The following is a 115,343-nucleotide window of genomic DNA, read 5'->3' on the forward strand; positions in this document are numbered from 1 at the left end:
ATAGGACTTTTGCCGTTCAAATGGGCGTTTAGAGTTAAGTTGGGAATAATTGAATGCCCAATTATCCAGACCAAGAAATAGTATTGCAAGTATATCTACTTATCCATTCCTGAGTTTTTATTAAAAAAATTAAAAATCTTATTATAAGTGGGTTAAAAATCTTGTTATACTAAAGTGGGATCAACTAACTGTATATTTCTCAATAAGCTCACTATTAACCTTATAGCCAATTTCTAGATTTAGTGAACTCCATACTGTATAAATGACTCTTTGTTGTTTTAATCTCAAGATTAATAAGGAGATACCAAGTAGCGAAAGGTATTATTACCGTATCATCGGGCCAAGGCCGTAAAAGTAGCCTGACTGGCAACCCCTCCTGGCCAAAAGTGAACAGCCTATAAAAATAACCAGCTCTATCGGCGGCTCCTGTCGGCACAAATTCACGTCAGAATCTGTTATAAGGATAGTCGTCCCTAACCGGTTGGCAGTTTACGTATGCAACCTGATTCCAGCATTACTACAATTTCGAGTACCCAACACCTTACCGACCGTCGGCCCGACTCTGTTAACCTATGGGAAACGGCTCAGGCGGTAGGTTTTCCGGCTGCTCTCTGGCGATTGCCCAATCAACAGGATAAGCACCTGATTGTGTCTTTTGAGGAAGTATTGCCTCGCATAGCGGCCGACCTTGATGAATTACCGGCTGGTTTTCTCATCAGCCCCTTCGACAACCTCAATACAGAGACGCAAAGTCCCGATCAGACCCTTTTCCTGCGAGCCGACCTTCAGGCTGTTTTTTCTGCTGAAAACCAGGCCGACGTTAAAGTAGTCTCTGGCGAAATGACCGATAGGTTCTGGCAAGCTTGGCATTCTCTCCCTAAGCCCCAGCCTGAACAGCCTTCCAATGCAGAAACGCTCACCGTTCTATCCGACGCTGGTGCGGAGGCCTTATACGTACGTAACGTAGCAGAGGCTGTTGAGGCCATGCAGCGGGGTGAATTTAGGAAAGTAGTGCTGTCGCGTACAAAGCAGGTGCAATTTGCCGACGCCCCCAATGCGGTGACGTTGTTTGATAAACTTTGCCAAGCTTATCCAACAGCGTTTGTATCTGCTGTTTCTATTCCGGAGAAAGGTCAGATCTGGATAAGCGCGACGCCAGAACGCTTGGTAAGCATCGACGCTGATGGTATTTTCCGGACGGCTTCACTGGCCGGCACTCAGTCAGCGTTTGAACCTGATGGCACGCCCAAACGCCCCCCGGAAGCGATGTGGTCGCAGAAAGAAATTGAAGAACAGGCACTGGTGAACCGCTACATTATCGAGTGTTTCAAGAAAATACGGCTGCGCGAATACGTAGAAGAAGGCCCAAAAACGATTATAGCGGGAAATCTTATGCACCTCAGCACCTTCTTCACAGTCGACACCCAGGCAGTGCGCTACCCGCAGCTTGGAACGGTTATGCTGCGCTTACTTCACCCAACATCGGCTGTATGCGGGACCCCCCGCGACGTAGCGTTCAACTTCATTAACCGGCATGAAGCCCACGATCGCGAACTCTACAGCGGTTTTCTGGGACCCGTAAACATCGACACAACGAATGAAGGAGCGGCCAGTAATCTTTTCGTACACATCCGCTGTATGAAACTTGAAGGCAGGCTGGCTACCCTCTACGCTGGTGCGGGATTGACCGAAGATTCGGTTCCTGAACGCGAATGGCAGGAAACCGAAATGAAATGTCAGACATTACTTTCAGTACTCAGTAAATAATAAAGCAGGTATCAGTAAGCCCCATGAACGAAGCCTATTGATACCTGTTTTATTATTTACTGAGTACTGTTTATTCCCCTTCAGCAGGGTCATTTGGCGCACGGGAACCTCCTTTGGCCGTACGATTACCCGCTTCACTGGCGGCCGATGATTGCGTGTCTGCATCGGGCGCGGTACCCTCCGTATCATCATCGGCGGTCGTTACCATCGGTTCTTCATCCGGATCTTCTGCTCGTTCGTTGAGTGCCATAGTATTACGTAGTTAGGAAAACAGGGTTGCTTTTTTGATACGGCCCGAACAACAAACTGGTAGGCTGACGGGAAACAACAGGCGACTTACTCCATGCTATCATCATCCAGATCGTCATCGATGGAATCATCGTCTAACTCCTCCAGATCATCTTCGCTGAACTCGTCTTCAATGTCGTCCAGATCATCGGCTCCATAGCCACTGGCGGCTCCAGAACCTAGTTCATCGAAATCGGCTCCGCCGTCAAAATCATCGTCCTCGTCGTCGAACGTTTCGGGATCGGGGTTTAACATCAGCACGTCCTCGTCCTGATCAAACGTTGGCTGGTAAATCATGGTCAATAAAGTATAAAAGTTAATTCAGTTCTCATAACGCAGCTCTTTCCCGGAAGGTTTATTCAATTAATGCACTAATTGGTGAAACGCCCCGAAACCACGTAGTCAATTTGCAGTTGTTTACATGACGACCTACAAATTACTGTTGGCAAACATAGCAATCCGCATCCATAAACCTACTACTTCATTCATGAAAAATTACCAGCTTCGGCGCTTATCAAACCAACCTATTCTGCAAACAAGCGATGTTAAGCCATCAATTGACGGTTTCGATGTGCTGGGCGCGTTCAATCCGGCAGCCTGTTTTTTTGGCGATGAAGTCCTTATTCTCCTGCGCGTTGCCGAAGCCCCAAAAGCCCGAAATGGCTACCTCCCGATACCCCTCATTGAGGAACAGGACGGCGTTCCGACATTGACGGTCAAGCACTTTCCGGAACCAGATGAGCCCTACGACCCGCGTGTCGTTACTCTTGAGGGCAAAGTTTATCTGACCTCGTTAAGCCATCTGCGGCTGGCCCGTAGTAAGGACGGTATCCATTTTACGATTGACGAAAAACCATTTCTTTTTCCGGCCCGGATGGATGAATCATATGGCATTGAAGATGCCCGGATTACCTTTCTGGAAGGAAAATACTGGATCACCTATACCGCCGTGTCGGAACATGGGCCGGGTGTCGGACTTGCCGTGACAACCGATTTCGTTCATGTTGAACGTATTGGTATGATTCTGCCACCGCCGAACAAAGATGTAGCCGTATTTCCCCAAAAAATCAATGGCCACTATATGCTTCTGCACCGACCCATGGTAGCAGAGATCGGCAAACCGTCGGTCTGGCTGGCCGAATCAGCCGATGGTGTTCATTGGGGGAACCATCGGTATCTGTTCGGCGGACGGGGCCAATCCAGCCCCGCCCTGCTCAATACCCGTTTTTCCTGGGAAGGGGGCAAAATTGGCGCTGGGCCAGAGCCGATGCTAACGGATGAAGGCTGGCTGGTTTGTTACCACGGTGCCGACTCGACTCATTCCTATTCATTAGCGCTGGCCTTACTGGATAAAGATGATCCAACGAAGGTACTCGCCCGCTCCGACGTACCGCTCCTAACACCCGAGTTGCCCTGGGAGCGCGAAGGCTTCTTTCCGAACGTAGTGTTTTCGAACGGCTGGATAAAATGGCCTGATAATAGCGAGCACGCAGGTAAAATCTGGGTCTATTATGGCGCTGCCGATTCGGGTGTGGGCCTGGCCGAGTTAATAGCAGAATAACACTAGCGCGGGTCGTTCCCGTGTATCGGTTCCCGTCGGGCTCACAAATCCAGAATATATGTTTTACGGGCAATGTCCATTGTCAGTAAGGGATCGTAGGCGGCATTCACCCGGTTGGCATTCTCCGCCACCGTAAGCGGAATACCGGCTTGTTTACGGCGCTGGTTTACAGTCCTATACTCGGCAATGGGCCAGACGAAACACCGCGACTGATTCGATGTTCTGATCTTCCGGCAGGCAACCTGCGTACCATATACCTGCGGTTTCTGGGCGTACATCAACGAACGGTCGAGCATAAGCGCGTATTGCTGAAAGGGTAACTCCCCCGCTTCGGCCGCTTTTTTGACCGCGGGCATATAGGGGTCCACTGTATGCGCGTGTTGAATGATGTAAAAGACAGCTTCATTGGTGGGCGTACCAACCAGCGTTTTACCCGGATACCCATATTCTTTAAGAATCGCATTGGCGCGGGCCAGATTACTGGTATCGGTTTTGATCTGTTCAGCCCATAATACACCAGCCAGTTTTTTGCGATCGGTTTTGTAAACCAGGCTTAGGCTATCGGTTAGCGGTTGATTGTTCCCCATTTGGGTAAGCCACTGTCTATTACGCTGATCCAGCACATACATGCTGTCCAGTTCGCGTTTAAGTGGCTTATTAATCTGCCCGAAAGCCGAAACAGAGAGACAACCAAAAAAGAATAGTAAAAATCTCATAATAAACTGGCTAATTAGTTGAAGCACAAGCAAAGGTGCTGTCTTTTATTTATTTTCGTTTGTCTCTAACTTTTCTCTTGCATGTATCGCTTCCATCAACTTCTGATCTGTTGTTTTCTCACTACTTCCCTCTTAGCCCAGAGCCAGAAACGCCCGCTCACGGCTGCCGATTATGATCGTTGGCAGAGTGTCCGGTCCGAAAAAATTTCTGACGATGGCCGTTGGATTGCCTATCAGATCGACCCTCAGGACGGCGATGGCCGACTGGAGGTAACGGCTACCGGTACTAACAGCAACCGCACACGCTATGTTTTTCCGCGTGGTTACCTGGCACAGTTTACCCCTGACAGCAAATTTTTAGTGATGCGCCTGAAAGTACCCGTAGCGGACGTTCGCAAAGCTAAACTCAAAAAAAAGAAACCGGATGAAATGCCCAAGGATAGTATGCTCGCGCTGAACCTAACGACGGGTAAGTCCACAAAATTACCCAATGCGAAATCGTTTACGTTCGGTAAAGAGTCAGGTTCGTGGCTTGCCATCTTGCAGGAGCATAAAGAGGCCAGCGAGAAGGCCACTCCCAAGACGGCTTCTTCCCTGAAAGATACGCTTAATCCATCAGCACCGGTTTCGACAACGTCAGTTGCCACGCGAAAAGGCCCATCCAAAAAACCCAAAGGTGATGACCTGACGATACTGAACATGACCGATGGCACCCGTAAGACCGTTCGCTACGTATCGAACGTAGTGATGTCAGACAATGGCCAGGCGATATTTTATAATAAAGAATCAGCCAATGATTCGCTGAAAACAAGTGACAAGGTTGTGCCGGGCGTATTTTTATTCAACACAACCAATGGGCAAACCATGCTCGTTGATACTAGTTCGAAACGCAAGATTTACAAAGGATTAGCCATCGACAAAAAAGGGCAGCAACTCACCTGGATGGCCTCGGCCGATAGCGCAGGAAGCGACGTGAAAGTGTTTACGCTGTACTACAAAAATCTGGCTCCAGCGGTTGCGGTGAAGGGGAAACGTAGTAAGCCCGCGACTCCCGAAGCACCATTCAAAGTTATTGCCGATACGCTGACGGCCACCTTACCCAAACGCTGGTCGGTGAATGAATATCGCGAACCAAAGTTCTCTGACGATGGCAAACGGCTCTATTTCTCCACCTCGCCCATTGCGCCAAAACCGACGAAAGATACATTGACGCCCGAAGATGAGAAAGTGCGAATGGACATCTGGACCTGGAAAGACAGTCGACTGCAACCGATGCAGCAACGTCGGCTAAAAGAGGAAAAAGAACGTGGCTTTCTGGCGGTCTATGACCTCACGTCAGGAAAAGTTACGCCCCTGGCCAACCGCGAAGTCCCAACGGTTGACTTCGATCCAAAAACCAATCCCCGGTACTTACTCGGGCTGAGCGACCTCCCCTACCAGGTTCAGGCCTCATGGGACCCCGGCCATACGGACCTTTACCTGATTGATACGCAGACCGGCGAGAAGAAACGAATTGCCAATGACATCATGGCCTCACAGCCTAAACTTTCGCCCGAAGGAAAATACGCCTACTGGTTCGATGAGCGCGATTCGCTCTGGCGGGCCTGGTCGGTGATGGATGGGAAACGTATTGATTTGACACGCGGCCTGCCCAGCAAATTCTTTGATGAAGAGCATGACACCCCCAATCTGCCCGGTTCGTATGGCTCGGCAGGCTGGACAACCGGCGACCGCTACGTATGGCTCTACGATCGCTACGACATCTGGCAGATTGACCCTACCGGCAAAGAAAAACCAACCAACCTAACGTCGGGCTGGGGCCGCAAGAACAAAATCCGGCTACGTCGGGCGGAAGTAGACAATGACGATGAGGCTACACCGGGTCGGCGATTTAGCGGTCCCGAAAAAGCAATCGACCCCAAAAACGAAATATTCCTGACGGGCATTTGGGAGAGCGACAAAGCCACCGGCATCCTGAAGAGTAAAAATGGCCTGGCCGTTGCCGAACCCACCGTGCTGACACGTAGTAATCACCGGTATTTCGGCGTGAACAAAGCTAAAAATGCACCCGTTGTTACATTTTATCGCGGCAACTATCAGGAGCCAATCAACCTGTTCCAGACCGACACGACGTTGGCAAACCCGGTGCAATTGACGAAGGTAAATCCCCAACAGGACAGCATCCGCTGGGGCAGCGTCGAATTGGTGAAGTGGGTGGGTACCAATGGGATTAAACTCGAAGGGTTGCTTTACAAACCCGAAGGCTTCGACCCCAGCAAGAAATACCCCATGCTCACGTATTTCTACGAGCGTAACGCAGAAACCCTGAACGACTACAAAGCGCCCTCGCCAAGCCGGTCAACGATTAATATTCCGTATTGTGTCTCGAACGGGTATCTGGTGTTCGTGCCGGATATCGTCTACACAACAGGCCAGCCTGGACCCAATGCGTATGACTGCATTGTGCCTGGCGTGCTAAGTTTACTGGATAAAGGCTTTGTCGATCGCGACCGGCTTGGCATTCAGGGGCAAAGCTGGGGCGGCTACCAAACGGCTTACATCATCACCCGTACGAACCTGTTCCGGGCGGCCGAAGCAGGGGCGCCCGTGGCCAACATGACGTCGGCCTATGGCGGTATTCGCTGGGAAACGGGTATTAGCCGGGCCTTCCAGTACGAAAAAACGCAAAGTCGCATTGGGGGTACGCTCTGGGATAAACCCATGAATTACATCGAGAACTCGCCACTTTTCTTCGCCAACCGCATCGAAACACCGCTGATGATGACGCACAATGACGCCGATGGTGCCGTGCCCTGGTATCAGGGGATCGAGCTATTTTCGGCGCTACGTCGGTTGAATAAACCCGTCTGGATGTTAGTCTACAACGGCGAGGGTCACAACCTGACCCAGCGTCATAATGCGAAAGACCTGAGCATCCGGCTCTATCAGTACTTCGATTATTACCTCAAAGACGCGCCCATGCCCGTCTGGATGAAAGAGGGACGTAGTGCCGTTGAGAAAGACCGGGGCGAAATGAAGTACCAGACGGCTACGGATTCAAAGGAATAATCTGGTAAACGAAATATAACTGAAACAGCGTCTCAAATGGTATCAGGCATATTGCTTGGTACTCTTTGAGACGCTTTTCTTATAAGAACTATCTATATAGCTTTTGCGTGTAACCCCCAACCCCCTGAAGGGGGCTTAGCCCGGCAATTCTCAACCTAAGCCCCCTTCAGGGGGTTGGGGGTTATATAGATTACCTAATTGTAATTAAGTTTCACTTAACCGTAAACTCAACAGTCTTGCCTTCGGTGATTTCCTGCGTTTTTGCCAGTTGATGCGTTCCTGCATCCTGAATAGTAAACCGGCGAAGGTGAAGTTTGCCGCTCAAAACGGCTACCGATACGTTCGTCGTTGAATTCGCGCGGGAAACCGAGCAGGTTCCCCAGGCCGAGCCGTTCGACCAGAAGTACGTTCCGGGTTTCGACGTAATGGTCATGGTTTCGGTTACCCCCGAGTAGCGGAAACCACTCCAGGCCAGCACCGCATTCCAGCTAGTCATTGACCGGGCGTAGTGGTACCCACATTCGGGTTCGTTAAATGGATTCCGTTTGCGGCCGTCAAACCGGTTCCGGATGCTGGTCAGGCATTTGAGCGCATTTTCGGTTTGTCCTTCGTAGAGCATCCCAACGGCCGCACAGTATTCGAAGCCGGTCATGGATTCGGCAAAGTACGGAAATGGGACCTTAAGGCGTCCTTTCGGCCAGCTCGCCATCAGTAAGCCCGATTCGTCGCCCAATACGTAGGAACGCATGTTATTGAAATGATCGGCGAAACTGTCCAGGTAATTGTATTTCATGATGCTTTGCAACGTCGTCTGGATGTGGCCACGATCGGCCAGATAGCCCAAGCCCAGCGAATGCGCCATCATCTGCCCAACCAATTGATCAACCAGACATCCTTTGCCCAATTGATAATCCGGTACGTTCACCGTTGAATCTTGTTCCCAATTCAGAAAGGCAAACGTTTTGGGGTCGGTGATTTTCTGTTCGTAATACGTGCCGTTGAACAAATGCTGATCGACCCAGGCGCTTCCTTTTTTGAACAGATCGTCACACTTTCGGGCCAGTTCTTTATCGTGCATGGCAACGGCCATTTCACCAGCCGCTCTCAGGGCACCGAGGTACCAAAAGCTCATTTGCGGGTTCGGCCCGAAATAATCCACGTCCATTGTATTATGCTGACGACCTTCCATCACGCCATCCTGATTACCGTCCCATCCGCCTTTAATCCAGGTATAATTCAGGACTTTTTTCACCTGCCCCCAGTTCTTTTTCAGGAATTCGGGATTCCCCGACAATTGCCAGTCACGATAGAATTTCAGAATCGTCCCCATTTGGCCATCGGCAGCGGCACCCTTCCACTCCTGCGCTTTCGGGAGGGGCAGCATCACCCGAAAACTCATTTTACCGATGTCGTTGGTTGCATAGTTGAACTCGATGTCGCGCATGGACTGGGATAGCTCGGCGAACAGAAAAGCGGTGGCCTGCTCATAATTCCAGACGTGTGTACAGGACCCAAAGCAGGAACCGAATTCATCGAAAACACCCTCCCACCCCATCAGGTGCCCGCTGGGAATCCGAAAAACCGTTTGGGAACGTAGCGCGGCCAGATTGAACAAAGCCGCTTCCTTAATAACGTCAGGGTAATCACTACGTAAAAAGGCATTCACAAACTGAAGCGTTTTCTGTTCAAGTAGCGGTAAACGCGGCAACGTTTTGGCGATAACATCCCAGGCATCGGCATACTGCGTTGAGTAATAATTGCCAATCGTTTCCTGATCCTGTTTGGTGGAGAACGACGTCCAGGCGCCCCGATTCGGGAAGTTCCAGCTAATAAAAAACGTGAAGGTTTGTGTCTGGCCAGGCGCAATGACTTTCTGCACGGCCAGTGAGGCCAGCGGGTCATCATCAACGAGTTTACTCTTTTCCGTCAGGGTTCCGTCGGCGCTAAAATCGTCCCAGAAATCGAGCATGGCGTTTTCCCAATCGTTGGATCGCGAGCTGGTCCGGTAACTCACGCCGGTTGCACTGTTCGTCGTTAAGGCTATGGTGCCCCAGGCCGCATCCTGCCGGTTTACGCTATCGGAATACATGTAAATTCCCTGCACGCCGTTCCCGCTTTTGTACACATTCACATTCTTCCGGGCGCCTTTGGGAACAATATCACCCTTCCAGTCTTTGTCGTATTTGCTGCCATCTTTACCAATGTAGTTGCGCATTGAACCGCACACCGAAACCGTTTGTGGCTCGTTGCTGGTATTGGTCACCTCGTAAGCCAACACGGCGATGGGAATGCCACTGCCATCCGCATCGCCGGGAATGAACGGATTGAATCCTTTTATTTTGACGGTTACGGGTATTTTTGCATCCGATAGATTGACCTGTCCAAACGGATAAGCCGCATCGAAAGCCGCTTCCCTAAAACGCGGAAATCCGTGCTGGTTAACGGGTCGGCCTTCGTAGTGCAGGTATTCGGCCGGGTCCAGTGGTCCAATCAGGGCTTTTGTCATCGCCACACCATCTTTCGGTCGCACATTAATCGCAAAAAACGGCGCATTATTCCCAACGGTAACCGTGCTAAATCCTTTGGCGGGTTTATTCATGATCTCCCAATCGCGCAGTTCGCCCCGGCCACCCAGCGAAACGGTTCCCGTACCGATACCGCCCAGTGGCAGCGCAATCTGGTGCAGGTGATCTTTGTCGTAATGCTTCAGAACGGGCCATTGAGCGGGTTTCCATTGGGCCAGACACGGATGTGTTGCAAAGATCAGGCAGCTAACGAGCCAATAAATTGATTGAGGAAAGAAATCGTTTTTCATAAGGCTCCGGTATGTTTATGTATAGGCTTTTCGCTAGGGGCCGTGCCACGGTTTTGAACCGTGGCACGGCCCCTAGCCGGCCCTTAGCAAAGGCTTGATGAATTAACTCCGTGAACAAGTTGCGCACGAGCTTTAAAAAGGTTACGAAAGGCCAGTTATAATACCTGAACCCTAAATACTTGGCATTATTTAGTAGCCTCGCTACATTCCCGCCCAACGAACCATTGCCCGAAAGGCTAGGTTATTCACATTCAGGATAAGCCAATTTCTTATCTGCGAATTTGTACCGCCGTGAATCAAACCCTTTTATTGATTACTCCGCCTTTTACGCAACTGAACACCCCGTATCCGGCGACGGCTTACCTGAAAGGGTTTCTGCACACCAAAAACATTCCGGCCTACCAGGCTGATTTAGGGATTGAGGTCATTCTGGCCTTATTTTCCAGCAAAGGCCTGACATCCATGTTTGCGGCTCTGGAAGCCGCTGAGGCTGAACTGTCCGACAATAGCTACCGCATTTGCCAGCTACAGGACGATTACATCAGCACGATTGATCCGGTGATTCGGTTCCTGCAAAACAAAAATCCAACCCTCGCGCACAGCATCTGCGACCGAACGTATCTGCCCGAAGCCTCGCGCTTTGCGCAGTTAGAAGAACTGGACTGGGCTTTTGGAACAATGGGACTCCATGATAAAGCGCGGCATCTCGCTACGTTATATCTCGAAGATTTGAGCGATCTGATCCAGGAAGCCGTTGATCCTCATTTCGGCTTTAGCCGCTACGCCGAACGGTTGGGCCGATCGGCCACGCATTTCGATGAGTTGCACGAAGCCTTGCAAGCGCCTGACACAAAGATATCGGCTATTCTGGTTGGGATTCTGGAACAGAAAATTCAGCAATGGCAGCCAAACGTCGTGTGCCTGACAGTTCCTTTTCCCGGCAATTTGTATGGCGCACTCACCTGTGGCAAATACCTGAAGCAACATCATCCTGACATAAAAATCGTGATGGGTGGAGGCTACGCAAACACCGAACTCCGTTCCCTGACCGAACCCCGCGTCTTTGATTATGTGGATTTTATTTGTCTCGATGACGGGGAAGCGCCACTCCTCTCCTTGCTGGAACATCTATCAGGCCAGCGCGAACGGAGTCAACTAAAGCGGGTGTTTGCCCGAACGAATGGCGTGGTGACGTATCATAACGGTGCCCGCGAGAAAGACGTACCACAACGCGAAACCGGTACGCCCAATTACCGCGACCTTCCTTTGCATGATTACCTGTCGGTCATTGAAGTCGTCAACCCGATGCATCGACTGTGGAGTGATGGTCGCTGGAATAAACTGACGCTGGCCCACGGTTGTTATTGGGGTAAATGTTCATTCTGCGATATTACGCTGGATTACATTAAACGCTACGAGCCCGTTACGGCCTCGCTCCTCGCCGACCGGATCGAAGAGATTATCGAGCAGACGGGTCAGCATGGATTTCACTTCGTTGACGAAGCCGCACCGCCCGCCCTCATGCGCGAGCTGGCGCTGGAAATTATCCGGCGGAAGTTAACCGTGACCTGGTGGACGAACATTCGATTTGAAGCCAGTTTTACGCCAGACCTCTGCACGTTGCTGAAGGCATCAGGCTGTATTGCCGTGTCGGGTGGCCTGGAAGTGGCGTCCGACCGCTTGCTGGATCGCATGAAAAAGGGCGTGACGGTAGCGCAGGTGGCCCGCGTCGCCGATGCGTTTACCCAGGCTGGCATCATGGTTCATGCCTATCTGATGTATGGTTTTCCAACGCAAACGATCCAGGAAACGGTCGATTCACTGGAGATGGTCCGTCAATTGTTCATGAACGGCGTAGTTCAGTCGGGCTTCTGGCACCGGTTTGCCATGACCGCCCACAGCCCTGTTGGCGTTGACCCGGCCGCTTTCGACGTCATGCAGATCGGCCCTGCCGTCGCGACGGACCGTTCTGTCATTTTTGCCGATAATGACCTGGAACACACGGACCCGACCGGTGCCGACCACGATCTATTTTCGGAGGGCTTACGCAAGTCGCTGTTTAACTACATGCACGACGTAGGGTTCGACCTGCCGCTCCAAAAATGGTTTACGTTTACCATACCTGCTACGTCCATTCCTCCGCGTTACATTGAGAAAGCAATCAGCCAGAACCCTGACAAAGACCCACGCCCAAATGCTTTTGTTATCTGGCCGGGTAAGCTACCAAGCATGGAAGTATTCGAGTTGCAGAAAGGTCGAAAGGTGGTCGAGATGGCTGAATTGGAATTCTACAGCAAACAAGGTCAATGGCTACTCGAAACGCCCGTTACCTTAAGTAAGTGGTTGCTGGACGTACTACCCAAACTCATAATCGGTCCACATGAGCCTTATTCATTCGCCCAACTAAAAACCGATTTCGAAGCCGATCAGCCCGGAAGTTTTGACACCTTTATTCAATCGCCAACCTGGGCAAAGCTCCGGGAACATGGCTTGCTCATTGTTTGATTTTCGGTTGGCAGCCTATTGTTTGGCGTAGTCATTGTTTAGCGCAGTCATTGTTTGGCGTAGTCTCCGACTACGTCACGGCGTTATCCGGTCTCCGACCGGAATACTATTGTCAAAATAATACGATGACAGCTTACCAGACCGGTCGGAGACCGGGTAACACCATGACGTAGTCGGAGACTACGCCAAACAATGACTACGCCAAACTACCGCCTAACAAAAAGCGCGAAACGGAAGCCGTTTCGCGCTTTTTGTTATACCATTACAAGCCTATTTCTGCTGCTCGTACTTATCCTTGTAGGTCTTGTACAACCGCTTGTGCCGATCGTCCAGGTTGACTTTGCGGCCTTGAATAAATACCTGTTCGATTATGTTCGTACGCATGTCTAGCGCATCCCCCGCCGACACGAATAAGGTCGCCTGTTTACCTTTTTCCAACGTACCAACGAGCTTGTCGATACCCAGAATTTTGGCTGTGTTCGAGGTAACCATTTTCAGCGCTTCTTCACGATCCGTGACGCCGAAGCCAGCGGCAGTGCCTGCCAGAAACGGCAGGTTACGGGTCCGCCACCATTCGTCTGCATAACTCAGGCCAACCAGTACGCCCGCCTTTTGCAGGATACCCGGCATCCGGTAAGGCAGGTCCACGTCTTCGTCTTCGCGGTTGGGCAGCCGGTGCAGGCCGCTCAGAATAACCGGCACGTTATTATCCTTCAGGAACGTAGCTACTCGGTTAGCTTCTTCGCCCCCAACGATCACCACTTTGGGCACACCCATCGACTTCGCGAACGTAACGGCCTCAATGATGTCTTTGCCATAATCAGCCCGGACGTACAAGTTCTGTTTACCCGAAAACAGGCCGCGCATAGACTCCAGTTTGAGGTTACTGGGCGTCGGATTTGGCAAGGCGGCATACGCTTTGGCGTCGGCAAACGTGCTTTTCAAGGCATCAATCGCCTGGGTGCGTTTGTCGTTTTTCTTGATTTCGGTTGTAAAATCCTCGAAGTTGAAATTACGGGCGAAATAGGTTGGCCAGTTGAGCCAGATGCCATCATCTTTTACCAGCGCAGCATCTTCCCAGTTCCAGCCGTCGGCCAGCATCACACTTGAACTCCCCGAAACCGTGCCACCCTGGGGCATCGCCTGGGTAATCAACACACCGTTATTACGTATCGTCGGAATGATTTCAGAATCGGTGTTGTAGGCAATCAGCGACCGAATGTTGGGATTCAGAATGCCAATTTCCTGCTTATCCACCGTCGCCCGGACAGCGCCCGTTTCCTGCAAACCCACCGTCGATGCGGGGGAAATAATTCCTGGATAAACGTGCTTGCCCGATACGTCGATCACCTCGACGTCGGTAAGGTTGAGTTTGACGAGCGTACCGTCAACGACATTGGTGATGACTCCGTTACTGAAGAGCACGATGCCATTTGGGATCACCTGTCCGTTGCCAACGTGAACCGTACCGCTCATCAGCGCGATGGTTTTAGTCTGCGGCCTTGCCGGAGCCGGATTTTGACCGTAACTCGTGAGTACCGTCAGGGCTAATATTGGAATTAGTAGTTTTTTCATGTTTTTTCAGTTTACGGTATTCGGTTTGTGGTATACGGTAGGTTGATGCGCGAACCTGCTGACGCGTCAGCCCACTGTATACCGCAAACCGTAAACCCTATTTCCCTTCCTCCTCGCCTTCTGCCAGAACACCTTCAACGTCTTCGCAATGCCACATCCGAGCCCGCTTGAACGTCGGTTTCGTGGTCGAAGCGCCACCGGATTTTGCGGCCAGCATTTTCTGGATCAGGCGTCCCCGTTCAGCCTGCATGGCATCCCGTTTCGGATCTTCGTCCCTGAGGCTAAAGTAGATAGCGCCGTCAATCATCGTGATTTCAGGGCGGGCGTAGATGGCCAGCGGGCTTGCATTCCACAGCACCAGATCGGCATCTTTACCCACTTTAACACTCCCCATGTGACTATCCAGGTGCAGCAGTTTAGCGGGATTCAGCGTCACCATTTTCCAGGCATCTTCTTCGGTCATGCCCCCGTATTCGACCGTTTTAGCCGCTTCCTGATTCAATCGGCGGGCCATTTCGGCATCGTCGGAGTTAATCGAAACCGTTACGCCCTGGCGGTGCATGAGAGCCGCGTTGTAGGGAATCGCATCGTGTACTTCCATTTTGTACGCCCACCAGTCGGCGAACGACGAACCACCCGCGCCATGCTTCGCCATCTTGTCGGCCAGTTTGTAGCCTTCCAGAATGTGCGTAAACGTATTGACCTTAAAGTGCAGGGAATCAGCCACTTTAAGCAGCATGTTAATTTCAGACTGCACATAGGAGTGACACGTAATGAAGCGTTTGTTAGCCAGAATTTCGGCTAGCGCGTCGAGTTCAATATCCCGGCGGGGGGCAATGGCAGCCGCTTTCTCTTTAGCACTTAATTTGTTATAAGCCGCCCAGCCAGCCGCGTATTCTTTGGCCCGCGTGAAGTGGTCCATATACACTTGCTCAACCCCCATACGGGATTGCGGAAAACGCGTCAGCACACCCGGATTCGGGTAATTTGCTTGTTTTACGTTCTCACCCAGGGCGAACTTGATAAACCCGTCAGCGCCTTTGATCAGCATGCCTTCAGCCGGTTCACCCCATTTCAATTTCACAATCGCCGACTGACCACCAATGGCATTGGCCGAGCCGTGAAGCAACTGCGATGCCGTGACACCACCCGCCAACTGACGGTAAATGTTGATGTCGTCCGGGTTGATAACGTCCGCCATCCGCACCTCGGCTGAACTCGACTGCCCGCCTTCATTGATCGACATCAAAGCGATGTGGGAATGTTCGTCGATGATGCCGCTGGTGAGGTGTTTACCCGTTCCGTCGATAACTTTGACATCAGCCGGAACGGGGAGGCCTTTACCAACTTTAGAAATCTTACCGCCCGTAACGAACACGTCAGCACCTGTCAGAATGCCGTCTTTTTCGTTCGTCCAGACCGTCGCGTTACGTATCATAACGGTTTCCGCTTTCGGCTTCTGGGCATTGCCCATCCCCACAAACGGATACATTACCGTTGCCAGTGCGGTCGTACTTGCCGGAGCGGCCGTTGTTGAGGTTGCCGATGTAGACGCAGGTGCCGTACCCGAACGCTCTGCCGACCACGTAATAAGCTTGCCATCTGGTGTTTCGCCATCCCCTTTGATTGTCGTTCCGGTGCGATAACCCGTCAGGCGCGTAGTACCCGGCTTTTTCTTGTCCAGTTGAACCTGAATCGAAATCAGATCGCCGGATAAGGCCACTTTGGGCGTTATCTTGACTGTATCGATCAGAATCTGGTAGTCAGGCTTCTCGATCGACTTGCCCGTGATGTTCAGTTTCAGGTTGGATTGCGTACCAACCGTCATGTTCCAGGTTCCTCGGAAATCGGCGGCATCTTTGTTGGTCACGATGTACTGCTTGCCCCGCATCCAGTTCTCATAGATCACATTGTCGGCGCTGAACAGATTGCCGGACGTAATGATAAAGTTCGCCAGGCGCCCTTTTCGCAACGTACCAAGCTGATCGTCAACCCGAATCAACTTGGCGGGTACGGTCGTCAACGCGGCCAGCGCTTTCTCTTCCGACAGCCCATTGTCAATTGCCTTGCGGAGATTGGCCCAGAAATCAGCCTTGTTTTTAAGCCCTGCCGTTGTCAACGCAAACGGAACGGCTGCCTTTGCCAGAAATCCGGCATTCATGGGCGCCATCTCCCAGTGCTTGAGTTCAGCAATCGATACGTTGTCAGCGTCCCAGGCATCTTCGACATCGTAGGCCTGCGGGAAATTTAACGGTACGATCAGCGAGGCACCCGTGGCTTTCACTTCGTCAATGCGCTGATATTCATCACCCGAACTCCGGATAATGTACTGAACACCAAACTCATCACCGATTTTGTCGGCCCGAATGATACCCAGTTTATCATTAGCCTCAAAAATGGCGGGCAGAGCCTGATTCCGGTTAAAAGCCTCCAGCGACATGTTCGCCTGCTCCTTACTACCGCCCTTTTTATACCAGTCGGCATCATACATCGCCTGACGGATGAGGGCGACTACGCCCATCATCGAGTTTGGGTACTGTTGCCCCGACGAACCTTTGCTGAATGAATAGTGCGCCGTAACGTTTGGCTTCAGCACCACTATATTTTCGCGGTCATCGGCGAGGGTTACCAACGCGCCCGTACCCCGTGCAATACCATCATGCTGATGCGTCAGCACCGCGCCAAAACCCAGCTTACGCAGTTCATCGGCTTTGGTTGGATTCGCTTTGAAAATCATACTGGCATCATTCTCAGGCTGAATCGCCTGATTCCAGTAGTAGGCGCCTTTCTTGTTCGATTCCAGTTGTGGCACACCACCCCGGCCACCACCTGGACCGCCCGTGCGGGTCAGTTCGGGCATGCCATAGTCGGAATCAATATCGATCAGGGCGGGGTAGATTCGCTTCCCTTTCAGATCGGCAACGACAGCCCCGGCGGGCAGACTGACATTGGTGCCAACGGCCTCGATTCGACCATCCCGAATAAGCAGCGTTGCGTTTTGTAGTGTCGTTTGAGGATCAACGACAATGGTAGCATTGTTGAAGGCGTATATCCCCGGTCGCTCATCGTAGACGCCATTGCGCGGGAAGGTGGTCTGAGCGGCAGCCGAATACAACAAACCGGCCGTGAACAGGCCAGTCAGGAAATGTTTTATCATGAAATTGACAAGTTGATGATTGGGTTAACCCTCAAAATTACGGAACTAAACACGCTTTCGGACATTTTACCCAAAGAAGATTTTGCAAAATGTATTAATCACAAACGGAGTTTCCCTGGACAATCATTTTGTTGATCCGGTTCACGTTTTCATGCAATTAGTTTATAGTATAATCCCTTGTGATGAAAACTGATTTACCACGTATCTTTTGCCTATGAAAACCAGTTTCTGTATCGTTTTTCTTCTCCTGTTTTTGTCCTGCAGCGATCCAACTCCTGTTCTGCCTTTAGAAATCCAGGGATTCGATGGTAAAGCAGCGTTGGTAACACCGTCCGGCGTGGTGAAATTCAAGTTGAATCAGGCGGCCAAATGGCGAACTACAGGCGGAGAGGTAAGTCAGGACCAGAACAATATGCTCACTTATGCAGCACCGGCCACGTCAGGCATGCAACAGGTGATTATTAAACACCCGGATAATCCGTCCGACAGTCTGGTGCTTTCTATTGCCGTTACACCCAGTGCGGCCCTTTTCCAATTGCTACGTAGCGGCAACAACGTCCTGATTTTCCGCCATGCCGCAGCCGATGTAGGTAGTGATCAAACCGCTTCGGCAGTGCCCGACTGGTGGAAATCCTGCGACTCGAAGCTGGCCCGTCAGTTAAATAATCAGGGAGTGCAGGATGCCGCTAACATTGGCAAAACAATCAAACGGCTCGACATTCCTATAGGTCGAATGCTCTCCAGTGAATTTTGCCGGGCTTTTACCACGGCTTCACAAATGGCGACCGGACTGGCCATTCAGCAGACGAACGAGTTGACACTAACGGTTTATGATGAAGCAAATCGCTGCGATAACACGCTCAAGTTGGCCGCCAGTCAGCCCCGCGATACAAAAAACACAATTTTCGTTACGCATACGGGTATACGGGTTCAACAACCTGATTGTGATCTGCTGAATAAGCTGCAATGGGGCGATGCGGCACTATTTACCATAAATGAAAACAAAACCACTATGTATGCAGGAACAATTCCGGTGAAAGACTGGACAGATTTAGCTCAGTAAACCCCCATCAATTATGAATATGTTTTTGTGACGTAAAACATGGCGTTGAGCGAGTAAAGGATCTCCGGAAATCAGCCTGCAACATTCAGCTATTTTTTTGCGTTTGGATGAGCAACGTGTTAGCTTGTTACGGTTGACGACACTTCTCTGTTTCCTACTTTTGTTGACTTCCTTAGTACTACCCCATGAAATGCCGGATCAGTTTATTTGTGGGGCTACTACTACTTGTATCCGTACTGACCACTTACTGCGCTGCCCAGGCGCAGTTACCGGATTCGTCAGGCGAGAAATACGATTCACCGACCACGCCTAAAGTTGTTCACTATCAGGATATTGCCGATTTGGTCAAACGCTGGTGTCCACGCCTGCCAATTACTCCACACGACTCCGCGGCCCTGCGCGAAGGCAAGCATTTTCTGCTGGTGATTCCACAGGTTGGCTATACGTTACAAACGCGAGGATTAGTAGCGGTGCTGGTGAACGCAGCCTTTCGCAATCCAAGAGCTAACATGTCGTCGGTAACCAGCCAGCTTTCCTATACGCAGAATGGGCAGGTCATTTTCACCAACAGCTCATCAATCTGGCTGCCCGATAATCGCCTTCTATGGACCAACGACTGGCGGCTTATGCATTACCCACAGGCTACCTATGGGTTGGGTATGTATACCTCCACCGACCGGATAATCAACATGGATTACGCCTACCTCCGGCTATATCAGGGTTTACTACGTCAGCTGGCGCCTAATTTCTATGTGGGTATTGGGTATCATCTGGATCTCCACTGGAACGTACAAAGTTACGCGCGCGACCGGGAGCTGACCCGTATTTCGCGGTATCCATACGGCGTCGAAGGGCGATCTGTTTCCTCTGGTCCGACATTGCACGTAGTATATGATAATCGACGGAACGCCATAAATCCATCCGGAGGCTTGTATGCCAATGCGGTGCTGCGGGCGAATGAAGTCTTTTTGGGCAGCGACAATACGTATCAGTCGCTCCTGGTGGAGACGCGCAAATACGTTCACTTGCCTATATCGTCGGATAACATACTGGCGCTCTGGTCGTATAATTCCCTGACTTTAAGTGGCAATCCGCCCTTTCTGGACCTACCCAGTACGGGCTGGGATAGCAGCGGAAACATGGGACGTGGCTTTATTCAGGGGCGTTTTCGGGGTAAGAACCTGCTGTATGTCGAAAGTGAATACCGTTTCCACATCACGACCGACCGCTTGTTGGGCGGGGTCATCTTTGCCAACGCCCAAACCGTAACGGAGCAGCCCAGCGGGAATTTCGAAAAAATCGTCCCAGCTGTTGGCGCGGGTTTACGGCTCAAAATGAACAAAGTATCCCGCACAAACCTCTCCATTGATTACGGCTTCGGTATGGACGGCTCCCATGGCTTGTTTTTCAATTTAGGCGAAGTATTTTGAGGATCGATTGTGTGTCCATTCCGTGACAAACATACGAGCGGCCATCAGTGTGAAACCACTATCTTTTCGTTTAATCAAGGGCAGTAACCTAAAAAATGGGCTTAACAATCAAATCCGCTTTACCCGATACGTCCATTTCGCCTTTTGTGCACAGCTTCTGGATGGTGGAGAACAAGACGGAAAAAGACATTCCGTCAATTGTACTGCCAAATGGAATGGTTGATCTGTCTCTCATGAAAATAAAGGCAGCGAATTGGGACATGGTACTCAGGGGTATTGACACGATGCCCAGCCAGGTAACCATCACAGCAGGCACGACACTGTTTTCGATTGGTTTCAAGTTATTGGCGGTGGAATACTTGTTTGGAAACTCCGTGAAAGATGTGCTGAATGAAGCGCAGCATATGCCAAATGATTTCTGGCAATTTGAAGCCGCTGACATGAACAGCCTGGAGAGCTTTTGCCGCAAGGCCACAAAAAAAATAAAAACGATTTCAACGGAAACTATCGACAGCCGAAAGAAGAAATTATTCGACCTTATTTATGCGTCTCATGGCACAATGACCGTGAAAGAACTTTCCGAAAACGTGTATTGGAGTAGTCGTCAAATCAATCGGTACTTCAATCAACAGTTTGGCATTTCACTCAAAGGCTATTGCAACATTCTTCGTTTCGGCGCTTCATTCAAAAACCTCAGCGAAGGCAACCTTTTCCCAGAACACAGTTTCACCGATCAGACTCATTTCATCAAAGAAATCAAGAAGTATTCGGGCGTTACACCCAAAGAGTTAAGCAGAAACAAAGAGGAACGTTTCATCAACATGGCTGCCATCAAAAAGCTTCCTTCGCCAAACGGCTGATTTTTACTATTTCATCTCTTACTCCCTCCTCAATTTTGCATCAACCGTAAACGATGCAAAATCATGTTACTAAGAAATAAAAAGATAGCCATCATTGGTGCCGGCCCCGTTGGGCTGACACTGGCACGATTACTACAACAAAAAGGAGTCGATGTAACCGTTTACGAACGGGACAAAAACGCACAAACCAGAATTTCGGGTGGCACATTAGACCTGCATAAAGGTTCAGGGCAGGATGCACTGAAAAAAGCAGGATTGCTGGAGCGTTATTATGCGCTGGCCATCCCCATGGGACGAACCGTGGCTGACGAACAAGGCAACGTATTGTTTTCTAAAAAAACGGCACCCGAAGAGCAATATGATAACCCTGAGATAAACCGAACCGATTTAAGGCAACTACTGCTTGACAGTTTAACAAGCGATACCGTCGTTTGGGACAGAAAATTCACAGAGCTTGAAGTGCAAAACGGCCAATGGCTTTTGCATTTTGAACATAATGCAAAGGCAACCGCGGATGTTGTTATCGGCGCAAACGGAGGCATGTCGAAGGTAAGAGAACAGGTTACGGATGCCGCAATCGAATACACCGGAACGCTCATTTTACAGGGCGACGTAGTGCAACCGGAAACGACATGCATGGAGTTCTACCAACTATGCAACGATACGATATTGATGGCCGCACACCAGGGTATCTCGCTAGTAGCCAACCCACGTAATGGCAGACTACTGAGCTACAACGTAATGTTTCAGACCCCCGAAGGATGGAATGATGCAAACAGATTAAACTTTCAGGATAAAGACAGTATAGCTTCGTTTCTTTTAAACAGACTTTCTGATTGGGGTGAATGGTATAAACAATTATTCCGCTCAACATCTTCTTTTAGGCTATGGCCAACGAGAAAAATACCGGTAGACAAGCCCTGGAAAAATAATCGTCCCTTGCCTGTAACGCTCGTTGGCGATGCCGCCCACATCATGCCGCCTTTTGCAGGTCAGGGCGTCAATATCGGACTGATGGATACATTGATTTTATCCGATAACTTGACTAACGGAAATTTTGCAACCCTGGAAGCGGCTATCAAGGACTATGAACAACAAATGCTGGTCTATGCAACCGAAGCGCAACTGGAGACAAGCCGGAATGAAATAGCCATGCATCGTCCCGACTTTTCTTTCGAACCGTTTTATCAGTAAGTCACCAATGATCTTGCGTAAGATGCTACGTCGGCAGTGGCTGGTTAGGATATAGGGTTTCCCGGCTTTAGTGTATCCACGGGTTTCAGCCCGTATTTCATTTCCTTTACGCACGGGCTGAAGCCTGTGGATACACCAATGCGAACCTCTTTTCCGTCTCTGATATTCCTGCTTTGTCTTGCACTTTCTTCCTATGCACAACCAACGCCACAAACCAGCCGCCCCTGGACGTACTGGTGGTGGATGGGCAGCGCCGTTAATGAAGCAGATATCACAAAGCAACTAGAGCAGTTTTCGGGAGCGGGGCTCGGGGGCGTTCATATAATCCCGATCTATGGCGTGCATGGCTACGAAAAACAGTTTATTCCGTTTCTGGGGGAGCGCTGGCTGGCCGTATTTGCCCACACCGTCCGCGAAGCTGACCGGCTTGGTATGGGTGTTGACCTGACAACCGGCACGGGCTGGCCGTTTGGCGGACCGAACGTAACGGCGGCTACAGCGGCAAAGAAATGGGGCATTGCGGATGGTAAGCTGACAACCGGGTTAACAAAACAGCAGGTAAAACGGGCGGCTCCCGGTGGGGCTGGATTGGTGGTTGATTATTTCGACAAAACGGCTGTCCAACAGTACCTTACCCGCTTCGACTCGACACTGGTCCATCTGCCGCAAAAACCAAGAGCCGTTTACAATGATTCGTATGAAGTATACGGCGCAAACTGGACAACCAAGTTTGCCGACGAATTTCGGAACCGGCGCGGCTACGACCTGAACAGCCAACTACCCGCGTTTCTGGATTCGACGGGTATCGATGCGGGGGTATGGGTGAAGCAGGATTTTCATCAGACACTTTCCGACCTGTTGCACGATGGCTTTACCGCTACCTGGACCAGCTGGGCCCGTGGCAACGGCTATAAAACCCGCAACCAGGCCCACGGATCGCCGGGTAATTTGCTGGACCTGTATGCCCTTAGCGACATTCCCGAAACCGAATCCTTTGGTAGCAGCCGCTTCCCGATTCCAGGACTTCGCGTAGATGAATACTATGACGTTGAGCGCTTCGGGACACCCCACCCGCTGGCCATGAAGTTTGCCTCGTCGGCCGCGAACCTGACCGGCAAGCCGCTGGTGAGTTCGGAGACAACGACCTGGCTGGCCAATCATTTTCACGTATCACTGTCGCAGATCAAGCCCCAGATCGACGAGTTGTTTACGGCCGGTATCAATCACACTTTTTACCACGGCACGAACTATTCTCCCGCGTCCGAAGTCTATCCCGGCTGGCTATTTTATGCTTCAACGCATTATGGACCAACATCGCATTTCTGGCCGCATTTCCCGCTGCTAAACCAGTACATCGAACGTTGCCAGCGTCGGTTGCAACGGAGCCAGTCCGACAACGACGTACTGGTTTATTTCCCCATTCACGACCTTTGGGCGACACCAGCGAAGTCGGCGGGTGGTATTCATCAACTGGAAGTGCACCATGTGGAGCGTTGGCTCCTGCTTCAGCCATTTGGCAAGCTGGGCGAGCAACTGCTGCACGGTGGTTATTCCTTCGATTATGTATCGGACAATCTGCTCCGCAATCTGACGGTTGATCGGCAGGGCCAGCTAAAAAGTGGTGCCGCTACGTATCGGGTTCTGCTGATTCCGCGCACTACGTACATGCCTGAGACGACACTGGCGCACCTGGAGAAACTGGCCAAACAGGGCGTCCGGATTGTATTTGCCGATCAGATGCCGCAACAGGCAGCGGGTTTTTATCAGCATCAGCGTCGTTCATTGCAAGTGCAGCAGCGAGGAAAAGTACTACGTCAGCTTCGTTCGGTGTCCGTGAGTAATCACGTCTTCCAAACGCTCGATCGTCTTGGCGTTCGTCCTGAAAAGCTGGCTCCGGCGGGTTTGTCCTTCATCCGCAAAAAAAATGGTGATACCACGCAGTACTTTATCACGAACCTCGGCGATCGGTTCCGCGAGGGCTGGATTCCGCTGTCAGCAACGGGCGCAACGACTGGCTACGATCCCCTGACGAATCAGATAGTGTCGGTACCAGTGAGAAAAAACCAGGCTGGACAGCACGAAGTGTTTCTGCGGATTGCACCGGGACAATCGTGTTTTGTGAACGTAATAAAAACGGCCAATCCACCTGTAACGCCAGTAACCCAAACGAGGCAAGCCGATGCATTGACTGTGGCAGTAGTCGGCCCCTGGCAACTCCAGTTTCGGGCGGGTAAACCGAAAGTACCAACCGTCTATTCGTTGCCACAACTCGTTTCGTGGACGACATTGAGCGATTCGACTTCCTATTTTTCGGGACAAGCGCACTACGTTACAACCGTCAACATACCGACTACCGCCGATACCAGTCAGGCTTATACGCTTGATCTGGGCGATGTGCGCGAAGTGGCCGAAGTACAATTGAACGGACAGCCGCTTGGAACGGCCTGGTGTATACCTTTCCAGGTACAGATTCCCACCAACCGGCTCCGGCATGGGGCGAATCAACTGGAGATCGACGTAACGAATCTGTCAGCCAATTACATGCGGCTGTATGACCGGCAAAACCCCGGCTGGAAGAAATTCTACGACATCAACATTGTCGACATTCGCTATCAACCGTTCGATGCGTCGACGTGGGAACCCATGCCATCGGGCTTGCTTGGCCCAATCCAGTTGACAACTATGCCCTGATGGCATGTTGGGTTGATACGCTTTTTCGTTATATTTGTTTCAAATCAAACGAAACGTCTCGGCGTCGCGTATGACTTGCGACGGTTTGCTGGCCGGGAAGTTAAGGTCAGCGGTTTTTCACATTCACTATCGGACCGCCGAAGCGGCTGCTACCTTACTTTGACATTTCAGGAATTTAATCTCCACGACGACCTGCTGGCCGGGGTGGACGCCATGAATTACTTAAAGGCTACTCCCATTCAGGAGATGGCCATTCCCAAAATCCTCGAAGGGCGCGACCTCATTGCCAGTGCCCAGACCGGTACCGGCAAAACGGCTGCCTACCTTATTCCCCTGCTCGACCGAATTTCTCACGCCGACCACGACCACACCAGCACGCTTATTCTGGTGCCGACGCGTGAGCTGGCCAAGCAGATTGACGAACAGGTAGAAGGCTTTGGGTATTTCGTGCAGGCGAATAGCATCGCCATTTACGGCGGAGGCAAAGGCGACGATTGGGACAAACAACGGAAGGCGCTCGAAACGGGCGCCGACATTATTATCGCCACGCCGGGACGACTCATTGCCCACATGCAACTTGGCTACGTCAAGTTTGATAGAATCGACTACCTGGTGCTCGATGAGGCCGATAAGATGCTCGACATGGGCTTTTCGGACGACATTATGAACATCGTCGAGAAAATCCCGAGTAAGCGACAAACGTTGCTTTTCTCGGCAACGATGCCCAACAAAATCCGGGAGTTTTCGAAGAAGATCTTAATCGATCCCGAAGAAATCAGGCTGGCCGTATCGAAACCGGCAGCCGGTATTGACCAGCAGTTTTATATGGCCTACGATAGCCAGAAACTGCCATTACTGGCGCATCTGATTAAAACCAGCACGAAGCCCGTGCAGAGTATGGTGCTGTTTACATCGCGAAAGTCAGAAGTAAACAGCATTGTGCGGGCATTGAGCAAACTCGGTTACGACGCGCGCGGCATCAGTTCCGATCTGGAGCAGGACGACCGGGAAGTGGTGCTACGGGATTTTAAAAACAAAGCCTTCCCGATTCTGGTCGCTACTGACGTACTGTCCCGGGGCATCGACATCGACAACCTGACGCACGTTGTTAACTACGACATTCCGCGCGACGCCGAAGATTATGTTCACCGCATTGGCCGAACGGCGCGGGCTGCCACAACGGGCACGGCCATTACGTTCGTGAGTGATCAGGACCAAAACCGGATCGTCAATATCGAACGACTGATTGAGCGCGAAGTTGAAAAACGGTCCATAACGGAAGAGTTGGGCATGGGAAAATCGCCCGAGTTCGACCCGAAACGATTTAGTGGACTACGGGGCAAAGGTTCCCGTGGAAACGCTGGCGCTGGCCGAGGTGGCCGCGATGGAAATCGGGGCGACCGTCGGGCGGGCGGTGGAAGTGCTCCGTCTGGTGAACGTCGCGAAGGCCACAGCGACCGTCGACGTGACCGGAGCGATGACCCAAATCGCCGACCTCGCCCGGAAGAAGGAACGCGTGTTGAGGCACCCGTAAGTGGCGCCGTTGACGTAGCCGCACCAACTCAATTAACTCAATTGGCAACCCCAAACGGGCAGCCATCGGACAAGCCTAAACGTCGGAAAAAACGCCGGAAACCACGCGGTGAAGGGGGCGCTTCGGTATCCCGGCCAAGTCAGCCGACAGATTCTGCCCCAACGGCTGACTAGTTTTTGGTGAATTTGTATAGATAACAGCCCGGAATTATTCCGGGCTTTCTTTTTTGTTATCTTTTGCCCCTAAACAGAACCCGCTTCTTATGACGGCTCTCATGTCCCGCCGAATAACGATACAAACACTTTCCGTAGCGATGGGTGGCTTGTTGGCGCAGTCATCCGGTTTGTTTGCCGAGCCACCTGCTCCGAAGAAATTGGGCGTTGCCCTGGTCGGACTTGGAAACTACGCGACCAAGCAACTGGCTCCGGCACTCCTCGAAACCCAGAACTGCTACCTGGCGGGTATCGTGACGGGCTCGCCCGAGAAGGCCAAAATCTGGGCCGCTACGTATTCTATTCCGGCGAAGAACATCTATAATTACCAGACCTTCGACCAGATTCGGAACAACCCCGATATTGATATAATCTACGTAGTGCTTCCTAATTTTCTTCATGCCGAATACACGATTCGGGCGGCTCAGGCGGGAAAACACGTCATTTGTGAAAAGCCACTGGCAATGAACGCCGATGAAGCCCGCCAGATGATTACGGCCTGCGAGAAAGCGGGCGTTCAGTTGTCGGTTGGGTATCGACTGTATTTTGAACCGCACCATCTGGAAATGCGTCGGCTGGCTGCCGACAAAACGTTTGGGCATGTCAAAGTGATTGAGTCGGGGTTAGGTTTTACCGTGCCGGGGCCAAACTCCTGGCGGCTGGACAAGAAAATCGGGGGTGGTGGGGCCATCATGGATTTAGGCATATATGCCATTCAGGGTGCCCGTCGAACGCTCAATCTGGACCCCATCAGCGTGACGGCGCAGGCCTTTACGTTCGACAAGGTGCACTTCAAAGACATTCATGAAACGGTTTTCTGGCAGTTCGAATTTCCGGGCGGAACGGTAGCCCATTGCAGCACTACGTATTCTTCCTACGTCGACCGGCTTTATGCTACCTGCGAACGCGGTTGGTTTAAGCTTGAGTCAGCCTATAATGCTACTGGAGCACAGGGCATTACGAGTAAAGGTATCATGGACGTACCGGCGCACCAGTATCAACAAATTGCGCAGATTGACGCTTTTGGGCAGGCAATTCGGACGAAAACAAAGCCCGAAGCATCGGGTGAAGAAGGCTGGAAAGATATGAAACTGATTGGGGCGATTCTACAATCCGCCGAAACGGGACGAAAAATTCAGCTCGACTGGGGCAGTTAGAAGCCAGGCAATTTACTTTGCCAATGTACTCTCAGCCCCTTTCTTAACGTAGTATGAGTTTCGGCAATCCGGTCGGTGTGCTCGATCCACTCGTTGATCTCAGCTTGTGGTACCTCTGACGCTACCTGACTAAAGTTCGTACGTTGTTTTACTTTTTATGATTACCTGCTGAATTTTTTGTGCTGTTTTCCTCTTCCAGTAAGCTACGCAGCATGGGTAATAGCTCCTTCCATTCCACGGGTCTGGCGGGTTTAACGATATAGGCATTGGCCGAATAGGTATATACTTCTTTTATATCGTCTGGGTCAGTAGATCGGCTCGTCACCACAACAGGTATACGTTGATATAAAGGGTGGGATTTCAGTGCCTGTAAAACGGCTAATCCTGTTTTTAAACCAGGCAAATACAGGTCTAATAAAATCATTTGAGGTAATTCGGCTTCCGTTTGTATACCAGTGTTCAGCTTGGGCAGAATTTCATTTGCGTCCGAGAGCCAGATAAGGGTAGCTTCCGGAAACTGCTCAAGCAGTACCCATCTCAGGATAAACCACTCATCCGCACTATCTTCAATGACCAGGATGACTGGCTTGCTGGCCTGTGACTCCATACATTCCCGTATATCTATGTCCAGATTTCTTGGCGCCAGGAAATAGGATTCATACACACGAGCTTTGTATTGAGCCAGCCATTGGTCAAACTGCTTTTGATGCGGTCCTTTGTTCTTTTTTAGGCGCATAGCTAACCAAATGTATCTCCATTTATTAAAAGTTCTGATTATATGTACGTTGAAGAACGACCAAAACAATCACATTTAACAAATAGCTGCCCTATCGTGAGGATATGGCCCCAGCTAAATCAATGATAACGAGCGAGTTTGCTCCTCCCTCCCTAGTATTAAACGACCAGACTACATTGTCTCTGACAAGCCAGTACACGTAGTCAAGCTGAGTTCTGTAAGAGTGCCAGCAGTCTACACGACAAAAATGCTTATTTAATTCGTAGTTACCAAGACATATAGACACCCACGCCCCTCACAAAACAGCCACCACTCAAGCGAGTAGTGGCTGTACGTTATGGATCTAATAACTCATCATGGTTAACGGGCAAAACGGCCCATGAAGCCAGATAGACGGCAGATCGTCAAATCCGTGAGCGTACGGGCCAGGCGACTAGACCAGAGAGCGTATCAAGGCTCTTTTGCCCACCCGCCTTCACCTGTTGACGTACTAGACCTCCCTGACATCGACGCTCCGGAATTTACCATTCCGGCTACGTTCCCAAACCCAGTCTGCCCTGGTTGTCATGACCAAACCGACTGACAAACGAAGCGATAAATAATCGCTGAACGCTATCTTTGTAAATAGCCCTTTGCTAGCAACCATGCGCCTTATTGACTAGCTTTGGCAATGCCCTTAAAGCAGGAATCAAGCCTAACCGGTGTAGATTGGTTTTGAACCACGCTCTCCGTTCGGATTCAACCAAATGATTCTTTGTTGATTTTGATGTGAACCAGTCGGTGTCCATTAACAATTTTCTATTCAGTAAAAACCATGAAAAGACTATTCTATTTAGCGCTGGCGCTGTTGGTGACAGGAGCCTGTCAGCGCGTTTCTATCCCGACGACAAAACGTGTCGTTCTGACCGGCATCGACGTATCAAAAAAACCTGGAGACGACTTTTTTACCTACGCCAACGGCATTTGGAACGATACCGCCCGCATACCGGCCAGTCAAACCGGTGTTGGGTCGTATTCCTTTATGAATTACCCCCAGCGCATCCGGCTGCAAGCCATTCTTGACAGTATTTCGGCAAGCCAGCATCCAGCCGGGAGTATCGAACAAAAGGTAGGCGATTTCTATGCGTCAGGCATGGACACAGCTACCATTAACAAACGCGGGTATGAACCCATCAAGCCCCTGCTCGCCCGCATCGATGCCGTGATGGATGCCCCTTCATTGCTAAAATTAGTGGCTGACGAACAAAAAACAGGAAATCGGTCCATCATTGGTTTTTACGTAGGTCCTGACAATAAGCAGAGTACGATCAATATTGCGCAGTTTGGTCAGACCGGCATTGGCTTACCGGAACGGGATTATTATGTCAAGACCGATTCGGCAACTCGCTCCATTCAAAACGCATACCGAAGTTATCTCACCCGCTTGTTTGAATTGATTGGCACAGAGCCCACGGATGCCCGGAAAAACGCAACCGTTGTCTACGCCATTGAAAACCAATTCGCCCTGGCCCATCGAACCAATATTGAGCGCAGGGATGTTAAGGCGAATTACAACAAACTGTCGGTCGCAGACCTGTCACAAAAGCAGCCTACTCTAAGCTGGACTACGTTGTTGAACAACTTAGGCGTAAAGGCGGATTCGGTCAACGTAGGCCAACCGGCTTATTATGATCAGTTGAATACGATGTTAACATCCGTTCCCATCGATGACTGGAAAGTCTATTTAAAAGCGCATGCGCTGACCAATTATGCGAATCTCTTAAGCCAGCCGTTTGTGGATGCATCGTTTGCCTATGCAAAAATTCTGACTGGACAAGCCGTTAAGAAAACAAGGGCCGAAGAAATGACCCAGGCGGTTGATGGCTCGCTGGGCGATGCCCTGGCCCAGTTGTATGTGAAAAAGTATTTTCCCGAAGCGGCCCGGAAACGGATAGCCGCCCTGGTCGACAACCTCAAAACAGCCTTTGAAGCCCGCATCAACAAGCTGGACTGGATGAGCGACTCCACCAAGGCAAAGGCCAAAGAAAAACTCTATGCCTTCAATCAGAAAATCGGGTATCCGGATAAATGGCGGGATTACTCGACAGTGGCCGTAAAAAGAGGTGGTTACTTTGAAAACCAGTTGGCGGCTACTAAAAATGAGTACAGCTACAACCTGGCTAAAGTGGGCCAGCGGGTCGACCGAACGGAGTGGCATACCACTCCGCCTACCGTAACGGCTTACAATAATCCTCCGCTGAATGAAATTGTTTTCCCGGCTGGCATCTTACAATCCCCTTATTTCGATGTGAATGCCGATGATGCGCTGAACTATGGCGGCATTGGTATGGTGATTGGGCACGAAATAACCCACTCGTTTGACGATCAGGGCGCCCAATTTGATAAAGACGGCAACGTAACAAACTGGTGGACCAAAGCGGACTACGCCAAATTCAAAGCCAGAACCCAACAGGTCATTAATCAATACAATTCGTTTACCGTACTGGATTCCGTGCATGTAAAAGGGGCCTTAACCGTGGGTGAGAACACCGCCGACATAGCCGGAGTTGCCATTGCGTATGACGCCTTCAAATTGACTGAGCAGGGAAAAAGCACGACAAAACTGGATGGATTTACCCCTGATCAACGGTTCTTTATCTCGATAGCCAGGATCTGGCGCGTAAAAACCAGGGATGCGTTTATGGGCATGTATGTCAACACCAATCCACACTCCCCGGCCAAGTGGCGCGTGAACGGCCCGCTGATGAACTTCACGCCTTTTTACAACGCCTTTAGTGTGCAACCGGGCGACAAAATGTATAAACCTGAAAAAGAACGGATAACCGTTTGGTAAAATCCAACCAGGGGCTTCAATAAACCAGTGAGTTACTCACTGGTTTATTGAAGCCCCTGGTTGATTATCGTTTAGTTAAACGTCGGTTTGCCAATGACATACGACTTGGTATCGACCCATTCGATTCAATCGAATGGTCATTACTATTGACAATTGTATACCTGACGCCCTCGATAGGCCGTTCAGAACGAAAAACCGATGTTGGTCAACACGTAGGCATACGACTTGGTATCGACCAGTGCGGCCCCAATTAGCTGGTACTGCTTGCGTTGAGTCACGTACCCATCCGCGTCCAGCAGGTAGGCGTAGTAGTCGCCATCGAGTGAACCCTGCCGGGTGGCAAGCGTGACCAGGTGCTTGCTCGGTTTGCCAAAAATCCGCAGGTAGGCATCGTGTTCATTCACGCCTATAACGTTCAACGGGTAGTTATCACTCAGCATTGGACCACTTCCTGGTTGACTGTAGCTAAATGTTGTTTCAATACTGCTCGACACACCCGTCGATTCCGTCGCCCTACTCATATCGCCGTCAGCGTTATAGTCATATAAAAACCCGCCAACACAGCTATTTTTATTCTGGCAAGACGATAACTGGCCCTTCGCATTGTAGGTAAATTTCCACTCCCTTACGTAATGAGACGGCGTATTGTTATTGATAACCGTAATCTCTTCAGCGGACTCGGTGCAGCGGCCGCTGCCATTGAGGGTAAACGTTTCATCACGAAGTACGATTTTTCCCTGGTGGGAAAACGCTCTGATTTTCCCAGGGCTGTAGGTGTAATCCGTCTGGATACTCAATCCACCCCGTATGGGGGTCGTTACCTGTAACAGTCGGCCATTGTCGGCGTATGTCAGCGTCGCATCACCATAGTGGGCGAGTTTATGAACTTGAGGGATACCTGCTTCAATGACATCATTCACGGCGCCCGACCGGGCGCTGCCCACTGGCTCTGGGGTGAGAAGGCTGTCTTTCTCGCAGGAAGTCAGACTTAAGGACAGGGCCAGGACAAGGCCAGGGGTAATTTTTTGAAACAACGTGTTCATGGGTACTGTGTGGTTTTTACTTGAAATAGAGTTGATCCCGGAGGTACCGGGGCATTACGTTTGTAATTGTGTGGCAAAGGTGGCCTTCGTCCGGGCTGCCAGGCAAAAATTTTACCTTGAGTAGCTACCATTAGTTCGTTGAACCGTAGTTAACGGAAGATGAGTTGTTTTGGGATTACTGTCCGTCTTCCGCCGAAATGGCCAGAGCGATTATTGTTTGAGCAACTTTATGGTCTGACTCTGTGTCGGGCTGCTCACCTGTAACAGGTAGGTGCCCGGCGCGTGATTTTCCAGACTCATCGATTCCTGATGCGACGAAGCCTCCACCTGGATGTGTCGATCCGTAATTGTTCGGCCCTGCAGATCCACCAGCCACAGCCGAACTAGCTGCCCACTGGCCCCCTCGATAGCGACACTGAAATCCTGCTCGATCGGATTCGGATACACAAGAGCCTGCCAACTCACTTCTCCTTCCGTTAGCCCCCGGCGGCCACGGCTGCTGGGCACATCTCTATCGTTGGGCGAGGTAATAAGGGTTATATCAACTCCCACGGCCACAAACTGGTCGGGACCATGCGTCAGCCCGTAGAGGTGAGACGAGACGGTGGAAGAGCGGGGTGTCCAGCCATAAGCTGTTGGTGCCGTATAGAGTTTACCATCGAGTGAAACCGCCACAAACTGGCCGTTAGCAAATACCACATGATTAAAACGGGCAGTTGGATCAGCCGTGTAATGCGCCCAGTTAATACCATCCATTGACCAGCACACCAACCCGTCGTAGCCGACTGCCACCCACACGCCCTTCCCATAGGCAACACTCTTTAATTGCTGGGTGGTGTTTGTACTCCGGACCGTCCATAGCATCCCATTCGAGGAGGTGGCAATGGCGCCATACTGTCCCACTGCCACATACAGCCCATTGGCGTAGGTAATACTATTGTATTGGGAAGTTTGGCCGGTTGGACTCTGAATCCATGTTTTTCCGTCGGTAGATCGGACGCAATAGCCCTTATCGCCAACGGCGACAAACCATCCACCGCCGTAGGTAATTCCCCGCAGGGTTTGCCCAAAGTTGACACTGCTATAACTCCAGACTTTCCCGTCGGCCGAGGTTTGTATGATCGCATCCTCCCCTACGGCGACAAACACACCCGCCCCAAAGGCGACGTCGTAAAAACATTTCCCACCGCCGGGCAAGTGTATGGTTTCGCCAATTCCATAATGCTGACCATCCACGGAGGTAAGTGCTACGTTGGAGCGGAGCGAGCGTTTCTCTTCGGATGGATACTCGCCCACGGCTACATAACGCCCATTACCATAGGCCACCCCGTATAAATTAAGCGCTTTCTCCACGATTGGCCAATTCCAGTTTAGTCCTGTCGATGAATAGCCCATACGGCCTTCGGGTCCCACAGCAACAAACTGACCATTACCGTAATGAGCTGAAAGAATAGACATTTCAGAGCCCGACGAACTGGCGGTCCAGTTCTTACCATCACTCGATGTGAGCATATCCTCATCAGGACCACCGATGGTGAGTACATACCGGCTGGTTACCGGGTTATAAAAAATGCCGATATAGTAAATATATTGACCAGCAGGATAATAGACATGTTCTTGTTTACTCCAGCTTATTCCATCCGTTGAGGTCAGGATTATATCGAATAACCCGATAGCCACCAGTTTCCCGGTTGGGTTAGCCGCTATTTTCATCAGCGACTTGGTTGTTCCTGACTGTTGCTCGGTCCAGATAATGCCATTGGGTGTGGTTCTGATCAGCCCATCATCGCCAACCACTACAAACCGTCCACTCGCATAAACAAGATCATTAAAATCGGTGGTGGTGCCGGTTGTCAGGGTTGTCCAGTGTATACCATCCGCTGAGTTGATCGCCCTGCCTTGGTCGCCAACCGCCATAAACAGGCCGCCACCATAAACAACCCTATCCAGGTGTGTGCTGAGACCCGAAACCTGTTTCACCCAAGTCAGGCCATCGACCGACGTAATTACCTTCCCCGACGATCCCACTGCGACGAACAGGTTTTTTGCATAGATAACGGAAGCTAACCAACCATTCGATTGGGAGCTCTCGACCTGCGTTTTCCAGGCAACACCGTCGGTAGATACCCGAATAAGACCCGCGTCGCCAACGGCTACGTATTTACCCGCTCCATAGGCGACAGCGCGTATATCAAAGTTCGGTCGGAACTGACTGTGCTGCGTCCACTTGGTTTGAGCGTTGGCTCTCAGCAAATCGGAAAGCAATATACTGATAACCAGGAAATTACGAAACCATCTGAGGCTGGCAGCTGGTGGCCTGTGTAAAACAGAGGATGGTAGAAAGCATGGATTCATAATAATGGTTGTAAAAACTGATCGTGTGTGAATCATGGGTAAGTGAATGGTGAAAGAAGGCCAATCGGACAGCCTTGTACGAGTGCAGCCGATTGGTGCTACAAAAGTGGGGATTGGCCGCCCTGGGGGTCAAAAATTATAGTATGAGTTGTGCGTTTTAGCTAGTTCACTCGTAGACTGGGGAAGTTGACCTGTTTGGCCACTCGGCGAGCCTGAGCGTGTAAGCAAAGGGGGCAAAGAAACCGGCGCGTTGCCACCAACCACGTAGTGGCCGAGTTGAAAGATAGACCGGTCAGGGGTAAACGGGCCGGCCAAAATTTAGCTGGCCCAGGCAGATTCTAGTATAGCTTGGGGCGTAGGCTGTAGATTTTGATGCGTCTGGCCGGACGACGCTCCCCTATCTATTGAGTGGATAGTCAGAGTAGAGGTATCCCTACTACGAAATGGGTGGCTGTTTCGATTACCTCTACGGGCCGCTTGCTCAGATACCCATACAACGATTTTAAGCTGGCTAGCCCCTGTTTGTTCGACGTTTCCACGAAGTCTTTCTTCTGCAGCGTGTTCATCACAAATAGGGTATCATCGGCCGTGTATATCCGGATATACAGGGGACTCTCGTCCTCAAGAATGTTGTGCTTAATGGTATTTTCCAAAAGGTTCTGGATCGTAACGGGCACAATTTGAGCGGTTAGATATACCGGATCTATGTTGACACTAATTTGTAACGCCTGGCCAAATCGGGCTGTCTGCAGATCGATGTAGTTTTGGGCAAAGCTCACTTCATCCTGCAGGCTGACGAGTTCCTTATTTTTATTTTGTAAAATATACCGGTAAATCACCGATAGTTTTCGCAGAAACACCGAGGCCTCTTTTGGCTGCGTGATAATCAGGCTGTTGAGCGACGTCAAACTATTGAACAGAAAATGAGGATTGAGGTGGTTGATGAGATTTTGGTATTGAATCTGGGCTTTGTCGCGCTCCAGCCGCGTCGTCTGAATCTGAAAATGATGCAGCCGGGCAGTTTGCCGGATACGATGCCGGTAAAACCAGTACGTTAGACTCAGCAACAAGGCTAGCAGGATAAACCTGAACCAGCTCGTATTATAGAGGGCGGTGTCGATATGGATGGGTAAGCGGGTTTCGCCCGTTTCTGTTTCACCAGCTACCGCTTTGACCCGGAATATATAGTCACCGCCCCTTATCTTGGTGTAATTGACCTGCGTTTGCCCGTTCGCTTCGTTCCAGCCATCATCATACCCTTCCAGTTTGTATAAATATCGGTATTTAGTGGTGGCCGACAGGACACTAAACTCAATCGCAAATGTGTTTTCGTCAACTTTCAGGTGGACGGGAAGCGTGTTGCTATAGAGCGTCCGGATCGTATCGGGCAAGAGAATGCGGTTGAGCAATACCGTCTGGTGTACGGGCGAGCGGCCCAGGTTCTCGGGCTTAAACTCCACTACGTGTCCTTTCTGAGTCGACAGTATATGCCCATTGCGCATGGGAAACAGGTATGAATCGTACCGAATGGTGTGTTCATTAATGGGTAAAGTAAAGTTGAGTACCAGTTTTTTAGCCTGGGTAATCACGGAAAAGACATTGACGTCAGCTACCCAGATATTGCCGAAACGGTCGGGTAGCGCGGCTGTTGACTGGCTGAGTGTCATCGCGTCATTTTCAGCCCGAATCAAATCCTGACGCCGGAGCGGGTCGTACTGGACCAGACCATGCATGGTGGTTGCCATCAAAAAGCTTCCATCCCGATCTTCGGCCAGCGAATGAATCGTGTTTTCATAGTCGGTCTGCCGGGTGTCGGTCACCCGAAAACATTGCTGCTCGGGAACAAAGCGGGCAAAGCCTTCAGGATAGATGTCGAGCCATAGCTCCCCCCGTCGATCGAGCAGGGATTGACGAACCAGAAACCGTGGGTCCTGATTTGTCGACTGAATGGGGTAGACCTGCCAGCGCTGAGTGGGTATATCATAGGCAAACGTGAGTTTACCATCGCCAAATACCCAGTACCGATCCCCCTGAAGCCGAAAAGAGCGCAGGTAAACCGACCTGGCCTGGGGAGGTAACGGAATTTCCCGAAATTGATACGTTTGGGTATTGAAGCGGTAAATTGCATGGTCCGAGCCAACAAAAAGCTCGTTTCCGCGCCGACTCAGCCCCGTAACCGGCATCCCCCAGGGGTACTTAGCTGTGCGATTGGGCAAGCGATATACATCGAGCCGGTTTGTAGACGGGACGTAGTGCAACAACCCTCTTATCGACGAACCCAGCCACCACGATCCGTCTGCTTCTTCGGCGAAGCTGATAATTCCGCGCTCATCGGACAACGCCGGAAATAGGGCTGACAGGTCGTAGACGTCATATAGTGTTCGTTCTGTGTTCGTATAGGCAATTCCGTTGGCAGTACCCAGCCAGACCGATCCGTCGGGATGCTGCCAGCCGTTCCAGTTGAAATCTGAACCCAGAGAGGTCGGCTCGGCTTTCGCCTGACTCAGGTTCGTCACCTGGTCCGTCTGCGCATCCATATAAAACGACCGGGCATCCCACGTACTCACCCACAGCTTGTGCCGCCTGTCAACAAAAATACTGGCCACATAAAAGTCTTCGCGATCCCTTGGGTTCGTCGGCTTAATGCGCTTACTAACCCGCTGGTGTTGCAGATCGTAGAATACAATGCATTGATCCGTGTGATCGGCAATCAGCAGGCAGTTGCCATCAATGGCTAAGGCGGAGACGTCATTCGGCGTAAAAATGGATAGCTTTTTGGGATTTTTCCGATAGGTCGTAAACTGCCGCCGGACCGTGTCGAAGTAGCGAATGCCGTGAATCTCCGCCATCCAGAAACCAGCCTGGAACGGGTCTTCGACCAGGCCGTTAGGTAAGGTACGGATGTCTCCCGTGCTGTCGGTAGGGTAACAAGGGAAATACTGCACCGCACCGGTTTTTGTTTCATAGCAGAACAAGCCCCGATTCCGACTCGTAAACCACACGTCTCCTGCCCGGTCACAGCGAATATTTTTACAGATGCCCAGCGGCTGGTTCTGAACGGTCGTGATATGCCGAAACTCGCCGGTAGCCTTGTTGAAACAGCTAATACCATTCTCAAAAGTGGCCCAGATATGGCCTTGCTTATCTTCGCAAAGGGCATAAATCTGATTATTCAGCAGGGAGCGCGGGTTGTTACGTTGGTGACGAAACCGGACAACGTGAGTACCATCATAGCGATTGAGGCCGTTGGTAGTACCCACCCACAGGAAGCCATCGCGGTCTTGCTGGAAACAGATGACCGTCTGCAACAAAAGCCCATCCTGCTCCCGAATGTGACCAAATTCAAAATGAACGGGGCGCTGTTGAGCGGCCACTGGTCCGGCCAGGAACGCCAGCAGCCCGGCCAGCCAACAACAGACATGGATTATTGTTCCAACCATTTCTTGAAAGAAGGGGCCTTGTCGCGGCTGATGTCGATAGAAACCTGATGATTGGGTGTTTTCAGAACGAGGAGAAGTTTCAGATTCGCCAGCCCCTTCACGCTCTGTACCGCGTTGATATTGACCAGGCAGTGACGACTGGCGCGGTAAAACTGACTGGGGTTGAGCAACGATTCAATTTCATCGAGTGTCGCGTAATCCAGAATGTAGCGTTCCCCGGCATTGGTGATCATAAAGTTTAGTTCATCCCGCAGAATGTACGCAATGTCCGTTACCCGAACCGGCACCCAGCTATTGCGGGCGTTGCCTAAAAAATGTTCTTTATAGGTAGGCTTGCCGATGGCGGGTATACGTAGGGCATCCAGTAGTTTCTGGACATCGAGGGCAGTCTTGTTGTGGCTTTTGGTTAAGGAACGGGCTTTGGCAATGGCCAGCCGAAGTTCGCCCCAGTCGACGGGTTTGAGCAGGTAGTCAATGCCGTTTACTTTAAAAGCCTGAATGGCGTACTCATTATAAGCCGTGGTAAAAATGACAGGGCACGTCAAAGTAAACTTATCGAAGATAGTAAAACTGATTCCATCGGAAAGCTGAATGTCGGCAAAAATCACGTCGGGCTCCGCATTCTCGGCAAACCACCGCAGAGCCGTTTTTACGCTACCAACGGTGCCGACAATGGTAATGTTTGGATCGACTTCAGCAATACTGGCCGTTAGTTCGAGGGCCACCAGTTTTTCGTCTTCAATAATGAGGGCATTCATGGCAGAAAGGTTCTATCGGGGAAATCTAGCCTAAATCTTTCATTTTCAGCTATCCCTTACAAGTTTTCAAGGGTGAGACGTAGTGAATTCAGGTTTAATGACGCAAAACTACGCTCGAAGCGTGTAGCCCGGGTCCGGTGCGCATCAGGCCCGGTTACGCACTACTGAACAGCCAATACCAACGAGTCGTGAAAGAAAAATTGGCAACATTTGCATTTATTCAGTCATTTGTTTCGTAACTACTAAATGATCTATTGAGGATCTTACCATGACGAATCAACAACTTCAGCTCGTTCAACAAACCTGGAAACTCCTGCGCGAGGTAGACCCAACCGTGCTGGGAGACGTCTTCTATGGGCAACTGTTCAGAACTTACCCGGCGCTGCGACCGATGTTTACGGGCTCGATGGACAGGCAGTATAAAAAGTTCATTGATATGTTGAGTATCATTGTGGCTCGTCTTGACCGACCCACGATCGTAGCGCAGGATATCAGCCAGTTAGGCCGTACGCATACAGGCTATGGTGTAAAGCCTGAACACTACGTGGCCGTTAAAGAAGCCTTGCTGTGGACGCTAGAACGAGGGTTGGGAAATGACTGGAACGGTGCCGTACAGCAGGCCTGGGTAGCGTGTTACGACGAGCTGACCCAATTCATGTTGGAAAATGGTTAGCCCGCCCGTTCTCGGACGGCGTGCCCCTAAACCTTGTTTTGACAGTCGTTTTGTACCAGTTCAAAAGTACATTAAAATACGGTGGGACCACTTTTTGGGAAATTAGTTATAAGGCGACTTTGTTTAGTACATGGACAATAAAGCGGCATTTTCCCCCTTTCAATAAATGGGCACTAGAGCGAATGCTTGATACGCCAGGACCGCTGTTGATTTTTATGATTGAAACTGCCCTTCCTACTGGATATCCATCTGATAAACAACTCTGGCAACGGTTTAGAGAAGGGGATCACGTGGCCTTTGAGTGGATCATTGCGCATCATTACACTGGTTTATTTCGTTTTGGCACTCGATTTACCAAAGATATTGGCTTGATTGAGGACTGCCTCCATGATATGTTTGTGTACCTGTGGGAGAAGAGGGCGTCGTTAAGCCCCACCGATTCCATTCGAAAATACCTGTTCAAATCCTTCCGGCATAAAATGTTGCTGGAGTTACAGCGGGTCTACCGTCGGGGGTGGGTAGATGAGGAGGAAGCTGCCGGGATGGCCCCGGAACAAAATTTCCAGGACGTACTATTCGGCCTGGAAAAAGAGCAAATGACCGCCCACAAAATAAAAGAGGCCATCAATAACCTGCCTGTTCGCCAGCAGGAAGCGCTGTACCTGCGCTACTTCGAAGGGTTAGATGTTGATCATATCGCCCAGATCATGAACATCAACCGTCAATCGGTCTCCAATCACTTACATAAAGCACTGACGCACATTCGGGAAAACTGGGAAGATTTCACTATTCCTATGTTGATTTTATGCTTTTCGGGCTGGCTTCCCTAATTCCTGCAAAAAGATTTAAAAAAAGTTAAAAAACGGAGGGTATATTTTTTCACCTGGCTAATTGTCTGTATAAAGAGCAGATAATTAGTGCTATTTGATGAAAACATTTAACCATTCGGAGCTACGGGATTTCCTTGAGGATGAGTCATTTCGGCTATGGCTGCTGGGCAAGTCCACTCCCGAGATAGCACACGAATGGGAGCAGTTCCCGCTAGTATACCCCGACAGAGCCGCTACGTTTAAAAAGGCCCAGGAAACGCTGCTGGCCATTCAGGGTGATACGTTTGCGTTACCCTCCTCAACGGTCCGGCAGAATATTCAGCAAATAATGCAGGCCACCGAACAGGTACCAGTCAGGCAGCTTGTGCCCTGGTACCAGGCAATGCGGTGGCAATGGGCTGCAGCCGCCATGCTGCTGCTGGGGATAAGCTGGTTTGGCTGGCAACACAATCAGCCGGGTGTCGATACGTCCACGCGAATTTACCAGCGATTGGTCGCCAGGGCCCAAATGCCTTTACAGGAAATCACGAATACGTCTTCCCGAAATCAGCTGGTCATGCTCTCCGACGGAAGCTCGGTGTTGCTTCAGCCCAACAGCCGCATCAGTTATCCGAAGCAGTTCAATCAACAGAGCACACGGGAAGTTTATCTGGTTGGTGAAGCTTTTTTTGAGGTCGCTAAAAATCCGGAGAAGCCATTTTTCGTGTATGCCGACAATCTGATCACCAAAGTACTGGGGACCAGCTTTACGGTTCGGGCCACCGGAAAAAATCAGGTAAACGTGATGGTGAAAACCGGAAAAGTGTCTGTTTTTACGCGCTCCGATAAAGAACGGGTTGAGAAGCAGGAATCGAAACAACTTATTGGTTTAGTGCTGACGCCGAATCAGCGGGTGCAATTCAATCAGGACGAGAACCGACTGCTGCGATCGCTGGTCGAGTCACCAACGTTACTCGATATGCCCATTCAACAGGCCATGTTCGCGTTCAGTGATACGCCCGTTAGCAAGGTTTTTGCGTCACTGGAAAGAGCATATGGGGTCGAGATTGTTTTCGACGCTGACGTCATGAAAAACTGCTATCTGACGGCCTCGCTGGATGATGAACCTCTCTTCGAAAAGCTGAATATGATTTGCCAGACCCTGGACGCCCAGCACGAACAGATGGACGGTAAAATTTTAATTAGTAGTAAAGGGTGCCCATAAAATTACTCAACTCAATTGCTTAGCCTATGACCGAAAAAACACGTAATGAAAACCCAATAAAAAAGAGTCAGTAATGCGTCAACATCACTGACTCCAGAGTTATTCCCCACTTGCTCTCTTCGAAAAAAGCACCCCCTGGCAGGGTAAGGGAATTTTATTGCCGACATAAACCGACAACTAACCCAAAAGTATGAGAATTCGAATAAAAAAGCAGCACAGGCTGCTCAAAATTATGCGAGTCAGTTTTTACCTGTTTTTTGTGGTAACGACGTTTGCTTCAATGGCACGGGCGCATGATACGTATGGTCAGGAATTACTTAATCGGCGTGTGAGCCTACAGCTCGCTAACCTGACGGTTGAACAGGCTATTACCCGCCTTGGTAAAGAAGCTGATGTGAAGTTCATGTATAATCCCCGCATCTTCACTCAGCAACGGATCGGGGCGCTGACCTTCAGGAACGAGAAGCTTTCCGACGTACTCGATGCGATTCTGGCACCCGTTTCTATTTCGTATGAAGTAGGGGGCAAAGCCATTATTCTGAAACGGGTGCCCAACGCATCGGAGGTGCCAGCTGGAAGCGGCCCAAACGTCGAAAAACCCGTTCCGCCCATTACCGTCACGGGCCGGGTTCTCGATGAGAAAGGCGCTGGTTTGCCCGGCGCTACGGTGTTGCTGAAAGGAACCAGCAACCTCGGTACCGCAACGGACGCCGAAGGACGGTTTTCGCTGAACGTACCCGACGGAAATGGAACGCTGGTTATTTCGTCGATCAGCTACACCACGCAGGAGGTGGCTATCAACAACCGCGCAACGCTGCCTGATATTCAACTGGCTTCGGATGTGAAATCACTCAATGAAGTGGTTGTCGTCGGTTATGGTACACAGCGGAGAAAAGACCTGACGGGGGCCGTGGCCGTTGTTAACGTAGCGGAACTTCAGCAACAGCCAACCTCGCAGATAACCAACCAGTTGCAGGGCCGGGCGTCGGGGGTTACGGTTCTCGGGTCGGGGCAGCCGGGGGAAGCTCCTCAGGTCCGTATCCGGGGCTTGAATACGTTTGGCAATAATCAGCCACTCTACGTTGTCGACGGCGTACCAACGCAAAACATCAACGACATCAACCCGAATGACGTAGCGTCGATGCAGGTACTGAAAGATGCCGGTTCGGCGTCGATCTACGGGTCTCGGGCGGCCAACGGCGTGATAATTATCACGACACGGCGCGGAAATGGGAAAGTAAAGGTGCAATACGACGCGTATTACGGAACCCAGATCCCGAAAGGGGGTAATGTGTGGGACCTGCTCAATCCACAGGAAACGGCACAGCTGAAATTCAATGCGACACGGAATTCCAATCCGGGTGTTGCCATCAACGACCCGCTGTATGGAAGTGGCACGACGCCGGTGCTGCCGGACTACATTGCCCCACAGGGAGCACACGAAGGCGATCCGTCCGTTGACCCGTCCCGGTACAATGTCAATCCGAACTACACCAACCAGGATCAGTACAATGCATTTTATCGCATTACCCGGGCTAACAAAAGCGGAACGGACTGGTTCCACGAGATTTTCAAACCGGCGCCGATCATGAGCCATAACCTGGCCGTTAGCGGAGGGGGCCCACAGGGCAACTACCTGTTTTCGTTCAACTATTTCAACCAGCAGGGTACACTGATCAACACATATCTGAAACGGTACACGATTCGATCGAACAGCCAGTACAACATCCGGGAGAACATCCGGGTGGGCGAAAATCTGGCGTTTTCGGTATCAGATAACCCGCGGGTAAATGCGTTGCAGGAAGGAAGTGCCATCGGGATAGCTTTCCGGGAGCAGCCAATCATACCGGTCTATGACATCATGGGCAACTATGCCGGTGGCTTTGGACAGGGACTGGGAAATGCCAACAACCCGGTGGCCATTCAGCAACGGACCGTCAACAACCGGGGGCTGAGCAACCGGCTGTTTGGAAATATGTACGCCGAGATTGACTTCCTGAAAGATTTCACGGCCCGCACCAGCTTTGGGGGCGAACTGTTCATGGGTAATTTCCATTCGTTTTCATTCCCTACCTATGAAAACCAGGAAAACACGCCAACGAACGCCTATACCGAAAATACTTTCAACGGGTCGAACTGGACGTGGACCAATACAGTGCAGTATCAGCACAACTTCAACAACACACACGATCTTAAAGTACTGGTAGGCACGGAAGCGTATCAGAATCAGGGCCGGAACGTGGGCGGAACGACCCAGAGTTACCTGTCGTTCGATCCAAACACGACCAACCTGTCGACCGGTTTTGGCACGCCGACCAACTACAGCAACAACTACCGCGATGCGTTGTTTTCGCTGATCGGCCGGGTCGACTACAGCCTGAAAGACAAATACCTGCTTGGCGCCACCATCCGCCGGGATGGCTCGTCGCGGTTCCTCAACTATCAGTATGGCTGGTTCCCGGCGGTGAGTGCGGGCTGGCGGATTTCGCAGGAGTCTTTCATGAGTGGGCTAACCTGGCTGAATGATCTGAAAATTCGCGGGGGCTACGGGGTCATGGGAAACCAGTTGAATGTCGATGCGGCAAACTCGTTTACTACGTATGGCCCCGATCGGACATCGTCTTTCTACGCCATTACGGGGTCTAACCAGTCGAATTCAGCGGGTGTTCAGCGGACCCGCATCGGCAACCCGGATGCGCGCTGGGAAAAGAACATCAACGCCAATATCGGGTTCGACGCCAGCCTGTGGAAAGGGAAACTGGACCTGACGGTCGATTACTACAACAAACAGGTGCGCGATCTGCTGTATACGCTCGAACTGGCCGGAACGGCGGGTCTGGGTACCGCCCCGGCTGTCAACGTGGCCCGGATGCGAAACCAGGGACTCGACATTGCCGCGTCCAGCTCGATCAACGTAAACCGCGATCTGAAACTGACCGGTACGCTGACCTTCACCACCTACAATAACAAAATTGTGTCGCTGGCGGAGGGAATCGATTATTTCGATCAGGAAGGTCGCCGGTTCAACGGTAGCTACATTGTTCGCAATGCGGTAGGCCATTCGATCGGCCAATTCTACGGCTACAAGACGGCTGGTTTCTGGAATTCGCAGGAAGAAATCAATGCGGCCAATGCCCAGGTGCAGCAAAAAACCGGCAATGCCAGTGCTGTTTACCAGAATGACGTAGCGGTAGGTCGTTTCCGGTATGCCGATATCAACGGGGATGGTCAGATCACAGAAGCCGACCGGACGTATCTGGGTAATCCGAACCCGAAGTTCAGCTACGGCCTGAATCTGGGCGCTTCGTATAAGAAATTCGACTTCAGCATTTTCTTCTACGGAACGCAGGGCAACGATATCTGGAACAACGTCAGATGGTGGACTGACTTCAACGCGAATTTCCAGGGAGCAAAAAGCCAGACGGCTTTGTATGACTCCTGGACGCCGGAAAATCATAACGCCAAAGCCCCGATTCAGGAAACCGTCGGCTCGTTCAGTTCGGCCAGCGTTCCGAACTCCTATTTCGTGGAGAATGGTTCGTATCTGCGGGCCAAAAACGCCCAGCTTGGCTATACCCTCTCGCCAGCTACCCTTAAAAAACTGGGTATCGAGCGGCTGCGGGTGTATATACAGTCGGCTAACCTGTTCACCATCACGAAGTACTCGGGTCTGGACCCTGAAATTGGCACAACGGCGAACACCAACAACAGCTCGGGCGGCAGTTTGAATCAGTCCTTCTCTAACACGACCTCATTTGGTATCGATGAAGGGGTTTATCCAAACCAGCGCCAGTTCCTGTTCGGCCTGAATGTGACGTTTTAATACGTATTAACTCGACAAATCATGAAAATACCACAGTATATCGCAATCCTAGCCGTTACGACCGTTGGATTGACGTTCAATGCCTGTAAAGAAAGTCTGGACATACCGGCTCAGGGTGCGCTGAGCGGAGAAACACTGACCACCCTTAGCGGGCTGGATGCGTTACTTACCGGCGCGTATGCGGCTCTGGATGGTCAGTACAATAACGGATCGGCCCTAAACCTGGCGAGTGGCAATGCCTGGGAGGCCTCCCCCAGCAACTGGGTATACGGCAGCATTGCCGGTGGCGAAGCCCACAAAGGCAGTGATGGTAGCGACCAGCCCGCTATCGATGCCATTGCCAAGTTCACGGCGGATGCCAGCAACGGGTATTTCAACAGCAAATGGCGGACGGTTTACGAGGGCGTGAACCGAGCAAATACGGTCCTGCGGGTACTGTCGCAGTCGACGGGCATACCCGCTGCGAACCAGACCAGCATTGCCGCACAGGCTCGTTTTCTGCGGGCCCATTATTACTTCGAACTGAAGCGGATGTGGAACAAAGTGCCCTGGATTGACGAAACCATGGAGACATCGGAAACAAGTTCGCAAGCCAATACGGAGGATATCTGGCCCAAAATTGAGGCCGATTTCAAGTATGCCGCCGACAACCTGCCGACTACACAGTCGGATATAGGCCGGGTAAATAAATGGGCCGCCACTACGTATCTCGCCAAGACGTATCTTTACGAGCATAAATACGCGGAGGCAAAAGCGCTATTCGATCAGGTAATCAGTTCGGGTGTTACCAGTAATGGCCTGAAGTATGCGCTGGTAACCAGATTCCACGACAACTTCGACGCGGCTACGGAGAATAATTCAGAATCCGTTTTTCAGATTCAGATGGTGGCTAACGACGGAACAGGCACTATTGCGAATGCGAATCAGGGCGACATGCTGAACTTCCCGTATGGGAACAGTCCCTTCCGGTGCTGTGGTTTCTTCCAGCCTTCGCAGGATCTGGCTAATTCCTACCGGACCGATGCCACCGGGTTACCGTACCTGAATGAGTACGACAATCACCCCGTGAAAAGTGATCAGGGCATTTCATCTGATCAGCCCTTTACGCCGGATACGGACCCGCTGGACCCTCGAATTGACTGGACTATTGGCCGCCGGGGTATTCCCTATCTGGATTGGGGTAACCACCCCGGTGCCGCCTGGATTCGGAGCCCGGGGCAGACGTATGCGGGACCTTATTCACCGAAGAAGAACATTTATATGCAGGCTACCCAGAATCAGTACTCTGATCAGCATTCCTGGGCACCGGGCACGGCGATCAATTACAACGTCATCCGGTATGCCGACGTATTGTTGATGGCTGCCGAAGTAGAAGCACAACTGGGTAATCTGGAGCAGGCGCAAACGTATGTAAACCAGGTACGGGCACGAGCGGCTAATCCGGTGAATTTCGTATATAGGTATGCCAATGACGCTGCGCCCCTGTCAGGCTACTCAACGACGCCCGCAGCCAATTACAAGATTGCCGTTTATCCGGCGGGCAAATTCGCCAGTTTAGGCAAAACGGGGGCATTGAACGCGATTTACTTCGAGCGCAAACTTGAATTAGCGACAGAAGGGCACCGCTTCTTCGACCTGGTACGCTGGGGCATCGCAGAACCAACCCTGAATAACTATTTTGCGTACGAAGGGACCATAACGACGGATATTCGGGGAGGTCGTTTTGTTGCCGGAAAAAACGATTATTACCCGATCCCACAGCGTCAAATCGACCTAAGTACGTCGAGCGGCAAGTCGTCGCTGACGCAGAATCCGGGGTATAATTAATCTGTCTTATCAATCAACTTTTGCCAATAAAACTTCCCGAAAGTTTAAACTTTCGGGAAGTTTTGATTTAGGAAATACTCAACTCATGCGAAGCCTATTATTTCTCTTTCACTACGGTTGGCTTTTGGCTTTGTTGAGTCTGGCCAGTTGCCAGTCCAGCACGGATTCGTCGACGACCGACAATGACCCGACGACTGCTGAAGGCGAGAAATTAGCGCAGCAACATTGTAGTACGTGCCATTCCCTTGTCACACCCGACGCACTGGATAAAGAAACCTGGAGCAAGCACGTCCTGCCCGCAATGGCGCCCAGGCTGGGGCTGGAAGTCTGGCAGAAAACACACTATTATCAACCGCCCAATGCTGCCATATCCCAGGCAGACTGGACAAAATTGGTGGCTTATTACGAAAAACTCGCACCCGAAAAACCAAAAAAAGCGACTCCACCAGCTCCATTAGTCAACGATTGGTCAATCTTCAACCTGATAAAACCGGCTGAAATCAAGCGCGAAATTGCGACTACGACGATGGTCGCTATTGATTCTACGAATGGTCAGATTTATACCAGCCAGGAAACCGATCCGGCTCTCTATCAATGGAGTGCTGCGTTGAAACCAACCCTGATTCGAACGTTGCCCTCGCCCGCTGTTCAGGTAGATTTTATCCGTAACGGCACCGGTTCTCAACGAGCGATGCTAACCTGTATTGGAACGATGCTGGCTGTTGATAAGCCGTCTGGTGAACTACTGGAAATGGGGTTAGAAAAATCCACTACGTCAGCACCCGTTACGTTAGCCAGTCAACTCCCCCGCCCTATTCAATCGACTGCCGGTGATTTTAACAAAGACGGCCTGACAGACTGGATCGTTTGCGGATTTGGGCATAATTCGGGTGGATTATACGGGTTGAAGCAACGAGCCGATCACCATTTTGAGAAAGTTATTATTAAAGATGTACCCGGCGCTACACAGGTAATTCCGGGCGATTTCAACCACGACGGCTGGCTGGATTTTATGGCCCTGTTCGCTCACGCCGATGAGGGTATCTGGTTATTTACAAACGATCAGCAGGGAGGTTTCACGGATAGAAATCTGCTCCGTTTTCCGCCTGTTTATGGCTCAACCAGCTTTCAGTTGGTGGATTTCAACGAAGACGGACGGCTGGATATACTGTACACGTGTGGCGACAACAGCGATTATTCGCGGGTTCTGAAGCGGTTTCACGGTGTTTATCTCTTCACCAATCAGGGCAATAATCGCTATAAGCAGACCTACTTTTATCCGATTAACGGCTGTACCAAAGCCGTTGCCGATGACTTTGATCAGGATGGCGACCTGGACATCGCTACCATCGCCTTTTTCGGTGATTTGAAAAAGAACCCCGCCGAAACGTTCATTTATTTTGAGCAGAAAAAGACATTGGATTTTATTCCCCACACAGTTCCCGTCAATGCCTATGGGCGCTGGATCTGCATGGACGTAAAAGATTGGGACCACGATGGCGATCTGGATATTGCGCTTGGAAATTACGCGCAGGGGTTTCTGAATGAAGTCGGTTTCACCCCAAACTGGAATGGTTATCTGCCATTCATTGTGTTACAAAATAATACATACTCATCGAAACAGAAAGGAGCCCTGTCAGCCAGTCTCAGGTCACGCCAATAGGTAATAGTCTGATTGCCTGGCTGTTCGATTCTATCGGCGTAACACAAAAAAGCCCCAATGGTTGGAGACCATCGGGGCTTGAGACGCTTAATGATTTATAAACGCGGTATATCTCCTTTTATTGTGTACCGTGAAACAGAAGCTACTCTATTTATCACTTTATTTTTCTTCCGGAAGCGAGATCCGTTACCGAATAGGGCGTTTAGAATTCCCTATTAATCTGGACGTATCATTCTTGTGTCGAATCGCCACCTATCTCTCCTGATTGCACCGCTTTCAAAGAACGTATTTGCGGAACGTAGCAAATACCTGGTTCATACCCACGCGACTACCGGGTGAATCCACAGCGGCCTGGTTTTCGCTTAAGCACAGAATGAATGGATGATTTCCCCTTTACCCATACAAGTAAAATATATGAAATTAGGCAATCAGGCTGCTCATTAGCCAAAAAGCCTTTATTTCTATGCCAAAGACGTTAAACAAATACGTTGATCGCCTGTTTATAATATAAACAAAACATAGAATCAACGGTATGAAAATCGCCATAGAAAAAGGACAGGATAAGACATTACTGGAAGATGGCCAGCAAACGGTAACCATCACAGATATTGAGGAAGGATCGAGCGAATACAAGGGCATTCCGTTTTTTGCGGTTCGGTTCGAAAATGAGGAGGGTTATATCTCGCACCGCTTTTACCAGTCCCCGGCGGGCATGCCAGCGATCATCAGTTTATTTGATATGGCAGGCATCGAAGCCAAGGCAGGAAAAGAGCTGGATACCAAACAACTCATTGGTAAAGAAATCACCATCGAGGTGGGCGAACGCTCTTACAACGATCCTGAAACAGGCAATGAACGAACGTTGAAACAGGCCATCAACTTCCTGGCCAGCTAAGTAAAAGTCTATTAAGTAAACAAATAAGTCCTGGCGATGGCCAGGACTTATTTGTTGTAGCCAACGTTACTCCTTTCAGCGATACGTTGATCGGTTTCTGGCTGGTGCGCAGCCAGTTAGATTTCGAGGTAAATTCATTGTTCCGACCCTGGAAATACCCTTTTAAAAGGGTATTTCCAGGGCATTTCTCTTCCGAATCGCTTCGTCGGTTCTGGGAATAAAATTTTCCCTTACGTTGACTTCGGCATTGGCTTGAACTTCCTCAATAAACGGACGCAGGTTTTGATTGTACTCCAGAAACGCCAAGTCAAAATCCCCATTGTGTTTTTCCAACGCATCGGCTACGGCAGTCGCTCCACACATTGCCAACGATGCCCCCATTCCCGCAGCGGGCGAAGCGCAATAGCCTGCATCGCCCACCAGCGCCACTCGACCTTTTGTCCACGACGGCATTTTTATCTGGCAGAATTTATCGAAATAAAAGCGTTTCGAATGCCGCACTTCGTCCAGTAATTCTTCGGTTCGCCAGCTTAACCCGGCAAACTGTTCCAAAAGGATTTTCCGCTGTTGCTCCTCATCACGATAATCGTAAGGAATTTCTTTCTCTGAATTGAAACAAAAAATGATGTCGGTTTTATTGTTGTAGGCATTCAGCATAATACTCTTGTCTGGCACACCATACATTTGCATTGTTTTCTGTTTGACCAACAATTTGTTTACGATGACAATCGAGAAATAGGCTTCCAGAAAATGGCTATACTCGACTTCGTGGCCAAACCAGATTTTCCGTACAGCCGAATGGATTCCGTCGCAGCCAAACACCAGGTCAAATGGCCGCTGCAAACCGGTTTTAAACGTAGCGTTTATAGCGTCTTTTGTTTCGCTTAAGGCCGTGATGCTGTTGTTGAAAACAAACTCAACATCGTCTTTCAGTTCATCGAATAAAATACGCACAAATTTATCCCGTTCAATTTCGATGTCATCATTGGGAAATTCTTCACCCTCGTTTTGTAGTACGATCGAGCCTTCTGTACCATCATCGGCATTTTTAAATTCTATCCTTTCTACAGTCAGCCGGTTTGCGTTTAACTGCTCAAAAATGCCCATACGCTTAGCGGCATCTGAGGCCGGCCCTTTTATATCGACAGCTGCCCCGGCCGTTCGGGGTTCGTTTGCGATGTCAACAACCGTTACCTGGTAGCCTAACCTGTTCGTCCAATAGGCCGTAGAAAGTCCGGCCATACTTGCACCCGAGATGAGCACTTTTTTCTCTTTTGCTGATTCCATTTTTATACGCGTTTATCTGACGGTGCAAAGGAACATCGCCTGGAAAGAGTGGAAAACAGCAATACGACGTAAGTATTGGACTAATCGAGGTTTTTGTTTCGGAACGCTAGCGCAGTCATTCCGGTAACTTTAGTAAACAGTCGGGAAAAATAAGGGTAATCATCATACCCCAATTCAGTAGCAATTTCTTTTACTGATTTTTTGGAATAATAAAGCAGGCGTTTCGCTTCTAAAATAATACGTTCCTGTATGTGATATGAAACGGAATAACCGGTTGTGTTTTTAACACATTCGTTTAGATAAGGGGTCGATATATGGAGGGTTTGAGCGTATTGCGTCGGTTTTTTGATCGTCCTGTAATTACGCTCCAGTTTTTCCCGGAAGGCTTTGGTGACAACCTCAAACCGGGACAGTTTGTCAGCTGATTTCGACTGCGCTAAATATTGGGAGATCACGAGTGCGATCAAGGCGTTACAGCTGTCTTTTAGCAGGGAATGGCAGAGTTTGTCGTTTTTTCGTCCGCCAAATTTGATGCAAAGCGATACCGTTTCGGCAAAAAGAGAAAACGTTTCTTTGTCCAGCGCTAGTGGCTTTGCAGGTCTGATCTCTTCTAGCAATTTCAGGTATTCAGGATTCAGCTTTTCATTGTCGATGGCCCAACTGCTAACAGTAACATCGTTTGTGGTTACCGTACTATGCACCTGATCCGGATGAATGTAAATGACAGACGGTGCCTCGATCGCGTACTTCTGAAAATCGACCTCAAGGTGAACGGTTCCGCTTTCGAGCAGGAAGAACGAATGGCGGTCGTGCCGATGGGCTGATGTTGCCTCCTCTCCCCCGTTTAAGGTTGCCTGATCCGAAGCGAGTAAGTCGTTCATAGCTAATCGTTCGATGGAAATAGCTGCGCCGAACTCGTTCGTCATATAGTTTACGGGGATGGATGTAGTTTTTTTACGCATTGTTTTCACTATCAGATGGCCATACCATTGAGGGCACTTCGCTAACCTTTTGGGTCTGTACACTGCATGGCCCATTTATCAAACGTAGCCATAGTTTTGTCATTAAATACAGACACAATCACTTGATTGATAGTAAATATAGTCAGAGCAGGGCAGCAATCCAGTTAACAGCTAGTATGGTAAATTCACTTCGTTCTAAGGACTTTCTAATAATTGATTAAGCCCATTCTAAGGCGGCCCGGCGTCTTTTGGTTGATGGCAACCCTGACTTCAGGACTCAGGCAGCCTGATCACTCGTCTCATACGGTCGCTCATTTTGTTCACGCCAGTAGCCCTGAACGATTGGTTTCTCAAGCCTGGCAGCTTGGTCAGATGATCCGAAAACGGATTAATATCCGGGAATTTCTGTTATATGAGCAGACAGTCCATCAACGATACTCAATTTATGAAAACTATTCAAAATCAACTCGATATAAACAGCCGGACGCTTGGCGTTACGTTTTCTCCAGACCATCAGGCCAAGGTGGTTCTATGGGCTCCGCTTGCCAAACAGGTAGCCCTGACGGTGAATGATCACGCTACCAACTTTCCCCTGACAAGCGATCATTCGGGGTACTGGCACCTGGAAACCGATCAGCTGAAACCTGGCGATACGTATACGTTTGTGCTTGACGATGAGAAGGTATACGCCGATCCGGCCTCGCTGTTCCAGCCACAGGGTGTGTATGGCCCTTCTCAGGCGGTAGATACAAACAAATTCTACTGGGAAGATTCCTGCTGGGTTAACCCACCCCTCGATGACTACACGGTATATGAACTCGACGTACGTAAGTTCAGCCCCAAAGGGACGTACGACGCTGTTGTCAGACAGGTGGGCCAGTTGAAAAAACGGGGCATCAACGCACTATTGATAAAGTCCGATTCATCGATTGCCGCTTCGCCGAACGAGTTGTTCCTGTATGCCACACCCGCCAGCTACGGCGGACCTTATCAGTTGCATCACCTGGTTAATGCCTGTCACTATGAAGGCATTGCCGTTATTCTGGATATAAACTATACCGAGATCAGCAAGCAGAATGCCTATCTTAAGTTCCACCAGTCCAACCGACAAAAGGCGAGTCAACGTGAGTCAACCTTTGCTACTGATAGCCATCGGGGAGCTGGGCGTCGATACGTCATTGACAGTGCGCTGATGTGGTTCCGTGATTTTCACATTGACGCCCTCCGGCTGAATGCGGTGTATACTTTACCCGATTCTGAACAAATTTTAAAGGAGATCCGGGCCTATACGGATCAATTAACAGACCAAACCGGTACTCACTATTACCTGCTGGTCGAGCACGAACTGGCGAACAAACCGTTTATCGGCAATACGGCTACGCAAAATACGCCACAGGACAGCGAGCCCCTACCCGTTTCAACAAACGAAAATCCTGGCAGTTATTACCCTGATAATCAATTGACTAAGATCCCTATTAACACCTACCGGGAGGACTGTATGTACGACGAATATTTCTCATCCGTACTACGTGAATTATTTGGCCGACAGGCTCAACCTGGCAATTCGGGGGAGATTCTAAGGAGTTTCTAAGATTTACTTAAGCCCCTTTTAAGGCGTTGATGCGTATATTGTGAGAATACACTGGGCGCTCAGTAGCGCATCAACGCCATGCAGACGTTTAAATCCTCGTTTAAACGATTACTTATTGTTTCCTATCGATTGCCATTTTCCATTCAACAGACGGATGAAGGACCCGAACTCCACCAGAATTCGGGTGGCCTTGTTTCCGCCGTGTTGTCGATGGCCGAACAGATGGGGCCGTCGCAGGAAAATTCAGCCACCAAAATTCACTGGATCGGGCATGGCGATACGTCGTTGCAGCAGATTAACGCAGCGGCCCTGGAAAACGATACGTTCGTCGCGCACCCGGTCTTTATGGATGAAGCCGTTCACAAGGGCTTTTACGAAGGATTTAGCAACGACCTGATCTGGCCTCTGTTTCACTACTTCCCCTCCTATGCGTCTTTTAAAGAACACGATTTTGAGAGCTACAAACAGGCCAACACCCGCTTTCTGGAAGAACTGACCGCTTTGATCGAACCCGGTGATTTGGTCTGGATTCATGATTTTCAACTGATGCTACTGCCCGATTTGCTGCGGCAGGCCATGCCGGACATCACCATTGGCTACTTCTTTCATATTCCGTTCCCGACTTACGAAATCATAAAACTGTTGCCCCGAACCTGGCGGCAGGCGCTCATCGAAGGGATATTGGGCGCGGATGTCGTTGGTTTTCATACGACAGATTATGTCCAGCATTTCCTGCAGAGTGTGGCGGAGGTGCTGAGCCTGCCCATTATCAATCAACGTATCGTTTTACCCAACCGCTCCACCTTTGTCAAGGACTTCCCGATCAGCATTGATTTTAATAAATTTAATATAAGCGGACAGGATACCGAGGTCATTACGACTCAGCAACATTACAAGAATTTGCTCCGGCACAACAAAATTATTTTCTCAGTGGATCGGCTCGATTACACGAAAGGGATTACCTCCCGATTGCTGGGGTACGAACGCTTTCTGCTTCAGCATCCAGACTGGCACGACAAGGTGACTTTTGTTATGACTGTGGTGCCATCGCGCGATAAGATCGGGCAGTATCAGGAACTTAAACGGGAGATCGAAGAGACGGTCGGACGTATCAATGGGCTGTTTGGCACCATCGGCTGGCGACCAATCGTGTACTCCTATCGGTCGCTGACATTTACGGAGCTGATGGCGTTATACACCGCCTGCGACGTTGCCCTGATCACGCCGGTGCGTGATGGCATGAACCTGGTTTGCAAGGAGTTCGTAGCCAGTCGTCATGACCACAAAGGCGTGTTGATTCTGAGCGAATTAGCGGGAGCTGCTCAGGAATTACCCGACGCCATCATTATTAACCCAACCGACACCCAGGAAGTGGCCGATGCTATCCTACAGGCATTACTTATGCCGCTGGCCGAGCAGGAAAAACGATTGGTGCAGATGCGGATGCATTTGCAAAACCACAACGTTTTCCGGTGGAGTCACGATTTTCTTACTGCCCTCAACGATATGATCAATAACCCAACCGACCTGGAAACCGACCTGCCTATTCTGCCATTTATTGCTACGTTTACCGACGCTCGGAAGCGATTACTTCTGGTTGATTTTGATGGAACCCTGGCGCCTATTGTCAATGATCCAGCCGACGCCCGCCCTTCCGGAGACCTGCAAACCATATTGATAAATCTGGCCGACAGCAGTGACGTAGTGGTCATCAGCGGTCGGAATCGATCGTTTCTGGAGAAGACCTTTGCGGGCATTCCCGTTCACCTGGTGGCCGAACATGGGGCTTTTCTGAAAAAACCGGACCATCCCTGGGAGCGGCTCGATTTATCGACCGACGACTGGGTCGATCCGGTGCGTTCAACCATGAATTACTTTGTGGATCGCTTTCCCGGATCGTTTCTCGAAGAGAAAGAAACGGCTATCGCCTGGCATTACCGCATGGTTGAGAGTGATGATATTGAAGGACAGGCTATTGATCTGTCAACGCAGCTACGTCGGGTGGCATCGTCCATTCCACTAACGGTTATTCAGGGCAACAAAGTCGTGGAAGTGAAACCCGCTCAACATAGCAAAGGGACGGTTGCGCTCACACTTGTTGATCAAAAGCCCTACGATTTTATTGTCAGCATTGGCGACGACACCACCGATGAGGATATGTTTCGGCAGTTACCAAACTGGGCGTATACGATGAAAGTAGGCCCCGGCATGTCGTTTGCGCGGTATCGACTGGCCCGGCAACAGGACGTCGAAATACTGCTCAGGCGCATGAGTGAAGCCCTGGTTGCCGTCTGATCCAGAACCACCGACCATAAAGAAGCCAGTGTTCTTAATCACTGGCTTTGGCGTTACCTGATACGTATCGTTTTTGAGTCCATGGCTTTCATTCGGAACCGTGGCACGGTTCTCCAGGTAGCTTAGTTGAACCGTGGCACGGTTCCGGGCGAAAGCCCTGGAGGTTCATTGATTTATCGCTTCCTGACGATTTCGTACTCATTTCCTGAGCCCTGGGTGTATTTATCTATACTTTCCTTCTTCCGTAAATGCCGGAGCAGGTTCTCGTAATAAGGCGGAATTTTGTCGGTAGTTGAGGGTTTCACGCCAAACCAGGCACTGGTAAAATAACTTAAAACGCCTACGAGTACAATCAGAATTGCTATGATAACGTAAGTCAACATGCTATTTTGGGTTTATAAGGATCGAACGGAATTACTTTTTTTATAACCGCTGGTCCTGCCCTACTCCTGAGAATGTGAGCCTATGGACCAACGTCACGAACGAAATGCATGTTCACCGCTCACGATCGGCAAAGTAGGCAGGGGTGATAAGAGAGCGCTTAACGAGACCTTAGAATTTACTTGGAACACGAACGTAGTAAACTCGTTTACTCTACAAATCAGCCTGTTCGCTAAAACGGCGCTTTCCCAAAAACGGCTCCTACAGAAACAAAAACCCTTACTTTTCAGAACATTATGAAACTCTTGGTTGTCGAAGATGAGCCCAAAACACTACAGGCAATTCAGCAGGGGCTCGAAGAAAGTCAGTTTGAGGTCGATATTGCCTACGATGGGATGATTGCCAAGCGTCTGGCATTGAAGAATAACTATGCGGCCATTATTACCGACCTGATTTTGCCGGGCCTGAATGGGTATGAACTCTGTCGGCAGTTGCGGGCGGAAGGAATAACTACTCCCATTCTTATGTTGACCGCGCTGGGAGAAACCGAAGACAAGGTTTCGGGCTTCGATGCCGGGGCCGACCAATACCTGACCAAACCGTTTCAGTTTACCGAATTACTGGCTCGGGTCCGATCGCTGACCAAACGCGGGATGCAGGTGTCCATGACGGCCCAGACCTTACGATATGGCGGTGTCGAAATGAACCTGGACACCAAGTCGGTAACGCGCGACGGCCAGCCAATTGAGCTGACAGCCCGCGAGTTTGCGCTGCTGGAATTCCTGATGCGCAACCAGGGCCGGGTGCTGTCCAAACCGTCGATTGCCGAGCACGTCTGGGATCTAAACTTCGATACCGGCACCAACGTAGTGGAAGTTTATATCAACTACCTCCGCAAAAAGATTGACCGGGATTTCCCTAAAAAGCTGATTCACACCCACTTCGGTATGGGGTATATGTTTAAGGAAGAGTGATTGGCGTTGGGCAAGGGGTAAGGGCAGAGGGTAGTTCATGCGCAACTTTACCCCTTGCCCAACGCCCTAAAAGCCTCCGCCCCCTATGTCCTTACCCCTTTGCCCAACGCCCCTCCCCTATGACGATTCGCAAACGCCTGACTTTACGCTTTACAAGCTTGGTATCCAGCATTCTGCTGCTGGCGTTTGTGAGTATTTATGCCTTTTGCTGGTACTTCATTGCGTCTGACTTTTACCGGCGACTCGACCGAAAAGCCAATACAGCGGGGGATATGCTCATCCGCCATCGACTGGATGCGCAGTTGATTCGGCAACTGGGTCGAATCCGGAAAGATCAGCTACCCAACCAGAAAATCATGGTGTTCGACAGCCGGGATTCGATCATTTTTATCACCAATGAAACCCTGCCAGTAACGATACCAAAATCTGTACTGGCTGACATTCGGCAGAAAAAACAAAAGGATTTTCAACAGGGTCGGTATTACCTGTCGGGTGCCCGGTTCATGACGGCATCGGGTCAATATGTGGTGGTGGCCAGTGCCGAAAATACCTATGGCGATGAGTTTTTACGACGGCTCTTATGGGCACTGACGGGGCTATTTTTCCTGATCGCCGGTATTACGGCTTTTTCGGGCTGGTTTTTTGCGGGCGATGCCTTGCAGCCCATGCAGCAGATCGACCAGATCGTCAGTGCGATTTTCCCCCGCAATCGGGATGAGCGGCTGGCTGTCAATAAAGAAGATGACGAAATCAGCCGATTGTCACTTACAATCAACCGATTGCTGGATCGGGTGGCCGAGTCATTTCGGCTACAGCGAATGTTTGTGGGTAACGTATCACATGAGTTAAAAAACCCACTTACCCAGATCAGTTCGCAACTGGAAGTCAGCCTGTTAAATCAGCGGGAGCCGGAGGCTTACCAGCAAACAATACGTTCAGTGCTGGATGATGTCCGTGATCTGGCAGCCCTGACGCACGAATTACTACAACTCTCGCAGGTCAATCAGGAGGATGCCATTGGCTTACTGACCGATACCGTGCGGATGGACGAAATCGTATGGGATATCCGCGACGAGGTCATCGCCATCAATCCTCGGTATCAGGTCAACATAGAGCTCGGTGCCTTGCCCGATGATCCAAACCAGCTAGCCGTTCAGGGTAATAAAACCTTACTGGCGACGGCCTTAAAAAACCTAACGGAAAATGCCTGCAAATTTTCCGATGATGGGCAGGCGCTGGTACTGATAAATTTCAGTAAGGACGTAGTGACTATCCGGATTCAGAACACCGGCCAGTCCATCCCGACAGCCGACCTGCCCTATATTTTTGAACCCTTCTACCGCAGCCGCCAAACCGCCGATGTGCGCGGCTATGGCGTGGGCCTATCGCTCGTGGAGCGCATTATTCGTCTGCATCAGGGGCAGATCAGTGTTACGTCTGCGGCTGGCAAATCGACGGTATTCAGTATCGACCTGCCCCGATAACCATCTTCTCTAAGCAGATTTTAAGGAGTTTATCAGCGGATCTTAAGTCGTGAAGGGCAACTTTGGCTAGCTAAACAACTACCCTGGTACGTAACCGAACGATACGATGACTGCTAACGATCAAATTCATCCCTACACCCCAATCTTTCCGCCAGGGCCAGCCAGCCCAACCTTAACCCGAACTAATTCGAAGCAGCTGTACGACGAAAAACCCCGCAAACCTGACTGGTTACTTTTACTGATCAGCGCGTTAGTCCTGCTGGCGTTGCTCATCGCGTGGGCCGTCGATATACCCAATCTGTTGCCCTGACCGCGCTACGTTAAATCCGTTATTCGACCAGCAGTTTTATTTTCCTGCTTTTCGTTCGGCTTTGCAGCCAGCGTTCAATCCGTCTTTTTTCGCCCGCCGTGTGTCGACGCGAGAAGCGGGCATACACCAGCATGACCGTGTCGGGTTTGTTACTGGTCGCATTCATGACCAGCGACCGGGCGGCCGTGAACGTTTGTACATCGGGCATGAGTATTTTGAGCTCATTCCGCAGATCCGGTACCGGCAATCGCGACGTTTGCGTCAGGTCAATATAGTGACGTAAGGAGTCGATGGTATGATCTTTTCGGGAAATCGTCGCCTGGCTGTATTGAATAACCTGGTCGGCCAGGGTTGTTTTAAGAGCGTTTACGTCAATTTCAGTATCTTTAAAACTGCCCTGTTTCACGACCAGGTTCGCATCGGTCAGACCATAGGCTGGCATTTGGGTCCGCAGAAAATTGATCGAATCCTTGGGTAGCGGCTCGCCCACCAGCGAAAGTTCCAGCGTACTCTGCTGACGATTGAAGCGCGCTACGTAGTTAATGACCTGCCGGTACTGAAAATTACACTCATTGGTTACAAACCGCTTTGCATTCTGTTCAAAAATGGTTTTCCGAACAATCTGATAGCCAAGGTAACTACTCGGCACTACGACAATAAGGACCGCCACCCAGATCGTGTTTCGCACCCGGCGTTCAACCTCTGGTGTAGGGTATTCTTTCTGATGATAATTAAGAAATCGAACAATCAGAAAGGTGGCCAGGCTAATGCAAACGCTGTTGATGAGAAACAGGTAAAATGCCCCGGCAAAATAATACAGGTTGCCCGATGCCAGTCCATAACCCGCTGTACAGATGGGTGGCATTAGCGCCGTAGCAATGGCAACGCCCGGAACAACATTGGTCATTTTATCCCGACGCGAACCGGCCACAATACCGGCCAGACCACCAAAAAAAGCGATAAACGCATCCCAGACGGTGGGCGATGTTCGGGCCAGGAGTTCAGACTGGGCAATGTGGAGCGGACTAATAAAAAAGTAAACTGTAGAGGTCAGCAGACTAATAAAAACGGCAATGCTTAAATTCTTCAGCGCCTGCTGAATCATTGCCAGATCATTTATGCCAATACCGAATCCAATCCCCATTATAGGGCCCATCAGCGGGGAAATCAGCATGGCACCAATTATAACCGCCGTTGAGTTGACGTTCAGACCAATGGACGCAATGAAGATGGCGAAGATGAGTGTCCAGAGATTGATACCCTTGAACTCAATGCCCCGACGTATCGACTCGATCACATCTGCTTCATCCTGTTTATCTTCTTCCAGACTGAACCGCTCGCGCAGGAACTCACCGAAGCGGGTCAATGAGTCTGATTTCTTGGTTTGGGGTGATCTTTGGCCGTCGACAATCATACGTTACAGGTTCAGCTACTGGTTATCTACATAAAACAAACGGCGGTTTTAATCGAAAGTTAATGTAAACTTGCCCAATTCCGCCAATTAATCATGGATCTATTCTCCCTCATTACGCTACTTATCGTTGCTTCAGCGGTGTTTGCTTATCTGAATACCAAGCTGCTTAAACTTCCCGATGCCATTGGCATTATGGTCTGCTCCCTCAGCTTTTCCGTCCTGCTGATTGGCCTGAACTCGATCTACCCGGATCAGTTAGCCGCTGTTCGTCAGACGGTTGCAAAAATTGATTTTAAAAAAGCTCTTTTCGATGTCATGCTAAGCTTCCTGCTTTTCGCAGGCGCTTTCCATACCGACTCGGCTAAACTACGCGTCGAACGCCGATCCGTTATGCTGTTTGCTTTTATTGGTGTGTTACTAAGCACCGCCCTGGTTGGAACAGGACTTTACTTGCTGACCCGGCATCTTGACCTGACGTTATCATTCCCGCTTTGCCTGCTGTTTGGCGCCTTGATTTCACCCACCGACCCAATCGCCGTATTGGGAATTCTGAGCAAATTCAAACTGCCGGATAATGTCAAACTTAATATTGTTGGCGAATCGCTTTTTAACGACGGAGTGGGCGTTGTTATATTTGCCTCGATTTACCGGATTGTCATAAACGGTGCCGACAGCATCAGTGCCGGTGAAATAGCTTTACTATTTCTCGAAGAAGCCGGAGGAGGTGTCGTTTTTGGGATCGTTCTGGGGTATGGCATGTTCTGGCTGCTGCGTTCGATCAATCATTACCAGACCGAAGTAATCATAACGGTAGCGGGTGTTATGGGTGGCTACTTACTGGCGCAGAAACTTCATATTTCCGGGCCGTTGGCGATGGTGGTAGCCGGACTTCTGGTGGGAGGTCATAATAGCCGTCAGGATGCCATGAGCCAGCTTACGGAAGAGTATGTCGACAAATTCTGGGAGTTAGTCGACGGGATTCTGAATGCCTTGCTTTTTGTCCTGATTGGCCTTGAGCTTCTCCTGGTTGACTTTCAAGTTACCCAATGGTCAATATACCTGCTTGTCGTACTACTGGTCTTGCTGTCCAGGTATTTAGCCATTCTAATTCCCTTTACACTGGCTCGTCGCTGGCTCGACCTCGACAAAAATGCACCGGTAATGCTGACCTGGGGCGGGCTACGGGGAGGCCTTTCCATTGCCATGGCTTTGTCCATTGACGGTTCGTTACCGCAGAAAGATTTCATCGTCACCATAACGTATGCGGTCGTGTTGTTCTCCGTAATTGGACAGGGATTAACCATAGAACGGCTTATTCGGCGGTTATACCCACCCGACAAAACGAAGTGAGCGCCAGAATAAACCTGGCCACCTATTTAGTTTCTATTTCTGTTCCTTTGAGTTCACTGACAATCGGTTGTGCCATCGTTTCACGGACAAATCCTTCTTTTAAATGCTCATAAAACGATACGGGGTCAACCAGCGAAGCCGCTCCCTGCGCCATCAGACCACCCAGCAATAATTGAAAAATAGCCGAATGCCGATCGGTCATTTCCAGCACCAGAATGGCCGCTGTAAAGGGCGACCGGACGACACCTGTCAGAAAACTGACCATACTCACCAGAATAACCAGATTCGTGTCGCCAGGCGCTACATGTATCAGTCGGGCAAGGCCATCTCCCAGAATAGCCCCGGCACTTAACGACGTAGCAAAAATACCACCGGCGGCTCCACCGCTGTAACTGAGCGCCATACCGGCAAACCGCACCGGAAAGAGATACCAGGGCGTTAAATGGTCATTTTGAAACAATAGTCGGTTAATGATGGGTTTTCCGGTGCCAACGGCCTCCGTGCCGACCCAGAAAGCGAGTCCGGCCAGCATGAGTCCGCAGGCAGCCACCCAGACCGCTTTTTCCGGCAACGTGCTAAACCGCTGCCGATAGGCATTCAGCCACAATAACGATTTGGCCAGCAACGCGCCCGCCAGACCACAAACCATGGCAACTAATACGACAATACCCAGAAACCAGCCCGTCGACGCGGTAACTTTTGGAAAACCCAGGTACAAATAAGGACCCTGAATGGCCTGAGCGGTCATACCGGCAATGATAACGGCCGTAAAAACCGCCGTTCGAAACCGGGTGATGTGCGTCTGGGTAAGCTCTTCTACCACAAAGACAATGCCCCCCAGCGGTGTATTGAAGGCGGCTGCCAAACCAGCCGCCCCACCCGTAACCAGCGCAATCTGCCGGGATAACTGCGGCCACCCCGCCGGTTGCAGGCGATTTATAGCCCGAAAAATAGCCGCTGAGATCTGGATGGTTGGCCCCTCCCGACCAATAACCCCGCCACCCAATAACAACACGACGCTACTTAGCACTTTGACGATGGCTACCCGAATGCTCAGCAGATATGAGATACGTGCATGCGTGGTCGGATTTGACAGTTCGATACCGGCCATTACTTGCGGGATACCACTCCCACGAGCCGCCGGAGCCAGCTTGGCCACCAGCCACCAGGCAACCAGAAAAGCTATGGGTGTCGTGATAAACGTCAGGTAAGAATGCCTGTGCATCCAGGAAAAACTGAGTTGTTCGGCCCACACAAACAGTTCTTCGTAGCCTACAGCGACCAGACCAGTCAGCAGGGAGGCTACCCAGAAGGGTAAACTCTGGAGGATTACCCGGCGGACACGCTCGGTATAAAGCCGTTTAATAACGTATTGATCAAGCCAGGCCAGGACCTGCGCATATCGGGAAAAGCGGTTGGACATGCAGTCGACTAGTAACAGATTCAAATAGATATAGATAACGTAGCGATTTAGCAGATGATTAGGCGAAAGGCAAAGTCTAAGCAAATTCTAAGGACTCTTTAATGCCTCTATAAACAGGCGATTTCACTTTTGCCTTCATCATAACTGAGCTATCAAACCAATACGTGCATGGAAACAACGGAACGTACCTCCACCACTTTGGCCTGGATACTGGCGACCCTAATTGGCCTGGGTGTTGCGGGCGGGCTTTACTGGAACAACAATCGAACGTTGACCACCCGTTTCGATCAGGCAGAGCAACGGGCCGATTCATTGCTATCCGTCAAACTCCAGCTCGAAGGTGATATTCGCGACCTGAATAGTCAGCTTGAAACGGCTGCTGCGGATAAGGCTTATCTGGACAAACGTTTAGAAAGCGTACATGATCAATTGAATGAACGAAACCGGGCTGTCAACACGCTACGTCAGCATAATGCCGGTCAGATACGTACCATCCAAGAGTTAAACCAGCATCTGAACCGGTTATCGATTGCCCGCGATAGTCTGGAGAATCAGATAGTGGCAATGCGCGATAAAATAAAGTGGCAAAGCCAGTCGAGCGAACAATTGAGGCAGCAGCAACACGACCTTCAACAGCGATTGAGCACGCTGGATGCCCAGGTATTGACCCTGGTGCCGCGTTCAGCTATCACCGGCGACGCGTTTCTGGTGGAAGTGAGCAAGCCGAACAAAAAAGTGACGGCCAAAGCGAAGAAGGCCAATACCCTAACGATTTCACTAAATGTACCACCCGTATTGAAACTGGAAGGCATACAGGAAGTGTACCTGAGCCTGACCGACGAGAAGCAGCAGCCGATGATGCCTGCCCTTCACAGCACTACCGTTACGTTGTCCGACGTAAACAAAGTCATTCCGGTGCATGCCACGCAGGCCGTGAATTTTGCCCGCCCTTCACAGCGCATTTTCTTTACGCTTAGTCCGAAGACCAGTATTAAACCGGGCATTTATCGGGCGGCTGTCTTCACGAAAGATGCGTATCTGGGTTCGGTTGAATTTCACCTTCGGGACAGTTTCTGGTTTTTTTAGGTAGTATTAAGTACTACGTATCGCCCCTAAATCCCCTGAAGGGGACTTTTTCGAGCGTAAGCAAAGTCCCCTTCAGGGGATTTAGGGGCAGACGGATCTGTAGAAAGCCTAACAAGAGTAGCCCTTCAGAGAGTAATACGCAAAAGCTAGTATAACAAAAAACAAACGAATCATATCAACTTTATGGAAACCTTAAATTTCAGGACGAACATCAAAACAAGTGACGATGTCGCGGCTGTTACGTTACCCCTGAATACCATCGAACAGATAGATGGCTGGAACATTAATACCGACGTTACTGACCACCTACTGACCGTCCAAACCACCGATAACCGCATCGCTGATCTGGTGCAAAAAGCGGTCGGGAAAGCAGGGTACTGGGCCGAAATTGTAGACGGCTAGGCCGTAGCTATCACGCGTAATGAGCGTAGTTTTACCCGTCTACCCTTACTGATTCACCAGCTGTGTTTTAACGGATGCCCGGTCGGCGAGGTCTTCACTGGCCGTTTTCAGGATAACGTCACCCGGCTTTAGATCACCAAATACCTGCATCTGACCCGCCGAATCGTCACCTTTCTGGACGGTCACCCGAACGGCTTTGCCCGCTACCACTTTTTGAACAAATGTCTGATCCAGCGTACTGATGACGGCGGATTTTGGCACATATAAGCTCCCCTCACGGGAGGAACTTACGGGTAAACGAACCGAAGCAAACATACCGGGCTTCAACTTACCACCTTTATTCTGAAAATCGATTTCGACCAGTTCCGAGCGGGTTTCGGGTCGCACGCTATTGGCGATGCGGTTGATCCGTCCCGTAAATGTTTGATTCTGAAAGCTACGGACCGAAAACTGGACCGGATTGCCCCGATGAATATCGCCCAGATACGCTTCCGGAACCGCTATGCGCAACCGGAGCCGGTCGAGTTGTTTGATCTTCAGCATGGGTACACCGTTCTGTCCGCCCGGCCCCACAAACGCGCCCGGCGACAATCGACGGTCGGTAATAACCCCTGTGAAGGGAGCCGTTATTTTGAGATAACTCACCAGTTGCTGTACCGAACTGTAATGCGCGTTAGCCGCCACGACACCCAGACTATCCGATATGGCTTTGGTCCGGGCCGTTTCCAAATCGACGGGCGAAATGGCTCCCTGCGTACGGCTGGTCCGCAGCACGCGCAGGAAAATGCCTTTGCTGGCACCATATACAGCTTCGGCGGCTTTCACTTTCGAGTACGCTTCGGTCAGATTGGCCGTCAGTTCGGGGGCTTCCAGCTCGGCCAGGACCTGTCCCTTCTTTACCTGATCCCCAATATCGACGTGCAGCGCTTTGACGTAGCTACTAACGCGTGGGTATAGATCCGTTTCGTAGTAGCTTTCCAGTTCACCCGGCAGATTCAACTCTGATGCGGGCCGGGAAGCCGCCACCCGAATGGCTTCGTACCGGATTTCTTCCTCAACGGGTGCTTCGGCCATCCGGCTTTTTTCGGCGGATGAGTTGCCGCACTGGCTCAACAGGAATCCCATACCAGTGATAAACGCTACGTATAAACCAAGGCGGAGAACAGAATAGAGATGCATGATGTGGGAGTCGTCTGGTTAGTAGGTAAGTGTGGTTTCGGGTGATTCAGCGAGCGCTGCAGGCCGACCATCGTAGACGGTGCTGGTCGGATCATCCGGATCAAGGGAAGGCGAATCGAACGCTGTTTTACGTTGTATGGCCGCAAAAACGACGGGCAGAATCAGTAGTGCCGCAATCGTTGAAAAGAACAGACCGCCAATCACGGCCCGGCCCAGCGGGGCGGTTTGTTCGCCGGATTCACCCAGCCCACTCGCCATCGGAATCATCCCGGCAATCATGGCTAGCGCTGTCATTAAAATAGGTCTCAGCCGGGCCGCACCCGCTACCCGTGCAGCCGCCCGGGCATCGCGATAACGTAGTCGTAAGGATTCGGCATTGGTCACCAGCAACAGCGCATTGGCCACCGACACCCCTACCGACATGATAATGCCCATGTACGATTGAAGATTCAGCGTCTGCCCCGTTATTAAAAGCAGCGTGAGGGAACCCGCCAGCACGGCCGGTATGCTGACCAGTGCCACACTGGCCACTTTGAAGGACTGATAGTTAGCGGCTAGCAGCAGGAAAATCACCACAATGGCCAGCCCCAGTCCGAACTGAAGGCTACTGAGCGTTTCCTGAAGCAGTTGAGCCAATCCCCGTAATTCAACCACCGAGCCTTTGGGTGGTTGTCCGGCAGCCGTTATGGCCGCCTGTACATCCCGCGTGGCCGTACCTAAATCCTGGTTGTTGATGTTGGCCGACACGGTGATGATCCGTCGGGGGCCGATGCGATCATATTGACCCGGCACGGTGGTGGGTGTGATCGTCGCTACGTCACCCAGCGTTGGCCGGAGCTGCCCTTTTACCAGTGGAATGGCCTGAATATCAGCCACCGACTTCATCTGATCCTGCTCTAGCTGAATTTGTACCTGGTAAGCAAACCCTTTCGATTGATCGAGCCATAAATTCTTCGCCGTAAATCGGCTGGATGACGTAGCGGCCACCAGCGATTTGGAAATCTCATCGGTACTCAGCCCCAGTTGAGCAGCCCGTTCACGGTCTACTTTTATTGACACGGTCGGATAGCTCAGTGGTTGGTTGATGCGCAGGTCGCGCAGGTACGGAATCTCGTGCAGCCGGGTCAGGAGTCGATTGGCGTAATGCTGGCCTTCTTTAAGGTCTTTACCTCCCACCAAGACTTCGATGGGCGTTTGTGCCCCCTGGCTCATGATCTTGTCGGTCAAATCGATGGGTTCGAACGACAGACGAACGTTGGGCAATTTATGGTGAACCCGCTGGCGAATCTGTTCTTTCAGCGCGTCCATCGACTCGACCGGATACTCGTCCGAGAGATTGATTTGCAGGACGGCTTCGTGCGGCCCGGAGTTGAAAACGTACAGCGCGCTGGTGCCATAGCTGGAAGGCGTCATCCCCACAAAAGCCGACGAAATGGCAACGTTCCTGGCCCCAACAATATCCTTAATCTGCTGGATAACCCGCTTGGTCAGCTCTTCCGTCCGTTCGATGCGCAAGCCCTGCGGTCCCACGATACGTACCTGAAACTGGTGCGCGTGATTTTGGCGGGGCATCATATCCTGGCCAATCTGCGTGAACCCGATGCCGATCATAAGTGCACAAACGAGCACATAAACGCTAATGACCAGCGTTCGGTGGGCCAGCAGCCTATCCAGCAACCGCAGGTAGCCCAGCTTGAAACGCTCGAAACCGGTTACTTTTTCGGGGTGTTTTTCTTCATACGTCTCCTGTCGGTTTTCGGGCTGATGATTCAGATCGGGCAGGATGCTCAGCTCGTGTGGGCCGGCGTGTTCGTGGCTTTTCAGCCACCAGTTGGCCACTACCGGCACAAAAACCTGCGACAGAACGTAGGAGACAATGATCGAAAAGCCAACCGATAACGAGAGCGGCAGGAACATGCCCCGCGGTACGCCCGTCATCAGAAAAGCCGGGGCAAAAACCGCCAGAATACACAACGTAATAAGGAGCAATGGAAACGACATTTCCTGACAGGCATCCAGAATGGCCCTGGCTTTGGGCTTTCCCATCTCCAGGTGCTGGTGAATGTTCTCAATCACGACCGTTGCCTGATCGACCAGAATGCCGATGGCCAGTGCCAGCCCCGACAGGGTCATGATATTGATGGTTTGCCCGGTCAGGTTGAGCAGTAAAATAGCACTCAGGATTGACACCGGAATGGTCAGAATGACAATCAACGAACTGCGCCAGTCGCCCAGAAACAACAGCACCATCAACCCCGTCAGAATAGCACCCAGGCCACCTTCAACGGCCAGACTATGCACCGCCTGCGTGACGTAGACCGACTGGTCGAACTCGTAAGTAAGCTGCACATCATCGGGCAGCAGGGCTTTCATTTCGGGAAGTTTGGCTTTCAGCGCGCTCACGACGCTCATCGTGGAGGCATCGGCGCTTTTGGTGACCGGAATGTAAACGGATCGTTTCCCGTTAACCAGCGCATAACCTACCGGTATGTCGGTGGCATCTTCCACCGTCGCTACGTCGCGCAAAAACACGGTTGGCCCTACCCCTTTCCGCAAGGGAATGTTCATGAACTCCCCTACTTTGTCGAGAACCGTATTGCTAGGCGTCATGACGGTATAATCGCCTATCTGAACGCTGCCTGCGGGTGAAATCTGGTTATTTTTCACCACCGACTGCACAATTTCGTCGGGAGTCAACTCGTAGCTGCGCATCCGTTCGGGATCGACTTTCACGACCACAGTACGTTCGTTACCTCCGAATGGTGGGGGAGCCGATGCGCCCGGAATCTGGGAAAACAGGGGCCGGATGCGGGTAGAGGCTAAATCCTGCATCTCGCCCAGCGATGCCCGACGGCTGCTGAACACCAACTGCCCCACGGGCAAGCTCGACGCATCGAAGCGCACAACGGTTGGCGGTACGGTACCCGGCGGCAGGTAATTCATGACCCGACTCACCTGATTGGCCACTTCACCCGATACCTGCGCCATGTTCACGTCTTCGTAAAACGTACATTTGACCAAACACAAACCCTGAATATTTTTCACTTCCACCGCTTTGATGCCCGATACGTAGAGCAACTGGTTCTGGTACCGAGTCGCAATAAAGCCTTCCATCTGGGCGGGGGTCATGCCCCCATAGGGCTGGGCAATGTAAATCGTGGGGAGGTTGAGCCGGGGGAAAATATCGACCGGAATCTGAAGCAGCGCCAGCACCGCAAACAAAATAACGCCCGCCAATGCGACGATCACGGTAATGGGCTTGGTTAAGGCAGCTTTGATCATGATCGTTAGCGGGGAAGTTGTTGAAGGAAGAAATCTAAATCACCGGCGGTTGCAGCACGTAGCAGCAGCGCCCGCCAGACACTGTTCGTCACCAGTGCCTGATCGACCTCAGCCCGATTCAGCAGGGCACTCGTTTGAGTCAGCGCCTGAATATTGTCCAGACCCGATTCGTAGCGGGCCTGCGACTGAATATAGGCCTGTTTCGCGGCATCCAGTTGGAGGGGAGCCTGTTCGGCGCGGGCCTGCGCCAGTTGCAGTTGGAGAATGGCGTTTTGACTAGCCGCCTGAATGCCCAGCGCCTGCTGGTCGTAGGCTTGCTGACTGGCATTAATACGTTCTTTTTGGGCCGACAGTGCATATTTTGTCCGCCATAAGTCGGTAGGCCGCCAGATGGCCGTTACGCCGAGAATGTAGTTATAGGACCGTAAGGGTAAGCCAGCACCCAGTGAGGGGTCAATGCGGAACGTACCGTCGGGCTGAGCCTGTTCGCTGATACCCGAGCCACGCCCCTGAAGCGATCCCAGCACTGAAATGGAGGGTAGCGCAGCCGCCTTTAACAAGGTTTCACTAGCCCGGCCCAGTTCAATAGCCTTTTGGAAGACCCGTAATTGTGGGTGAAGGGCCGGATTGCTGCCGGGCGCTAATGGCAGTTGGGGGAGCTGGTTATAAAACGCCATGGAGTCCAGTTGCGCGGTCGGATTTGGCTGACCAATTAATTCGGTTAACCGAAGCACCTGTTGCTGGGCCACCTGCTGACTCTCCAGCACTTGCAGCCGGGCACGGGCCACTTCGGCATTGGCCACGGCACTATCGATACCGGGTCGGAGGCCGCCTTCCGTACTGGCCCGAATGATGCGCTGGAGTTCCTGGGCCCGCTGGAGATTGGCGGTTTGTATGGCCACCGCTTTTTGGGCATTCAGGGCTAACAGATACGCGTCACAAACCCGTACCTGGTGGGTGAACAGTTCACCTTCGTAGTCGGCGTTCGCCTGCTCAACGGCTAAGCGGGCCTGACTCCGCCGGGCCTGTCGGCGGCCAAACGTAATGGCTTCCCAGTCCACGGCCATCGACACCCCGCTGGTCCAGGTAGCCTGGTTATTGAATCCATCGGTCCGCACACCCGAAATCGGCAGCATGAGTCCGCCATTGGACACGTAGGCTCCGCGAACCTGATTGGACGTAGCGTTCAACGTCTGCGCCTGCACACCCGCCTGGGGCAAAAGGGCCAGGTTCAACACTTGCGCATCGGCTTCGGCAGCCCGAATGTTGGCTTGTTTTCCGCGCAGGCCGGGGTAATTGGTTTGGGCCATTTCCAGCGCTTTGGGAAGCGTAAGCGGGTTCGTTGGGCCAGACTGGGTGTCGACCGGTTGCGCCAGACTTGGTTCAATCCAGAAACTGGCCAGGATTGTCAGTAACCAAACATATTGTTTATCTCCGCTGAGCATGAGCCTGTTTCGATGAATAAGGCCAAAGCTACCGGCGGGAGATTAGAGCAAAATTAGAGCCAGATTAGATGTTATTAGAGGGGGATTAAGCCAACGGCAAGGGCAGGATAACTTCCGTAATGGTGCCTCCTCCCGGGCGGGGCCGTAGGTGTAGCTGTCCCTGGTGCAGGGAAATAATGCGATGGGCCAGGGTTAACCCAATCCCGAAACCATCGATGGCCTGTACGTTAGACCCGCGGACCAACGGCAGCAACACGCGCTCTTCCTCACCCGGTGCCAGACCGATGCCCCGGTCTTCAATGCGGATGCGGGCCCGCTCTTCAGTGTCCATTTCCAGACACAGCGTGACGGGCTGCCCATCGGAGTATTTGGCCGCATTGTCCAACAGATTCAGCAGGGCTGTTTTCAGCAGATACGCATTACCCCAAACCGTAACGGGCATTGGCTGTTCGAGGATACCATCGCTGAGCTGAACGGACAAGGCTTGCCCGACGCGCTGCTTGCCCAGTGTATCAGCCGCATCGAGCACAATGTCGACCAGTTCGAGAGGCTGGCGGTCAAGCTGGGCGTCAACGCCGTCAATGCGGGCCAGTTGTAACAGGCCATTGGACAAGGCCGTGAGTTTATCCAGTTCGGTAACTGCCTGCGCCATGCCACGTTTGAGACTATCAGCGTCACCATCATACAAAATGGACGTTTCCAGCCAGCCTTTAATTGTCGTTAGGGGTGTACGCAGTTCGTGCGAAGCCTGGGCAATGAAGGACCGTTGATTCTCCACCAGCCGCTCCTGCCGGGAGAGCAAATTATTGAAAGCCTGTGCCAGTACGCCCACTTCGTCCTGCGGATTGTCGGCCCGGAGCCGGAAGGGCAACGTACTGGCTGCGGGGGTATTGATCTGGTCGATCAGGTTGTTGAGTGGTTTGAGCGCCTGCCGGGAAAAGGCGTACCCCAGCAAAATAACCAGGCCGATGGCGACCACATTACCACCGATAAACAGATCGCGCAGATCCTTCTGGCGCTGATAGCCATCCTGATCATAAGCAGTAGCGATGGCTACGTATTCCCGGCCATCGGGGTCGGGCGAGACGCCCGCATAGGTCAGCGCCACGCCATCTTTAGGGTAGGTATGGCCAGGGCTTTCGTAACTAAACCGAACCAGTCGCTCCCGCCGAACGCGTTGTCGGAAGGCAGGTTGAGCCACAAAATCGTTGGCTGGCTGACTGGTGTAAATCAAACTGTCGGTGGGGGAATAGACAAACTCAACCTGCTCGGGCATGGACGTAATGACGCTGCCCGCCACCGCTCCTTTGAGCGTCAGCAGTTGCTCGGTTACGCGGGCTTTGCGCGCCAGCCGGTCTTCAATGGATCGCTGCCGGAAATTGGCATAAGTACTATACACATAGACCGAAAAAATAAGCAGAATACTCGCCACCAGTGACGAGAACCAGAGAATGAGCTTGTGTTTGATCTGCATAGCTAGCCGCGTAAAACATAGCCCATGCCTACAATGGTATGCAACAGCTTCGGGCTGAACTCTTTATCGATCTTCTTGCGCAGGTAATTGATATAGACCTCGATCACGTTGGTGTTTGTATCAAAATGCAGGTCCCACACTTTTTCGGCAATGTCGACCCGACTCACGGTTCGCCCCTGATTGACCATCAGGTATTCCAGTAAGGCGTATTCGCGGGCCGTCAGGTCGATGCGCTGACCAGCACGGGTAACCGAATGCCCTTCGGTATCGAGCACCAGATCAGCCACCCGAAGTATTGTTTTCATACCCGTAAAGTCACTGTTTCGCCGGGCCAGTGCTTTGATCCGTAGCATCAGCTCACGAAACTCAAAGGGTTTCACCAGGTAGTCGTCGGCACCCGCCCCAAATCCATTTTCTTTATCGGGCAGACTATCCAGCGCCGTCAGTAGCATGACCGATTGGCGGGGAGCCTCCCGTTTAATATGTCGACATAGCTCAAAGCCGTTGATATGCGGCAAATTAACGTCCAGCACAATGACATCGTACGTATTGTTATCGGCCAGACTTCTGCCCACCAGGCCGTCGTAGGCCAGATCAATTTCGTACCCTTCACTCTCCACGCCTTTGCGAATGAAAGACGCCAGACTAACTTCATCTTCAACGAGTAATATCTTCATCAGTAAGTATCAATAAATTACGTGGTCTTTTGTGGCCTTTGCAAAAGCTCGTTTCTGTCCTGACAAAGTAAGTTTATTTTGATAACTCTGATAAGCTGGAGAGGTTACCCTTTGGCTGTATCGATATGATCTTATGGCATTTTATCTAAAAGGTATTTACACCAACTCATAATGGACTAAAATAGCTATTTAATAAGCAGAAAGTCAGAAACTTAAATACAAGAATACGGGAAAATTCTCCTTGTCTGGCTGGTGAATGAAAGTCGATATTTACAGCCTCATATGTTTACTTCCAGCCATTGAAGTTCGACTAAACAAATGAGACATTTTTACCAATTCACCCTTTAACCGACCAAAACAATGGGCGATATTATTTTGTACTGGAATGCCGTAGCTCTAGAGGCAAACCGTATAAGCCACACCAACCGAAAAATGGAGCAAACCGGTCCTACTCTAAGCTCGCGAGCACTGGCGATTGTCCATATTGCTATGCACGATTCGTTTGTAGCTACAACTCCTGGCCTGGACTTTACATCGTACATACCCCTTACCCACGCGGTACCGGTTGGAGCAACGGCCCGGGCAACCGTATCGGCAGCAGCTCATACAACGCTCTGGACGCTGTATCCGAGTCAGCGCACCCTGTTCGATACCAGCCTGGCCGAAGCTGGGGATGTATTGAATCCAGGCCATGAGCTTGGGCTTATGATAGCAAAGGACATCTTAATGCTGCGGGCTGGCGATCCTGGGGCTAAAGATGATGGCTATCTGCCATCGCTTGCCCGGGGAAAGCACAAAGTAGACCCCGATAATCCAAATCAGGGATTTTATTCCCCTTTCTATGGCGCTCAGTCGGGTGGGTTTGCCATTACAGATCGGCATACCCTAATGCCCCCTCCATTTGAGAGTCCGTCTTATGTTAAGGCGCTGCGGCAGGTGCGGGAGAAAGGCATTGCTACTAGTTTACTCGGTACAATACCTAACCGCACTCATTCCCGCACCAACGACGAAACGGTTATGGGTCTATTCTGGGCTTATGACGGTGCTGTTGGTCTGGGAACTCCTCCTCGATTCTATAACCAGATTATCCGTACACTTGCCATTGCCCGTAATAACACAGAAGCCCAGAATGCCCGTTTGTTTACACTAGCCAACGTAGCGATGGGTGACGCCGGTATTTTGGCCTGGGACGAAAAATATAAGCATAATTTCTGGCGGCCAGTAGTCGGCATTCGTGAGCATGACCAGTCGATGGGGATGGCAGCTACCGCTGACAATAATCTTAACAACGACTGCGACTGTAGCTGGCTTCCTTTGGGTGGCCCGGCAACGAACGCCATTAACCCACAGTATGATACGCCCGTTTCATCTGACTCCAGTACGTACCAGCGTAGCCAGATCGTACGGGAACGTCCAAAGAACTTTACGCCTAATTTCCCAGCTTATCCGTCCGGGCATGCAACCTTCGGGGCAGCCGCGCTGCACATAACCCGATTATTTTATGGCAAGCTGAGCGTCCCGGCCGGGAGCACGAATCCTATGCTAGGCAACCGGGCAAACGACCACTTTTTCGATGGGCTGTCAATAGTGTCTGAAGAGATGAATGGGGTTAATCAGGACAATCAGGGAACAGTACGCCCACGCCATGTCCGCAATTTTCCCGGTGGCCTATGGCGCATGATCGTAGAAAATGGATTCAGCCGCGTTTTTTTAGGTGTTCACTGGTTATTCGATGCGTTTGCAGTAGATAGTAATGATGAAATGGATTTAACGCAAAATATTGGGGGAGTACCGCTAGGTCTTAAAATTGCCGAAGATATTTTTCAAAGCGGCATGCATAAGTCTCCACCGCTGGCCGGACCGCGCATACCGCCTGCCGTGGCTACTATTAACCACCACTAACAAGCTGGCTCAACAAGCAGACCAACGCAGGCCGAGCCTGTAGTTATTGGCTCTGCTATCGTAAAAAACGGCAACTTCGCTATCCGGTGGCAGTTGCCGTTTTTGTTTGAATACGTCTCTAAGCGAATTCTAAGCAATCCTTAAGCCCCTTCTTAGACCTGTGCTGTAGTTTGCGTAGGCTTCTTCAGACGACTTGAGTCGCCGTGTTGAAGCCACTAAACCTAAGCACAGCATGAACACGCAACTCAAAGTATTACTTCTCTCGGGGCTGGCGGGCACTACGTTGGCACAAACCCCAGCACCCGATGCCAATACCCTGATGAACCTTGGTCGTTTCGACGAAGCCAAAACGCTTCTGATCCGGAACGCTCAGCAACATCCATCTGCACAAACGAATTTCGACGCTGGCTATGGCTACCTGCGGGCTGGCCAGCCCGATTCAGCCCGTATCTGGTTCGAGAAAGGCATTCCGATGGACGAAAAACGGGTCCCATTGAACCAGACTGGGGCTGCCATTACGTATCTCGTCAAAAACGACATGACCAATGCCGATCCTAAACTGGCGGAGGTTGTTGATAAGAGTAAAGGCAAAAATGCGGAGATCCTCTTTCGGATCGGCGAAGCGTATACGGGTTATCTGACGCCAGGAAACGGCTCGATTAAGCCGATTTATCCTAAAGCCGTCAATGCCGCCAAAGCCATTGATTACCTGAATCGGGCCGTTGATCGAGACAAGAAAAATCCGGCAATCCAACTGGCCCTGGGCGATGCGTATTACCTGAATAAAGATGCCGGAACGGCGGTTTCCCGTTATGAAAGTGCTGTTGAACTGGGCATGAATCCGTCGCGGGTTTATCAGCGGATTGGCGATATCTACTGGCAGGGCCGCAACCTGAATCTGGCGGTAGAGAATTATAAAAAAGCTATTGAAGCCAACGCTACGTATGCCCCGGCTTATAACCAACTAGCCGAGTTATATTTTCTGGTGAACCGCTACAAAGAAGCAGCCAGCTACATCGACCAGTATGTGAACGTATCGAAAGATAAACGACAGGAAACGCTGCTCCGTCAGGCTCAGTTTCACTTCCTGGCGAAAGACTACCAGCGGGCCGTAAATTTGATCGATAGCAACCGTACCATCCTGGCGCAAAACCCCATCGTATACCGGATTGAAGGCTGGTCGTATTCATCGCTGAAACAGCCGCAGAAAGCCATCCAGAATCTGACTACGTTCCTGGAAAAAGCGCCCGAAAAGGTCATGCCCGACGATTACAAATACCTGGGCACTGCGTATTTAGGCATCGAAAATCCCGGCAGCGATTCGTTAAAAGCCATCAACGACTCATTAGGCATTCTGAATCTCGCCAAAGCGGCTCCCTTCGATACGACGGAGAATCTGTACAGCGACATCGCCAAATATTACTACCGGGCCAAGAAACACCCCGAAGCCGTAGCCGCACTCGATTCGGCCGCGAAACATGGGTTCAAGGCCGACGTGCAGGACTTGTTCCGGTACGGCATGAGTAACTATACACTTGGTTTCCAACGCGATAGTCTTGGTAAACTGGTGCGGGATACCACTCGCTTTGCCAAGGCCGATTCTGCCTTGGCGTTGGCGCAAAAAGCCTCACCCGATTATGCCCCGACGGTTCTTTACCGGGCCAAGGCAAACTACTACGCCTACACGCCCGAAGAAGCCGTCCGCAACGGAAAAGCGAAGCCGTATTTCGAGCAGTTCATCAACATGACCGCCGATAAGGAGGACGAACGGAAGCGCTATAAAAAAGACCTGGTGCTGGCATTCAAGTACTTGATTTCGTACAATGAGCTGGTCACGAAAGATGAAAACGCCCGCAACGAATGGCTGAAAAAGGGATTGTCGTTTTTCCCCGAGAACAAGGACTTAGCCAAAATTGCCGCTCCCGAAACGGAAGCGACTGATCAGTAATTATTTTTTTCGTAGTTGATATGTAACCTTACCGCTACCGGGGCGCTGATTCCGGGTAGCGGTTTTTTTGTCTTGCCTACAACGTTCAGCAACTGTTACGGGAGCGAGTAATTATTGTGCTTTTTCAAGTCGAATCAACCCAGACTCGCCACTTCTAAGCAAATTCTAAGAATTTTCTAAGCTGATCTTTACTTGCCCAGGCGTATTTGCACCGGTAGCTAACGTAGCATTCTGTTTAACGGACTGCCATTTACGGCGCTACGCGTTCATCGTTCAGACCAAATCCCTGTATGAAATCTTATTCGGGTATAGTAGCCTTGTTCATCGGTACCTTGCTGGCTTCCTGCTCGGCGAAAAGCGAAAAAAAACCGGAAGCCTCCGCGCCGACGCTGCCGGTCATTCAACTCACCAAGCAGGACGCCACGCTTGACCGGGATTATGCCAGTAATCTCGAAGCCGTCCAGAACGTGGAGGTACGCGCCCGGGTGGCTGGATTTTTAGATAAAATTCTGGTCGATGAAGGGAAACCGGTTCATAAGGGGCAACTTCTTTTCCAACTCAACCCGACCGAATTTCAGGTAGAAGTGGACCGGGCGCAGTCTACGCTGGAGAGTGCTATTGCCCAGGCCGAATCCGCCGAGGTAGAGATGGGCCGGGTGAAATTGCTGGTCGATAAAAACGTCATATCGCCCTCGGAACTGAAGCTCGCCCGATCGAAAATGGAAACCGCCCGGGCGGGCATCAACGGCGCCAAATCGGCTTTAGCCAAAGCGCGATTCCACGTATCACTCACCAGCATTCGGGCACCCTTCGATGGCGTTATCAACCGGATACCCTTCAAACGGGGCAGCCTGATTGAAGAAGGGGCACTGCTCACCTCCATCTCCGATCTTCGGCAGATGTACGCCTATTTCAACGTATCCGAGAAAGAATACCTGTCGTTCATCAAAAAGCGACTCGATCCCGACAAAACAACCGTTCGGGAAGTCGATCTGTTGCTGGCCGATGATTCCGCTTATCCGTTCAAAGGCAAAATCGAAACCACCGAAACCGAATTTGAGGACAACTCGGGGACGATTGCCTTCCGGGCTACCTTTCCCAACCCCAAACGACTGCTCCGACACGGATCGACTGGTAAGGTTCGACTCTCTACGGATGTTGATGATGCCCTACTGGTACCGCAGAAAGCCGTTTTTGAGGTACAGGACAAAAATTTCGTCTACGTCGTGGACGCCAACAATACCGTCAGAAGCCGAAATTTTATCCCGAGCAGCCGGGTCGATCAGTTTTACATTGTCCAGTCGGGTCTTAAGTCGGGAGACCGCATTGTTTATGAGGGCATTCAAAGCCTGAAAGACGGCATGCGCATCGTACCCAGGTCGTTACCCGCCAAAAGCCTGGAGGCTTTGTACGCATCGGCCCGGTAATGAATCAATTAAGGCCCACTACCTTGACTAATCCGAAATAACTGACTCATGTTCAATACGTTCGTAAAAAGACCCCTACTCTCTACGGCTATTTCCCTGGTCATTGTGCTGCTGGGTGTGCTGGCCCTGACGGGTCTGCCCGTTACGCAGTTTCCCGACATTGTGCCCCCTTCGGTCACCGTAACGACCAAGTACACCGGTGCCAGCGCCGATGTCTGTGTCAAAGCCGTAGCCACCCCGCTCGAACGCGCCATCAACGGGGTGCCCAATATGACCTATATGACCTCCATTTCGGGGAATGACGGGTCAACCCTCATCACGGTTTTCTTTAAAGTGGGTACGGACCCCGATCTGGCGGCTGTCAACGTACAGAACCGTGTGACGACCGTGATGGACGAACTACCCGAAGAAGTCATCAAGGCGGGAGTCGTGACGGAAAAAGAGGTAAACAGTATGCTGCTGTACCTCAACATTGTCAGCGACGATCCAAAAGTTGACGAGAAGTTCATTTACAACTTTGCCGATATCAACGTACTGGCCGAACTCAAACGGATCGACGGGGTGGGGTTTGCCGCCATCATGGGCAGCCGCGATTACTCCATGCGCGTGTGGCTCAAACCCGACCGCATGACGGCCTACGACATCTCGCCCGACGAAGTGATCGCTGGTATTCGCAAGCAGAATGTCGAAGCGGCACCCGGCAAAGCGGGCGAAAGCGCCGACCAGGCTCCGCAGACGTTGCAATACGTACTCCGTTATACCGGTAAGTTTTTCGAACCGGCCCAATACGAAAACCTCATCCTGCGCACCAATACCGATGGTTCGTTGCTGCGGTTGAAGGATATAGCCGAGGTGGAATTTGGTTCGCTGGATTACGGAGTTTTATCCAAAAACGACGGTCGGCCATCGGCGTCCATCATGCTCAAGCAGCGGCCGGGCTCCAACGCCAGCGACGTTATTGCGGCCGTCAAAACGCGGATGGCGGAGCTGAAAGAAAGCTCGTTTCCGTCGGGCATGACCTATAACTACGCCTACGACGTATCGCGCTTTCTGGACGCGTCTATTCACGAAGTGGTCCGCACACTGATCGAAGCGTTCGTGCTGGTGTTCATCATCGTCTTTCTGTTTTTGCAGGACTGGCGTTCCACGCTAATTTGTGCGCTGGCGGTCCCGGTGGCCCTGATCGGTACGTTCGCCTTTATGAGTTCCATCGGTTTCTCGATCAACCTGCTGACGCTGTTTGCGCTGGTGCTGGCCATTGGTATTGTGGTCGATAACGCCATTGTGGTGGTTGAGGCCGTTCACGCCAAAATGGAAGAATCCGGTGGCGAAGCTGGCCCGTTGACACCCCGGGCCGCTACGTTTGCCGCGATGGGCGAGATTGCCGGGGCCATCGTGGGCATTACCCTGGTCATGTCGGCAGTGTTTATCCCGGTGGCGTTCATGACGGGCCCGGTGGGCATTTTCTACCGGCAGTTCTCCCTGACGCTGGCCATTGCCATTGTTATTTCCGGCATCAATGCGCTGACGCTCACACCCGCGTTGTGTGCTATTCTGCTACGTCCCGTACACGGAAAGAAGCAGGGGCTACTGGGTCGCTTCTTCACCCGCTTTAATGAAAGTTATGACTTGCTGGCGAGCAAGTATCAGGGTCTACTCCGTCGGGTAGCGAACCGGAGCGTCATTACGTGGGGGCTGCTGGGGCTGTTCATGCTGGCGACCTGGGGCATTAGCACGATCCTGCCGGGCGGCTTCATTCCAACCGAAGACCAGGGCATGATTTACGTCAACGTAACGACCCCCGTCGGTGCCACCGTTGATCGAACGGAGAAGGTGCTGGATGCCATCGAAGCCATTGCCTCCCAGCAGGAATCGGTAGAGAACGTATCGACACTGGCGGGATTCAGCCTGATGACCGATGGCGCGGGCGCTTCGTATGGCATGGGTATGATTAACCTCAAACACTGGGACGAACGTACCATTTCGATGCGGGACCTGATTGCGACGCTGGAAGAAAAGACCAAACACATTACCGACGCGACGATTCAATTTTTCCCACCGCCTACCGTGCCCGGCTTCGGCAATTCGAGTGGATTTGAAATCCGCATGCTGGATCGGGGACGTAGTGGCGATCTCACCCAAACAGCCAACGTAGCGCAGCAGTTTATTGCGGCCCTGAAAAAACGTCCTGAAATCAGCGATGCCTTTACCAGTTTCGACCCCAGTTTTCCGCAGTATTTACTGCACGTCGATCAGGAGAAAGCGTCTCAGAAAGGGGTATCCATCGACAACGCCATGAGCACGCTGCAAACGATGATGGGAAGCTATTATGCATCCAATTTTATCCGCTTCGGGCAAATGTATAAAGTGATGGTGCAGGCCGCTCCCAGCTACCGAACCAAACCCGAAGACGTACTGACCATGCGCGTCAAGAACGATCAGGGCGAAATGGTCCCGTACTCCAATTTCGTCCGGCTGGAACGCGTCTATGGTCCCGAGCAGATCACCCGCTACAACATGTACACTTCAGCCATGATCAATGGCGACGCGGCTCCCGGCTACAGCAGTGGCGACGCCATCAAGGCCGTTCAGGAAGTGGCGGCTCAGACGTTGCCCAAAGGATTCGCCTACGAATGGTCGGGCATGTCGCGGGAGGAGGTCGAATCGGGCAATCAGGCGCTCTACATTTTTGCGATCTGTCTGGTGTTCGTGTATATCCTGCTGATGGCCCAATACGAGAGTGTGTTTTTGCCTTTATCGGTTCTGTTGTCGCTCCCCACCGGCATCTTCGGCTCCTTTTTCTTTCTGCAACTGATGGGATTGCAGAACAACATTTACGCGCAGGTAGCCCTGGTGATGCTCATTGGACTACTGGGTAAAAACGCCATTCTGATTGTCGAATTTGCCAGCCAGCGGCAACGCGAGGGGCTATCCATTCTGGACGCGGCTGTAGAAGGGGCAGTTTCGCGGCTACGTCCGATTCTGATGACTTCGTTCGCCTTCATCGCAGGTCTGATTCCGCTTTGTATGGCCACAGGCGCTGGGGCACTGGGCAACCGGTCCATCGGTACGGCAGCGGCTGGGGGAATGTTCACCGGTACGTTGTTCGGGCTGATCATTGTGCCCGGCCTGTATGTCTTCTTCGCCAAACTCGCCGAACGGTTTAGTACGAAACAGCCCACCAACGACAACCTGAACAATCACCCTGTACAGAACGACACGACGTCGGTTCGTTTATCCACCCAAACACACATCAATGGCTCCGTCATTCATAAATAAGTCCATTCGAACTAGCTGCTATTTTCTGCTAAGCGTAAGTTTACTGAGTAGCTGTCAAATGCCCAAATCGCTGCTCCAGCCGTCGGCTCGCCCGATGCCCGTTTCCTTTGCCGGCCGGGCCGATACGCTGGGCATCGCCAGTCAGAACTGGCGGACCTTCTTTGCCGATGCCCAGCTTGTGCAGCTTATTGATACCGCCCTGACGGGAAATCTGGATTTACGGATCGCGACGCAACGTATCGAGGCCGCACGGGCCGCTTTTGACTACACGCAGGGGTTTCTGGCTCCGCAGGTAAACGCCGTCGCGTCGGCGGGGGTAGATCGGTACGGTCAGAACACATTGAATGGCGTCGGGAATTACGATACCAACCTGTCGGATAATATTCGGGGAAACCAAGTGATTCCAAACCCCACCCCCGACTACTTTCTGGGGGCACGCAGTACGTGGGAGGTAGACATCTGGGGCAAACTCCGCAACCGTCGAAAAGCGGCTTACTTACGCTTTCTGGCTTCTGAAAAGGGACGCCATGCCGTCATAACCGCCTTAGTTGCCGAGGTCGCCCAATATTACTACCGGCTGCTGGCGCTGGATGGCGAACTGGAAATCATTCAGAAAAACATCAATTATCAGCAGAATGCGCTGGAGTTGGTGCGTATCCAGAAAGAAGCAGGTCGGGTAACCGAACTGGCAGTTCAGCAGTTTACGGCCCAGCTCCTCAATACCCGAAGCCGACAGGGACAGATCCGCCAGCGTATCATTGAAAACGAGAATCAGCTGAACCGGCTGCTGGGTCGCTACCCCCAGCCGATTGCTCGGGGCAGTTCCCTTCAGGACCGCGAACTGCCGGGCCAGGTATTGGCCGGTATTCCCGCTCAGATGCTGGTTCGCCGACCCGATATTCAACAGGCGGAGCTTGATCTTCAGGCGGCCAATGTGGACATCGACGTAGCGCGAGCTGAATTCCTGCCCAGCCTGAATCTGACGGCCTACCTGGGGCTGAACGCCTTCCGCACGGCCGTGCTATTCAACCCGGCGTCTATTGCGGCTGGCTTGCTGGGTGGCTTATCGGGCCCGGTCCTGAATCGACGCTTCGTAAAAGCCAACTATCGGCAGTCGGTGGCGCAGAGCCGGGAGTCACTGTATCGGTATCAGCAGACCATTCTGACGGGTTTTAGTGAGGTAACCACCAACTTGAAAGGGGTGGAGAATTACCGTAGCGTCGCTGATTTACAGGCGCAGGAGGTGGATGTGCTGGAAAAAGCCGTCACGACGTCAAACGATCTGTTTGCCGGAGGTTATGCCTCGTATCTGGAAGTTATCACCGCCCAACGGAGCGTGCTGGAAGCCGAATTAGCGCTCATCAACACCAAGCAGGCTCAGTTCTTATCGCTAACCGATCTGTACCGATCGTTGGGGGGCGGCTGGCAGTAAAAGAACCGTGAACGCAACTAGTTGACATACGTTACAACTCAGCGATTACCCCAGAATGACAACAAGGTCTGTATGTTCTTTTCAGCCACGACGCCATTACCCGAAACGATAAACACATTGCCCTCTTCGGGCGCAGGCCACTGACCAGCGAAGGTCACTACGGCCTCCGCCACGTTTTCTTTCGTCTGTGGCAACGTCATCCTGGCAATAAAATCAGTTTCCGGGATGCCCAGATAAGCCGCATAACTCGGCACAACGGCGTCGCCGGTACCGGTACCTTTCATCAGGCGCCACGGAGCAAGCGTCAGAAAGCGCAGGCCAAGCGACAGACGATTCGATGCCTCCTGCGCGTAATTGGCCAGAAACATCTGCATCCGCTTGGCCCCCGCGTAGCCGCCCGAAATAGGCGACCCGCCAATGGCCGCCCCACTTGATATAAACAGGATCGCAGTACCCGATTTGGCGGGAGACGTGAGTGCGTAGTGCGCCAGCAGGTAGGAGGCTTTTACATCGGTATGCCAATTGGTACTGAAGGTGTCCCAGTCCAACGGATATACCGGCCTGGTTGGTGGAGGGGCTCCCGCGGCCAATACCACTACGTCGGGGGAATCCTGAAAAATCGTCTCGACAGTTGTGGTCTCCGTGGCATCGGCTTGCAGCGTGCGTACGGTTGGCCAGGCGCTGACAAGGTCGGCAAGTGAGTTGGGATCGCGCCCCACCACCAACACGTCGGCTGCTTCCCGGAGAAAGGCCTCGACAATGGACAGACCCGTGCCCCGGCTTCCGCCGATGACCACTACTTTTTTCCCTTGTAAAGTTTTCATAGATAATAAAGCAGTAGGCTCAACCTTCATGGGTTGAACGTGGTGGATGATGAAGAAATTTAGGGCCGTACTATAACCCAGGCCTTCCTTTTCCCTCCATTATTAATTTGACTAAACTTCCCTGTATATAGCGGCTCCACGCAGTTGAGCAGGCCTCAAAACAGTCAATTTGAGGAACTAAACCGGTATGGGTAAAATGGATTTGCGTCTGATTATTCTGAGTACGAATGTCGAACGTAATGCTAGTGTTCGTCCATTCTTGTTTGTTCTTGATGAAATTAAGCTGGCTGTCGGTAACGAGCCACACCACTTTTTGGCCTGGAATAAGCTCTACTATCTGCTGGGTAGATACATGAACATCTGCAAAATGAACCGTGAATTCGTCGTTCAGTTTTTGCGAGTCACCATCCACATCTTCCGTCCACCATCCACGAATATTATTGATGGCGTTAAACACTTCTTGCGGACTTTGGTCAACCACGAACGTAGTGGTAAAATTTGGTGTAGTCATTTGTTAACTGGTTAGCGCGTTAGTGTACCATAGCCTGCCTACCGAAGAATGTCGTTTGGCCAACAATAAGGTATGCAGTGAACGAACGATGCAAAAGTACAGGCTAAATGTGGCTGCAACAGGGTGTAAAATGGCCATTCTACCGGGTTGATTTAGACAACGTTACCAGCTAGCTTTGACTAAAAATTGACCATGAAGCACGTAACAATTGTTGTTCCGAACGGCAACGCTAACCTAAGCAGTATAACGGGTTCGTATGAGATCCTGACCAGCGCCAATGCCTATTGGCGGAGGATGGGTAATAAGTCCAGAATCGACGTTACGTTGGCTGGCGTTGTCCCTGAATTGACACTGGATGCGGGGTTCATCACGGTTCATCCCACACCGATCAGTGCATTAAAAAAAACAGACTTGCTGATTATACCTTCCGCTCCTTATACGAGTAAGTTGATCAATGAAAACGGCGAACTGATTCGCTGGATTAAAGAGCAGTATGTTGGGGGCGCCGAAATCGCCAGTATGTGTACGGGAGCGTTTCTGTTGGCCGCTACGGGCTTGCTGGATGGAAAAACGTGTTCAACGCATTGGAGTGCGGAAAGCAGCTTTAAACAGATGTTCCCTAAAATTAACCTTCAGGCCGATAAGCTGATCACGGCTGAAAAAGGAATCTACACCAACGGGGGTGCTTTCTCGTTTTTGCATCTGGTCCTTTTTTTAGTGGAGAAATATTTCGACCGGCCGACTGCCATCTACTGTTCAAAAGTTTTTCAAATTGACATGGATCGAACCTCGCAGTCACCCTTTTTTATTTTTCAGGTTCAGAAGAACCATGGCGATGACCTGGTCTGCAAAGCGCAAACGTACATTGAACAGCATTTGAGCGAGCGGATTTCCTTTGAAGAACTGGCCGCCGAACTGGCCATAAGCCGACGCAATTTTGACCGGCGGTTTACCAAAGCCACGGGTAATACGCCCGTTACCTATTTGCAACGGGTAAAAGTGGAAGTGGCCAAGAGTGCTTTGGAAAAAGGTAGAAAAAGCATTTTCGAGGTGATGAGTGAAGTGGGATATTCCGATGATAAAGCCTTCCGGGAAGTTTTTAAAAAAATAACCGGCGTGTCACCACTCGATTATCGAGCGAAGTATACGAAGGAAATCAGCCTGGCGTAACGTATGACTGCCGGATGTAATCGGTGTGTTCGCTATTCATACTCCCCTCCCAGGCAGCCCCCGTGCCTGTAAAGTCCGACTGTTTCCAAGGCAGGCCCGTTCCGCTACGTGCGCATAGCGCTGGGCAGCAAGCCAAAGTAGTTTTTAAAGGCAACGGTAAAATGGGCCGGATTTTTGTAACCTACCCAGTAGGAAATCTCGCTGATGGTTTTCTCGCCCTCCAGCAGTAAGCGTCGGGCATCGTCCATCCGCCGTTGGGTGACATAGCCCAGAATGGTCGTACCGAACTGGGCCTTGAATCCCCGTTTCAGGTTAAATTCATTCAGGCCTACCAGTTTTGCTAACTCAACAATCGTGGGGGGGTTGACATAAGCGCCATTTAACAGTTCACAGGCTTCCTGTATTTTACGGGTATCCTCTTTTTTTGATGAAAAGCCAACAGGCTTACTCCCCTGCATTTGCTCCAGTTGTAGCATGAGCAGTTCCGTTACTCTGGATTCCAGAAATAGCCGCTTTAGGACGCCTGTCCGCTGGCTGGCCCGCATATCCCGAATGATCCAATCCATGGCGGGGGTAATAGGAAGGTTTTTAGCACTAAGAAAGGCGGCTTTCTGCTGGACAATTTGGGTGAAAAGCGGTCGATACAAATCACTTTCAACCGGGACCAGACGGGCGTAAACGTCTTTGGGAATCACGACTGCCGTATATTCCAACGACTGGGTGGACACCCCGTAGTCATAGATACTTTTTGACGCAGGCAGGTAGCTGATATTATGCTGACCCGTCGAAAAGTGCTGGCGAGTCATTTTCTTTCCCAGTTGCGCCTGACAATCACCCCGCAACGCGAAATCCAGTTGAATAATATCCGCTTCAACTTCCTTGAGTAACTGGACAGGCTGGCAGAGTTGAAAACTACAGTGTGCTATAAAAAAATTACTTGTCGAAATCTGCGTGTCGGTGATATAGCCGATTGACTCGTGCTGAATTCGGACGCGCTTCTCCTGAAAAGAATCCGTTAGCTCACTGGTGCCCGATAACACCTCCCGACGCAATAATGTGTCAGTTCCTTTAGCTTTTATAAATATTTCCATAACGGCCCGATTCCGATAGCAATTCTCCCATTTCCGATACCTACGCTACTTATTCAGCGTACAAATTTGCACTAAAATAGAATTAATCTAAATAAATGAGACATATATATCTTATTTCTGTTTTGTGTTTTAGTCTGGTCATCGTATCCAGTCCAGCGATATTTGCTCAAACGCAGGGCTCCATTCGTGGTATTGTGAAAACCAGCGATGGCAATCCAGCCGCCTTTGTTAACGTCAGTTTGAAAGAGACCCGCAAAGGCACAGTGACCACCGAAGAGGGAACCTATCAATTGAAAGGCATAAATCCCGGTACGTATACACTTCAAATAACCTTTGTGGGTCTCCAGACCCAGGAAAAGACGGTATCCGTACAGGCGGGTCAGGCCACTTCGGTCGACTTTGCCCTGGCCGAAAGTGCGTCTCAGTTAAGTGAAGTCGAAGTAACGGGTACTAACCAGGTTGTTACGCTGGGAAAAGCCGCCATTGCCCCACTGGACCTTCCCCAGATGACTGGCGTGGTAAGCAGCGTGGTCATTGCCAACCAGCAGGCTTCCCGCCTGGGCGACGTCCTGAAAAACGTGAGTGGGGTATCCCTCACCCAGCAACGGGGTGGTGTTGCCGAAACATTTTCGGCCCGTGGTTACAGCATTGGCATTGCCGGCGCGGGTGGTAATATTTTCAAAAACGGGGTCGTGTCCAACACGATGGGCTTTCCAGAAGCCAGTACACTGGAGTCGGTGGAAGTATTGAAAGGGAGTTCGGCCCTGCTCTACGGCAATGTATCGGGCGGATTGATTATCAACATGGTTACGAAGAAACCCAAGTTCGATTTCGGCGGTGAGGTATCGATGCGGGTGGGCAGCTTTGGCCTCTACAAACCAATTGTCGATGTGTACGGACCGCTGGCCAAAAATCTGGCGTTTCGCGTTGTGGGCACCTATGAGCAGTCGAATAGTTACCGGGATGTCGTGAAAACGAACCGGGTCTACGTCAATCCATCCCTCCTCTACAAACTGGGTCAGAAAACGACCATCCTCGTACAGGGCGATTACCTGAAAGCGGATTTCACTCCCGACAACGGCATTGGTTCGTTAAATTTAAACCAGGATGCCATTATCCCCGATGTGCCCCGGTCGCGGTTCATCAATACGCACTGGGCGTATAACAACGTAAAACAGACGTCTCTGTCGACCAACATCGACCATGCATTTAACAACAACTGGAAATTAACCGTCATTGCTTCCGAGCAGGGCACTGACGTAAGCGCCTACGGATCAGGCGTTCCTAACAATAACGTATCGGCTACGGGCGACTGGACGCGTACGCTTAGCCGGACCATGACCAGCGAGGCCGATTACACTGGCCAGGTAAACCTGAACGGTCGATTTAACACAGGCTCGATTGGGCATCAACTGCTAGTCGGTGGCGACGTAGTCGGTATTGTGAGCAAAAGCACGGCCTTCACGGTTAATTACGGAACGGGCAAAACGTCTTACGATAAAATCAACATTCTGAATCCAACCCTCTACGAAGCCCGTACCGACATTCCGGATGCCACCGCAACGACCCGGACAACTTCACCCTCGGTCCGGCTTGGTTTTTACGTCCAGGATTTAATCAGCCTGACCGATAAGTTTAAAATTCTGGCGGGTGTGCGGTGGTCGCAGCAGAAAACCGTGCAGACAACCGTCCTGAATCTGCTGACCCAGGCCGAAACGCGGGGTGCCGCCGAAACCAAAACCGATGCTGCTTTTTCGCCAAAAGTGGCGCTGCTGTATCAACCCATTAAAACCACCTCGTTTTTCGGTAGCTACTCGAACAACTTCACCATCAACTCAGGGGTCGACATTTATGGGCAACTCCTGAAGCCTTCCATTATTGATCAGTTTGAAGCCGGTGTTAAAAACGAACTGTTCAACGGTCGGATTACGGCTAACCTCGGCGTTTACCACATTGTGAACAGCAATTTTGCCCAGATGGCTCCGCTTAAAGCCGATGGTACGGCCAATGCCGACGCGAACGTGAAGGAGTTCACGGGGCAAACCACCAGCGACGGACTGGAAATAGACCTGACGGGCAATCTGTCGAAAAACGTCTATTTCATCACCGGCTACGGCTACAACTACATGCGGTATACCAAAGCATCGCTCGTGAAGGGCTCCCCTATTGAGGGCGAACGGCTGACCAATAATCCGGCCCACACCGCGAATGCCACTATTTTCTACACCTTCGATCTACCGCAACTGCGGGGCTTAAAGTTGGGGGCTTCCGCTTTTTACACGGGCAATCGGTTCGGTGGTAACAACAACACATACGGCCAGACCCCGGAGTTTAGTCGCCTGATTCCGCTAACGGGTTTCACTACGTTCGATCTGTCGGCTGGGTATGGGTTCCGGAAAATTTCGTTGCTGGCCAAGGTGTCGAACATCACCAATACGTTGAATTTCCTGATTCACGACCGCTATAGCATCATGCCGATTCCACCCCGGCAGTTTACCGCGACAGTATCCTACCGGTTTAAATAAATTAACCGTTGCGTTTAACCACGTCCTGCCTTCATGGCGCCATGAAGGCAGGACGTGGTTAAACGTATTACTCGTTCACTGATTTGTAGGATCTTTCAAATTTGGCAGTAGTCTATCATCTTATTTAGACTGAATCTTATTAATTTGCACCCCGTTTGATTTCCCTCAGTGCCTAAACACGTTGTACCGGCATTTTAAATGCAGTCTATCTCTATGAAAAAAATAGTTTTCGCCCTCCTGATAAGCATTGGCTTCTCTGCTCAGGCCCAGAAAAACGTGCTGCTGGATCAGTCCTTCTGGCAAGCTAAGCCGGACGTGAGCCAGGTTAAAGCGGAAGTCGAGAAAGGGAACAGCCCGTCGCAGTTTAATCCGATGAGTTTTGATCCCGTTGTGATGGCGATCAATGCCCAGGCGCCCACCGAGACGATCATGTATCTGTTGGCGCAACCCGGCAACGACGTCAACAAAGTGACTCACGACAGCCGTACCTATCTGCACTGGGCCGCCAACCGGGGCAATGTAGAGATTATGGAAGCGCTGATTGCAAAGGGGGCCAAAGCAACGGTTGAAGACAGCCACGGCATGACACCCCTGAACTTTGCGGCCGCTGGTGGTCAGGCGAATACGAAAGTTTTTGATCTCTGCTTAGCCAATGGGGCTAACCTCAAAAAAGATCTCAACCACGACGGAGCCAATGCACTGCTGGTTGCGGTTGCCAACGACAAGGATCTGAAACTAACCGATTATTTTATCTCAAAAGGGCTGGATCTGAAAAGTACAGATGCCGCGGGGAACAACGCCTTTAGCTATGCCGCCAGAAGTGGTAATATCGACGTACTGAAAGCGCTACAACAACGTGGGGTACCCGTGAACGGCAATGCGCTGATCATGGCTAGCCAGGGTGGACGCCGGGGGGCAAATACCATCGAGGTGTTCCAGTATCTGGAAAGCCTGGGTATCAAACCGACCGTGACCAACAAGGCCGGAGAAAACGTCCTGCATGCCCTTGTCCGCCGACCCAAACAGAATGAAATCATCCAGCATTTCCTGGATAAAGGAGTCGACATCAATCAGGCTGACGAGGACGGCAATACGGTGTTCATGAACGCTGCCGCGTCGAATCGCGATGTTGCGGTGCTGGATATGCTGATGCCGAAGGTAAAAAATATCAACCAGGCCAATCAGAAAGGGGCAACAGCACTGGCGATGGCCGTACGCGGCAACTCGCCCGAGGTCGTGAGTTATCTGCTGACCAAAGGGGCCGACGCTACGGTAACCGACAAAAACGGCGATAATCTGGCGGCTTACCTGGTGCTGGCCAACAACGCCCCCAATGGCCCCCGACCCGAAGGCGGTCCTCGCCCGGACGGTGGACAGCGGCCAGAGGGCGGCCCACGAACCGATGACTTTACGGCGAAATTGAACCTGCTTCAGGAAAAAGGACTCGACGTTAAGGCTCCTCAGAAGAACGGCAATACGTTGTATCACTTGGCGGTAGCCAAGAATGACTTGGCACTGGTGAAACGGCTGGAACCCCTCCAGATCGATGTAAACGCCCGAAACAAAGAGGGAATCACCGCGCTGCACAAAGCGGCTATGGTGTCCAAAGACGATGCCCTGCTGAAATACCTGCTATCGATCGGGGCTAAAAAAGATATTCCCACCAGCTTTAAAGAAACCGCTTACGACCTGGCCAGCGAAAATGAATCGCTGTCTAAAAGCAACATATCCGTTAACTTCCTGAAATAAGATTATGTCCTGTTTGCCTAAAATTGGCTTATTAGTTCTGGCCCTGTCCGTCGCCGGATCATCCGCTTCGCTGGCTCAGCAACCAGCCACCGCTCAGTACAAGTGCATGATCCAGATGACCAACTACATGGGGGAAAAAGCGTATATCGCCGTTTCGCTCATGAACGGAAAAGGGGCTTACGAGAAAACCCTGTATGTGCTCGGCTCCGATAAAAAATGGTACCCGGACGTAAAAACATGGTACAAGGCGCTGGGCAAAAAAACGCCCAACATCAGCGCCATTAGTGGCGCGTCGGTGGCGGGTGGAGATCGTAGCGTTATCGTGCTGGACATCGACAACTCGAAGCTCAATAAGGATTACAAACTACGGTTCGAAAGTGCCGTGGAGGACAAGGAAGATCATGCAAAAGACCTCGAAATTCCGCTGACGACGGAAGCCCTTTCCGCCAAAAGTGAGGGTACAGGCTACATCCGCTACGTTCGTTTTAGCCCCAATAGCCCTAATTGACAGGCGTCTGCTTTATGACCATTTCTGTTTGGAGATATAGCCATTTAGCCCTGGCTGTATCTTCTTTTCTTTTACTGACCCTGGCCTCCATAACGGGTATTCTTCTGGCTTTTGAACCCATATCGCAGAAACTTCAGCCTTACCGGGTCGATAATTTCAGCCAGCTTACCCTTGCCCAGACGCTGCCCGTTCTCAAAAAAAACTACGCTGAAATCAGCGCGCTGAGCGTTGATGCCAACCACTTTGTCCAGATCAAAGGAAGTGATGCCGACGGCAAAAACCTGACCGCTTACATCGACCCGCAGACGGGCAAAATGCTGGGTACGCCTGCTCCGCAACATGAATTTTTCCAGTGGGTCACCGCGCTGCACCGGTCCCTTTTCCTGCATGAAGCCGGTCGATTTTTTATTGGGCTCACTGCCTTTCTGCTGCTACTGATTACGGTTTCCGGCACGATGCTGGTCATCCAGCGGCAACGGGGCGTAAAGCGGTTCTTCACCCGGATTGTCCGCGATAACTTCGCCCAGTATTACCACGTCGTGCTAGGGCGGTTGTCGTTGATTCCCATCTTCGTCATTGCGCTATCAGGAACATATCTTTCGTTAGCCCGCTTCGGCCTGGTTGGTGAGGAGAAAATTACACCCAAAATCGACTTCGATGCGATTCAGTCGAAACCGGAACGAAAACTGACTGACTTTGCGATTTTTAAACAGACAAAACTGGCGGAGGTACAGAGCATCGAATTTCCATTTTCGGAAGACGTTGAAGACTACTACACGCTGAAACTCAAGGACCGTGAACTAACGGTCAATCAATTAACGGGCGATATTCTCAGCGAAAATCGGTACCCAACCGCCGTCCTGCTGACCAGCCTGAGCCTGGATTTACACACGGGCCGGTCCAGTGCCATCTGGGCGATCATCCTGTCCATCGCGTCGGGCAATATTCTCTTTTTCATCTATTCCGGCTTTGCCATTACCTGGAAACGACGGGCTAACCGCGTCAAAAACAACTACACAGCCAATGAGAGCCGGTTCATTATCCTGGTCGGTTCGGAAAACGGCAGCACCTTCCGGTTTGCGCAAACTATCCATCAACAGTTGCTCAGGCAGGGCGAAAAATCGTACCTGACCGAGTTCAATAACTATACCGTTTTTCCGAAAGCCGAGTATCTGATTGCGTTGACCGCTACGTATGGGCTCGGCGATGCGCCGACGAATGCCAAACGGTTCGGCACCCTGCTGGAAAAATATCCGCAACCCCAACCGGTTCGCTATTCCGTCATTGGTTTTGGTTCGCATGCCTATCCCGACTTCTGCAAGTTCGCTTTTGAGGTAAACCACCTGCTTTCCCGGCAATCGTGGGCCACTCCGCTGGTCGATATTCACACCGTAAATGACAAGTCGCCAGACGAGTTTGGCTTATGGGCGGAAGCCTGGTCGCAGCAAACGGATTTGCCGATGACCGTTTCGACGGAAGCGCTAAAAGCGCCAGCCCCCCTTCTCGACACGCTAACCGTAACCGACAACACCGGCACCGCTCAGTCAGACGGTACGTTTCTCATTCGCCTGCAACCCACTCGCCGAAAGGCCGTTACATCGGGCGATCTGCTGGCTATCTATCCCGCCAACGACCACCGCGAACGACTGTACTCCATTGGCCTCCTGGACAAGGAACTGCAACTCAGTGTCCGGCTCCACCCGGGTGGGCTGGGGTCCGGCTTTTTACACAGCCTGACACCCGGCGAAACGATTCATGCTCGAATTGTTAACAACGATCATTTCCATTTTCCCAAAAAAGCGCCGGTCGTCGTGATGATCGCCAATGGTACCGGAATTGCCCCATTTCTGGGGATGATTAGCCAGAATCAGCAGCAGAAACCCTGTCATTTGTACTGCGGTTTCCGGCAACGCGCATCGTTTGACATTTATGAGGAGTTTCTGGAAGAAAGCCGAGCGGCTCAGCAACTCACCAACCTGCACGTAGCATATTCACGGGAAGGCGACAAGCAGTACGTCAGCGACCTGCTCAGCCGCGATGCCGACTTCATTGCCAATACCCTGATGATGAAGGGCGTACTCATGATCTGCGGGTCGTTGGCCATGCAAAAGGACGTTATTAATCTGCTCGAAACGATCTGTCAGACGAAACTGGGCAAGCCCGTCAGCGCCTATCAGTCGCACAGCCAGATACTGATGGACTGCTACTAAGCTGGTGAACATCCTTACAAACTGCGCTGTTTAAGCCCCAGGCTGTGCGAGGAGAAAATCTGCCCGTCGTCAGTGATCAGGATGTAGCTGTATTGGGGGTATTTTTTGATCAGTTTCAATCCGGCTTCTTTACCCAGCACCATCAGCGACGTACTGAATCCGTTGGCCGTTTCGGCACTGGGGCCAAAGATAGTCACGCTACTCAGGCCGGTAGCAGGATAGCCAGTGCTGGGGTTGATGATGTGTGCGTATCGCTTGCCGTTGAACACCACGAATTTTTCGTAACTCCCGGAGGTCACTACGGCACTCTGCCGTAGCGGTATAATGGCAAAAATCGTGTCGTTACGGAGTGGATTGGTGATCCCGATAGTCCAGTCGCGTCCATCGGGTTGCTTGCCCCAGGTACTCATGTCGCCTGATCCGTTGACAATCCCGGCCTTGATACCTTTGGCCAGCATTATGTCGCGGCATCGGTCGGCGGCATACCCCTCCCCTAGTGCGCCAAATCCAATCTTCATGCCTTTACGCGTCAGAAAAATGGTGAAATTGGCCCGGTCCAGCACAATATGCTGATAACCCACTTTCTCGACCGATTTCCTGATGGCCTCCGGGCTGGGCATCTCTGTCATGGAGCCATCGAATTTCCAGATTCGATCCATTGCAGCAAAACTGATGTCGAAAGCGCCGTTGGTGATGTTGGAGAAATGAAGCGCCCGCTCCGTTAGGGCGAATACTTCAGGGTCCACCTGGACCGGTCCGACGCCCGCATTTTTATTCACCTGTGAAATTTGCGAATCAGCTTTCCAGTCGGAGATTAAGTTCTCGATCCGCGTCACTTCGGCAATCACCGTGTCGATAGTACGTTCGGCTGTCAGCGAATCGGCGGCCACGATGGTAATATCAAACCGGCTGCCCATCAATTTGACGGCTCGTTTTCGTAACACCTGGGCCGTAGCACTGAACTCCGATAAAATGAGTAACAGCAGGACTGTAGTCTTCATGCGACAAAAATCGGAAGTATTCACACCGATCACGCGCGCATGGCAATAAAAAGTAGGTGCAGGCGTGCAAAGGTTAATATTGATAATTCGCAAATTGCTGCTCCCGCAAACGTAACGTATCCCGATAACAGAGTTTGATAGCTTCTACTACGCGATAAAACCCACTAGCCCCGCTGGGTTTGAGCATATATAAATGAATACCCTGTTGGTAAGCCTGCTGCTTAAGTTGATCACTCATCGAAGTGGTTAGCATCACTACCGGCATATAAGGCAGATCTGTCATATCCCCCAGGAGTTGCAGGGTTTCCAAACCCGTTAGTGCTGGCATATGCATGTCCAGAACAATAACGGTTACCAAAATCTCATCGATCAGGGCCTTTTCTGCTAGTAATTGGCGCCTGTTTGCCAGCCAGTCAATTAACGCTTGCCCTGTTGTCATTTCTTCAATGACAATCCGATCCATACCACTGGTTAAGGCCCACCGGATCAATTGACGATCGTCGGGGTCATCGTCCACCAATATAACGCGTAAAGACAGTGTGTTTTCCATGCTGACTGTACAATAAAATAATAGAATTGTTCTATAGCGTAAACCCTAGCTAAAATAAGTGAGGATATGGAACGGGGCTGAATGAGCCTGGATATTTTAGGGCTATGAATCAACGAAGGTCGGCCAGAGCTCATACATCCGCTCATCCCGACCAAAGGGCACTCTTTTCCGGAATCGGCTTTTTATGTATCCTGGCGTTTATCCACGATGTGGCGTGTTACGACAAAACGTAGTAAGGGGATTTAAACCTTTTGTTTTTATAGGCTGTTAACCTACTAACCAGACAGTACCACCACATACACATGTGTAAATAAGCGTAACGGCTTAAAAAATAGTACAATTCCGGTTGATCACTTAGGACCGGACTGTTGTCTTTTCCCCTACTTTATTGACGACAAACTCGATTGATCCCGCTCAATTAGCCGAAACCAGTTTCTCGGCGCTACGGCAGCTAAATTATCACCAAGCCCTCCTGCTGGTGGTTGAAGATCAGGATGACGTCTGGACCATCCTCCAGTTTGTCCTGAAAAAATGCTTCCCCGATGTACTGCTCCATCGAACCACGAGTCGAGCCGACACGCTGGCCTTCCTTCGCCAGGGCGAAACGGGTCAGGGTATTTTACCCAGGCTGATTTTACAGGATTTCTATATGCCCGATCGTCAGGCTGGTATCGCCCTCCTGGAAGATACCCGGGCCCTGCTGTCGAACCGACAGCAAATTCCCCTTCTGGTAATGAGTTCCTCGGTTGATGTTCAGGATGTTCAACAGGCTTACCAGTCGGGTTGTAGCTATTATATCGTCAAGCCCATTGGGATCAACAACTGGCTGAGTTTATGCCAGAGTCTGCGTAGCTTCTGGTGGGATCAGGGCGTCTTACCCATTTATTCGCCTGAAACTACCGTCCCGTAGTCTACGGTTCCCATCATATAGATTTCGTAGGCATCACGGTACAGTACCTACCCCGGTTTCCACGTAGTAGAAAGCTTGTGGAGGATTATCGTTTCTCCACTTCCTCAGGCTCCCCAGCTGATCAGATAAGCAGTACGTCTTCCTGCACGCATCTGGCTGTACCAGTAAATGGCAACGAACAGGCTGACGGTTACCCACGCGTACATTAATCGTCAGCCCGTTCGAAAACCAACCTGCCTAAACCAGCAGTGCGACAAAAACGGCATGGGTCTTTTCTTTGTCTTCAGCCGTTTCAAATGCTTTGTTGATGTCATCCAGCGGAAAGCGGTGCGTAATCAACTTTTTGGCGTTTAGTTTCCCATTGGCCAGCAAATCCAGGGCCATCTGCATTTCTGAGTAGATGCCCCAGAAAGAGTAGCTCGCACTGGGGATTAACTGGATCTCGCCCAACTGGATTTTTGCCCAGTCCAACTCGATACCTTTCTGACCAGCCTCAAAGCCCCCCACAATGACAACCTTGCCGCCAATGCGGGTAAAGGAGGTTGCCTGTGGTAACGTAGTGGGCATAGAGGGACCACCCGCGCATTCAAAAGCAATGTCTACCCCACGTCCCTTGGTAAACTCCATGACCTTCTGGTAGCCGTCTTCCGTTTTCGTGTTCACCACGGCATCCGCCCCTAATTCCAGCGCCAGTTCCAGCGCCGAGTCGACCACATCCGTCACGATCACGTCGGCCCCGCTAATTTTGGCCAGCTGTAACTGACCTAACCCAATCGGTCCGGCACCGATCACGGCCACCTTGTCATTGAGCCTGATTCCGCTTAAATGAATGGCGTGGAGGCCCACCGAAAACGTATCCAGCAGGGTCGCTTCTTCAAAGCTTACGTGGTCGGGTAAACTATGGAATTTCTCGGCGGGCCCAATCACATGGGTGGCAAAGGCTCTGGAGACCGTTTCCATCCGTACAGGATACAGGTTTGGGCACAGGTTGTATTGCTGGACCTGGCACCACTCACAGGTGCCATCGCCCAGGACGGTTTCAATGACCACCCGGTCGCCGGGTTTGACACGGGTAACCTCCGGCCCGACTTCGACCACTTCACCGGCCATCTCATGACCCATGATATGATGTTCAAATTCAGGTTCTTCTTTTTTCCAGTGGCGCAGGTCAGTACCGCAAATACCAGCGACCCGGATACGGGCCAGGACCCAGTCAGGATGGGGTATTTTGGGGGTTTCTACTTCGGTTACGTCAAACTCACCGGTGGCCGTCTTGAGGGCCGCCTTCATTGTTGGATTCATACTTGGTCGTTTGTTTATAAAGGGCGGGTAGCTGCACGGGCGCAGTCTCGAATGTATCCAGTGGCTTAGATTGAGTTCATGGCGTACGTACCGTTTTTTTATAGGCGGGCTTCCGCTCGGTGATCAGACCCGCCACCAGCAGCAATAAACCCAGGCTTACATGTGGCCAGTAAATCCGGTCGGCAAAGCCCCATAGCCAGGGCGATGCCCCCAGAAGACTACCGATCAACCGATCGAACCCCAAATGGAGGGTCATCAGAACTTCCTTAAAAACTCCGCCTTCGTAGTCAGTGACCATGGCCAGTAACAACACCAGCCCACCAGCCGTGACGACAGGCCATACCGTACCCTGCTCATCCGAAAAACCCAATAACCAGGGCGAGCCGATCAGTACCAGGCCAACCAGGTAATCCCATAGGGCATGGGCTTTGGTTGACAAGACCGAGGGCCAAAAGGGCGGTATTGGGTGATCAAACATGGCGCTTAAATGAGTTGAAGATGGGGCCGGATCTGGACCACCGCGACGTCGCAACGCTTGGGTTGGGTCAGCACGTATTGAACACAAACGGCAATGTCCTCGGCTTTGAGCATCTCGCCTTTTTCCTGAGCCTCCCGCTCCTCATCCGGGGCAGTTGACTGCATATCGGAGCCCACCGCACCAGGCTCGATTAAGCTCACTTTGATGCCTTTTTCATTAACTTCCTTACGTAAGCTTTCCGCAAAGCCCTCGATCGCCGATTTGGTGGCAACGTAGACCGACGAGCCCGGTTCGCGCACCTGGGCGCTCATGGAGCCAATCAGCACGATGTGCCCCGTTCCCTGCTGCTCCATCAACCGCAGGGCTTCTTTGGTAAAGGCCAGATACCCCACCAGGTTCGTTTCAATAACGTACCGCCAGTCTTCGTCGGCCATATCTGCTATGGACTCAGCACCCAGGGCGGCACAGTTGATCAGGATGTCGAGCCCTCCCAGCGACGCTTCGGCCTGTTCGACCACCCGCTTAATATCGGCTGCTTTGGCAACGTCGGCGATCATTCCCTCGGCCTGACCGCCTGCACCCCGCATGGCGGAGAGCGCTTCATCTAACGGTTCCGGATGCCGACCGAAGGTGAAAATCCGGGCACCGTAGGAGCTCATCAGCTCCCCAATAGCCCGGCCAATGCCGGTGGTGCCACCTGATAGCAGGATGCGTTTGCCGACCAGCGATTCGACCTGAGTGTGTGGATTAACGGACTGGATTTGATTTTCCATAACTGAGTCGTGTTTATTGAGTTGTCTTGTTTCTTACCCTGAATTAAGATTTTAACCAATCGACCCGCAACCGTAGATTACCCGGTACGTGGTACTCCTGAAAGCCTTTCCCGAATCGGTGGGGGATAGCGATTATTGACATACCCCTCTGTATCGGACACGCGCACGGTGGGTAGGTGTTGCCCCCAGGCCAGGAGTCGAACCCGGCAATCTGCCTGAGCGGTACCGCCCAACGGTAAGCATAGGCGTGCTGCCTGGTTTGGCTTTTTAACCCGTCAAGCCCGATTCAACTCGAAAAAATGGATTAAAATTGAGGAAACGGAGTAGTCTTGTGCCTAAAGTTCACGACGCCTTATTCTCTTAACAAAGCCAGTAGGCTGGTCAGGGCCTTGTAGTCCAACGGTTTAACCAGATGGGCGTTAAAACCAGCCTCTTCACTACGTCGTTTGTCTTCCTCCTGGCCATAGCCGGTCAGGGCAATGATAAACAGACCTTTTCCCCAGGGCTGCTGGCGAATTTGCTGACAGGTTGCGTAGCCATCCATACCCGGCATGCCAATATCCAGCAACAGCGCATCGGGATGCAGGTGCTCTGCGGCCAGGATGGCTTCCTCACTGCCGTACCGGGTATGTGCTTCATACCCTAGCCGCCTGATAATCATCGCAGTTGTATCGGCTAAGTTGCGGTTATCATCGACGACCAGTACCCGGAGCGGATCCGTGGAGGGCCGGGACGCCTGGGCTGTCCCGGCCTGTGACTGGCTCTCGTCGACCAGGGCCGGTAAATGAACGATAAAGGCGCTCCCCTGGCCTAATCCCGCGCTCTGAGCCTCCACACGCCCACCGTGTAGCTCCACCAGTCGTTTAACAACGGTCAGGCCAAGACCCAATCCGCCCTGTGGTCGATCCAGCGATGTATTTACCTGAACGAACAACTCGAAAATACGTGTCAGTTGATCAGTGGTCAGCCCAATACCGTCGTCGCGCACCCGTAATAAGGCTTCCGGAGCCAGCCCTTCCACTTTCTCCACCGTTACGCTGACATGGCCGCCCTCCCGGGTATATTTAATGCCGTTGGTGAGCAGATTCAACAGGACCTGATGCAGCCGGGTGGAGTCGCCCCGAACATAAACAGGCTTATCTGGCAGAGAAACCGTCAGTTGACGGCGCTGGGTATCGTAGAGCGCCTGCACCCCTTCAACCGCGTCGCTCACCAGCGACCCTAACTCAATCCGTTCCCACTGAAGCAGAATTACGCCCCGACTGATGCGACTCACATCAAGCAAATCCTCGACTATCCGCTCCAGATGAGCCACCTCCCGGCTCATCATCCCCAGCCTTTTGGGTAAGGAAAGACTCGGGTCCTGACCCTTCGTTAATTCTAACAGCAGCAACGTATTATGCAGGATTGCGAGCGGATTGCGCAGCTCATGACTTAACATAGCCAGAAACTCATCTTTTTGCCGATCTGCTGCCTGGAGTGCTTCTTCAGCCTGTTTCTGGGCTGTTAAATCCCGCAATACTTTGACCAGGCCGCTGATGGTTCCCTCCTGCTCCCGCAAAGGGGTGGTCACCCCTGACCCATAAAAGCGCGAACCATCCTTCCGACGATGCCATCGTTCGTTTTCAGCCCGTCCCTGCTGAACCGCTTTTTGGACCTCGCCTTGCGGAGCCCCCCTAGCCTGATCTTCCGCAACAAAGAGAATATCACCTGGTTGCCCTATAATTTCGTGTTCGGTGTAGCCAAACATGGCTTCGGCTCCGGCGTTCCAGCTACTGATCCGGCGGTTTAGGTCGATCGTAAAAATGGCGTAGTCTTTGACGCTTTCCAGAACCAGCCGCTGCCATTCTTCGGACTGGTACAATGCTTTTTGAAGCCGTTCATGATCAGCGTCGGATTCGGTTTGATCCGATGAGGAAGTTGAATTAACCATAGCTTTAGGGAATAGCTCCGAAAAGACAAATACGTCAGCGTGGACAGGGGCATATACCGTGCACCTGCTCCTGCACTTTAGAACGGCCTTGCAACAAGGGAGTTTGTTAGCAGTTGGGTTACGGCCTGCCTTACCGCACACTGGCCTTTTCCTCATTCCTGGGAATCATAACCAGCGAACTCCGAAAGCAGATGGTTAGGCACGAAACGTCGCACGCAGTCAAGACTATCCGATACGTATGCAACCCGAAAAAATCTTTTTAACCGACTGGAAACGCATCTTCTTCGGCGATACACCACCGATATTTACCCTGGAGATATTCGGGCGTACCCTGATCATCTACCTGATCCTGCTGATTGCCATGCGGGCGTTCGGAAAACGACTGACTGGCCAACTGACCATCATCGAGATGTCCATCATGTTAACGATGGGGGCCATTCTGGCACCAGCCATGCAACTATCCGACCGGGGCCTCTTGGCCGGAACCGTCGCGCTGCTCTGTGCGCTGGCTTTTGAGCGGGGGATTAATTATTGGGGGCTGAAAAATTCATCCGCCGAGGAATTCATTCAGGGGAAAGAAACCGTATTGGTCGAAGATGGGATTCTGCAAGTGGAAAACTTACACAACAGCCGCATCTCAAGACCTCAGTTACTGAGCGTGTTACGTTCCGAAAATATTTACAATGTGAGTAAACTGCACCGGGTGTATCTCGAAGCCTGCGGGCAGTTTAGTATCTACACCCGAGAAACTGATGAGCCCGGTTTGTCGACGCTGATGGATAGTGATTCGGAGATTCACTCCATTCAACAGTTGGATCAGCAGCGCGTTGCCTGTTCCTGCTGTGGGAATACGATCCCGGCCAATCCGAAACCGGGTAACTGTCCGGTATGTCGCGCCAAGGAATGGGTAGCCGCCTATCGTTAATCAAGCCGTATGCAACAAGATCAATATAGTCAAATCAACGACTGGTTCCGGATACTCTTTGGAGCCACCTCGCCTAATTTTCTGATTGAAATTATCTTCCGGGCTTTTTTTATTTATCTGGTCCTGCTGGTATCGATGCGGATGATGGGCAAACGGATGGCCAATCAGCTCAGCCGAAATGAGATGGCGGCTCTGGTATCGATGGCGGCAGCCGTGGGTGTACCGCTCCTGGACGCTCACCGGGGTTTACTGGCTGCGGTGGTCATTGCCCTGGTTATCGTCGGTGTTCAGCGGTTGATAGCCCGGCTGATTCAGGACAATCCCCGCCTGGAAGCGATTACGCAGGATACACCCAGTATTCTGGTCGAGAATGGGGTGTTGCAGTTAGACGCCATGCGTGAAACTCTGGTCACCCGCGAGCGGCTATTGGCGCAGTTACGCTCGAATAGTATGGAGCATTTAGGCCAGGTAAAGCGCTTGATTATAGAGCCCAACGGTAATTTTACGCTCATTGAAGCGCAAACACCGCAGCCCGGCTTACCGGTGATTCCTGGCTGGGACACCCGATTTAAACCCCAGAAAAGTCACGTATCCGACCAGCTGGTGTGCCGCCAATGCGGGACCGCGAAGGCAACGGCTACAAATCAGGCCGATAGCTGTCCCCATTGCGGTGATCGGCACTGGGTTCAATCCCTGACTTAACCCGTACGTCCCTTTTGCGTTATTCTCCGGGCATTTTATACCTTGGGATAGTCCTAAAGTATTCGTTTGCTTACTTGCCTGGCGGCTGCCTAAACTTTCATCCTGACTGGTTGTTAACAGAGAGGAACTCAACGCGAATTTTTAAACTCAAAGTAACATGGAAGACGAAGATAAAGAAGATATCCTTCGGGCTAAACAGGCCATTTCGCCTGCTGGCCTGGGCGACCGCTCCGACAAGGCAACGACCCTACCCGGTAATGATTCACCCGACGATACGCCCCTGAGTGGTATCGATCCAACGCCATCGGAGACGGATGAGGATGACGACACTGCCACCACGCATCCGAACCGAAATGCGGATGGGAAAGTCGATATTGGCAAGCCCCCATACAGTTAAACGAACCGATCTACGAGCAAGGCGTCTTCACCCAAGGACGCCTTTTTTTATGGACACATCTTCAGTTTGTCCCTTATCGATTCTGCTTTTATACCCATGAAAAAACTTCATTAATAGCAGCCATAACTTGACGAAACAGGGTGTTGGGCAGGCCTCGGTCTAGCAGGCCTGTGGCTGTTGACTCATGTGAAGAAACTCAAGCAAATCAAACGGCCGGCGGCTCAGGAAATGATCGGTTAAAAAGGCTACATCCCGCTCAAATTGGCAGTGCTCCGCCATTGTATTACACTCTCCCAGCAATACCCGCTCATAAGCCGCCTGCATTTGCTCGACATGAGCAGCCAGCCGTTCATACATCGCTTTCCGGACGAGGGCTTCCAGTTCACTCTGCGTTTTATGTTCAGGATCGATACCCAGTAAGGGACATGCGGCCAAGATCGAATTAAACGTAGTGTCCATAAGTGTGAAAGTAAGGTCAGCCAGGATTAAGGCAGCCTGGTAACTGTTTATGTGGATCAGTCAGGCATTGCTGAGCTGCTTTAGGATTCACCGAGCCTTTAGCCCTACTTATCAGCTTCTCACCGGTGGCTTCCTTTTCATCCAGGATTGTTTCCAATAGATCCGTCGATCGGACTATGACCTGCCTGCTGGACCAGCGTGCGGACCGTGCCATAGGGCAGGCTGTTCCAGGCCTAACCCCTGCCAGAATGGGCAGTTGAAAGCAGGACGTAGTAAGTGAGGAAACGGCCAGTTGAATCAAGACTGAACCCACCTCGTCAAGTTGGTTAATGCCTACGCTATAGAGCGTAGGGGCATCGTTCAGCTACGTTACTGGCACAGGTTTCCCACAGATTGTCATTCGGGTGGTGTGGGCTCAAACCGACGAGCCAGGGAACGGGCTGCTAATGAATCAGGCAGAGCGTTCCCTTCGTTATGGTCCTGCATTACGTCCAGACCGTTGGCAAAAAAAATTACGTCGGACCAGCCGGAAGGCCTACACCATTACCTCACTTCCAGGCGCTATTATAGTCTATTAAGTACGACCAGCCGGTTATTTCCCGAGTTCAACATTGAACTCATAAACCAAAACAACGTATGAAAAAAACCGTAATGACGATCGCGCTGCTGGTGGCAGTAGCGGTTGGGGGCGCTCAGGCCCAGTCCAGTAATTCCAGATCCGGAAGCGCTTCCTCCCAGGGCACTACCGGTACAGGCAGCAGCCAGTCGGGTTCGGCCAGGCGTTCGGGCCAGACGGGCACGTCGGGTACCACAGGCCAGAAAAGCGGGTCGACTGGTAGTTCAGCCGCCAGTAGTTCGTCGTCTGGCGTAGGCAGTGTAGGGAGCCAGTCGAGCGGCAGCAGTTCCGGCCAGGGCCAGACGAGTACAGGTAACAAATCCGGCAGCAAAACCAAAAATCGCCGGACTGGCGGTACCATCAATGGCAGCAGTTCGAGCAACAGTACCTCAGGCAAATCGAATTCTAACCAATAATAGCTGACTATCCTTATGTTTTATCACGATAAGAAATTACAATATACCGTACGGGTCGATAAACCCAATCCTCAATTTGCCCGGGCGCTGCAACAAGCCATTGGTGGCATAGAAGGTGAAATTCGTGTGTGCTTACAGTATTTGTTTCAGGCCTGGAACTCGCGTGGACCCGTGCGCTACCGGGACATGCTCTTAAACACCGGCACCGAAGAAATAGCCCACATCGAGATGCTGGCGACGGCGGTCTGTCTCAATCTGGAAGGGGCCCCGAGCAGCGTTATCGACACCATTGTTGGCAACGACCCGATGCTGGAAAAGATTATGGGCGGTGGCGATCCCCGGCACTTTCTGTCGGGTGGTATGGGCGCGATGGCCTCGGATGCCAACGGCGTTCCTTTCAATGGTTCCTGGGTGGTTAGTTCGGGGAATACCGCGGCTGATATGTACGCCAATGTCATGGCCGAAGCGACAGGCCGAACCCTGGCAACCCGGCTATATGAAATGACCGATGATGCGGGCATGAAAGATATGCTGGCTTTTCTGATCGCCCGCGACACGATGCACCAGCAACAATGGCTGGCTGTGCTGGAAGAGTTGGGCAAAGGCGACATACGTAATGTGCTACCGATTCCTAATAGCTTTCCTCAGAGTCAGGAACATAAGGAATTCAGCTATACGTTCGTCGACACCAATATTGATCCAAACGAGCCGACGGTTGGCCAAAACCTCCGCTGGACGCAAGGCCCCTCACTGGATGGACGTAGCGAATTCCGGGAAATGAAAGCACAGCCCTACGGCAATGAACCTAAGTTAGGGCCACCGATGCCAGAAGGTCATGCCCAACTGGAGCAGATGCAGCAGGCCGGAGAAAAAATCTAAGTCTCTATTTCACTAACCAAGGGTTTTCATCGATCAGATGAAAACCCTTGGTTATATGGTTTAGCTATCTATCCCTTAACTTGGGGTAAATGCCAGGAACCGCCCATGCTCCAGGCCAGCTTTATGTACTTATTGCACAATGGGCTGAAGCTGCCCAGCCAGAATATGCTGCATCTGCTGCCAGGTATTTTCCCAGGACTGCTCCTGCAGGAATTGATCCAGTTGGAGCCGGTCGCCAGAGGGCTGGTTCCGTATTACCAGCGATAGACCAGCCTCAAACGCCGATACCGAACCAGCTATGATTGTTTGCTCCCAGCCCCCATAGGTACGTACCACATCCTGAATGGGGGTCGATACGACGGGTAGACCAGCCGCCAGAAATTCAGGGGTTTTTGTGGGGCTAATATAGCGTGTGGCCTCGTTGATGGCGAAGGGCATCATGGCCGCCTGCCAATGGCTAAAATAAGCCGGCAGTTCGTTGTACGCTTTCATGCCCAGATAATGCAGGTTTGGACCCTGCGGTAATTCATCCGGATTGATCTTGACGACGGGTCCCAGCAGGACAAACTGCCAATCGGGACGACGGCGGGCGAGTTGCTCGATCAGCGACAGGTCCAGCCGCTCGTCGATGACACCGCTATAGCCAATGCGCGGTCCAGCGATAGGCTGCTGATCGACTGGATCAGGCAGCCCCCTTCCAGGCCGGCTTTTCCGGGCCTGGGTAAAGTGGTCGAAGTCAATGCAACTCGGGAAGGCATACACCTGTGAATGCCGTTTCTGCTTCGCTTCGTAGAGGCTGTAACCACCCGTAAACACCACGTCGGCACGGTTCAGTAGCTGCCGTTCCTGCTCAATGAGCCTCGGTGGAGCGCCCAGAAAAGCCGATAACTCGTCCATACAATCATACACAGTCAGGCGAGGGCGCAAATGATCGCTGAAGGCCAGGGCCATCGGTGTGTAATACCACAAAGCGTAGTTTTGAATGTGCTGCTCGGTCAATAGCTGATCGAGCAGGTCACGTTGATACTGAAGAGCCTCATCAGGGTCAAGACCAGGGGGCAGGCGAGGCACTACGACCGAGAGTTGATGACTTACCTGGCTGACGACCAGGCCGGGCGAATCGCCCTGGATGGGTTCTTCTATATACCAGATGCGCCAGCGTCGGGCGGCCCGGCTCAGCAAATGTTGAGGGCGCTGGTAGACGAAATTCCAGCGCAAATGCGAAAAGCAAATCAGGTCATCCAGGTCATTGGATGCTCCTGTCCGATGACCGGATTGGTTCGTTCTGGCAGATTTCTTGTCGACTAACGTAGTGGATACTAGTGGGAGGACGGATAAGTTGGAGGATAAGGCGTTAGAGTCATTCATCGTAAAAATATTGGGTTTAGCCTAATCAAGAGCGATACTAAAGTTGACTAAGCGGTTGTATAACCACTAACCGGTCTACCAGGCATTCGGCTTCTGATGCGGAACTAGAATGAGGAAACGGATGAACCTCTGACGATACATAGGCACTTCAATCAGCAGAAAACTTCCTGAGCTTTCGCCTGAAGCCCTGCCTTTCTAACGAGTCGACCGAACAAAGAGGAAATGTCCTGCCAGTAAATCTGCTGACTAAGGACCAGAGAAAACGATAGAAGGCCTACCCATTTCCTCACTAATCAGCCCGAGGGCCAGTTCAAAAAGTAGCGGATTCGTTGTCAGTAAATATGAAAAATGGCGGGTTTTATCGACCAAAAAATTCCGTCGATCAACCAACCGTCCGAAAAATTCACGTCGAGAACCGACTATGAAAAACGACTACATTGTTCGCTCGCTGATCGTATCCAGCCTTCTTTTGGTAGTTTGCCAACTCACCACAACCGCTCAATCGATTCGGGGGCAGGTAACAGACGCCACCACGGGTGCCAGCCTGCCGGGTGTTTCGGTACTGGTCATCGGTCAGACGACCGGTGCCATCACGGATGCCAATGGATTCTATACACTGTCGGTTAGTGCAGGCAGCTACACCTTGCGCTTCAGTTTTGTTGGCTACACTACACAGAACCTGCCCGCACAGGTAAGCGAAACAAGCACCACGACACTGAATGTGCGACTGGCTGAAACACTGGCCAGTTTAAATGAAGTGGTGGTGGTGGGATCGCGGTCGACGCAGGCCCGAACCAGCACCGAAACCGTAGCCCCGGTCGATGTGATTCAGTCCCGCGATCTGGTGGCAACGGGCCAGATCGATCTTACGCAACAACTGAATTTTGTCGCGCCTTCCTTTAATTCCTCCCGACAAACGGTGTCGGATGGCACCGACCATATTGACCCCGCCACGCTACGTGGGCTAGGACCGGATCAGGTGCTGGTGCTGCTGAACGGAAAACGTCAGCACAATCAGGCGCTCATCAACATCAATGGCACGATTGGGCGGGGTTCAGTGGGAACCGATTTAAATGCCATTCCCAGCTCGGCTATTGAACGGATTGAAGTGCTGCGCGATGGCGCTTCCTCCCAGTACGGTTCCGATGCTATTGCCGGGGTTATCAACCTGCGGCTGAAAGAGCAGCCCGGCACAACGGTCAATGCGCAGCTCGGGCAGCAGTACAAAGGGGATGGTCAGGTAGCGCAGGTGGGCATCAATCACGGGTTTAAGCTGGGCGAAAAAGGGTTTCTGAGTGTGACGGGCGAATTTCGACACCGGGGCGCGACCAACCGGGCCGGCGATTATACGGGACCCGTTTATGTAAACTGGAACGTGGGTCAGCAAACGGGGGAAACCACGGAAGCTTTTATAGCCAGACGGCAGGCGCTGTATCAGCAGGATCAGGCGTTGATTCGGCAAAATAATTTCAGTGTACAAAATAACCTGCAGGTCGGTAATGCGCGGATTGACAACGCCGGATTCTTTTTGAACGCACGGGTACCAATTACGGGCACAAACGCCAGTTTCTATGCTTCCGGCGGACTGAACTACCGCCGGGGGCTGGCGGCTGGTTTCTACCGCTATCCTTATCAAACTACGCAGGTGATTACGGCCTTGTACCCGAATGGATTCCTGCCCAACATTCAGTCGACCATCAATGACCAGTCGCTGCTGGTGGGTATTAATGGAGAAACCAAGGGCTGGCGCTGGGACATCAGCAATGTGTATGGAGGCAACTCGTTCCGGTTCGACGTAACGAACTCCAATAATGCGTCGCTGGCGTATCTGGGTACGTTCAATAACCCGACTGCCTTCTATGCCGGCACGCTTAGTTTTTACCAGAATACCGCTGATGTCAGTGCGGCCAAGGATTTTGGTAAGCAGTTGGGACTTACTTCCTTCAATGTAGCGGCTGGCCTTACGTACCGGAACGATCAGTACCGAATTAAACCGGGCGAAGCGGCATCCTACCTGAATTTCAGTCCAACCTCGGGGCAGGTTGGCGGTTCGCAGGTCTTCCCCGGTTACCAACCAGCCAACGCCGTTAATGCGCATCGGTACGTTTACGGCGCCTATGTAGACCTCGAATCCGACGTAACGGAGCGGCTGCTGCTCAATGTGGCAGGACGCTTTGAGCAGTACAGCGACTTTGGCGGTAATCTCGCCGGCAAACTGGCCGCCCGCTACCGGTTTAGCGAAGCGTTCTCGTTGCGGGGCTCGCTCAGTAATGGCTTTCGTGCCCCTTCCCTACACCAACGTTATTTCAGCGCCATCAGTACTGTTTTTGTCTCGAATGGTACTTCGCTGGAGCCCCGACAAACGGGTACGTTCCGCAACGACAGCCCTATTGCGCAAGCGTTTGGCGTACCTTCGCTGGGCGCCGAACGGTCGACGAATTACAGCATTGGCATCACTTCACGCCCTCTTCCGAACGTCAGCGTAACGATCGATGCCTACCAGATCAACATCCGAAACCGGATTATTTACAGCAATCAGTTCTCGCGTGGTTCCACCGGCGCGGGCCTGATCGTAGCCAACATTCTGAACGGGGCGGGTCAGACCGATGTCAACAGTGCGCAGTTTTTCGCCAATGCAGTCAACACCCAAACGCAGGGCATCGACATTGTTATGGCTACCAACCCGCGTTTAGCGACGGGTACGCTGGACATAACGCTGGCCGCTAATTTTAACCAGACAAAAGTCGTGGGCGATATTCAGCGTCCGGCCAACATTCCAACCGATGCTACGTTCGGTAATTTCCTGTTCAACCGGCAGGATAGTGCCCGACTGACGGTGGCACAGCCCAGGAGTAAAATTCAATTGACGTTCAACTATCGACTGCGCAAGTTTGGGGTTGTGTTACGCTTCTCGCATTTCGGCACGGTTCAGGCCTACGACCCCGCCAACCCGGCGCTGGACGAGATTCAGAACCCCAAACTGCTTACCGACCTGAACGTATCATACCGGATTCTGAAGAACCTCAATATCACGGTGGGCGCCAACAACCTGTTCGATGTGTATCCCGATCCACTGCGGGTAACCAACTACCCCACACCGGAGCGGTACGGCTCGGCGGCACTGGACAATTCATCCTTTGGGCGATTCATCTATAACCGAAGTGCCACGCAATTTGGCTTTAATGGTGGCTATTATTTCGTGAACCTGTCGGCTAGTTTTTAAGGAATGACACCTCAGCACCCCTACTATGAATGGGTCCCGACATGGCTTCGTGATGCAGGTGTTATTAGCCTGCTGATTCTGCAAAACTTCGTCTTCGGCTCAAGCACCGATATGTTGCCGGAACTGACTGGCGAGTTGGGAACCCTGGCCGAAAATGTCAAATTTATTATCCAGGCCAATGCTATTGGATTTATCTGCACCCTGCCGCTCTACTACCGTTTCCGTAGTTTCTTCAAGAAAAAAGAGTTGCTGTTAGGGGCTTTATTCCTACAGCTCGTGTTAGCGCTACTGGCGGGTCAGATCGCATCTGTTCCCTGGCTCTGTCTGCTTAATTTTAGCATCGGCACGGCCAAATGCATGGTTACGCTGGACATGATCGGTCTGTTGATGGCTCGCTTTAATCCGACCAACAACCGGGCGTTCTTCTACGGGCTATACTACACCATCTCCAAACCTGTGGCCCTGCTGGCCGACCTAAGTCTGGCCTGGCTCATTCATCAATACAACTGGCACTACGCCATCTGGCTGTCGATACCCGCTATTTTGGTGTCAATTGGCCTGACAGCGTTGATCTTCCACGGCGATCGGCTACTTCCTAAAGCTCCGCTATCGCAGATTGACTGGACGGGGGCATTTCTGCTGACGCTGACGTGTATATTGCTGACGTTCATCACCGATTTTGGGAAATATTACGACTGGTTCAACTCCCCAATAATCGGCTGGTCGGTAGCGATGCTGGTAGTTACAGCATCGCTGTTTGTTTATTGGGAACTTCGGCAGGAACGCCCGTACTGGAACCTGAAGATTTTTAGTCAGTACCCGCAAATTCGACTGGGGGTAGTTCTGATGCTGGTGCTTTGCCTGTTCATTTATTCGGCTTCGCTGGCCCGCCAGTACGCGTTGGGGTTAGTGAAAGGCGATGCCTGGTTTCTGGATCACCTGACGCTGGTTACACTGCTTGCCTACCTCATTAGTTTCCCCCTGTGCAGTTGGTTACTGGCCCGTCAGTTATCCTATCGATTACTCCTGCTGGCGGGCTTCGGCTGCTATATGCTGTCGTACTGGTACATGATTATCACTGTTTCCCCCTCGATTGATCCCGCGAACCTCTATCTGTTTTATTTCCTGCAGGGGGTTGCTTATGGTCTGATTTTAACCACCTTATCGACCTTTGCTTCCACCGACATAGGTGTGGCCGACAATCCACACCGAGCTTTCGCCAGCGTGGCCGCCCGTTCCGTAATTGGGCTGGTAACGGTGGGGGCTATCTGGGACAATGCGCTGTTTAGACGGGCGGCCGTTAATCGAAACAATCTGATCACTGAGCTTACCGACGAAAATGACGCGTTTCGTCAACAGATCCAGTTGTTGGCCCATCGATTCACCCAGGCGGGCCTTGATACCCAGCACGCGCAGGCTGCCGCCGACCGGGTGATCTATCAGAAAGTTGACGCGCAGGCTCTGTTACTGGCGGATAAAGATTTGTTTACGAGCCTGCTGCTGCTAGCTATTGTCGTGGTGCTTTGTATTCCCTTTATGCGTTCGCTGGAAATGCATAATCGTCGCCAGACTAACCAGTACCCACTGGTGTAACGAGTCCGTAGTATGGACCTGCCTGCCGGACCATTCGCTTACTAATTGCGGCTATGGACGACTGGATTGGCGCCTTTGCTGTTGAGAAATTCAATACATTATTATACGTGCACAAACAACAACCAGCATGATCAATTCAATCATCCAGCGTTGTCCTGATACTGAATCATCTGGCCAACCGTCGAAGTACGATCCGGAACATAGCGAGAGTTTAGACCAGACCCGCTCGGGACAGAGTCCTGTAACGAGTAGTCCTGACGAAACGCCCTATGTGGGTAGTCATGCCGACAATTACGATCCCGACCAAGCGCCTGACCGTAATCCGGAGGAGGATGGCCCTAGTGGAGAGAATACAAAAAATGGAGGTGAACAAGGGGGTGGTTTATGGACAAGTGGCGGCAACGTAACAACGGGTACGTCCTACCACGATGAAGATTGAGCCGTCCATTAAGTAGCCAATTTACCTGCTGCGCAACTATCCTAAAACCATGTTCATCATTAAGCAGCCAGCACTGGCTTTTGGGCTTTGCCTACTCACGATGTTTTGCTGGGGTTCCTGGACCAATGCGCAGAAATCGGTCACTCAATCAGCGCCACTTTATGTTTTCTACCGGGATTATGTATATGGCATATTGTTGATATCGCTGGCACTGGCATTTACACTGGGCAGCTTTGGGGATCAGGGCCGTTCGGTAATAGACGACATTCAACAGGCTGAACTGAAAAATATACTCCTGGCTCTGGCAGCTGGCATTGTGTTTAATTTAGGCAATATGCTGCTCACGGTGGGCATTAGTATGGCTGGAATCTCTATTGCAATGCCCGTAGGTACGGGTCTGTCGCTTGCGATCGGGCTGGTTATCAATTATCTGGCCGAGCCAAAAGGTAGCGTAGCCATGCTGGCCATTGGTGGCGGAGCGATACTGGGAGCCATGGTTTTTAGTGCGCTGGCTTATCAGACCAAGCAGGATAATGCCGACACGGATGAGGGCTCTGCTGGAAACAGAGGCATCTGGATCGCGCTGAGCGGTGGGCTGGTTACAGGCTTTTTTTTCCGGCTTATTTCGTCAACGCTGGCTAAAGACCTAAGCCAGCCAGAGATTGGTTTTTTAACGCCTTATACGGGGTGTGCCCTGTTTGCCATTGGCCTGGCGATAAGCAATCCCTTGATTGAGTATCTGGTCCGACGGTTTGCCCTACCGGATCAGGATGGACAGTTAGAGTACCAGCAAACAGGCCGCCGTGAGCACCTTATTGGTTTATCGGGCGGGTTGCTGTGGGGTATCGGGATGATCGCTCTGTTGATCGGCTCCAAACAGGCAGGTGATGCCGTATCGTATGGCCTTAGTCAGGGAGCGACCATCGTTTCGGTGTTTTGGGGGATATTTTACTGGAAAGAGTTTGAAGGCGCTCCACCAAAAGCCAGCCGCTACCTGTGGCTGATGGGTATCACTTACCTGGTGGGCCTAGTATTAATTAGTCTGGCCAGATCCTGATCGACGGCTCCATTCATTTGAGAAGGCATGAAGTCATAATATCCGAAAAACACGACAGCTACGGGATACATGGTGCCAGAAGTTTCTAAAAGTTATGATTGTGAATTATAACTTTTATTAGTACTCTTTTAAGCGCATACCGTTCAATTGGAAGTTGTCTACCAAAGGCCTATTCTGTATAACTTATTGACTTTGCAATAGCCTATAAATCAATCGCTTAAGTTCGGGCTTAGGCCATATTCAAGGCATTAACTTAACGCACGGTTTGGGTGAACAGTTTAGAAAGTGAGACCGTTAAAAATGCTCGGTTAACTCAAAACACCTTGCTCTAATTGGGTTGCAATCAACTCGGAAGACCCAGAGAAAGGCCCGGAGGAACCTACTTTTAAGGTAGCCAGCGCTGCGCCAAATTCTCCAGCCTCCTGTACCGAATTACCTTGTACCCGCTTCCACAAATAACCAGCCATATACGTATCACCACAACCGGTGGCATCAACGACGGCGGTTGGCTTAAAAGCCGGAATTTGATAAAAAGTACCTTCGGTGTAGATAAGCGACCCTTTGCTACCAAGCGTTATTATCACCTCCCGCACCCCCAGATCGGCTAAGTACAGGGCTCCCTCTTTCGCATTCCTGCGACCGGTAACAATTTCCATTTCAAACTCATTTGCTTTCAAAATAGTCACGCTGGGAAGTATCCTTTTTTTGGCTGCCCAGTCCTGATAGACAACTTTTTTATGCCATACACGTCGTAAGTATCCCTGTATGTCTAATGACACCAGCCCTTTTTTCGATAAATCCTGAATCAGCTTTATGGGAATATCATCGGCCAGCAGTGGCCCTAAATGGTACACTTTAGCAGTCAGGTCGGGCATCTGCGAAACGCTGAAGGGCGATGCCTTTCTCAGTACCTGCTGTTCCCGATAATCCTGATCGTCGTTATAACTGTTCTGAAAATAAACCGTATGCGCGCTCGGTAAGGTATAAACGTCGACGCCTTCCGAACGCAGTTCATCAACTATATAGTGATCCTGCAGCGCAAGAGCCGTCACTAGTTTATACTCAATGTCAGCCTGCAAAAGCGTTTTAGAAAAGTAAAACGAGGTTCCGCCCGGCATGTATGTCACCGATTGAGGGGTAACAACTTTATCCAGTGAGATGTGGCCAATCGTGCAGATGTCGGTCATAATTTGTGTCTATCTTCCTGTGATAACTACGTTTAAGGGGTAAAAAGTTGATGCTTTCGCTACTAAAAAAGCACTTTGCGTCTAACCCGTCTATAAGGTATGTCGATTATTTTAACATTAACATTCGGTTAATGTTCTTAATAATATAACATAATCAAATGCTTTAATCATATAGTTTAAACATTTGATTAAAACATTTGACAAATATAAATAACCGGCGGTATCTTTGCTGCATCAAACCGCAGTAAAGATGCTATCTGTTAGTTCGACTGAAGAGAAAATTAAGGATGCCGCCAGGAAAATATTTCTACAAAAGGGCTTTGAGGGCGCTACTACCCGGGACATTTCCAGGGAAGCTGGCCTGAACTGTGCCTTGATGAATTACTATTTCCGCAGCAAGGAGAAACTGTTCGCGTCGGTCTTCGAGGAAATGCTTCATCTTTTCTTTCAGGGCATGATCACGGTGCTTAACAAGCCCATTAGCCTGAAAGAGAAAATAATTGAATTGATAGACCATGATTTTCAGACGTTTAAGCGCAACCCGAGCCTATGTATTTTTGTTCTGAATGAGTTACACCGAGACCCAGACCAATTAATAAATATTATACAGTCGGCCAAGACCCAGACGGCCTTGCTCTTTGAGTTGCAGTTGAAGGAAGCCATCGCTCAGGGGCTTGTGCGCCCCGTTAAAATGCAGCATGTATTAAGCCTGCTGCTGTCGAACACCCAGTTTATTTTTCTGGGCAAAGCGATAACAATGAGTACCTGGCAAATGGATGAAGAAGCGTTCAATATGTATGCGGAAGATCACAAACAGCTTATCACACAGATGATTATTAATTTTCTATTCATACCTGAGGATGCATCTTAACTCTGTTCTTTTTTCACTTTACCTGGTAATAATCTTTAGCCGGATGACAGCCAACAAAGTCTTATTTTAACTACATACGTTAATCGATGCATAAATTGATAGCTACCGGTCTGGGGATTGGCTACATCCGCAAAGGGGGCGGAACAGTAGCCTCCGTTGCCTGTTGCGCTGTCTGGTACGTGGCTCATCTTAGCACAGCCCAACCTGTTGGCAATCTGTTTTTTGCCCCCATGCTGATCACCCTGGTGATTACACTTGTTGGGATCTGGTCAGCAAATGCGGTCGAAGCCCAATGGGGAAAAGACAGCTACCGGGTTGTTATTGACGAAGTAGCCGGTATGTGCCTCAGTCTGCTGTTTATTCCAGTTACCGAAAGAAGCCTGCTGGCGGGGCTCGTATTATTTCGTCTGTTCGATATTGGTAAACCTTTTGGCATCCGAAAACTAGAAAAACTACCGGGGGGCTGGGGGGTTATGCTAGATGATCTGTTGGCTGGCCTGTACGCGAACCTGCTTTTGCAGGGGGCTTTGATATTGAGACTTTTATAAAACGTATGCGAACATTCTTTAAGGTTCAGGCCACTTCTCTCCTAGCTAGCGGCATTGACTTTTTAACCACTGTTCTTTGTGTTCAGCTGTGGCATTACTGGTATTTATCGGCCAGTGTAACCGGGGCTGTTGTTGGCGGACTTGTCAATTTTATCGTATCAAAAAAATGGACATTTGCTGAAAGCCGCCAACCCGTTGCCTCACAACTCAGTCGATTTGTGCTTGTCTGGCTCGGGAATGCCGGTGCAAATGCCACCGGACTTTTTGTTACTACTCATTTTTTAGGCGTCCAATACCTGGTGGCCAAAACAGTCGTAGGTATTCTGGTCGGTATCAGCTACAATTATTTTTTACAGAAAGACTTCGTCTTCACCATGTCATGAACTATTTACTCCGTTGCGCGTCTTACCGAACAGTCCTGCTTTTGAGCGGGCTCCTGTTTTTGTGTTC

The 115,343-nt window shown here is 51.3% G+C and carries 86 protein-coding genes (1 of these 86 only partly in view); 51 read left to right on the plus strand and 35 right to left on the minus strand.

The window, feature by feature from the left end:
* Positions 1-2, minus strand: partial view of a SusC/RagA family TonB-linked outer membrane protein gene (locus tag ACYVEA_RS00475; protein WP_461111325.1) — a 2-nt sliver only. 3,247 nt of this gene lie to the left of the window's left edge; just 2 of its 3,249 coding nucleotides fall inside the window; only part of the start codon is in view: it crosses the left edge, with 2 bases visible at positions 1-2; its stop codon lies off the left edge, out of view.
* Positions 3-495: 493 nt separating this feature from the next.
* On the opposite strand from ACYVEA_RS00475, the gene ACYVEA_RS00480 reads away from it, so the two are divergent.
* On the plus strand, positions 496-1,767 hold the full coding sequence (locus tag ACYVEA_RS00480) for a chorismate-binding protein (RefSeq protein ID WP_461111326.1): 1,272 nt from the start codon (positions 496-498) through the stop codon (positions 1,765-1,767).
* Between the two features lie 70 nt (positions 1,768-1,837).
* Here the strand turns inward: ACYVEA_RS00480 and ACYVEA_RS00485 are convergent, their stop codons facing one another.
* Together ACYVEA_RS00485 and ACYVEA_RS00490 are read right to left on the minus strand one after the other, a co-directional pair.
* Positions 1,838-2,017 (minus strand): hypothetical protein, encoded by a 180-nt coding sequence (locus ACYVEA_RS00485; RefSeq protein ID WP_093822983.1) that lies wholly within the window; start codon positions 2,015-2,017, stop codon positions 1,838-1,840.
* A gap of 86 nt (positions 2,018-2,103) precedes the next feature.
* A complete protein-coding gene (locus tag ACYVEA_RS00490; RefSeq protein ID WP_461111327.1) occupies positions 2,104-2,352 on the minus strand; it encodes an adhesin in 249 nt (82 codons plus the stop codon).
* A 190-nt stretch (positions 2,353-2,542) separates the two neighbouring features.
* Between ACYVEA_RS00490 and ACYVEA_RS00495 the strand changes: the two genes are divergently transcribed.
* Positions 2,543-3,616, plus strand: coding sequence for a glycoside hydrolase family 130 protein (locus ACYVEA_RS00495; RefSeq protein WP_461111328.1), 1,074 nt, complete (start codon positions 2,543-2,545; stop codon positions 3,614-3,616).
* 41 nt (positions 3,617-3,657) lie between these two features.
* Here the strand turns inward: ACYVEA_RS00495 and ACYVEA_RS00500 are convergent, their stop codons facing one another.
* Positions 3,658-4,332, minus strand: a complete 675-nt coding sequence (locus tag ACYVEA_RS00500) for a DUF6624 domain-containing protein (protein WP_461111329.1) — start codon at positions 4,330-4,332, stop codon at positions 3,658-3,660.
* Between the two features lie 81 nt (positions 4,333-4,413).
* Here ACYVEA_RS00500 and ACYVEA_RS00505 point away from each other — a divergent pair, with 81 nt between their 5' ends.
* Entirely contained in the window at positions 4,414-7,401 is a 2,988-nt protein-coding gene (locus tag ACYVEA_RS00505) for a S9 family peptidase (RefSeq protein WP_461111330.1), read from the plus strand.
* Between the two features lie 211 nt (positions 7,402-7,612).
* Here the strand turns inward: ACYVEA_RS00505 and ACYVEA_RS00510 are convergent, their stop codons facing one another.
* The gene (locus ACYVEA_RS00510) at positions 7,613-10,216 is read right to left on the minus strand and encodes a GH116 family glycosyl-hydrolase (protein ID WP_461111331.1); all 2,604 of its coding nucleotides are present in this window, start codon (positions 10,214-10,216) and stop codon (positions 7,613-7,615) included.
* A 291-nt stretch (positions 10,217-10,507) separates the two neighbouring features.
* Between ACYVEA_RS00510 and ACYVEA_RS00515 the strand changes: the two genes are divergently transcribed.
* Positions 10,508-12,721: a B12-binding domain-containing radical SAM protein gene (locus ACYVEA_RS00515; protein ID WP_461111332.1), complete on the plus strand. Its 2,214-nt coding sequence runs from the start codon at positions 10,508-10,510 to the stop codon at positions 12,719-12,721.
* 270 nt (positions 12,722-12,991) lie between these two features.
* On the opposite strand, the gene ACYVEA_RS00520 is transcribed toward ACYVEA_RS00515, so the two are convergent.
* Complete coding sequence (locus tag ACYVEA_RS00520) at positions 12,992-14,296, minus strand: amidohydrolase family protein (RefSeq protein WP_461111333.1); 1,305 nt, start codon at positions 14,294-14,296, stop codon at positions 12,992-12,994.
* A 97-nt stretch (positions 14,297-14,393) separates the two neighbouring features.
* Complete coding sequence (locus ACYVEA_RS00525; protein ID WP_461111334.1) at positions 14,394-17,453, minus strand: amidohydrolase family protein; 3,060 nt, start codon at positions 17,451-17,453, stop codon at positions 14,394-14,396.
* A gap of 214 nt (positions 17,454-17,667) precedes the next feature.
* Between ACYVEA_RS00525 and ACYVEA_RS00530 the strand changes: the two genes are divergently transcribed.
* The 7 genes from ACYVEA_RS00530 to ACYVEA_RS00560 all read left to right on the plus strand — a co-directional run bounded on the left by ACYVEA_RS00530 (position 17,668) and on the right by ACYVEA_RS00560 (position 27,594).
* Positions 17,668-18,516, plus strand: coding sequence for a histidine phosphatase family protein (locus ACYVEA_RS00530; RefSeq protein ID WP_461111335.1), 849 nt, complete (start codon positions 17,668-17,670; stop codon positions 18,514-18,516).
* Positions 18,517-18,701: 185 nt separating this feature from the next.
* Positions 18,702-19,946 carry a BamA/TamA family outer membrane protein gene (locus tag ACYVEA_RS00535; protein WP_461111336.1) on the plus strand — a complete coding sequence of 415 codons (1,245 nt, stop codon included), beginning with the start codon at positions 18,702-18,704 and terminating at the stop codon, positions 19,944-19,946.
* Positions 19,947-20,041: 95 nt separating this feature from the next.
* Entirely contained in the window at positions 20,042-20,806 is a 765-nt protein-coding gene (locus ACYVEA_RS00540; protein ID WP_461111337.1) for a DUF6597 domain-containing transcriptional factor, read from the plus strand.
* A 63-nt stretch (positions 20,807-20,869) separates the two neighbouring features.
* Positions 20,870-22,000 carry an FAD-dependent oxidoreductase gene (locus ACYVEA_RS00545; protein ID WP_461111338.1) on the plus strand — a complete coding sequence of 377 codons (1,131 nt, stop codon included), beginning with the start codon at positions 20,870-20,872 and terminating at the stop codon, positions 21,998-22,000.
* A 138-nt stretch (positions 22,001-22,138) separates the two neighbouring features.
* Entirely contained in the window at positions 22,139-24,691 is a 2,553-nt protein-coding gene (locus ACYVEA_RS00550; protein ID WP_461111339.1) for a glycosyl hydrolase, read from the plus strand.
* Positions 24,692-24,904: 213 nt separating this feature from the next.
* Positions 24,905-26,398, plus strand: coding sequence for a DEAD/DEAH box helicase (locus ACYVEA_RS00555; RefSeq protein WP_461112933.1), 1,494 nt, complete (start codon positions 24,905-24,907; stop codon positions 26,396-26,398).
* A gap of 89 nt (positions 26,399-26,487) precedes the next feature.
* Positions 26,488-27,594, plus strand: coding sequence for a Gfo/Idh/MocA family protein (locus tag ACYVEA_RS00560; protein WP_461111340.1), 1,107 nt, complete (start codon positions 26,488-26,490; stop codon positions 27,592-27,594).
* Between the two features lie 148 nt (positions 27,595-27,742).
* Here the strand turns inward: ACYVEA_RS00560 and ACYVEA_RS00565 are convergent, their stop codons facing one another.
* Positions 27,743-28,330, minus strand: coding sequence for a response regulator (locus tag ACYVEA_RS00565; protein WP_461111341.1), 588 nt, complete (start codon positions 28,328-28,330; stop codon positions 27,743-27,745).
* Positions 28,331-28,709: 379 nt separating this feature from the next.
* On the opposite strand from ACYVEA_RS00565, the gene ACYVEA_RS00570 reads away from it, so the two are divergent.
* Together ACYVEA_RS00570 and ACYVEA_RS00575 are read left to right on the plus strand one after the other, a co-directional pair.
* On the plus strand, positions 28,710-28,913 hold the full coding sequence (locus ACYVEA_RS00570) for a hypothetical protein (protein ID WP_461111342.1): 204 nt from the start codon (positions 28,710-28,712) through the stop codon (positions 28,911-28,913).
* Between the two features lie 231 nt (positions 28,914-29,144).
* Positions 29,145-31,163, plus strand: coding sequence for a M13 family metallopeptidase (locus tag ACYVEA_RS00575; RefSeq protein ID WP_461111343.1), 2,019 nt, complete (start codon positions 29,145-29,147; stop codon positions 31,161-31,163).
* Positions 31,164-31,345: 182 nt separating this feature from the next.
* On the opposite strand, the gene ACYVEA_RS00580 is transcribed toward ACYVEA_RS00575, so the two are convergent.
* The 4 genes from ACYVEA_RS00580 to ACYVEA_RS00595 form a co-directional block, all read right to left on the minus strand.
* Positions 31,346-32,206: a hypothetical protein gene (locus tag ACYVEA_RS00580; RefSeq protein ID WP_461111344.1), complete on the minus strand. Its 861-nt coding sequence runs from the start codon at positions 32,204-32,206 to the stop codon at positions 31,346-31,348.
* Positions 32,207-32,416: 210 nt separating this feature from the next.
* Positions 32,417-34,561 carry a T9SS type A sorting domain-containing protein gene (locus ACYVEA_RS00585; protein ID WP_461111345.1) on the minus strand — a complete coding sequence of 715 codons (2,145 nt, stop codon included), beginning with the start codon at positions 34,559-34,561 and terminating at the stop codon, positions 32,417-32,419.
* Between the two features lie 416 nt (positions 34,562-34,977).
* A complete protein-coding gene (locus ACYVEA_RS00590) occupies positions 34,978-38,001 on the minus strand; it encodes a sensor histidine kinase (RefSeq protein WP_461111346.1) in 3,024 nt (1,007 codons plus the stop codon).
* Positions 37,986-38,759: a LytR/AlgR family response regulator transcription factor gene (locus ACYVEA_RS00595; protein ID WP_461111347.1), complete on the minus strand. Its 774-nt coding sequence runs from the start codon at positions 38,757-38,759 to the stop codon at positions 37,986-37,988. Before ACYVEA_RS00595 ends, ACYVEA_RS00590 begins: the two co-directional genes overlap by 16 nt.
* Before the next feature lie 268 nt (positions 38,760-39,027).
* Between ACYVEA_RS00595 and ACYVEA_RS00600 the strand changes: the two genes are divergently transcribed.
* The 7 genes from ACYVEA_RS00600 (at position 39,028) to ACYVEA_RS00630 (ending at position 49,674) form a co-directional block, all read left to right on the plus strand.
* Positions 39,028-39,432, plus strand: a complete 405-nt coding sequence (locus ACYVEA_RS00600) for a globin domain-containing protein (protein WP_461111348.1) — start codon at positions 39,028-39,030, stop codon at positions 39,430-39,432.
* A 182-nt stretch (positions 39,433-39,614) separates the two neighbouring features.
* Positions 39,615-40,262 carry an RNA polymerase sigma factor gene (locus tag ACYVEA_RS00605; RefSeq protein ID WP_461111349.1) on the plus strand — a complete coding sequence of 216 codons (648 nt, stop codon included), beginning with the start codon at positions 39,615-39,617 and terminating at the stop codon, positions 40,260-40,262.
* A gap of 97 nt (positions 40,263-40,359) precedes the next feature.
* Positions 40,360-41,466, plus strand: a complete 1,107-nt coding sequence (locus ACYVEA_RS00610) for a FecR family protein (RefSeq protein ID WP_461111350.1) — start codon at positions 40,360-40,362, stop codon at positions 41,464-41,466.
* A gap of 190 nt (positions 41,467-41,656) precedes the next feature.
* On the plus strand, positions 41,657-45,289 hold the full coding sequence (locus tag ACYVEA_RS00615; protein ID WP_461111351.1) for a SusC/RagA family TonB-linked outer membrane protein: 3,633 nt from the start codon (positions 41,657-41,659) through the stop codon (positions 45,287-45,289).
* Between the two features lie 21 nt (positions 45,290-45,310).
* Positions 45,311-47,116 carry a RagB/SusD family nutrient uptake outer membrane protein gene (locus ACYVEA_RS00620; RefSeq protein ID WP_461111352.1) on the plus strand — a complete coding sequence of 602 codons (1,806 nt, stop codon included), beginning with the start codon at positions 45,311-45,313 and terminating at the stop codon, positions 47,114-47,116.
* A gap of 85 nt (positions 47,117-47,201) precedes the next feature.
* Positions 47,202-48,779 (plus strand): FG-GAP-like repeat-containing protein, encoded by a 1,578-nt coding sequence (locus ACYVEA_RS00625; protein WP_461111353.1) that lies wholly within the window; start codon positions 47,202-47,204, stop codon positions 48,777-48,779.
* 532 nt (positions 48,780-49,311) lie between these two features.
* Positions 49,312-49,674 carry a hypothetical protein gene (locus ACYVEA_RS00630; protein ID WP_461111355.1) on the plus strand — a complete coding sequence of 121 codons (363 nt, stop codon included), beginning with the start codon at positions 49,312-49,314 and terminating at the stop codon, positions 49,672-49,674.
* Positions 49,675-49,836: 162 nt separating this feature from the next.
* On the opposite strand, the gene ACYVEA_RS00635 is transcribed toward ACYVEA_RS00630, so the two are convergent.
* Positions 49,837-50,961, minus strand: a complete 1,125-nt coding sequence (locus tag ACYVEA_RS00635; protein WP_461111357.1) for an FAD-dependent monooxygenase — start codon at positions 50,959-50,961, stop codon at positions 49,837-49,839.
* 80 nt (positions 50,962-51,041) lie between these two features.
* On the minus strand, positions 51,042-51,887 hold the full coding sequence (locus ACYVEA_RS00640; protein WP_461111359.1) for a helix-turn-helix domain-containing protein: 846 nt from the start codon (positions 51,885-51,887) through the stop codon (positions 51,042-51,044).
* A gap of 481 nt (positions 51,888-52,368) precedes the next feature.
* Between ACYVEA_RS00640 and ACYVEA_RS00645 the strand changes: the two genes are divergently transcribed.
* A complete protein-coding gene (locus ACYVEA_RS00645; RefSeq protein WP_461111361.1) occupies positions 52,369-53,514 on the plus strand; it encodes an alpha-amylase family protein in 1,146 nt (381 codons plus the stop codon).
* 78 nt (positions 53,515-53,592) lie between these two features.
* On the plus strand, positions 53,593-55,809 hold the full coding sequence (locus ACYVEA_RS00650) for a bifunctional alpha,alpha-trehalose-phosphate synthase (UDP-forming)/trehalose-phosphatase (protein ID WP_461111362.1): 2,217 nt from the start codon (positions 53,593-53,595) through the stop codon (positions 55,807-55,809).
* Positions 55,810-55,982: 173 nt separating this feature from the next.
* Here ACYVEA_RS00650 and ACYVEA_RS00655 read toward each other — a convergent pair whose 3' ends face one another.
* Positions 55,983-56,192, minus strand: coding sequence for a hypothetical protein (locus ACYVEA_RS00655; RefSeq protein WP_461111363.1), 210 nt, complete (start codon positions 56,190-56,192; stop codon positions 55,983-55,985).
* A 294-nt stretch (positions 56,193-56,486) separates the two neighbouring features.
* Between ACYVEA_RS00655 and ACYVEA_RS00660 the strand changes: the two genes are divergently transcribed.
* From ACYVEA_RS00660 to ACYVEA_RS00670, 3 genes are all read left to right on the plus strand, one after another.
* Positions 56,487-57,164 (plus strand): response regulator transcription factor, encoded by a 678-nt coding sequence (locus ACYVEA_RS00660; RefSeq protein WP_461111364.1) that lies wholly within the window; start codon positions 56,487-56,489, stop codon positions 57,162-57,164.
* A gap of 119 nt (positions 57,165-57,283) precedes the next feature.
* The gene (locus ACYVEA_RS00665) at positions 57,284-58,648 is read left to right on the plus strand and encodes a sensor histidine kinase (protein ID WP_461111365.1); all 1,365 of its coding nucleotides are present in this window, start codon (positions 57,284-57,286) and stop codon (positions 58,646-58,648) included.
* A 106-nt stretch (positions 58,649-58,754) separates the two neighbouring features.
* The gene (locus ACYVEA_RS00670) at positions 58,755-58,958 is read left to right on the plus strand and encodes a hypothetical protein (RefSeq protein ID WP_461111366.1); all 204 of its coding nucleotides are present in this window, start codon (positions 58,755-58,757) and stop codon (positions 58,956-58,958) included.
* 19 nt (positions 58,959-58,977) lie between these two features.
* Here the strand turns inward: ACYVEA_RS00670 and ACYVEA_RS00675 are convergent, their stop codons facing one another.
* Complete coding sequence (locus tag ACYVEA_RS00675; RefSeq protein WP_461111367.1) at positions 58,978-60,372, minus strand: DUF389 domain-containing protein; 1,395 nt, start codon at positions 60,370-60,372, stop codon at positions 58,978-58,980.
* Positions 60,373-60,465: 93 nt separating this feature from the next.
* Here ACYVEA_RS00675 and ACYVEA_RS00680 point away from each other — a divergent pair, with 93 nt between their 5' ends.
* A complete protein-coding gene (locus ACYVEA_RS00680; RefSeq protein WP_461111368.1) occupies positions 60,466-61,722 on the plus strand; it encodes a cation:proton antiporter in 1,257 nt (418 codons plus the stop codon).
* Positions 61,723-61,744: 22 nt separating this feature from the next.
* Here the strand turns inward: ACYVEA_RS00680 and ACYVEA_RS00685 are convergent, their stop codons facing one another.
* Positions 61,745-63,145: a chloride channel protein gene (locus ACYVEA_RS00685; RefSeq protein ID WP_461111369.1), complete on the minus strand. Its 1,401-nt coding sequence runs from the start codon at positions 63,143-63,145 to the stop codon at positions 61,745-61,747.
* A gap of 168 nt (positions 63,146-63,313) precedes the next feature.
* Between ACYVEA_RS00685 and ACYVEA_RS00690 the strand changes: the two genes are divergently transcribed.
* Positions 63,314-64,231 (plus strand): hypothetical protein, encoded by a 918-nt coding sequence (locus ACYVEA_RS00690; RefSeq protein ID WP_461111370.1) that lies wholly within the window; start codon positions 63,314-63,316, stop codon positions 64,229-64,231.
* Positions 64,232-64,414: 183 nt separating this feature from the next.
* The gene (locus ACYVEA_RS00695; protein ID WP_461111371.1) at positions 64,415-64,633 is read left to right on the plus strand and encodes a copper chaperone; all 219 of its coding nucleotides are present in this window, start codon (positions 64,415-64,417) and stop codon (positions 64,631-64,633) included.
* Between the two features lie 45 nt (positions 64,634-64,678).
* Here the strand turns inward: ACYVEA_RS00695 and ACYVEA_RS00700 are convergent, their stop codons facing one another.
* The 5 genes from ACYVEA_RS00700 to ACYVEA_RS00720 all read right to left on the minus strand — a co-directional run bounded on the left by ACYVEA_RS00700 (position 64,679) and on the right by ACYVEA_RS00720 (position 72,690).
* On the minus strand, positions 64,679-65,812 hold the full coding sequence (locus ACYVEA_RS00700; RefSeq protein ID WP_461111372.1) for an efflux RND transporter periplasmic adaptor subunit: 1,134 nt from the start codon (positions 65,810-65,812) through the stop codon (positions 64,679-64,681).
* Positions 65,813-65,830: 18 nt separating this feature from the next.
* Entirely contained in the window at positions 65,831-69,094 is a 3,264-nt protein-coding gene (locus tag ACYVEA_RS00705; protein WP_461111373.1) for an efflux RND transporter permease subunit, read from the minus strand.
* Between the two features lie 5 nt (positions 69,095-69,099).
* Positions 69,100-70,539, minus strand: a complete 1,440-nt coding sequence (locus ACYVEA_RS00710; RefSeq protein WP_461111374.1) for a TolC family protein — start codon at positions 70,537-70,539, stop codon at positions 69,100-69,102.
* An 85-nt stretch (positions 70,540-70,624) separates the two neighbouring features.
* Positions 70,625-72,013, minus strand: a complete 1,389-nt coding sequence (locus ACYVEA_RS00715) for a HAMP domain-containing sensor histidine kinase (RefSeq protein WP_461111375.1) — start codon at positions 72,011-72,013, stop codon at positions 70,625-70,627.
* 2 nt (positions 72,014-72,015) lie between these two features.
* A complete protein-coding gene (locus ACYVEA_RS00720; RefSeq protein ID WP_461111376.1) occupies positions 72,016-72,690 on the minus strand; it encodes a response regulator transcription factor in 675 nt (224 codons plus the stop codon).
* A gap of 360 nt (positions 72,691-73,050) precedes the next feature.
* Between ACYVEA_RS00720 and ACYVEA_RS00725 the strand changes: the two genes are divergently transcribed.
* The 5 genes from ACYVEA_RS00725 to ACYVEA_RS00745 all read left to right on the plus strand — a co-directional run bounded on the left by ACYVEA_RS00725 (position 73,051) and on the right by ACYVEA_RS00745 (position 82,678).
* Positions 73,051-74,592: a vanadium-dependent haloperoxidase gene (locus ACYVEA_RS00725; protein ID WP_461111377.1), complete on the plus strand. Its 1,542-nt coding sequence runs from the start codon at positions 73,051-73,053 to the stop codon at positions 74,590-74,592.
* Between the two features lie 232 nt (positions 74,593-74,824).
* Positions 74,825-76,540 carry a tetratricopeptide repeat protein gene (locus tag ACYVEA_RS00730; RefSeq protein WP_461111378.1) on the plus strand — a complete coding sequence of 572 codons (1,716 nt, stop codon included), beginning with the start codon at positions 74,825-74,827 and terminating at the stop codon, positions 76,538-76,540.
* 290 nt (positions 76,541-76,830) lie between these two features.
* Positions 76,831-77,967 carry an efflux RND transporter periplasmic adaptor subunit gene (locus ACYVEA_RS00735; RefSeq protein ID WP_461111379.1) on the plus strand — a complete coding sequence of 379 codons (1,137 nt, stop codon included), beginning with the start codon at positions 76,831-76,833 and terminating at the stop codon, positions 77,965-77,967.
* A gap of 48 nt (positions 77,968-78,015) precedes the next feature.
* Entirely contained in the window at positions 78,016-81,246 is a 3,231-nt protein-coding gene (locus ACYVEA_RS00740; RefSeq protein WP_461111380.1) for an efflux RND transporter permease subunit, read from the plus strand.
* Between the two features lie 58 nt (positions 81,247-81,304).
* Positions 81,305-82,678, plus strand: a complete 1,374-nt coding sequence (locus ACYVEA_RS00745) for a TolC family protein (protein WP_461111381.1) — start codon at positions 81,305-81,307, stop codon at positions 82,676-82,678.
* A 38-nt stretch (positions 82,679-82,716) separates the two neighbouring features.
* On the opposite strand, the gene ACYVEA_RS00750 is transcribed toward ACYVEA_RS00745, so the two are convergent.
* Both ACYVEA_RS00750 and ACYVEA_RS00755 read right to left on the minus strand, forming a co-directional pair.
* Complete coding sequence (locus tag ACYVEA_RS00750; protein ID WP_461111382.1) at positions 82,717-83,502, minus strand: SDR family NAD(P)-dependent oxidoreductase; 786 nt, start codon at positions 83,500-83,502, stop codon at positions 82,717-82,719.
* A 70-nt stretch (positions 83,503-83,572) separates the two neighbouring features.
* Complete coding sequence (locus ACYVEA_RS00755) at positions 83,573-84,013, minus strand: SRPBCC family protein (protein WP_461111383.1); 441 nt, start codon at positions 84,011-84,013, stop codon at positions 83,573-83,575.
* Positions 84,014-84,205: 192 nt separating this feature from the next.
* Between ACYVEA_RS00755 and ACYVEA_RS00760 the strand changes: the two genes are divergently transcribed.
* On the plus strand, positions 84,206-85,183 hold the full coding sequence (locus tag ACYVEA_RS00760; protein WP_461111384.1) for a GlxA family transcriptional regulator: 978 nt from the start codon (positions 84,206-84,208) through the stop codon (positions 85,181-85,183).
* A 104-nt stretch (positions 85,184-85,287) separates the two neighbouring features.
* On the opposite strand, the gene ACYVEA_RS00765 is transcribed toward ACYVEA_RS00760, so the two are convergent.
* Positions 85,288-86,274 (minus strand): helix-turn-helix transcriptional regulator, encoded by a 987-nt coding sequence (locus ACYVEA_RS00765; protein WP_461111385.1) that lies wholly within the window; start codon positions 86,272-86,274, stop codon positions 85,288-85,290.
* Positions 86,275-86,369: 95 nt separating this feature from the next.
* Between ACYVEA_RS00765 and ACYVEA_RS00770 the strand changes: the two genes are divergently transcribed.
* From ACYVEA_RS00770 to ACYVEA_RS00785, 4 genes are all read left to right on the plus strand, one after another.
* Complete coding sequence (locus ACYVEA_RS00770) at positions 86,370-88,799, plus strand: TonB-dependent siderophore receptor (RefSeq protein WP_461111386.1); 2,430 nt, start codon at positions 86,370-86,372, stop codon at positions 88,797-88,799.
* Between the two features lie 213 nt (positions 88,800-89,012).
* Positions 89,013-90,548, plus strand: a complete 1,536-nt coding sequence (locus ACYVEA_RS00775) for an ankyrin repeat domain-containing protein (protein WP_461111387.1) — start codon at positions 89,013-89,015, stop codon at positions 90,546-90,548.
* Positions 90,549-90,552: 4 nt separating this feature from the next.
* A complete protein-coding gene (locus tag ACYVEA_RS00780) occupies positions 90,553-91,056 on the plus strand; it encodes a DUF2271 domain-containing protein (protein ID WP_461111388.1) in 504 nt (167 codons plus the stop codon).
* A gap of 14 nt (positions 91,057-91,070) precedes the next feature.
* Positions 91,071-93,266: a PepSY domain-containing protein gene (locus ACYVEA_RS00785; RefSeq protein WP_461111389.1), complete on the plus strand. Its 2,196-nt coding sequence runs from the start codon at positions 91,071-91,073 to the stop codon at positions 93,264-93,266.
* 14 nt (positions 93,267-93,280) lie between these two features.
* Here the strand turns inward: ACYVEA_RS00785 and ACYVEA_RS00790 are convergent, their stop codons facing one another.
* Entirely contained in the window at positions 93,281-94,267 is a 987-nt protein-coding gene (locus tag ACYVEA_RS00790; protein ID WP_461111390.1) for an FAD:protein FMN transferase, read from the minus strand.
* A gap of 73 nt (positions 94,268-94,340) precedes the next feature.
* Positions 94,341-94,817, minus strand: a complete 477-nt coding sequence (locus ACYVEA_RS00795) for a response regulator (protein WP_461111391.1) — start codon at positions 94,815-94,817, stop codon at positions 94,341-94,343.
* 388 nt (positions 94,818-95,205) lie between these two features.
* On the opposite strand from ACYVEA_RS00795, the gene ACYVEA_RS00800 reads away from it, so the two are divergent.
* Complete coding sequence (locus ACYVEA_RS00800) at positions 95,206-95,727, plus strand: response regulator (protein WP_461111392.1); 522 nt, start codon at positions 95,206-95,208, stop codon at positions 95,725-95,727.
* Between the two features lie 237 nt (positions 95,728-95,964).
* Here ACYVEA_RS00800 and ACYVEA_RS00805 read toward each other — a convergent pair whose 3' ends face one another.
* From ACYVEA_RS00805 to ACYVEA_RS00820, 4 genes are all read right to left on the minus strand, one after another.
* Positions 95,965-97,029 (minus strand): zinc-dependent alcohol dehydrogenase, encoded by a 1,065-nt coding sequence (locus tag ACYVEA_RS00805; RefSeq protein WP_461111393.1) that lies wholly within the window; start codon positions 97,027-97,029, stop codon positions 95,965-95,967.
* A 76-nt stretch (positions 97,030-97,105) separates the two neighbouring features.
* Positions 97,106-97,507: an SPW repeat protein gene (locus ACYVEA_RS00810; RefSeq protein ID WP_461111394.1), complete on the minus strand. Its 402-nt coding sequence runs from the start codon at positions 97,505-97,507 to the stop codon at positions 97,106-97,108.
* A gap of 5 nt (positions 97,508-97,512) precedes the next feature.
* Positions 97,513-98,280, minus strand: a complete 768-nt coding sequence (locus tag ACYVEA_RS00815; RefSeq protein ID WP_461111395.1) for an SDR family oxidoreductase — start codon at positions 98,278-98,280, stop codon at positions 97,513-97,515.
* Positions 98,281-98,632: 352 nt separating this feature from the next.
* Positions 98,633-100,213: a hybrid sensor histidine kinase/response regulator gene (locus ACYVEA_RS00820; RefSeq protein ID WP_461111396.1), complete on the minus strand. Its 1,581-nt coding sequence runs from the start codon at positions 100,211-100,213 to the stop codon at positions 98,633-98,635.
* A gap of 238 nt (positions 100,214-100,451) precedes the next feature.
* On the opposite strand from ACYVEA_RS00820, the gene ACYVEA_RS00825 reads away from it, so the two are divergent.
* The 3 genes from ACYVEA_RS00825 (at position 100,452) to ACYVEA_RS00835 (ending at position 102,237) form a co-directional block, all read left to right on the plus strand.
* Complete coding sequence (locus tag ACYVEA_RS00825; RefSeq protein ID WP_461111397.1) at positions 100,452-101,138, plus strand: DUF421 domain-containing protein; 687 nt, start codon at positions 100,452-100,454, stop codon at positions 101,136-101,138.
* A 9-nt stretch (positions 101,139-101,147) separates the two neighbouring features.
* Positions 101,148-101,840, plus strand: a complete 693-nt coding sequence (locus ACYVEA_RS00830; protein ID WP_461111398.1) for a DUF421 domain-containing protein — start codon at positions 101,148-101,150, stop codon at positions 101,838-101,840.
* Positions 101,841-101,997: 157 nt separating this feature from the next.
* On the plus strand, positions 101,998-102,237 hold the full coding sequence (locus tag ACYVEA_RS00835) for a hypothetical protein (protein WP_461111399.1): 240 nt from the start codon (positions 101,998-102,000) through the stop codon (positions 102,235-102,237).
* A gap of 159 nt (positions 102,238-102,396) precedes the next feature.
* On the opposite strand, the gene ACYVEA_RS00840 is transcribed toward ACYVEA_RS00835, so the two are convergent.
* On the minus strand, positions 102,397-102,696 hold the full coding sequence (locus ACYVEA_RS00840) for a hypothetical protein (protein WP_461111400.1): 300 nt from the start codon (positions 102,694-102,696) through the stop codon (positions 102,397-102,399).
* Positions 102,697-102,712: 16 nt separating this feature from the next.
* On the minus strand, positions 102,713-102,910 hold the full coding sequence (locus ACYVEA_RS00845) for a hypothetical protein (protein WP_461111401.1): 198 nt from the start codon (positions 102,908-102,910) through the stop codon (positions 102,713-102,715).
* A gap of 422 nt (positions 102,911-103,332) precedes the next feature.
* Here ACYVEA_RS00845 and ACYVEA_RS00850 point away from each other — a divergent pair, with 422 nt between their 5' ends.
* Complete coding sequence (locus tag ACYVEA_RS00850) at positions 103,333-103,728, plus strand: hypothetical protein (RefSeq protein ID WP_461111402.1); 396 nt, start codon at positions 103,333-103,335, stop codon at positions 103,726-103,728.
* A 15-nt stretch (positions 103,729-103,743) separates the two neighbouring features.
* Complete coding sequence (locus ACYVEA_RS00855; protein ID WP_461111403.1) at positions 103,744-104,607, plus strand: manganese catalase family protein; 864 nt, start codon at positions 103,744-103,746, stop codon at positions 104,605-104,607.
* 129 nt (positions 104,608-104,736) lie between these two features.
* Here ACYVEA_RS00855 and ACYVEA_RS00860 read toward each other — a convergent pair whose 3' ends face one another.
* Complete coding sequence (locus ACYVEA_RS00860; protein WP_461111404.1) at positions 104,737-105,975, minus strand: glycosyltransferase family 1 protein; 1,239 nt, start codon at positions 105,973-105,975, stop codon at positions 104,737-104,739.
* 421 nt (positions 105,976-106,396) lie between these two features.
* Here ACYVEA_RS00860 and ACYVEA_RS00865 point away from each other — a divergent pair, with 421 nt between their 5' ends.
* From ACYVEA_RS00865 to ACYVEA_RS00880, 4 genes are all read left to right on the plus strand, one after another.
* Positions 106,397-109,198 carry a TonB-dependent receptor gene (locus ACYVEA_RS00865; protein ID WP_461111405.1) on the plus strand — a complete coding sequence of 934 codons (2,802 nt, stop codon included), beginning with the start codon at positions 106,397-106,399 and terminating at the stop codon, positions 109,196-109,198.
* Between the two features lie 3 nt (positions 109,199-109,201).
* Positions 109,202-110,791 (plus strand): MFS transporter, encoded by a 1,590-nt coding sequence (locus ACYVEA_RS00870; RefSeq protein WP_461111406.1) that lies wholly within the window; start codon positions 109,202-109,204, stop codon positions 110,789-110,791.
* Positions 110,792-110,918: 127 nt separating this feature from the next.
* Entirely contained in the window at positions 110,919-111,230 is a 312-nt protein-coding gene (locus ACYVEA_RS00875; protein ID WP_461111407.1) for a hypothetical protein, read from the plus strand.
* Positions 111,231-111,279: 49 nt separating this feature from the next.
* Positions 111,280-112,287: a GRP family sugar transporter gene (locus tag ACYVEA_RS00880; protein ID WP_461111408.1), complete on the plus strand. Its 1,008-nt coding sequence runs from the start codon at positions 111,280-111,282 to the stop codon at positions 112,285-112,287.
* A gap of 308 nt (positions 112,288-112,595) precedes the next feature.
* Here ACYVEA_RS00880 and ACYVEA_RS00885 read toward each other — a convergent pair whose 3' ends face one another.
* The gene (locus tag ACYVEA_RS00885; protein WP_461111409.1) at positions 112,596-113,474 is read right to left on the minus strand and encodes a PfkB family carbohydrate kinase; all 879 of its coding nucleotides are present in this window, start codon (positions 113,472-113,474) and stop codon (positions 112,596-112,598) included.
* Between the two features lie 250 nt (positions 113,475-113,724).
* Between ACYVEA_RS00885 and ACYVEA_RS00890 the strand changes: the two genes are divergently transcribed.
* The 3 genes from ACYVEA_RS00890 to ACYVEA_RS00900 all read left to right on the plus strand — a co-directional run bounded on the left by ACYVEA_RS00890 (position 113,725) and on the right by ACYVEA_RS00900 (position 115,276).
* Positions 113,725-114,345: a TetR/AcrR family transcriptional regulator gene (locus ACYVEA_RS00890; protein ID WP_461111410.1), complete on the plus strand. Its 621-nt coding sequence runs from the start codon at positions 113,725-113,727 to the stop codon at positions 114,343-114,345.
* A gap of 86 nt (positions 114,346-114,431) precedes the next feature.
* Positions 114,432-114,893: a phosphatidylglycerophosphatase A family protein gene (locus tag ACYVEA_RS00895; RefSeq protein ID WP_461111411.1), complete on the plus strand. Its 462-nt coding sequence runs from the start codon at positions 114,432-114,434 to the stop codon at positions 114,891-114,893.
* A 5-nt stretch (positions 114,894-114,898) separates the two neighbouring features.
* Entirely contained in the window at positions 114,899-115,276 is a 378-nt protein-coding gene (locus ACYVEA_RS00900) for a GtrA family protein (protein WP_461111412.1), read from the plus strand.
* The last annotated feature ends 67 nt before the right edge of the window (positions 115,277-115,343 follow it).

This window comes from Spirosoma jeollabukense (assembly GCF_054777855.1).

Coding starts and splice junctions, on each gene's coding strand:
- ACYVEA_RS00555 (WP_461112933.1), top strand. CDS start 24,905: ATGAATTACTTAAAGGCTACTCCCATTCAGGAGATGGCCATTCCCAAA.
- ACYVEA_RS00530 (WP_461111335.1), top strand. CDS start 17,668: ATGAAAACCAGTTTCTGTATCGTTTTTCTTCTCCTGTTTTTGTCCTGC.
- ACYVEA_RS00795 (WP_461111391.1), bottom strand. CDS start 94,817: ATGGAAAACACACTGTCTTTACGCGTTATATTGGTGGACGATGACCCC.
- ACYVEA_RS00480 (WP_461111326.1), top strand. CDS start 496: ATGCAACCTGATTCCAGCATTACTACAATTTCGAGTACCCAACACCTT.
- ACYVEA_RS00890 (WP_461111410.1), top strand. CDS start 113,725: ATGCTATCTGTTAGTTCGACTGAAGAGAAAATTAAGGATGCCGCCAGG.
- ACYVEA_RS00595 (WP_461111347.1), bottom strand. CDS start 38,759: ATGAATGCCCTCATTATTGAAGACGAAAAACTGGTGGCCCTCGAACTA.
- ACYVEA_RS00635 (WP_461111357.1), bottom strand. CDS start 50,961: ATGGAATCAGCAAAAGAGAAAAAAGTGCTCATCTCGGGTGCAAGTATG.
- ACYVEA_RS00760 (WP_461111384.1), top strand. CDS start 84,206: ATGAAGCACGTAACAATTGTTGTTCCGAACGGCAACGCTAACCTAAGC.
- ACYVEA_RS00770 (WP_461111386.1), top strand. CDS start 86,370: ATGAGACATATATATCTTATTTCTGTTTTGTGTTTTAGTCTGGTCATC.
- ACYVEA_RS00745 (WP_461111381.1), top strand. CDS start 81,305: ATGCCCAAATCGCTGCTCCAGCCGTCGGCTCGCCCGATGCCCGTTTCC.
- ACYVEA_RS00805 (WP_461111393.1), bottom strand. CDS start 97,029: ATGAATCCAACAATGAAGGCGGCCCTCAAGACGGCCACCGGTGAGTTT.
- ACYVEA_RS00780 (WP_461111388.1), top strand. CDS start 90,553: ATGTCCTGTTTGCCTAAAATTGGCTTATTAGTTCTGGCCCTGTCCGTC.
- ACYVEA_RS00510 (WP_461111331.1), bottom strand. CDS start 10,216: ATGAAAAACGATTTCTTTCCTCAATCAATTTATTGGCTCGTTAGCTGC.
- ACYVEA_RS00680 (WP_461111368.1), top strand. CDS start 60,466: ATGGATCTATTCTCCCTCATTACGCTACTTATCGTTGCTTCAGCGGTG.
- ACYVEA_RS00550 (WP_461111339.1), top strand. CDS start 22,139: ATGCGAACCTCTTTTCCGTCTCTGATATTCCTGCTTTGTCTTGCACTT.
- ACYVEA_RS00490 (WP_461111327.1), bottom strand. CDS start 2,352: ATGATTTACCAGCCAACGTTTGATCAGGACGAGGACGTGCTGATGTTA.
- ACYVEA_RS00560 (WP_461111340.1), top strand. CDS start 26,488: ATGACGGCTCTCATGTCCCGCCGAATAACGATACAAACACTTTCCGTA.
- ACYVEA_RS00640 (WP_461111359.1), bottom strand. CDS start 51,887: ATGACGAACGAGTTCGGCGCAGCTATTTCCATCGAACGATTAGCTATG.
- ACYVEA_RS00755 (WP_461111383.1), bottom strand. CDS start 84,013: ATGACTACACCAAATTTTACCACTACGTTCGTGGTTGACCAAAGTCCG.
- ACYVEA_RS00840 (WP_461111400.1), bottom strand. CDS start 102,696: ATGGACACTACGTTTAATTCGATCTTGGCCGCATGTCCCTTACTGGGT.
- ACYVEA_RS00900 (WP_461111412.1), top strand. CDS start 114,899: ATGCGAACATTCTTTAAGGTTCAGGCCACTTCTCTCCTAGCTAGCGGC.
- ACYVEA_RS00730 (WP_461111378.1), top strand. CDS start 74,825: ATGAACACGCAACTCAAAGTATTACTTCTCTCGGGGCTGGCGGGCACT.
- ACYVEA_RS00825 (WP_461111397.1), top strand. CDS start 100,452: ATGCAACCCGAAAAAATCTTTTTAACCGACTGGAAACGCATCTTCTTC.
- ACYVEA_RS00830 (WP_461111398.1), top strand. CDS start 101,148: ATGCAACAAGATCAATATAGTCAAATCAACGACTGGTTCCGGATACTC.
- ACYVEA_RS00850 (WP_461111402.1), top strand. CDS start 103,333: ATGAAAAAAACCGTAATGACGATCGCGCTGCTGGTGGCAGTAGCGGTT.
- ACYVEA_RS00860 (WP_461111404.1), bottom strand. CDS start 105,975: ATGAATGACTCTAACGCCTTATCCTCCAACTTATCCGTCCTCCCACTA.
- ACYVEA_RS00565 (WP_461111341.1), bottom strand. CDS start 28,330: ATGCGCCTAAAAAAGAACAAAGGACCGCATCAAAAGCAGTTTGACCAA.
- ACYVEA_RS00685 (WP_461111369.1), bottom strand. CDS start 63,145: ATGTCCAACCGCTTTTCCCGATATGCGCAGGTCCTGGCCTGGCTTGAT.
- ACYVEA_RS00695 (WP_461111371.1), top strand. CDS start 64,415: ATGGAAACCTTAAATTTCAGGACGAACATCAAAACAAGTGACGATGTC.
- ACYVEA_RS00670 (WP_461111366.1), top strand. CDS start 58,755: ATGACTGCTAACGATCAAATTCATCCCTACACCCCAATCTTTCCGCCA.
- ACYVEA_RS00605 (WP_461111349.1), top strand. CDS start 39,615: ATGCTTGATACGCCAGGACCGCTGTTGATTTTTATGATTGAAACTGCC.
- ACYVEA_RS00815 (WP_461111395.1), bottom strand. CDS start 98,280: ATGGAAAATCAAATCCAGTCCGTTAATCCACACACTCAGGTCGAATCG.
- ACYVEA_RS00875 (WP_461111407.1), top strand. CDS start 110,919: ATGATCAATTCAATCATCCAGCGTTGTCCTGATACTGAATCATCTGGC.
- ACYVEA_RS00720 (WP_461111376.1), bottom strand. CDS start 72,690: ATGAAGATATTACTCGTTGAAGATGAAGTTAGTCTGGCGTCTTTCATT.
- ACYVEA_RS00785 (WP_461111389.1), top strand. CDS start 91,071: ATGACCATTTCTGTTTGGAGATATAGCCATTTAGCCCTGGCTGTATCT.
- ACYVEA_RS00750 (WP_461111382.1), bottom strand. CDS start 83,502: ATGAAAACTTTACAAGGGAAAAAAGTAGTGGTCATCGGCGGAAGCCGG.
- ACYVEA_RS00575 (WP_461111343.1), top strand. CDS start 29,145: ATGAAAAGACTATTCTATTTAGCGCTGGCGCTGTTGGTGACAGGAGCC.
- ACYVEA_RS00835 (WP_461111399.1), top strand. CDS start 101,998: ATGGAAGACGAAGATAAAGAAGATATCCTTCGGGCTAAACAGGCCATT.
- ACYVEA_RS00660 (WP_461111364.1), top strand. CDS start 56,487: ATGAAACTCTTGGTTGTCGAAGATGAGCCCAAAACACTACAGGCAATT.
- ACYVEA_RS00520 (WP_461111333.1), bottom strand. CDS start 14,296: ATGAAAAAACTACTAATTCCAATATTAGCCCTGACGGTACTCACGAGT.
- ACYVEA_RS00790 (WP_461111390.1), bottom strand. CDS start 94,267: ATGAAGACTACAGTCCTGCTGTTACTCATTTTATCGGAGTTCAGTGCT.
- ACYVEA_RS00625 (WP_461111353.1), top strand. CDS start 47,202: ATGCGAAGCCTATTATTTCTCTTTCACTACGGTTGGCTTTTGGCTTTG.
- ACYVEA_RS00700 (WP_461111372.1), bottom strand. CDS start 65,812: ATGCATCTCTATTCTGTTCTCCGCCTTGGTTTATACGTAGCGTTTATC.
- ACYVEA_RS00735 (WP_461111379.1), top strand. CDS start 76,831: ATGAAATCTTATTCGGGTATAGTAGCCTTGTTCATCGGTACCTTGCTG.
- ACYVEA_RS00845 (WP_461111401.1), bottom strand. CDS start 102,910: ATGGCACGGTCCGCACGCTGGTCCAGCAGGCAGGTCATAGTCCGATCG.
- ACYVEA_RS00620 (WP_461111352.1), top strand. CDS start 45,311: ATGAAAATACCACAGTATATCGCAATCCTAGCCGTTACGACCGTTGGA.
- ACYVEA_RS00485 (WP_093822983.1), bottom strand. CDS start 2,017: ATGGCACTCAACGAACGAGCAGAAGATCCGGATGAAGAACCGATGGTA.
- ACYVEA_RS00895 (WP_461111411.1), top strand. CDS start 114,432: ATGCATAAATTGATAGCTACCGGTCTGGGGATTGGCTACATCCGCAAA.
- ACYVEA_RS00710 (WP_461111374.1), bottom strand. CDS start 70,539: ATGCTCAGCGGAGATAAACAATATGTTTGGTTACTGACAATCCTGGCC.
- ACYVEA_RS00865 (WP_461111405.1), top strand. CDS start 106,397: ATGAAAAACGACTACATTGTTCGCTCGCTGATCGTATCCAGCCTTCTT.
- ACYVEA_RS00690 (WP_461111370.1), top strand. CDS start 63,314: ATGGAAACAACGGAACGTACCTCCACCACTTTGGCCTGGATACTGGCG.
- ACYVEA_RS00725 (WP_461111377.1), top strand. CDS start 73,051: ATGGGCGATATTATTTTGTACTGGAATGCCGTAGCTCTAGAGGCAAAC.
- ACYVEA_RS00675 (WP_461111367.1), bottom strand. CDS start 60,372: ATGATTGTCGACGGCCAAAGATCACCCCAAACCAAGAAATCAGACTCA.
- ACYVEA_RS00505 (WP_461111330.1), top strand. CDS start 4,414: ATGTATCGCTTCCATCAACTTCTGATCTGTTGTTTTCTCACTACTTCC.
- ACYVEA_RS00870 (WP_461111406.1), top strand. CDS start 109,202: ATGACACCTCAGCACCCCTACTATGAATGGGTCCCGACATGGCTTCGT.
- ACYVEA_RS00810 (WP_461111394.1), bottom strand. CDS start 97,507: ATGTTTGATCACCCAATACCGCCCTTTTGGCCCTCGGTCTTGTCAACC.
- ACYVEA_RS00580 (WP_461111344.1), bottom strand. CDS start 32,206: ATGAACACGTTGTTTCAAAAAATTACCCCTGGCCTTGTCCTGGCCCTG.
- ACYVEA_RS00740 (WP_461111380.1), top strand. CDS start 78,016: ATGTTCAATACGTTCGTAAAAAGACCCCTACTCTCTACGGCTATTTCC.
- ACYVEA_RS00880 (WP_461111408.1), top strand. CDS start 111,280: ATGTTCATCATTAAGCAGCCAGCACTGGCTTTTGGGCTTTGCCTACTC.
- ACYVEA_RS00775 (WP_461111387.1), top strand. CDS start 89,013: ATGAAAAAAATAGTTTTCGCCCTCCTGATAAGCATTGGCTTCTCTGCT.
- ACYVEA_RS00715 (WP_461111375.1), bottom strand. CDS start 72,013: ATGCAGATCAAACACAAGCTCATTCTCTGGTTCTCGTCACTGGTGGCG.
- ACYVEA_RS00570 (WP_461111342.1), top strand. CDS start 28,710: ATGAAGCCAGATAGACGGCAGATCGTCAAATCCGTGAGCGTACGGGCC.
- ACYVEA_RS00885 (WP_461111409.1), bottom strand. CDS start 113,474: ATGACCGACATCTGCACGATTGGCCACATCTCACTGGATAAAGTTGTT.
- ACYVEA_RS00540 (WP_461111337.1), top strand. CDS start 20,042: ATGGGCTTAACAATCAAATCCGCTTTACCCGATACGTCCATTTCGCCT.
- ACYVEA_RS00495 (WP_461111328.1), top strand. CDS start 2,543: ATGAAAAATTACCAGCTTCGGCGCTTATCAAACCAACCTATTCTGCAA.
- ACYVEA_RS00615 (WP_461111351.1), top strand. CDS start 41,657: ATGAGAATTCGAATAAAAAAGCAGCACAGGCTGCTCAAAATTATGCGA.
- ACYVEA_RS00650 (WP_461111362.1), top strand. CDS start 53,593: ATGCAGACGTTTAAATCCTCGTTTAAACGATTACTTATTGTTTCCTAT.
- ACYVEA_RS00500 (WP_461111329.1), bottom strand. CDS start 4,332: ATGAGATTTTTACTATTCTTTTTTGGTTGTCTCTCTGTTTCGGCTTTC.
- ACYVEA_RS00820 (WP_461111396.1), bottom strand. CDS start 100,213: ATGGTTAATTCAACTTCCTCATCGGATCAAACCGAATCCGACGCTGAT.
- ACYVEA_RS00765 (WP_461111385.1), bottom strand. CDS start 86,274: ATGGAAATATTTATAAAAGCTAAAGGAACTGACACATTATTGCGTCGG.
- ACYVEA_RS00600 (WP_461111348.1), top strand. CDS start 39,028: ATGACGAATCAACAACTTCAGCTCGTTCAACAAACCTGGAAACTCCTG.
- ACYVEA_RS00610 (WP_461111350.1), top strand. CDS start 40,360: ATGAAAACATTTAACCATTCGGAGCTACGGGATTTCCTTGAGGATGAG.
- ACYVEA_RS00535 (WP_461111336.1), top strand. CDS start 18,702: ATGAAATGCCGGATCAGTTTATTTGTGGGGCTACTACTACTTGTATCC.
- ACYVEA_RS00665 (WP_461111365.1), top strand. CDS start 57,284: ATGACGATTCGCAAACGCCTGACTTTACGCTTTACAAGCTTGGTATCC.
- ACYVEA_RS00545 (WP_461111338.1), top strand. CDS start 20,870: ATGTTACTAAGAAATAAAAAGATAGCCATCATTGGTGCCGGCCCCGTT.
- ACYVEA_RS00585 (WP_461111345.1), bottom strand. CDS start 34,561: ATGAATCCATGCTTTCTACCATCCTCTGTTTTACACAGGCCACCAGCT.
- ACYVEA_RS00655 (WP_461111363.1), bottom strand. CDS start 56,192: ATGTTGACTTACGTTATCATAGCAATTCTGATTGTACTCGTAGGCGTT.
- ACYVEA_RS00705 (WP_461111373.1), bottom strand. CDS start 69,094: ATGATCAAAGCTGCCTTAACCAAGCCCATTACCGTGATCGTCGCATTG.
- ACYVEA_RS00645 (WP_461111361.1), top strand. CDS start 52,369: ATGAAAACTATTCAAAATCAACTCGATATAAACAGCCGGACGCTTGGC.
- ACYVEA_RS00630 (WP_461111355.1), top strand. CDS start 49,312: ATGAAAATCGCCATAGAAAAAGGACAGGATAAGACATTACTGGAAGAT.
- ACYVEA_RS00525 (WP_461111334.1), bottom strand. CDS start 17,453: ATGATAAAACATTTCCTGACTGGCCTGTTCACGGCCGGTTTGTTGTAT.
- ACYVEA_RS00855 (WP_461111403.1), top strand. CDS start 103,744: ATGTTTTATCACGATAAGAAATTACAATATACCGTACGGGTCGATAAA.
- ACYVEA_RS00590 (WP_461111346.1), bottom strand. CDS start 38,001: ATGGTTGGAACAATAATCCATGTCTGTTGTTGGCTGGCCGGGCTGCTG.